Here is a 115,343-nt window from a genome sequence, read left to right on the forward strand (position 1 = left end):
CTTAGAACTTAGAACTTAGAACTTAGAACTTAGAACTTAGAACTTAGAACTTAGAACTTAGAACTTAGAACTTAGAACTTAGAACCTAGTCATGATACTGCTCGGCGGCATATAAGGTGTTTTCTAATAGGCTTGCAATCGTCATCGGGCCAACACCGCCGGGGACTGGAGTGATAAAGCTGGCATTTTGCGCAGCAATGTCATATTGCACATCGCCGACTAAGGTGCCGTTATCTAAACGGTTAATACCCACATCTATTACAATCGCGCCAGACTTGATCCACTCGCCAGGAATAAAGCCAGGTTTACCCACTGCAACGATCACGAGATCTGCCTGACGAATTTTTTGCTCGAGATTCTTAGTGAAGCGGTGGCAAGTAGTGGTGGTGCAGCCAGCAAGCAGCAACTCTAAGGTCATTGGGCGGCCGACAATATTGGATGCGCCAACCACAACAGCATCTAAACCATAGGTATCAACGCCGGTGGATTTGATGAGTGTCATTATGCCCATTGGGGTGCAAGAGCGCAGCACCGGAATACGCTGGGCTAAACGGCCGACGTTGTACGGGTGAAATCCATCGACGTCTTTATCTGGGCGGATACGCTCGATGACTTTTGAGTCTTCGATATGTGCGGGTAATGGCAGTTGCACTAAGATGCCATCAATTGTCGGATCATCATTAAGACTATCAATCAGGTTGAGTAATTCATCTTCAGTGCAGTTTGTTTCTAAATCGTATGAACGAGAAATAAATCCAACTTCTTCACAAGCCTTACGTTTACTGCCAACATAAACTTGTGATGCCGGATCGGCTCCCACTAATATTACGGCTAAACCCGGTACGCGTTGTCCAGCCTCTTTGCGGGCGGTGACTTTTTCGCTGAGCTTAGTGCGGATGGATTGAGCAATCGCCTTGCCGTCGATTATTTGGGCTGTCATGGGTGTAGGATATCCTTTATATGGGCGATGGTGAAAACAGTAGTTAACACAGAGATTGGCAATCGTGGCTATTTTAACAGGGCACAGCTACTGTGTCATGGTTAAAGCCGTTGCCAAGTGGATAAAAAAAACCAGATTAGCCTGATAATTCAGCACCTAGAGTCGAACGATAAAAAAATCGTTGACGGGTGTAAAGTGAGGGGATAAGATGCGCTCCGTTCTCAGGCAGATGTGTTCATCTTGCGCTGAAAATGTCATGTAAGACCTTAGGTGATTAGCGCAGTACGATAGAGTGCATCCAGATTTTGGATGAGAGCGGACCAGAGGGAACCCTCTGAGTTGATACCAAAAAATGTAAGATCTTCGGTGATTAGCGCAGTCCGGTAGCGCATCTGGTTTGGGACCAGAGGGTCAGAGGTTCGAATCCTCTATCACCGACCACTTTATTGTCGTTTGCTTCAATGAATTCAAAAATAATTTGAACTCAAATAGGCGAATGATAGGGTTAGCATAAATGCTTTCCAAATCGGTTAGGATACAGAAAATTCTGTAAACCATGCGCCCGTAGCTCAGTTGGATAGAGCACCCGCCTTCTAAGCGGGTGGTCGCAGGTTCGAATCCTGCCGGGCGTACCAGTTTCAGTGGTGATTGTAGCTCAGTTGGTAGAGTCCCGGATTGTGATTCCGGTTGTCGTGGGTTCGAGCCCCATCAGTCACCCCATTTTTAGTACTTTGAGTACAAATTAAAAAAAGCGACCTTGTGTCGCTTTTTTTATACCCCAGATTCGGCTGTTGAGGCTCGACTCTGCAGAAAACGGTGGCTATAATGTCGCGTCTTGATAGATATCAACTATGAGCGACCTGTGCCTAAAGCCAGTTGTGGTGGGCATTGTAGTCAAATTTAATGATCAAGAAACGAATACCTGAATAGTTGATGAATCGGCTATTACAAAGGACGTTAGACAAATTTCGAGGTAAAACAATGCAAGTTTCTGTTGAAGCAACCCAAGGCCTAGAGCGTCGCCTGACCATTTCTGTTCCTGCTGAACAAATTGAAAAGCTGGTTAAAGACAGTTTACAACGTGAAGCTAAGCGTGCTCGTATCCCAGGTTTCCGTCCTGGTAAAGTGCCTGTTACTGTTATAAACAAACGTTACGGCGCAGCGATTCGTCAAGACATCATGGGTGAAGTGATGCAACGTAACTTCATCGAAGCAATTATTGCTGAGAAGTTAAACCCAGCGGGTGCACCGACTTTTGTTCCTGGTTCTACTGATGGCGAAAAATTCGAATTTATCGCTACCTTTGAAATCTATCCAGAAGTTGAGCTGAAAGGCTTAGATGCAATCGAAGTAGAACAGCCAAAAGCTGAAGTGACTGACGCTGACGTTGACACTATGATTGAAACCTTACGTAAACAACACGCGACTTTCGCTGCTGTTGAGCGTGAAGCTGCTGATGGCGACAAAGTGAAAATGAACTTTGTTGGCTCAGTTGACGGTGAAGAGTTTGAAGGCGGCAAAGCTGATGATTTCGAACTGCAACTAGGTAGCGGCCGTATGATCCCTGGTTTTGAAGCGGGTATCTTAGGTCACAAAGCGGGTGAAGAATTTGTTATCGACGTGAACTTCCCTGAAGAATATCACGCTGAAAACCTGAAAGGTAAAGCGGCTAAGTTCGCGATTACGCTGACTGAAGTGCAAGCGGCTAACCTGCCAGAAGTAAACGATGAGTTTGCAGCTCTGTTTGGTATCAGCGAAGGTGGCTTAGAAGCCCTTAAAACTGAAATCCGTAAAAACATGAACCGTGAACTTGAGCAAGCGTTAAAAGCTAACGTGAAAGAGCAAGTGATCAATGGTCTGTTAGCTAACAACGATATCACTTTGCCAAAAGCATTGATCGATGGCGAAGTTAACGTTCTGCGTCAACAAGCCATGCAACGTTTTGGCGGCCAATCGGCTAACATGCCAGAACTGCCAGCTGAATTGTTCACTGAACAAGCTGCACGTCGTGTTAAAATCGGTCTGCTATTAGGCGAAGTCATCAAGACGAACGAACTGAAAGCGGAAGATGAACGCGTACAAGGCTTGATCGCTTCTATGGCTTCTGCCTACGAAGATCCAAGTGAAGTTGTTGCTTATTACAACAGCAACAAAGAGCTGATGCAAAACATGCGCAACGTTGCTTTAGAAGAGCAAGCGGTTGAAGCACTGTTGAAATCTGCCAAAGTGACCGAAAAACAAGTCGCTTTTGAGGAATTTATGAACAAGGCTACCGGTCGCGCATAAGCTAAGCTTGACTTGATTAGCTGTTCGCCATTTATAATGGCTCGTATGAGGCTCCTCATGCGAGCCATTTTTATTTAGGGAAGTGAATAATGCATAATGCGTCAGACATACAAAGTGCTTTAGTGCCTATGGTGATCGAACAGACTGCTAAGGGTGAACGCTCATACGATATTTATTCTCGTTTGTTGAAAGAGCGGATTATCTTTTTGGTAGGTCAAGTTGAAGAACACATGGCAAACCTTATCGTGGCGCAATTATTATTCTTAGAATCAGAAAGCCCAGATAAAGATATCTTTTTATACATTAACTCCCCTGGTGGTTCTGTCACCGCAGGCATGGCGATTTATGATACCATGCAGTTTATCAAACCGAATGTTAGCACTGTCTGTATCGGCCAAGCCGCCAGTATGGGCGCTTTCTTGTTAGCCGGCGGTGAGAAGGGTAAGCGTCACTGTTTACCAAACTCTCGCGTGATGATCCATCAACCGCTGGGTGGTTTCCAAGGTCAAGCATCAGATATTGCTATTCATGCCAAAGAAATCTTAGGCATTAAAAATAAGCTTAACCTAATGCTCGCTGAACACACAGGTCAACCGCTCGAAGTGATTGAACGCGATACCGATCGTGACAACTTCATGAGTGCAACTCAAGCCGTCGAATATGGCTTAGTTGACTCTGTGATGACGAAACGCGGCTGATTTTTGCTTTTGACTGAGCTATGCTTTGTAAAAGTTAAGCAAATTTAAGACAGGCAGTAGAGCAGACTGCAAATGAGGTAATTAATGGGCGACAACAAAAATAATGGTGACAGCGGTAAATTGCTGTACTGCTCTTTTTGCGGAAAGAGCCAGCATGAAGTCAGAAAACTCATTGCTGGCCCATCAGTGTATGTATGCGACGAATGTGTTGAGTTATGTAACGACATCATTCGTGAAGAGATTAAAGAAATCTCTCCAAAGCGTGATAGCGATAAATTACCGACACCACATGAGTTGCGTGCACATTTAGACGATTATGTTATTGGCCAAGACAGAGCGAAAAAAGTGCTTTCTGTGGCAGTGTATAACCACTATAAGCGTTTAAAAAATGCATCGCCTAAAGATGGTATCGAGCTGGGCAAGAGTAATATTTTGCTTATCGGTCCAACGGGTAGCGGTAAAACCCTACTGGCTGAAACCCTTGCGCGCTCACTCAATGTGCCTTTCACTATGGCAGATGCTACTACGCTGACTGAAGCGGGTTATGTGGGTGAAGACGTTGAAAACATCATTCAAAAGTTGCTGCAAAAGTGCGACTACGATGTTGAGAAGGCGCAGCGTGGTATCGTTTATATCGATGAAATCGATAAAATTAGTCGTAAGTCAGACAATCCATCAATCACCCGTGACGTATCGGGTGAGGGTGTACAGCAAGCGCTGCTTAAGCTGATTGAAGGTACTGTTGCCGCGGTTCCACCACAAGGTGGCCGTAAGCATCCACAGCAAGAATTCTTACAAGTCGATACTTCTAAGATCCTGTTTATCTGTGGTGGTGCATTTGCAGGGCTTGAGAAAGTGATTGAGCAACGTGCGCACGTTGGCTCGGGTATCGGTTTTGGTGCACAGGTGAAAGGCGAGAAAGAGAAGGCGACGATCTCTGAAACGTTATCACAAGTAGAACCTGGCGATTTAGTCAAATACGGTTTAATCCCTGAGTTTATTGGTCGTCTACCAGTGGTTGCGACTCTGACTGAGCTGGATGAAGAAGCTTTAGTACAAATTCTATCTCAACCTAAAAATGCCCTAACTAAGCAATACAGTGCGTTATTTGAGATGGAAGGGGTAGAGCTTGAGTTCCGCGAAGATGCGCTTAAAGCGATTGCTCACAAAGCCATGTCTCGCAAGACAGGTGCCCGTGGTCTACGCTCCATCGTTGAAAGTATTCTGCTGGATACTATGTACGATATCCCATCCGTTGACGGTGTGGTGAAGGCCGTTGTGGATGAATCAGTCGTGAAAGGGGAATCTGCCCCAATCTTGATTTACGAGCACAATGAGGCCCAAGTGGCATCAGGCGAACAATAATTGTACTGATCGCTAATAAACTGAAAAACAAGGAGTCCAATGGACTCCTTTTTTCGTATTAGCCATTGAAACTCCATAAAGCGTCCCAATATACTCCAGTATTAATCCATTTCACCAAAACGGAATCGAACTATGACCCAAGAGCGTGAAGCGCATATCGAACTCCCCGTGCTGCCACTGCGAGATGTGGTGGTCTATCCCCATATGGTAATTCCGTTATTTGTCGGACGAGAAAAATCTATTCGATGTCTCGAAACGGCAATGGCGCAGGATAAGCAAATTATTTTAGTGGCGCAGCGTGATGCCGAGCTCGATGAACCATCAAAAGATGACATCTTCGAAGTGGGTACGGTTGCCTCTATTTTACAGTTACTTAAGCTGCCAGACGGTACAGTCAAAGTGCTGGTTGAAGGTGGTCGTCGCGCCCGTATTACCCGTTATACCCAAGAAACAGAATTTTTTGTGGCTAAGGCTGAGTATCTGGAATCAGAACCGCTGGAAGATAAAGAAGAAGAAGTGTTAGTGCGCAGTGCTATTGGTCAGTTTGAAGGTTATATCAAGCTGAACAAAAAGATCCCGCCAGAAGTCTTGACCTCTTTATCGGGTATCGATGAAGCGGCGCGTCTGGCCGATACTATGGCCGCACACATGCCACTTAAGCTTGAAGATAAGCAATCTGTGCTTGAGATGGTCAACGTCGGCGAACGTCTGGAATATCTAATGGCGATGATGGAATCGGAGATCGACCTATTACAGGTTGAGAAACGTATCCGGACTCGCGTTAAAAAACAGATGGAAAAGAGTCAGCGTGAGTACTATCTGAACGAACAGATGAAAGCCATCCAGAAAGAACTGGGTGACCTAGATGAAGGCCATGACGAATTTGAAGCCTTAAATCGTAAGATTGAAGAGGCTAACATGCCCGCTGAGGCGAAAGAGAAAGCCCTCGCCGAACTTAACAAGTTACGCATGATGTCACCAATGTCGGCTGAAGCGACGGTTGTTCGCAGTTATGTCGATTGGATGACGGCTGTGCCTTGGAGCCAACGCTCTAAAATCAAACGTGATTTAGCTAAAGCCCAAGAAGTACTCGACACCGATCATTTTGGTCTTGAAAAAGTCAAAGAACGTATCTTGGAATATTTGGCAGTCCAAAGCCGAGTGCGTCAGCTTAAAGGGCCAATCCTGTGTTTAGTGGGGCCACCAGGTGTGGGTAAAACCTCGCTAGGTCAATCGATCGCTAAGGCGACCGGTCGTAAGTATGTGCGTGTTGCCCTCGGTGGCGTGCGTGATGAAGCGGAAATCCGTGGTCACCGCCGTACTTACATTGGGTCTATGCCGGGTAAAGTCATTCAAAAGATGGCTAAAGTCGGCGTGAAAAACCCGTTATTCTTGCTCGATGAAATCGACAAGATGAGTTCTGATATGCGCGGAGATCCGGCTTCTGCTTTATTAGAAGTGTTAGATCCTGAGCAAAATGCGACCTTTAACGATCATTACCTCGAAGTCGATTACGACCTATCCGATGTGATGTTTGTTGCAACGTCAAACTCCATGGATATTCCTGGGCCACTACTTGACCGTATGGAAGTCATTCGTTTATCGGGTTACACCGAAGACGAGAAGCTGAATATTGCTAAGCAACATTTGCTGAATAAGCAAATCGAGCGCAATGGTTTAAAAGCCACTGAAATTAAAGTCGATGATAGTGCTATCGTTGGCATTATCCGTTATTACACCCGTGAAGCGGGTGTGCGTTCACTCGAGCGTGAATTGTCTAAGATTTGCCGTAAAGTCGTGAAAATGATTTTGCTCGATAAGTCGGTCAAGTCTGTGACTGTTAACCAAGAGAATCTCAAGTCTTTCCTTGGCGTGCAGCGCTTTGATTACGGCAAAGCCGAGTCTAAGAACCAAATCGGTCAAGTGACTGGCTTAGCTTGGACTCAAGTGGGCGGTGACTTACTGACGATTGAAGCAACCTCAGTGCCAGGTAAAGGGAAGTTAACCTATACCGGTTCCCTTGGCGACGTGATGCAAGAGTCGATTCAAGCAGCGATGACAGTTGTTCGCGCCCGTGCGGAACAATTAGGTATCAATGCGGATTTCTACGAGAAGCGTGATATCCACGTGCATGTGCCAGAAGGTGCGACACCCAAAGATGGTCCATCTGCTGGTGCGGCTATGTGTACCGCGTTAGTATCCAGCTTAACGGGTAACCCAGTGCGTGCCGATGTGGCCATGACTGGTGAAATAACCTTACGTGGTGAAGTGTTACCTATCGGTGGTTTGAAAGAAAAACTGCTAGCAGCTCACCGCGGCGGCATAAAATTGGTGCTTATTCCAAAAGAAAATGAGCGCGATTTGGAAGAAATTCCTGCCAATGTGATTGCCGATTTAGAAATTCGTCCCGTGCGTTGGGTCGATGAAGTGTTAAAACTGGCCCTAGAAAGACCAGTTGAAGGCTTCGAAGTGGTTAAAAACTTGGCATAACGCAAGAAATTGCGCTATCACGTTAAAAAAAATGAAAAAAGGGGCTTAACAAAGCGCAGACCTGTGGTAGCCTAGGTCTGTGGAGAGCCAGCTGCTCCAAGCCCTTGGCGCAACTGGCTTTGAGCTGTATCCAGTTTTAATTCTTTGGTTTTCGAACTCAGCTTGAACTTTGAATTCAAGCTTGTTATAAAAGCCTCCGCAGACCGCTCTAGAGACGGATTTGGTTGCGGCGCAAAAAAATTACATTCAAGGGGATGACATGAACAAATCTGAACTAATCGAGAAAATCGCATCTGGTGCTGACATTTCTAAAGCCGCTGCTGGCCGAGCACTGGATTCTTTTATCGCTGCTGTGACCGAAGGTCTGAAAGAAGGTGATAAAATTTCTCTTGTTGGTTTTGGTACTTTTGAAGTGCGTGAACGCGCTGAGCGTACTGGTCGCAACCCACAAACGGGTGAAGAAATCAAAATCGCAGCAGCTAAAATTCCTGCATTCAAAGCTGGTAAAGCACTGAAAGACGCTGTTAATTAATCATTAATATCGTAGCCTTTGTAAGGCGTTCGTAATGACAAGCACTGTTTATCAGTGCTTTTTACGAATTGAAAGTAATGGAATATGAAGCTTAATTTCTACCATTACTCGGGGTTTTAGAATTTACCAGTGGTAGCGTCTGAATATTCCCCATAAATTACAGAAAGGCGCATCTCAACCTGATGCGCCTTTTTATTTTGTTAATCGCAACAAGCGAGAAATCTGATGTTAGAAAAGATCCGCGATGGTTCGCAAGGCGTGATTGCTAAAGGCATTCTCGTACTTGTGATTTTATCTTTTGCATTTGCAGGAGTCAGTAGTTACTTAGGTTCAACAACTGATGTGCCTGCGGCAGAAGTGAACGGTGACAAGATCACTAAAGCCGAGCTAGAACAGGCGTACCAGAGCGAGCGCTCTCGCATGGAGCAACAGCTAGGTGAAATGTTTGCTGCGTTATCTGCTGACGAAAAATACTTACAAAGCATTAAGCAGAGCGTATTAGAACGCTTAGTGGCTGACAAGTTGATAGATCAAGCTGCTAAGGCTATGGGTCTACGTGTATCTGACGAGCAAATTGTTGCTGCAATGAGAGCTGAACCGGCATTTCAAACTGATGGCAAATTTGATAACGATCGTTATCAGGCGATTCTGCGTCAGTTAGGTTATCAGCCACAGACTTTCAGAGACATGATGCGTGTCGATATGACCCGTCGTCAGTTAACTGCAGCCCTTGTGGGTACTGAATTTGTGTTACCTGGCGAAGCTAAGCAATTGGCTGAGTTACAAGGCCAAACCCGTGATGTGCGCTATGTTATTGTCGATTCTGCACCATTCTTAGCGACAGCGGTTGTGACTGACGAGCAAGTGAAAAACTATTACGACGCAAACCAAGGGCAGTTTATGAGCCCAGAGATGGTGAGCTTAGAATATGTTGAACTGAATGCTGCTGATTTTGCTAAAAATAATCCAGTTTCTGATGAAGAAGCACAAACGTATTACGAAGAACATAAAGCACAATATGTTTCTAACGAGAAGCGTCTTGCCGCGCATATTTTGGTTATGCCAGGTAACGATGAAGCTGCAGCAAAAGCAAAGGCTGAAGATCTCGCTAAGCAATTAGATAGCGGTGCCGATTTTGCTGATCTGGCTAAAGCTAACTCTGATGATACTTTGAGTGCAGAGCAGGGCGGTAAACTGGATTGGTTTGAACCTGGTGTAATGGACCCCGCATTTGATGCCGCTTTATTTGCATTAAATAAAGGCCAACATTCTGCGGTGGTTAAAACAGACTTTGGTTTCCACATTATCAAGCTATTAGATGTGCAATCTGGCGCGACTGTACCGTTTGCTGATGTGAAAGCTAAGATAGTGGCTCAATTGCAAGATAAGAAAGCGGTTGACCAGTTCTATAGCTTACAAAGTAAATTAGCGGATACCAGCTATGAAGTGCCAGATACACTATCTGAAACCGCAAAAGCTGTTGGCGTTGATGTTAAGACTACAGCACTGTTTTCTCGCGATAACGCACCTGCTGAGCTAAACAAGCCTGACTTAGTTAAAGCAGCCTTCTCTGAAACTGTAATGCTGAAAGGTTTAAACAGTGAAGTGATTGAGCTTGAACCTAACCATGTGGTTGTTATCCGAGTGAAAGAACATCACGATGCGGGTACTTTGGCCTTAGCTGAAGTGAAAGCCAACATCACTGAGCGCTTGAAGCAAGATCAAGCAAACGAAGCCGCCCGTGCAAAAGCACAGGAACTGATGGCACAAGTTAAAGCGGGTGCAACTGATCTTGGTTTAGTGTCTAAAGCGAAACTAGGCCGTGGCGCGCAAGACGTTGATGCTGCGATTGTAGGCAAAGCGTTCCAAATGCCAACACCAAGTACAACTCCTGTTGTTGATACCGTTGGTTTAGCAAACGGTTATGCTGTGGTTGCACTGGATAAAGTCAACGCTGCAGAAGGTGTGAGTGATGAGCTAGTTAATGCACTTAAACAACGTCTGAACGCACAATACAGTGAAGCAGACTACCGTGGCTTGATCGATTCGCTTAAAGCCAATGCCAAGGTGCTTTATCCTGTAGAAGAATAATTTCAGTGAGGATAGTGAGTTATTAAATTTACTATCCGACTGATTAAATAGAAAAGGCCAAGTGAGTTCACTTGGCCTTTTTGTTTTTAATTCGATAAAGTTTACCAATGAAGTTCGAAGGATATCCGCTATAGCAACACTGTCAGACTCCATATTCCATTACTTCAATCGCCACGTTACTGAATTGAATGGTTAATCATCAACGCCAATCATTACGCTGCTGGCTTTGATGAGGGCATAAGCCGAATCACCCACTTTGAGCCCTAGGCGCTCACAGGAAGCTTTAGTCACCACAGAGGTCAGTACGACACCGGGTGCAAGTTCTATTGTCACTTCATTGTTTACAGCGCCCATTTCTATGGATTTGATTGTACCGCTGAGGGTGTTTCTTGCGCTAATTTTCATTGATTTTCCTTATTGAGGGATTATTAGGGGTCAACTGCAGCTAGTGTAGCGCATCTTAATCTGGGAGTTATAAATAAAAACGCCACTAAAAAGTGGCGTTTAACGTTTGTGATAAGCAGTGATTCGTATTGAGTCGATTAGAGTTCGATAACGTCAAATTCAACGTATGGGTTAACGTCGGCATCGTAATCAATGCCTTCGATACCAAAACCAAATAACTTAATAAATTCAGCTTTGTATTCACGGTAATCAGTCAATTCTGATAAGTTTTCTGTGGTCACTTGTGGCCACAAATTACGGCAGTGTTGCTGAATATCTTCACGCAGTTCCCAGTCATCTAAACGTAAGCGATTATCACTGTCGGTCTCAGGTTTTGCACTATCGGCACGGAATAGACGCTCACTGAATAAGCGATAGATTTGCTCCATACAACCTTCATGGAGACCCTCCTGACGCATTTTCTTGAATACCATAGCGATATATAAAGGCATGACAGGAATGGCCGAACTCGCTTGAGTCACAACGCTCTTTAGCACTGCAACATTTGCGCTGCCGCCAGTGGCTGACAGTTGTTCATTTAACGCTTTTGCTGCGCGGTCCAGATCCATCTTGGCCTTGCCAAGGGCGCCGTGCCAGTAAATTGGCCACGTCAGTTCAGTACCTATATAGCTATAGGCTACGGTTTTGCAGTTATTGGCTAATACACCGGCTTCAGATAAGGCTTTAATCCACAGTTCCCAATCTTCGCCGCCCATAACAGTGACAGTATCGGCAATTTCTTGCTCAGTTGCTGGCTCAACGGTGGCTTCAATGATGCAGTCTTTATTGGTATCAACGGCAGTTGCTGTGTAAGTTTCGCCAATGGGTTTTAAAGCTGAGCGGATAAGCTCACCTGAATCAGGGAGTTTGCGCACTGGTGATGCCAGTGAGTAAACAACCATGTCAATTTCACCAAGATCTTGCTTGATAAGCTCGATGACTTTTTGTTTAGCTTCATGGCTAAAGGCATCGCCGTTAATGCTTTTAGAATATAAACCTTCCGCTTTAGCAAATTTGTCGAAAGCGGCAGAGTTGTACCAACCTGCAGTACCTGGTTTCGCTTCAGTACCTGGCTTTTCGAAGAACACGCCAATCGTTGCGGCATCGCTACCAAAAGCGGCTGCGATACGTGAAGACAGACCATAACCACTTGATGAACCGACCACTAATACCTTTTTCGGGCCGTTAGCAATCTTGCCTTTTGCTTTAGTTAAGGTGATTTGTTCTTGAACGTTTACTTCACAACCGACAGGGTGTGTAGTGGTACAAATGAATCCACGAATTTTTGGTTTGATAATCATATTTAAGCTTCTTCTATCAAAATGACCAATAGGATAAATATTTCGGCGGGTAAATGGCACCTATTTTTAGCCAATTCACCTGATTATTTAAGTGGTTGGAGCAGTTTAGCGTTTATGAACAAACAGACTCTGCTCTTGGACCAACCTCTGGGTGTATTCATGTTTTGGTGAGTTAAATATTTGTTCTGTATCAGCTTTTTCAACCATTACACCTTTGTGCAGTACCATAATTTTATCGCTGACATGGCGAATAATATTGAGATTATGGGACACGAAGATATAAGACAAGCCGAGATCTTTTTGCAGTTTTAACAGCAAATTAAGAATTTGCGAACGCACCGAAAGGTCCAGAGCGGTTAAGGCTTCATCGGCAATGATAATTTTAGGATTGAGCATTAAGGCTCGTGCTACTGCGACTCGTTGTTTTTGCCCTTCGGAAATCATGTGCGGATAAAACTCCGCATGCTCAGGTAGTAAACCTACTTTTCGTAAGGTATCGACCACTTGGGTGTGCCGCGATTGCGCTGACATTTGGGTGTTGAAACGCAGCGGCTCATCGAGTAATTGACCAATCGTTAGGCGCGGGTTCAGTGAAGTATTCGGATCTTGGAAAATCATCCGAATTAAGCGGCATCTTTGCTTCACATTGCGGCTGTCTAAGGCTTCACCTTCGAAAAATATCTCACCACCGCTGCGGGGCTCTGCACCGACTAAAATGCGGGCAAGGGTACTTTTACCTGAACCCGCCTCACCCACTATCGCTAAGGTTTCACCGCGTTCGAGTTCAAAGGATACGGGCGCTAATGCATCGTTATATTGGCGGGAAAAGCCCTTATAACCAGTATCATATCTTTTATAAAGGTCATTAACTTTAAGCAGTGGGGTCGTCATTATGGGTTTCGCCGTGATAAGGGAAATGACAGGCAAAATAGCGGTCTTTGATATGACTCAAATTTGGCTGATTAACGCATTTTTTTTGTGCTTCAGGGCAGCGTGGCCCTAAACGACAACCAATTGGCAAATGCTGTAAGGCGGGCGCAGAACCCGGTAGGGTAGGCATAATCGCCTTGTGACCACCTGAGCCTGAATAGTCGGGCATATTTTCGAGTAACGCCTTAGTGTAAGGATGATAAGGCTGCTTAATCACTTCGTCCGTTGGCCCAGATTCCATGACTTGACCGCAATAGAGCACGGATAAGTGATCGCACCATTGGGCTAAGGTTTCCAGCTCGTGGCTGATCAATAGAATCGATACGTTTTGTAATTGATTTAATTGGGATAATAATCTGAAAATTTGCGCCTGAGTGCTGAGCTCCATCGAGCTTGTGGGTTCGTCTGCAATCAAGAGGCGAGGCTGGTTAGCAACCGCCATCGCAATCATCACCTTTTGGCATTCACCTTCGGATAATTCCCATGCGTAGCTAGACATCACCTGCCGCGGATTCTTGATCCCGACTTTATGCAGCCATTTTTGTGCCGTAAGTCGCGCATGCCTGCGCCGTTGCCAAAAATAGGCGTTGGGATTTTTAGGCATAGCTTGCATTAACTGACTGCCGACGGTTTGTGCTGGATCTAAGCTGCCAGACGGATCTTGGAAGATCATCGCCATGTCTGAACCCATCAGGTTACGGCGCTCTTTTGAGCTCATGGCCATCAAGTTATTGCCATCCCACATCATGCGGTCTGCTGTGATAGTCCAGTTAGGGCCGGGGATGCCTAAAATCGCTCTGGCTAACAAACTTCGTCCTGAGCCTGATTCACCAACTAGCCCATGAATTTCGCCGGCATTGAGCGTTAAGCTGACTTTTTCTAGCGCCCGCACTCTACCGTGGGGCGTATCGAGTTCAATCGTTAGATTTCGTACGTCGAGTAAGGGCATAAGTTAGTTTCTGATGGGCGCAAGCGCCGACCGTAGGCCATCGCCAACCAAGTTAATGGAAAGCACACTGAAAAGAATCGCTAAGCCTGGAATAGTTACGGCCCAAGGCGCAGTTAGTAAATTATCCATCCCTTGGGCGACCATAGCGCCCCATTCTGGACTCGGGGCCTGTGCGCCCAAGCTTAAAAAACCCAGGGCAGCGATATCTAAAATAGCAGCTGAAATGGCAAGTGTGGTTTGAATAATCACCACTTCCCACACGTTTGGCATAATGACATACCAAAAAATTTGCATCGAGTTAGCGCCGTCTAAACGCGCGGCTGTGACATATTCTTTTTGTAATTCTTCATGCACTGACTGGTGTATGGAGCGCACAAATTGTGGGGTTAAGGCTATCCCGACGGCCCAGAACACATTTTCAAGCCCTGGTCCCATTACAGCAACCACTAAAATCGCCATTAATAGCGAGGGAATAGATAACAGCGCATCGAGCAAATGACCAAGAATACTGGATTTTAAGCCCCGCATCATGCCCGACAACGACCCTATGATAAAGCCTGTGAATAATGCGGTGACGACGATCAGCAGCGCCATGCCAAAGGTCAAGTGCGCGCCGTGTAATAATCGGCTGAAAATATCGCGGCCGAGATCGTCAGTCCCTAAAAAGTGCGCCACTGTGCCTGAAGGGTCCCAAGAGGGTGGCAACAGCAAGGCTCTTGGATCTTGTGCCTCTGGTGGGAAGGGCGCAATCATAGGGCCAAACAGGGTTAGCAAGAGCAGAAATGCAATCGTCCATAGACCCGCTAAGGCGAAAGGATTAGCCGAAAAGTTAAGCCAAACCCGCATAGTCGGGGAGGCAATTTGATCTTCTTGATAAATTTTAACTGGTGGCATAAAGGTCTTTTCTGCTCAGTGGATTAAAGGCTGTGTGCAGCACTTCAATCAAGATACTTAGGAAGATAATCAATAGGGCCACGGCCAAAATCCCACCTTGGATAACAGTATAGTCCCGTTGGTAAATCCCTGAAACCAGCCAAGATCCTACACCAGGCCAAGAGAAAATCATTTCAACCACTATGGCATAACTGGCAAATGAGCCAAGCATTAGCCCTAAATGTTTAAGTACGGGGATCAGCGCATTGGGCAGGGCGTGGCGCAGTATAATCGTGCCAGTATGCATGCCTCTGGCTTCGGCGGCGCGGATAAAGGTTTGATTCATCACATTCACCATTGCCGAACGGGTGCTACGAACCACTACAGTAAAAGGTAACACGGCCAGTGTTGTGGCAGGCAAAATGATATGCAGCAGGGCATCTTTAAATGCCGACATGCCGTATTCTGACTCTGACAACAAGGTATCCACTAGCATAAAGCCAGTGACGGGCTTGATTTCATAGAGCAAATTGATTTGTCCCGAAATTGGTAACCAACCAAGATCGACGCCAAACCAAAGCGAAAGATAAAGGCCTAACCAGAATACGGGTACAGAGTAGCCCGTTAGGGTAATCGCCATAATGGTATTTTGGGTGAGCTTATGTTGACTCTGGGAGGCGAGCACGCCTAAGGGCACGCCCAAGCAAATTGCGATAATACCCGCCATCACAGCAAGTTCGAAGGAGGCGGGCAGGACGGCACTGAGTTCTTCGGCGACTTCTTGATGTGACGTGACTGAAATCCCTAAATTACCGCTAAGCCTTTGTTGTAGGTAAGCGATAAATTGCCACGCTTGGTTTTTATCTAATTTGTAGTCTTGTTCTATTTGAACCAGTTGGGTCGCCGTCGGTGTATGTATGCCAGTGAGTGCATAGGTGCGCTCAACTGGAAACAAGCCTGTAGCGTAAAATAAGACACCCACCATGACTAACGAAGTAGCAAGAAATAAATTGAGGCGACGCAGTAGGTATGTAAACATTAATTCGCCTCCTGTGGTGCTTGGCTAGTATGGGTGAAGGAAATCCCACCAAAAGGCGTAAGCTGCATATCCTTGATATCACTGCGAGTTAACGCTACACGTTTGGCATGGGCCAGACTCAGCATAGGTACTTGTTCAGCTAAAAAGGCTTCTGCTTGTTGATAAATCACTTTACGTTCCGCTTGATCTGATACTTCCCTTGCGCTGTTTAAGATGGCATCAAACTCAGGGTTACACCAGCGAGAACGATTATTGTTTGATTGCATTGCTGCGCAGCTCAGCAGCGGATTAAAAAAGTTATCGGGATCGCTGTTATCAGCATTCCAGCCAATCAGCACAGAATCATAGTCGTCGCGGCTCAGTCTCTGATTAAATACGCTCCAATCGTAACTGACGATATTCACTTTTACGCCGATGTTTGCTAAATCGGATTGAATTAATTCGGCCGTTTTCAACGAATTGGGGTTATAAGCGCGGGCAACCGGTATGGCCCAAATATTGATGCTGAGATTTTTTATACCAGCTTCTTTTAATAGGTCGCGTGCTTTTTGCGGATTGTAATCGACAAGTCCTTTGTTATTTTCGTAGGCCCATGATGCTGGCGGCAGAACGCCGGTGGCTTCAATGGCAGTATTTTGATAAACCGCTCGCAGGATATTTTGTTTATCAACAGCATAGGCAAGTGCACGACGTACGCGAACATCATCTAAGGGTGGCTTTTGTGTATTAAAGGCCCAAAATGCCACGTTAAGACCTGGTTGTGATTCGATGTTTAATTCTTGATGCTGTTTGATAACAGGCAGTTCACCTGCTTTGGGCAGCGCAGAAACGCTGCAATCCCCCGCGATAAGCTTAGCGAGCCTAACTGTACTTTTGGGCGTGATATCAAATACCAGCATATCGATTTTTGCTGGCTCTCCCCAAAAATCGGGATTACGGCGATAGCGGATATATTCGTTTTTAGCGTATTGCACTAAGGTGAACGGTCCTGTACCAATGGCAAAGTGGTCGACGTTTTCAGGATGACCTAAAGCTAACTGCTGCTGCGCGTATTCGTTTGATAAGATCACCGCAAAGTCGGTGGCTAAATTTGACAAAAAAGAAGCGTCTTTGCGAGTTAAGTAAAAGACCACTTCATGATCGTTTATCTTCTCTATCCCTTTAACTTGCTGAGAAAAGCCAATACTTTGGAAGAAGGGATAACCCGTGCGGGAGACAAAATGATAAGGATGCTGGGTATCGATAATACGATTAAAGGAGAACAACACATCGTCGGCATTAAAGGGGCGAGTTGGGTAAAAACGCTTTGAATGCTGGAACTGCACGTTTTCCCTGAGAGTGAAGCGATAGCTTAAACCATCATCAGACATGGCCCAACTGGTCGCCAAGGCAGGGACAAGCTTGCCTGACTGGGTGTCATAATCCACTAGGCGACTATAAATTTGATGTGAGGTGGCATCGATTGTCGTGCCAGATGTCACCAATTGTGGATTAAAAGACTCAGGGTTCCCTTCGGAGCAATACACCAAACCAGAAGGGAGTCGTTGGGGCCCACACGCGACCAACAACCAACTCATGCAAGAAACTGCAGTTGTTAGGCACAGGCGTCTAATTAGCACACTCATTTATAAATCATTATTTTATCGACTATGAACGGCTATTTTAGCAGTGCATCTCCCCCGTGGGCAATCTGCTTATGCTTTATCAAGTAAATTGTACTTTTTAAGGATGCCACGCAGTTGGTGGTAACTTAATCCGAGCATGTCGGCGGTTTTCTTTTGGTTATATTGGCTGTTTGAGAGTGCCTGCTGGATCAGATCCATTTCGTACTTCTCAGTTTGCTCTTTAAAATCCAGCGGAAAATTAAAGCAATTCGTTGAATACTCAGTATTGACTTGTACTTCAGCCTCAAGTATCGGCGCAGATTGTGACGTACTGGCAACAGTTGTTGGCGCGACTGAGGTGATTTGGCGTTCGCGAGTCTTGATCCGCGTTTGGGGCCGATACGGTGAAGCAAAGGGATCGAGGGTAATATGATCGATGGGTCTATTTTCACCACCATTACGGTAAACGCTGCGCTCGACTACGTTTTTAAGTTCACGGATATTACCCGGCCAGTTGTGGGTCATTAATTGCTCGACCGCATGGGCGCTGAAACCGCTGAACAGCTGCAGTTTTAATTGGCGCGCCATGCCAACGGCGAAATATTCCGCCAGCGTCATTATGTCTTCTGGGCGGCAACGCAGTGGTGGCAGAGTAATTACATCGAAGGCGAGTCTATCGAGCAAGTCGGCACGAAATTCGCCTGCGTCAGCAAGTGATGGTAAATCTTCGTTGGCGGCGCAGATTAAACGAACATCAGCCTGCACGGTTTTACTGCCGCCGACCCGCTCAAATTCGCCATATTCAATGACGCGCAGGAGCTTTTCTTGGATAAGTCCTGAGGTGTTGGCTAATTCGTCGAGGAATAAGGTGCCGCCGTCGGCGCGCTCAAAGCGGCCTTCGTGTTTGCCTTTGGCGCCAGTAAAGGCTCCTGACTCATGGCCAAATAATTCACTCTCGAGTAAATTTTCACTCAAAGATGAACAGTTTAGCTTAATAAAACTTTGATCCCAGCGCTTAGACAGATAATGTAAGCGTTCGGCAATAAGCTCTTTACCTGTACCACGTTCACCAATAATCAGTACGGGTTTAGACAGAGGCGCTATTTGCGACACATGTTCTAACACTTCGAGTAGGGCGTTGGATTGACCGATGAGGTTGTCTTGCTGAAATTTATTATCCACGATATTTTTTAGTCTTTCGCGCTAAAATTTGGTGAAAATGATAATAAGTGGCTTGAAGCGTAAAAGGAAGTAAAAGTTAATATTTTGTTTAACTTGCTGTATTTAAATAATAAGTTAAAGTTGGCACGGTTAGTGTATTACCTTATACGAGACCAACATCAATTTGAGGATAGGATTATGGGAATTTTCTCTCGTTTCGCCGATATCATTAACTCTAATATCAGCGCATTGCTGGATAAAGCAGAAGACCCAGAAAAAATGGTTCGACTGATTATCCAAGAAATGGAAGACACACTCGTTGAAGTGCGTTCTACCTCAGCTAAAGTGTTAGCTGAAAAGAAAGAGCTGCAACGTCGTATCAACCGCGTGTTAGAGCAAGTGCAAGATTGGCAAGATAAGGCTGAACTGGCACTGTCCAAAGACCGTGAAGACTTAGCGAAAGCCGCTTTAGTTGAAAAACAAAAAGCGACCGGTTTAGCAGATACGCTGAATCAAGAGTTAGCCGTCATCGATGAACATATCGCACGCTTGAAAGATGAAGTGGGCATGTTGCAAGAAAAGCTGCTCGATGCAAAAGCGCGTCAAAAGACCATTATTTTGCGCACTCAAACAGCGTCATCACGCTTAGAAGTGAAAAAGCAGCTAGATTCAAGCAAGATCGACAATGCTATGCTCAAGTTTGAGCAATATGAGCGCCGTGTCGAAGGCTTAGAAGCCCAAGTTGAATCTTACGATCTTGGCAGCAAGAAGACCTTAGCCGATGAGTTTGCGGCGCTAGAAGCGGAAGATTCTGTGAATGCAGAACTGGCAGCGCTCAAAGCCAAGGTAAAAGGTAAAGCGCCAACTAAGTCAAAAGAATAACAATTCAGAGGTGAGTTATGGATATGGACGTGCTAATGGCGCCGATTATTATTTTCATGGTGATAGTCGCGCCAATATGGTTAGTTCTTCATTATCGCAGTAAGCGACAAGTGAGCCAGGGACTCACTGAGGAAGAGTTTTCACAACTCAATGATTTGATATCCAAGGCCGATAAAATGGCGGCGCGTATCGAGACCTTAGAGGCCATTCTGGATACAGAATCGCCCGAATGGAGGGGGAAACATGAGAGGATCTAATGGCCGTACTTTGTACCGCATTCCCCAGTCAGGCAAAATAGCGGGTGTATGTGCAGGGATTGCCGAGTACTTTGCGATTGAAACTTGGTTAGTGCGAGTGCTGACGGTGTCTATCTTCTTACTCGGCGGCTCAGGTGTGGTATTTATCATCTATGTCGCTTTGTGGGTGATTTTAGACATCAAGCCGCAAAAGCATTACGATAGAGACGATATCGAGGTGAAGAAGAAGCCGTGGCAGTCGGGAGAACCCGCAAAGCAAGCGCTAAGCGACGTGAGTCGTCAATTTCGAAGTCTAGAAGTTAGGCTACAAAATTTAGAACGCCATGTCACCTCTGACAACTTTGATTTAAAAAGACAAATCAATAGTTTGTAACCCTTCTAAAGGGCGGCCATGTCCGCCCTTGTTGCTTAATCTCTGCTCCATTCCAGTGTATAGTCAACATCACTTGACATAAGTTAACATCATTCGACATAAGGGAAGTCTCTATGGGAATGCTTGATGCCTCGCTCCATAAATTAACCCAAAAGGGCCAATCCCTGTTACATCGCACCGCGGACCGGCATTTACGTTTGGCCGTGACTGGGCTTTCTGGTGCAGGAAAAACGGCGTTTATCACGGGGTTAGTCAATCAGTTACTCAATTCTGGACCTGTCTCAACCTTACCCCACGCCCGCAACAACAGTGCTTTGCCACTGTGGCAGGTGAGCCGCGATCAGCGTTTGCTCGGTGTTAAGCGTGCCATGCAGCCGGATCTTGAAATCGCCAGTTTTGATTATCAAGGCGCCATGTTAGCGCTCACTTCCGAACCTGCGACCTGGCCAGCCTCTACCCGTACTATTTCTGAGTTACGATTGGCGATTAAATACCAACCTAAGAAGGGCTTACTGGCCAAGTTTTCTGATACCGCCACCTTGTATTTGGACATAGTCGATTATCCTGGCGAATGGTTACTCGATTTACCTATGTTGCGCCAAGACTTTGTTACTTGGTGCCGTGCTCAACAAGTTCGCATCGAGAATCTTAAAAGCTCTCCATTGTATGCCGAGTTTGAGCAATCTTTGACATCATTGGATTTAGCCGCCAGCGCCGATGAGCAGCAATTAAAGCAGATTGCCGATCAATATCAGCTATTACTCAATGATTTAGTGCACGTGCAAGGTTATTACCAAGCGCAACCTGGGCGCATGTTATTGCCGGGTGAATGGCAGGGGGCTCCCTTATTGGCTTTTTTCCCCCTGTTATTGGTTAATGATGAAAAGTTTGCTGAACTTTCGCAAAGCGATAAACACAGTGGATTCCATGTACTTGAAAAACGTTATCAAGAATATGTGGCTAAAGTGGTTAAGCCTTTCTATAAAAACCACTTTGCCGGTTTTGATCGGCAGTTAGTACTCGTTGACTGTTTTAGTGCGTTGAATCGCGGTAAAAAGCAATTTGAGGATATGGGCGCGGCGCTCAATGCCATTATGGAAAGCTTTCAGTTTGGCCAATCGAGTTATTTACGGCGTTTATTTGCCCCCCGCATCGACCGTTTATTGTTTGCCGCGAGCAAGGTTGACCATGTGACTCGCGATCAGCAGAGCCATGTTTTGTCCCTGCTGACCGATATGTTGAAACACAGTCAGCATTTTGCCAGTTTCGATGGTTGTAAAGTGGAGACGATGGCGATTAGCGCCATCAAGTCGACTCGCCATGGCATGGTGACAACTCAAGAGGGCGAGGTCGAAGTCGTGCAGGGGATGGGACTCAACGGTAAAGCCCTGACCTTGTTTCCAGGCGAAGTGCCCACTCGCTTACCTGAAGCGCATTTTTGGCGTGACCAAGGATTTAACTTTGTCGGCTTTGCACCGCCGAGCAATGCCAATGTTGACCCCTCTCAAGTGCATTTTGACCATATTCGTCTCGATCATTTGCTGCAGTACTTACTGGGAGATAAGTTGGAATGACGTTAAAGCTATCTGATAATCCAAATGAGCAGGCCTCTAATTCCTCTGTACACTCATTTGAGCATAAGGCGCTGAAAAAGCAGCAACTGTTTGACCCACAAATAGTGGAGCTCAAACCCAGCAAAGAGGAGCTCAAAGGGGCGAAAGCCTTTGATCCGCATACGCCAGTGCAAGAAGTGGCTGCTGATATTGAGGAATTGATGGATGAAACGCTGTCATCCCATTCAAAAATGATCGATGCTAAATCGGTATCGCCTCAACTTGTAAAATCACGCCGTTGGTCTTGGCTCGCTCGTCTGGCAGTAGCGAGTTTATTGCTGCTCGTGGTAGTTCAAACGGGATTAGGATTGATGGATGCTTGGCTTGAGAGCCCTTGGTTGTTCAGTTTTTATGGTGTGGTGCTTGGGGTGGTCAGTGCGTGGGCATTGGCGGGGGCAGTCAGTGAGTACCGCAAACTGAAGCGACTCAAACAGGTTGCCGATACCCAAGAAACTGGCGCTAGGCTGGCGCAGAGCATGCAAATGGGTGAGGCAGACAGCTTTATCGATAACATAGTGTGCCACTATGGCGACAGCCAAGGTTTGCAGCAACTTCGCCGCTCATTAAAAGATGAACATAATGATGCCGAGAAAGTCTTGTTATTCGAGGACTTAGTGCTGACGGAGCGAGATGAACTGGCCAAAAAAGTCGTGCGACGCTATGCGGCTGAGTCGGCAGTGTTACTGGCGGCGAGTCCGTTAGCTGTGCTCGATATGGCGATTATCCTCTGGCGTAATCAACGTATGCTGCGCGATGTCGCCCGCTGTTATGGCATTGAACTTGGTTACTGGAGCCGAATTAAACTTATCCGCAGCATTATTATTAATATCATCTACGCGGGCACCACTGAGTTAGTTACCGATTTAGGAACACAGCTGTTATCGGTTGAAATGACAGGTAAATTGTCTGCTCGCTTGGCCCAAGGCTTAGGGGGCGGCATGTTAACAGCGCGCCTTGGATATCAAGCCATGGCGCTGTGTCGGCCGATTGTGTTTAGGGAAGAGCAAAGGCCTAAATTGTCTAAAGTGCATCAGGAATTGTTGATCGAACTGAAGCAGTTTTCAGGCAAGCTGTTTACCAAGGAAGGCCGCGACGCATTAAAAGGCCAGTTCGCCGATGTTGATGAGAGGGTATTGCGGTCATCTAAAGATAAGTCTAAAGAGTAGATGCTATTGAATATCATATGATTAAACGATTCAAATAGCCGAAAGTAGATGCGCTAATGGACTTGTTCCTTAGCGCATTTTTTATGATTTTTGCAGATAAAGAGAATGACAAAGTGCGACTGAAAAGTGCTATGTAACAAGTTAATTACACTTTTGATCGCTGCTATTTTTGTCATGCTACTGGCTTCAGTGCTTGGCCGCGTTATGGTAGGGCTTATTCGATAGGGCTAATGTTTCATTAACTTATCTATTAGATTATCCATAATGCGGGCATTGAGCGCTCCACACCAACAATCAATCAAGAACGGGAACTGCTCAATGCCAATGACAAGGAGCTAGGTATGCAAGATGAGTCAGGCAAGATGTGGAAGGCGGCAACACAGGTTATTCATGGCGGCCATCAGCGAGAGGCCTTTGGTGCCTTAGTGACGCCGCTTTACCAAAGTGCGACTTTTGTGTTTGAGTCTGCACAGCAAGGTGGTGAGCGATTTGCGGGTAATGAGCCGGGGTATATTTACACGCGCTTAGGGAATCCGACAACCGCTGAGCTTGAACGTAAAATGGCGATTTTAGAAGGGGCTGAGGCCGCAGCAGCAACTGCTTCTGGTATGGGCGCAGTATCCGCCGCATTGCTGGCTAATTTGCAGATGGGCGATCACTTAGTGGCGTCGAATGCCGTATACGGTTGTACTTATGCGCTAATGACGACTCAGTTTGCCCGCTTTGGTATTGAAGTGTCCCTAGTGGACTTTTCATCGGAAGCAGAAATAGAAGCGGCGATTAAATCCAATACTAAGGTCATTTTCTGTGAAACCCCTGTCAATCCGCATTTGCAGGTATTTGATTTAGCGTCAATTGCGAATATTGCCAAACGTCATCAGTTGGTCAGTATTGTCGATAATACCTTTATGACCCCATTACTGCAGAGGCCGCTGGATTTTGGTATTGATTTGGTGATCCACAGTGCGACTAAATATCTCAATGGTCATGGTGATGTGATTGCGGGGATAGTGTGTGGCAGTGAAGAACAGCTCCATAAAGTGAAGTATGAAATTTTAAAGGATATTGGCGCTGTGATATCGCCACATGATGCTTGGCTGATCTTACGCGGCCTTAAAACCTTAGATGTGCGTTTGCAGCGCCATTGCGATAGTGCCCAGCGCGTGGCAGAGTTTTTGGCGGAACATCCAAGCATTACACGTGTGTATTACCCCGGGCTTAAATCTCATCAAGGGCATAAATTCATTGGCCAGCAGATGAAACGTGCTGGTGGTGTTATCGCGTTTGAACTGGCGGCAAATTTAGAAGAAGCCATGGCCTTTGTCGGATATCTAAAGTTGTTCTCAATTGCGGTGAGTCTAGGTGATGCTGAATCCCTGATTCAACATCCTGCATCGATGACGCATTCACCTTATACGTCAGAGGCGAGGGCTGCCGCTGGGATTGGTGATAATTTGCTGCGGATCTCTATTGGTTTAGAGGATTGTGACGACATCATCGGCGACTTGAACCAAGCGCTAGCTCGATTAGCTTAATGAATGTTGTTATTTTAAAGACCGCTAGTTATTTGAATGATAAAAGGATGCTTTTTGCATCTTTTTATCATAGTCAAGCACTGGCTCATTGAGCCGAAGACAGAAGTTTAGCGATAGTGAATATTTATGACGCCGATTTGGTATTTCGGGACAGCTTAGACTATTTTTGATTTGAGGCCACGGAAGTAGGACGAAAGGCCGCAAATCATGGAATAGAGGAATTGTTATGAAAACCACAAATCGTATACCTGCTTTTATGAGTGCCATAGCATTAACGGCTTTTTTGGCAAGCCCAGCAATCGCAACAGAAACCCCAACCAAGGCCGCCGTGAAAGTACAGGCTAAAACTGAAGCGGGTGAAATGGCATCTGATGCGAAAAAATCTATGCCAGATGCCGCTCAAGTCAACATCAATACCGCTTCAGCCGAGCAGTTACTCGTACTCAAAGGGATTGGTGCCGCAAAGGCTCAAGCGATTGTCGACTATCGCACTAAAAATGGTAAGTTCAATGCCATAGATGACTTAGCCAATGTCTCTGGTGTTGGGGCTAAGATAATTGAGCAAAATCGCCATTTGATCAAGTTGTAACCACCTTTGGCGATGATTGCGGTGTAGCCTGCTGATTTTTATGATAAGAGATTCAGTAAAACATATATAAAAGTCTGCATTTGCAGGCTTTTATCATTTCAATCACTCCATTTGCTTATAGATTGTGCAGTTAGGTGGGATATTAAGAGATCTTATCGATTAGCGCTTGATCCCATAGGGTCCATGGGGGATAATCCTTCGCGTTCAAGCAATGCTTTGGTTTATGTCATTCAAAGTAATGTTCGAAGTTATGGTGACCCTAGGGTCCCCCCGCAATGATAACTTGTGAACTCGGCCAGGCCCGGAAGGGAGCAACCGCAGCAAGCGACTCGTGTGCCGGGGTGTCGGCTCTAGGGGAACCTCCAATTCTGCAATATCTATGTTTTATTCTCGTTTCACTTCTCTCTATCTACTCAATTTATTTTATTCAATATACTAGCTTACAGACTATTTCCGTTTTCTGCCGTTAATCATTTATAGCATTAATATTTCTGCACAATGAGATAATCCATTACCTGCCTCTGTTCTTGCCACTACAACGGCTAAAAATACTCTCAACAGTAACCTTTAACGAAATTAACGATTGGCTTCGGCTTCTTCCTGTAATCTTTTTTGCAGATTTTGTTTAAGAAAAGCGCGGGACTTTTCGAGTGCGGTTTGGATCTCACGCTTTAATTCCTGGAGCTCGTTATAGTCTTCAAAGAAGTAAGTATCGACGAGGTGGCGTATATAGCGCACAGGCAGTTGATTTAAGGTCACGCAACATAAGTCGGCGAGATAGTCCTCAGGAAGTTCGTCCATAAGTCCTTCATCTGACAATATTTCCATTAAAAGAACTTCGTAGTAATTACGGATTTCGAGTTGCATTGTTATGCTCCATGACGGTTTTCATTGAGTTTGCTACCACAAATGATTTGCCGCAATAAAAAGTTGGCTGTGTCTTTGGCTTAATTGTAGTGGGTCTCTGCTGTAGCCGCCGCCTATCACGGCTGCAATTGGAATATTTTCCGATTTTGCCATTGATAACACAGTTAAATCCCGTCTGAACAGTCCTTCTTGGCTGATATTGAGCAAGCCAAGATCGTCATTTTGATGAATATCGGCCCCAGCATCATAAAGAATCAGATCTGGTTGATGGATTCGGATAAGGAGGGCGAGTGTCTGCTCCACAGTTTCAAGATACGCACTATCGTCCGCTCCTTTAGTTAGTTCAATATCATGGTGGGAATGCTGCTTACGACTCGGGAAATTCTCTTTGCAGTGAATCGAGCAACTGATGATCCCTTGATGTTGGTGGCTGAGGGTTGCACTGCCGTCACCTTGATGCACATCGCAATCAAAAATCAGTACCTTGTGTACTTGCTGGCTCGCGATGGCATTTCTGGCCGCGAGGATAAGGTCGTTGAAAATACAATAGCCGCTGCCAAAATTGTAATGGGCGTGATGGTAGCCACCCGTGAGATGCAGGGCAATACCCTGATTTATGGCTAATGAAGCTGTGAGTGTGGTGCCAGCCACAGAATGCAAGGTACGCTCAACTAAGGCTTCACTCCACGGGAAACCAATCCGTCTAAGCGCCGCTGTTGGCAAGGTACCCGCGATAAATTGCTCTACATATTCGCGTTGATGCACTTGCATTACATCTTCTGCAGTCATGGCCGTTGGCGTGTGGAACTGTGCAGTCGTGGCAATGTGGTTATCGAGTAAGTACTGCCGTAAATGTGCGTATTTAGTGGTGGGAAATCTGTGATGGGGAGGAAGCGCCAGCTTGGAATAGCTGGCGTGATAAACCAGTGGGATCAGAGTCAATATTGACTAAACCTCGTTATCGCAAGTTGTTATAGCTGTGAAATTGCCCAGCTCATAAATTCTTTACGGGTTTTTTCATCCGCTTGTAGCCACCAGTATTGCAACATTTGTTGTGGGTTGGCTCCTGCTGCTTTAGAGGTGTCTACGGGGGCTGTGAGTGATGTTGCGTTAACGGTCGCCGATGTTGTCACGGGTGCTGGTGCAACGGCTACTACTGCTCCAACTGCACCGGTTGCTGCTGCGGCAGTACCGGATACGTCAACGGCTTGATTACCACTGAAAAGGCGAGAGACGAAGCTTTCTTCTTCTAAATTGGTATTCACCACTTGGTAATTGACGTTGCCTTTGTCACTACGGGTTAATTTGATTTGTGGTTTTTGCGCGTAAACTTTAGGCTTTTTAACGACTTCACCTTCAGCCGCTTGCAGGTAATATTGATGGTCGCCATCAACATCTAAAGTAACGATGAAAGGAGCTGACTTAACAAAGGTTTGGCTGTCACTAAAATCATCCTCTACCATTTCATGGTAACGAATGGCGATTTTGTGAGTGCCGGGGGCCAATTCTAAGCTGCTTTTATGGTTGAATACGCTCGACTCAACTTTTTTACCATCAAGAGCAAGGTACTCAAATGACATAGGAATGTTCAGATCTGCAGCGAAGGCTGAGGCAGATCCGAGTAATACTAGCAGGCTGCTAATTGGCAAAAGTGATTTCATTGTTACTCCTTAACGGTTATTACTCTGATACGGGCGTTCGAATATTTGAATGCGATCTTCTATATAACTAATAGCTTGCCTGCATTTTCCTAGACGACGATGCATCAAAAGGATGTCATTTTGCAATTTTATTTTGTCAGCACTATGACAGTTTTCAAGTTTTGATTCCATTTCTTCAATTTTTTGTTCAAATTTTTTCGCCCAATTAAGATGTTTGTTCAATTCTTCGTAGATCTCATGACTATTTTGCATCACGTTATTGGCGATCCAATCGAAACCACTGGCTTGGTGAGACTGATTCTGGCGCTGTGCAAAACGGGCACGGCTACTGGCACGCTGCTGAGTTTTAGACTTAATGTCGATAGAAGTGGTCAGCAAGGCTCGTTTGACTGCGGTAAATCTATCTTGGATCCGCTCACAGCTCAGGGCAATGGTCTGGGGGGCGAGTTTAAGCTTAATTTGTTTTTCGAGCTGCATAATACTGCTACGAATTTGTTCAATACAGGGGCCGAGTTGGGCGCCGTGTTGGACAAACAGCGAGTGATTAAAACGCTCCGTTTCTTGCAGGAGTTTGCGCTGTGGCGGCGCGAGTCGATTATCGTGCTGCAGTACCTCTTGTTCTAGCGCTTTGAGCTGATTTTTTAGCATCACCAGTAATTGTTGGGTGTTCACAACCATGCGCTCCATGCCAAATTCGCTGCAATCATTAGCACGATCAAAATAAACAGTGGGCGGATAAAGGGCATGCCAAATTTAATCGCGCAGCGGGCGCCGATAAATGAGCCTAACATCATGCACAATCCCATCCACAAACCTATTTGCCACTCTACCTGTCCAAGCCAGCCAAAGATAGTCAATGCGGTTAAGTTGCTGGTGAAGGTCATCGCACGGGCAAGGCCACAACTGTGCAGTAAAGGCAGTTTATACAGAGAGCCAGATGTGACGGTCCAAAATGCGCCAATGCCTGGGCCAGCAAAACCGTCATAAGTGCCTAAAGCCAGTCCCTGTAGCCATTGTTGCTTGGCTGGCGGCTTGCTGGTTGGTGCTTGGCAGTTAACGTCTGACATCGCATTGGGGCTGACTAAACTGTAAATGGCGATGCCAATAATCAGCAAGGGTAGGACTTTTTCGAGCCATTGAGTATCGACTAAATAGACTAAGAAACTGCCCAATACTGCGCCGATAAAGGTGGCGATAAAAGCCATGTACCAAAACGAGGGTTTAAAGAGGTGCTTGCGATAATAGGTCCAAGCCGCCATAAAAGAGCCAAAGCTTGCGGCTAACTTATTGGTGCCTAATACGGTATGCGGCGCAATGCCTAAGGTTAACAGTGCGGGGATCGACAATAGGCCACCGCCACCCACGACGGCATCAATGAATCCAGCGATAAGACCTATGACTGCCAACAGGGCCCAATGACTGGGCTCGAGTAACAACTCCAAATTTTAATCCTACTCTATAACACGTCTAAAGGGCGGTAAGGCATCCAGTAAGGACTTGCCATAGCGTTTAGTGACTAACCGCCTATCTAAAATGGTCACTCGGCCATAATCTTGCTCTTTACGCAGTAATCTACCACAACTTTGAATAAGCTTACGTGAAGCATCTGGGATCGTCAGTTGTAAGAAGGGATTACCGCCTTTGACTTTGACATATTCTGCATGCGCTTGCTCAACGGGCGAGGTTGGCACGGCAAAGGGTAGTTTAGTGACGATCAAGTTCGTCAGATAATCGCCCGGTAAGTCGAGACCTTCGGAGAAACTGCCGGTGCCAAACAAGATGCTTGGTTCGCCCTTATCGCATTTAGCTTTATGATTTTCTAACAACTGTTGCCGTGGCGCATTGCCTTGAATAAGTAGCTCAGTGGTGAGTTTACCTTCAAGTAATTCAACCACTTTTTCCATCTGCCAGTAGGAGGCGAATAACACTAAGGTTGCCATTTCGCCTTCAATAAGGGTAATGATTTGTTCGGCAAGTTCAGCCGTATAGGCATCATCCGTCGGCTCAGTGCGCATTTTGGGTAAATAAAGTGTCGCATTATTGGGGTAATCGAAGGGCGATTGTAAGGCTAAATAACGACTGCCATCGTTGAGTGACAAACCTACTTGATGCACGAAATGGTCAAAGTTATTGAGTGCGCGCAGCGTGGCGCTACATAAGACCACGCCCGCGGCCTTTTGCCACAGCATGGATTCCAGCATAAAGCCGACTTCGATAGGTGAAGCGCTAAATAGATAATCCACTTGTTTACCTGTGATGAGTTCGACCCAGCGCGCCATAGGTGCACCTTTGTGCTTATCTTCCTTGGCCATCATCCTCCACAATTTCTGCAGGTTTTCGAGCCTTTGCAGCATAAATCCGGTTTCGGCCAATAGCGCTTCGGATTGATGTTTAGGAATATCGCCATCTTTAATCGCCTCGGCCAGCAGTGACAGCATTTTATTAAACTGTTTGAGGGCTAGATTAGAGGTAACAGCGAGGTTTTCGGCGAGAATGAGTAATGACTCTGGTAGTTTGCCGTGCTCAAAACGCAGACGGTTTTCAGGATTGGCAAAGTGTTTGGTCTGGGTATCGCAGTAGTGGGCCACTTGATTGAGCTGGCTGATAAGATCGCCTAAGTGATCCTGCATCGCCTGCGCGGGGGCAATGATATTGTTGCTCTTTATTTGGTTTTGTAACTTAGCGCAGGTTTTACCAATTTTTTCGAGCCAGTCGCAGGCGCCCCTCAGCGTGGCCTGTGCACTGGAGAAATCCCGCGCCACAATCGGTAAGTGATGTGCCTCATCGATAACATAAAACACGTCTTCGGGATCGGGCAAAATCACGCCGCCGCCTAATTCTAAATCGGCGAATAACAAGCTGTGGTTGGCGATGAGCACGTCCCAAGTATCGACATCTTCGCGGGCTTTATGGAACGGGCAATTTCTGTGGCTGGCGACTTGGCGATGACAGCTGTGTTTGTCGCAGGCGATTTGTTGCCAGAGGTGATCGGGCAGCGGCACGGCTAAGGTGTCGATTTCGCCGTTCCAGCGACCTTCGTTATAGTCTTTTAACAGGCCGTGCATCATAGCCACTTGGCTATTGTCTGGTTTAGTTTGCCACATGGCCATTTGTGTACTGTTGTCGTCACCGATGAGCATCGCCAGTTTCGATAGACACACATAACGTTGTCGACCTTTAACTAAGCCAAAGCGGAAATTTAAGCCGGATTGCTCAAGGAAGAAGGGCAAGTCTTTATGCAGTAATTGCTCCTGCAAAGCGACGGTTGCGGTAGCGATGCAGACCTTTTTCTTGCTCGCTAATGCCAGTGGAATGGTACCGAGGATATAAGACAATGATTTACCGATCCCAGTGCCTGCTTCGACCACAATGATGCGCCTATCTTTATCATAGTCGCCGGCGAGGGTCTTAGAGATTTCCGCCACCATATAGTTTTGTTCGCGGCGCGGCCTAAAATTAGGCAAGGCGGTAGCAATATCCTTATAGATGGCGCGGATCTGGGTTTTTACATTGTCAGGTAACATGCGTCACTACTTTATCGAATTAATGCTGTACATAATAACAGTGATTGCATAGCCTAAGAAACTTTTCTGCCATTTGGCGGCATTTAAATTGAGGAACCATCTAAATTGACTAGCTACGCGATTTGGGAACCCATGCGATGAAGTCAGAGGCTACCGCGGCCGTTAGTGTACAAGGTCGAGTCTTAACACGCCATGCGATTCATCGTCATGGGAGTTTAGTGTTGCAGTATTATCTGGCTACCGCCCAAGGCCCTGTGCTGGTGGAAGTGCAAGGCACTGAACACATTTGTTTTTGTCATCAAACTGATGTCACGGCTTTGCAGTTGCAAACGCCGGGTCAAGCATTGCGGTTTGTACCGTTAGCGCTCAAAAGCTTTAAAGGCGGCGCGGTCAGTGGTGTTTATGCCAAATCGAGCAATAGCTTACGTACCTTACAACGCATCGCTAAAGATGCCGACATCCCTTTATTTGAAGCCGACATTCGCCCTGAACAGCGTTATTTAATCGAGCGGTTTGTGGCGCTGGATGTGGCATTTTTAGGGCATTTCTCTGCGCCGACTAGCGACAGTTTTGAGGCTAATTCGCTGCCTGTGTTTATCGCCGAGCGTGCTAAGAGTATTGCCCCTTTAACGGCTGTACATTTGCGCTGTATCTCACTGGATTTTGAATGTAGCTTTGAGGGTTTACTCTATTCGGTTGCACTATATGGTCAAGACAGTGGCCGAGACGGTGAGCAAGATAGCCTCAAGCAGACTTATGAAAAAGTGATTATGGTGGGTGAGGCTGAATCAAACTCTCCCGAATATATTGAATGGGTGGCCGATGAAGCTGCACTCATTCATCGATTAATCGCGTGGTTCCATGAGTTTGATCCTGACTTTGTCATAGGTTGGTCAGTGGTGAGTTTTGACCTCGCACTCTTGTCACGCCGTGCATTATTACACCGTATTCCGCTCACCATTGGCCGCGGAGGGGCAAAGCTTGAGTGGAAAGTTGACAATAAATTTCGGCCAGAAACCTTAGTTTTACCGGGCCGAGTGGTTCTTGATGGTATTGATTGGCTCAAGGCGGCTTTCTATCATTTTGAGCGGTTCTCGTTGGAATTTGTTTCGCGGAAATTATTGGGTGAAGGCAAGGCTATTCATAACGTGGATAATCGCGTTGAAGAAATTGATCAGCTGTTTAAGGCCAATAAACAAGCATTAGCGCATTACAATCTTACTGACAGCCGTCTGGTGTGGGATATTTTTAGTTATACTCAATTATGGGAGTTCGCCCTCGCGCGAGCTGAACTAACAGGTTTAGAGCTGGGGCGGGTTGGGGCTTCGGTGGCGGCATTTAATCATTTGTATTTACCGCATTTGCATCGAGCCGGTTACGTCGCACCCGATGCTCCTGCGAGTGATGGGATCGAAAGCCCCGGTGGCTATGTGATGGATTCTGTGCCGGGACTTTATAAGCATATTTTAGTGTTCGATTTTAAAAGTCTATATCCCTCCATTATTCGTACCTTTTTGATTGACCCTAAGGGATTAATTGAAGGTTTGCGATTGCCCGAGTTTGAATGTGTTGCGGGGTTTCTCGGTGGGCGTTTCAGTCGGCAACAGCCCATTTTGCCTAAGCTTATCCAAACATTATCTGAGCAGCGCGAAAAGGCCAAACGTGAGCACAATGCGCCTTTATCCCAAGCGATAAAAATTATCATGAACTCGTTGTATGGGGTTTTAGGTTCTCAAGGTTGTGTTTTCCACGATGCAAAGTTAGCAAGTTCGATCACTATGCGTGGTCATCAAATTATGAAACAAACCCGCGCATGGATAGAAGAGATGGGCTATCAAGTGATTTACGGCGATACGGATTCGACCTTTGTCTGGCTTGGCAGCGAGCCTGATCTCTCAGACATTAACGCCTTAGGTAACACTCTGGCGCGGGAAATTAATGCTAAGTGGCAGGCTAAGATCGGTGAAGATCATCAAGTTGAGAGTTTTCTCGAGTTACAGTTTGAACGCCACTATGAGCAGTTTTTTATGCCGACCTTAAGAGGGTCGTTAGAAGGCAGTAAAAAACGTTATGTTGGCGCGTGGCGTAATGCGAGCGATGAACTTGAGCTTACTTTTAAAGGTATGGAGCAAGTGCGCAGTGATTGGAGCCCTTTAGCGCGCAAAGTTCAAGAGTCACTCTATGAACGGATGTTTAACCAAAGGGATATCCGTGTTTATTTGGCCAGTGTGTTTGAAAAGCTGCTTGATGGCGAGTTGGATGATGATTTGGTATTTCGCAAACGTATGCGACGCAATATTGAAGATTACACGGCTAAATCTTCTCCTCATGTTAAAGTCGCTCAACAATTATGCGACTTAACAGGAGATGCCTCTTTTGGCAAGCGTGGGGCGCAGATTGATTATCTGATTACTGTAAATGGACCGGAATCCTTACTGTACAGAACGTCACCAATTGATTACCAATACTACATTGATAAGCAAATTGGCCCTATTGCCGAGCCTGTTTTTTCGATAATGAAACTAAACTACATGGATATTGCGTCAAAGCAGTTGCTGTTAATATAGTGTTTTTAATGTTCTTTATGTGTTGCGCAGGGTGGCGAATGTAGCGTTTTAACCTGTTTTGTAGAGGTTAACTGGTTTGTTTTTGTGATGTTAATCGACATATTCTTTAGGTTTAGCTTTGAGGGAATATTGAAAGTTTGCTACCCTTTAAGAGGAAATTGTAAGGAAATATAACAACGGAATGACGTTGACAGAACATAAACAAAAAAGGTTAAGCACCAAATGAACAAGACGTTAGTAGCAACTGCGCTTGCAGCAATTTTTTTAGTTCCATCAGTCTCAGCTATCGAGATCTATAAAGATAATAAAAATGCCGTAGAAATCGGTGGTTTTATTGATGCACGCGTGATCAACACTCAAGGCGAAACAGAGGTTGTTAACGGCGCATCTCGCATTAATTTTGGTTTTAATCGTGAGTTGACTGACGGTTGGAAAGCATTTGCTAAATTGGAATGGGGTGTGAATCCTGTTGGTAGTAGCGACATCGTCTATAACAATCGCTTCGAATCTGTTCAAGAAGAGTTCTTTTATAACCGATTAGGTTACGCTGGTCTGTCCCATGACACTTATGGAACACTGACTATTGGTAAGCAGTGGGGCGCTTGGTACGATGTCGTTTACAACACTAACTATGGTTTTGTGTGGGACGGTAACACTGCAGGTGTTTACACTTATAATAAAGATGATGGCGCGGTAAACGGTGTTGGTCGTGGTGATAAAACAGTTCAATATCGCAATGCATTTGGCGATGTAAGCTTTGCAGTTCAAGCACAGTTGAAAAACAGCAGCTTCTATACCTGTGATACAACGGATGATATTTCACAAGCTCAGTGTCAAGCGAACTGGGAAAGTGGTGATAAAGCGGCTCAACAAGTAGAATACAATTATACTTATGGTGGCGCGCTGACTTATAAAGCCACTGATATGCTGACCTTAACTGCGGGTGTTAACCGCGGTGAGTTTGATGTGAGTTTTGGTAACGGCGAACAAACCACTGCGGTTGATCTTATCTACGGTGCGGGTATCACTTGGGGTAACTTCGATAGCAATGGCTTATACGCTGCTGCAAACGTCAACAGACAAGAAAATCATGACACAGACAATATTGGTCGTTTGATTAAAGACGCCTATGGTATTGAAAGTTTAGTTTCATACAAGTTTGACAATGGGTTACGTCCATTCATTTCTTACAACGTGCTTGATGCTGGTAAAGACTATGTCATTCAACCTAACTTTAATGCCGATCCTAACGATGAGTTCAAACGTCAGTTTGTCGTGGTTGGTTTGCATTTTGTATGGGACCCAAACACAGTGCTTTACGTAGAAGCACGTAAAGATTACAGCGATTTTACCAGTGCAGATAAAGAACAAGAAGCTAGAATGGCGCTTTCAGAATCTGACGGTGTTGCAATTGGTATCCGTTACACACTTTAAGTTCTGCCTTGTCTATTACAATAGTTTAATTGTTTAGAATTGTGCTAGTTGTAAGTGTTGCTTCAAAGCCCAAAGTGTAAAACTTTGGGCTTTTTCATTCAAAAAGGTTATTAAACTCAATAAGGTCGTGTTAAATAGCATTTTCTCTCCTTACAACCAAGCTCACGTCAATTATGACGTAAGTTGTGCTATCTCCATCCCCTAAAATCACTTTCTGTATAAATAATCATCAATCACGCATCCTTATGTATCTTTGTTGGGGTGATAATATGTTATTTGTTTGTTATTTGTTGATTTAGTGTTTTATATGTGATTTTATTGCTCTTGAAATTGACGTGTTAGCAACTAAGGTTGCGATAGAGCAATTTACGCTATCTATGCATAAATGTAGATGCAGAATATAAGAAAAACATGAATTATCAAGGGAGATAGACAATGTATAAGAACAATTTATTATCTAATTCAGTACGTTACGCTCTGCTTGGCGGCTTGGCTGCTGCGACATTAAATGCTCCAGCGGTCTTGGCTGCTGAAGATGGTGCAAAAGTTGAGCGTATTGAGGTTACCGGTTCACGCATCAAACGTAGCGATTTAGAAGGTGCTTCACCTGTAACAACCATTTCATCAGAAGATATGAAAATGGAAGGAAACCTTACTGTTGCAGATGCTTTGCGTAATAGTAATTTGAATACTTTCGGTTCTTTCTCTGAAAGATCAGGTAGTTCAGCTCAATCTCAAGCAACAATAGATTTACGTGGTGCAGGATCGGATAGAACTCTTGTTCTTATTGACGGTAAACGTTTTCCTGGTTCTCCTACTTTAGGTGGTGGTTCCGCAAATTTAAACGCAATTCCAATGGCTGCTGTTGAGCGTATTGAAATTTTAACTGATGGTGCTTCTTCTACTTATGGTTCTGATGCTATTGCTGGTGTAGTTAACATCATCATGAAGAAGAACTACCAAGGTATTGAATTCAATGTTGGAAGCGGTTCGCGTGAGGCTGATGGTGGCCAAACTAGCAAAGAATTTTCTGTGGTTGCTGGTTATCAGATGGATAAAGGTAACATAACGTTCGCTTTTGACCATCAAGACCGTAAAGGTATTTCTGATGCTGATCGTCCGTACACAGCTGCAAGTATGACAGATAATAATGGCGACGGAATCATTCAAGCATACACTGATACTATTGGTTGGAGTATATATGGTGCGACTGTTGCGTCACCAGATTTTTCAGAAGCTCAAGCATCGCCATTATGTGATGATTTAGCCGCTCAATATGGCTCAGATGTGTTTAAGAAAGTTGCAGCAGATGATGATTGGGGCCCTGGTTCGACTTACTGTATGTATGCAAACGCTAACGTTTCGTATAATAAAGCATCAATAGATCGAAATACTGTATACGTTGATGCAAATTATGAGATTGCTGAAGACGTCGAGTGGTTTGGCAGAACAATGTTCACCCAAAACAACTCATTTGGTCGCTATGCACCACCTGCAGCAGCATGGAATAAAATGGCTGCGGATAATCCAAATAATCCATATGGTGTTGAAACAACAGGTTACTGGCGTTGGGTAGGAATTGGAACTCGTGATGGTAATGTTGATGATTACAATCAAGATTATTTAACTGGTTTGCGTGGTACTCTGCCATCATTAAACGATGCTTCTTGGGAATTTTACTATCACTATAATAAAGCTGATAATAAGAGTATTGGTGAGTACTATCTAAGTTATGCTGGCTTAGCTCACAATATAGCCAATGGTATTGATTTAGGCTCAGAGGAAGGAATTGCAAACATGAAAGCTACGACTTTAACTCAAAGTCGTGCTGAATTTCATCAGTATAATGGTGGCATAGGTTTTGATGCATTTGAACTTCCTGGCGGAGCTGTTGCACATTATTTTGGAATGGAATACTTTACTCAGGATTTCTCTGAGGTATATGACGCTCAGTCTGAAGCTGGTTTAATCGGTGGTAGTGCTGGTAACTCATCAAGTGGTGATCGTCAAGTTTTTGCTACATTCTATGAGGCTGCATTACCAATAGTTGATAGTGTTGAAGTCAACTTAGCTGCACGATACGATAAGTATAGTGATTTTGGTAGTAATTTATCTCCAAAAGCATCAGTAAGATGGCAAGCATTAGATAACGTAGTAGTTAGAGCTTCTTATTCTGAAGCATTCAGAGCTCCTAGGTTAGATCAATTAAATGCGGCAGACACTTTCAGTGCTGAAAGCGGAAAAGACTACCCATTCTGTGTTTCAAATGCATCAGCTTCTTGTCCTACAAAACAGTTTGATACCTATATATCATCGAATGATAAATTGGATGCTGAAACCTCTCAATATATTAATTTTGGTATAGCTTGGGATGTAATAGAGCAATTCTCCGTTAAGTTAGATTATTTTAATTTAGATATTGACAATGCAATTGCGCAACGAAGTGTTACAAACGTTATGCGTGGCATCGCAAACGGCCAGTTGACCCCAGATAGTACGTTTTATGTTGAACGAGCACCTACTACTGATGGAACTTTAGGTAAAACACTCAAAGTTGGTACTGGTTATGCTAATGGTGATAAATTAACAATTGAAGGTATAGATCTAGGTTTAACTGGAAATATAGAAACTCAAATTGGTGAATTTTCAGTGAATTGGAATAACTCATTTGTTCTTGATTACACTTCGGAACAAATTGGTGGTGCTACTGCACAAAATACAGCTGGTTGGGAAGGTCAGCCAGATTATAAGAGTGTGGTCACTACAACTTATAAAGTTTCTGATCATACATTTGCTTGGAATATGAATTACACTGCAGGTACATATGCTAAGGATAAAGCTATTGATGCTGCAGGGCTAGTGTTGGTACCAGAGGGAGACCTTGACTCATGGTTAATTCATAATCTTAGTTATACATATAATGCTGGAGATTTTGGTTCGGTCACTTTAATGGTTAATAATCTAACAGATGAAGATCCGATTCTTAATGAAGGAGCTTATGATAACGCAGACCTATATAACAACTATGGTCGTGAATATCGTGCTAGCTACACAATTAAGTTCTAAATTTATTGGGATTTAATATAAAAGCCAGTTCTAATAACTGGCTTTTTAATTATATAAAGCAGTTGTCTTCGAACGCGCTGAAAATAAGTTTGATTTTAAATTTATTTAATTTCAGGAGTTGCAATTTTATAATGGTGTAATTCTGGGTGCTAAAGATTAAACGTTTGGTAGTGTGAAAGAATGTAAACTCTATGTTTCATGACAATTGTTTTTAATTTTTGTCAGGGAGTGATAAATTTTTTTGTGCAGTTTTACCATAAGTTTCTGATAATTTTTATAGGGGGGAGAATGACGAGTCATTGGAGTGAATATTGGAAATTAGGACATGTTACATCCTTTGGTACCGACTTTAAGGAGAACTATACTGGTCAGTTGAAAGATATATGGTCAAATGTTTTTAGTCAATTTTCAATGGGGTTTAAAGTACTTGATGTAGCAACAGGTAATGGGGCTTTACCACTCTTAATTCAAGATTATTTTAGTAAATTAAGTGTTGTTGGAGAAGTTAAAGGGGTGGACTATGCTGATATAAATCTAGTCCCTCTTGCAAACACACATACAAATAAAAATGTGGTTATTGAGTTGTTGGGTAATACGCCTGTAGAGTTATTACCATTTTCAGATAGTGAGTTTGACACTGTCATCTCCCAGTTTGGAATTGAGTACTCAGATATATGTACCTCAATGCCTGAGGTTCTTAGGGTTTTGAAAGATAATGGGAAATTTCATGCTGTAATACACCATGAAAACTCAGTTATTGTTCTTTATAACAGTAAACTACTTTCTTTTTTGGAACGCCCTGAAATTGAAAGTATAATGTTTTCTTTGAATAAAATATCTCTTGATATGGGAAGGATGACTGATAGGCAAGATTTGATTAGAATAAAATCTTGCGAGAAATGTGAAAAAAGTCGTTCGGAAATAAACCGCCTACTTTCTACATTAGCATCTTATGATGAAAAATCACTCTGTGAAAGTGAATTTTTAAATTATATTAATGAATTTTTTAAGAGTGGTTTATTTTGGTCTATCGGAAAAAAAATGGATTATCTTGCATTTGTGAATAGACAGCTTGCGGTCTACAGACTGCGATTAACTGAGTTAGTAGCTGCTTCAAGAAGTATTGAGGATATGAATAGTTTTAGAGAATATTTGGAACCGCGTGGTATCAAAGAGCTAATGGTGGAAAATGTGGTTAGTAGTACGGGGGATATATTTGCATGGTACGTTTCCTTTTCAAAATGATGTTTAGAAATGCATTCTTTTACATAGAGTTAAGTTGTTCCGTCAGGCTTTTTAGTTAAAATTCCAATTTATATGTGTGACTCGTAACCTTTATCATTAGCGATGTATTGGACGCCTTAGTACTAGAATTTTCTGTATTCTGTCAAATTTCAAGCTGGCATATGAATCAGGAGGTTTTCATCATGGATATTAGGATAGATATTATGATATTGATCTTAGTTGTACAAGTATTACTCAGTAATATATTAGCAATACATCAGTAATACATCTGTAACTACATGAATGTAAACGTTAGTAGAACCATGCTGGCGTAATTCTTCAAATGGCTTTCTCCACCAAATGCCCAAATAGATATAAACACCTTTCTACCTTTACTTGAGGTGTATTGTTATAGTATCGCTTTGGATATAACTGTTTTCTCGCCTTTATTTGCGGATAATTCCGGAAAAGTATCACTTCCATAACCTTCATCTGCAAGCTCGGTATCAAACCGTTAGCAGCTTCAAGTGCCAATGAGGCTGGGTGCGATAAGTAATACTGTGCCTCTGGCCTTCTGATAATTCGACTTAAATCGGCAATTCTCCGCTATCGACTGCTATAAGTTTAATTACAGCTTCGACTTTTACTTCGGCTCTCATTGTTCTGTGTTGTTGCATCAGTTCAGTACTAATGTGCGTGGAATATCGAGCCATCGATAAAGACTAATTCCGTGTTAGCAAGGCTAGTTAAGGCTTTTATAGATATGCCTGTATGCTTTTTTCTTACCATAAATGAAGTTGTCTAAAGATTGTACTCCAATGATTGAACTCTTTGGGGAAATTTTGCAAAGGAATAACTGTCGATGGCGATAAAGAATTCCTTTGAATGTTCAAGTTTATCATAGACATGGCCTGTGCTTTCCATAACATCAATGAAATAGTTTTCCCCAGTGGGTATCAGTTAACATAAATCTTGGCATGGTTTGAGATTAATAGCTTTTTTTGCAAAACAAATTATACGTCTTGCTATGCTGTCTAAAAATCACTCTCGGATGAGCAACAGATCCTAGTCATTACTCCAAACTCCAAGAAAAGGGGGGTAATTGAGTAAATTTGGGGAAGTTAACTTGTAAAAATGAGTTATTTGCCTGTGTAGACGTTTTGAAAGCACTATGGTGGGCATCTGGAAGAAGATAATGGTGGTCATGATCTCATTTATTGCGATGTGATTAGTGCGTATCTTCAGCTAATGAAGTTTTCTCTAATTCTATGATGACAACATCGGAACATCATAGATATCACAAAACACTTTCACTAAATTGTTGTGTCAAGGCTTTCTGTGTGATGGGGTTATTTGAGGTCGAAAGATTTTATCACACGGTGCCGCTAGTTCTGATGTTCTAACACCGAGTTCAAGTTAAGTAAATCTTATCGGGGGATTTGAGTAAAGAACATCTACTTGAGTCGCCATTATGTTAAAAAATGTTAATTTTAATAAAGAGGGCACGCAAAGTTGGTTGTTGGCTATCTTTATGATTTTATAGGATTTAAATTAATTTATTATTTTTTTGAACAAAAAGTAATAACCCTAAAGATTCATTTTCGCCTAAAAAAACACCTTTCGTAAAAAATTTCATTATTAACGCTTCTTTACACTAGTTTTTAGTCGTCTGAAATGTTGACACAGGTCAACATTTTGTGAAATGATGCCAGCGGGTCTACGCCTGTAAGGGCGTAGGAAAGGGAAGGAAAAACTAAGAATCACAAGAGAAAGACGAACTTACAGAAATTTTTTCGGCAAGTATTTACTCCTTGTCGTTATGTTGCTGGTAAGTTAAACCTTTTTATTCACTTCAAATTGGTTGGGAACTATGTCCAAGGTAAGCAATAGAACAAAAATCGCTACTGCACTTGTTGGCGTGCTGGCATTAGCGAGCAGCAGCTTAGTAGTTGCAGATCCTCTTACCGACGTGCAGAAAGCGGATAGTATGATCCATGCTGATGCTGCTGCGTCGCAAAAGAACGTTGATAAGTATTTCGATCAAGCACAAGACATGCTTTTTGAGTATGGTTCTGTTGCAGATGAGCGCGAATCACTGAAATCATATAACGATTACGTTGCCAGCTTAGTCGCTGATCAACAAAAGACAATGGATTCAGTGCAAGGTGACATCAATGGTGTTGATAAACTTCGCCAAGGTGTTGTGCCATTAATGTTTAAAATGGTTGAATCATTAGAACAGTTTGTTCAATTAGATTTACCTTTTAATTCTGAAATACGTACTAATCGTGTTAATGAGCTGAAAAGACTCCTTAATACTGCCGAAGTCACATTAGCAGAAAAATACCGTCTAATTCTTGATGCTTATAGTATTGAGCGCGAATATGGTAGTGCTGTTGCCGTTAACCAAGGTAAGTTAAACCTAGATGGTAAAGAAGTGTTGGTTGACTTCTTTAACTTAGGTCGTGTTGCTCTTTATGCACAGAGTTTAGATCAAAAGACTGGCTGGATGTACAACCCAGAATCTAAGGGTTGGGATAAGTTAGATGACAGCTATTTGCGTGAACTGACCAAAGGTATCCGCATTGCCCGTAAACAAGGCGCTCTAGATCTATTCGCGTTACCAATTCCTGCTGCGGAGACTGCACAATAATGAAGAAGTTAATTACTACAGCTGTGTTGGCTGCAAGTTTCTCTTTAACTGCTGGTATGGCGAGCGCTGCTGATGCGCCTAAGTCAATTGACCAATTATTGCAACAAGTTAAAGTTGAACGCGCTGCAGAAGGTAAAGTCAACAGCAAGCGTGAGCAAGAGTTCCAAGCAGAGCGTGGCGATAAGGCCGCTTTACTGCAAAAAGAAAAAAATGCGTTGGCTGCTGAAAAGCAACGTGGTAAAGATTTGAACCAAGCGTTTTTAGATAACGAGCGTAAAATTGCTCAGTTAGAAGAAGATCTAAAAACGGCTCAAGGTGACTTGGGTGAGATGTTTGGTGTAGTTAAAGGTGAAGCTGGCGATTTCGCAGGTAAACTGGCAAGTTCAAACATCAGTGCTCAATTTCCAAATCGCGATAAATTTATTGCTGATTTAGGTGCCCGTAAGCAATTACCAAAAATTGAAGAGTTAGAACAATTCTGGCAAGAGCAGCTATTTGAAATGGCGCAATCTGGCAAAGTGGTTAAGTTTGAAGGTTCTGTTACCGAAATTGATGGTAGCGTGAAAACAACGACTATTCATCGTATTGGTGCTTATAACTTAACGGCTGATGGTAAATATATTGTATATAACCCTGAATTAGGTTTAGTACAACAGCTGTCTCAACAACCTGAAGGCTACCAAGTTAGCGCAGTTGCTAAATGGGAAGAAACGGCTTCTGGTACAGCACCTTTCTATATTGACCCTGCTCGTGGCGTACTGTTAAACATATTTACTAACAAAGCTAGCATGGAAGATCGTATCGAGTCAGGCGGTACCATTGGCTATATTATTCTGATATTACTTGCAATTGGTTTATTAATTGCGGTTGAGCGTTTCATTGTGCTGGCAGCTATCGGTGCAAAAGTTAAACGCCAAGCTAAAAATGTTGATAATCCAGGTAACAATGCCCTTGGTCGTATCTTGAAGGTTTACCATGAAAACAAAGATGTTGATGTTGAAACATTAGAGTTGAAGTTGGATGAAGCTATTCTGAAAGAAACGCCTGCATTAGAAGCTCGAATTTCAATTTTGAAAGTCATTGCAGCTATCGGCCCAATGTTAGGTCTGCTAGGTACAGTAACAGGTATGATTGCGACCTTCCAAAGTATCCAACTGTTCGGTACTGGTGATCCAAAACTGATGGCGGGTGGTATCTCTATGGCTCTGGTTACTACAGTGCAAGGTCTAGTTGCGGCTCTGCCTCTGATGTTACTACATGCAATACTCGTTGCGCGTAGCAAATCAATCACCCAAATTTTGGAAGAGCAAAGTGCCGGCATTATCGCCGCACATGCTGAGAAGAGGGCTAACTAATGATGCTATACCTGATGGACATATGGGATTCCGTCAGGGGCTTCATGGCCGCTGGAGGAAACGTCCTTTGGTTGGTTGCGTTTGTATTGTTCTTAATGTGGGTATTGATGCTTGAGCGTTATTGGTATCTTAATTGGATATCACCAAAGCAACATAAAGCTATCATATCTGCGTGGGATTCTAGAGAGGAAACCACCTCTTGGTACGCACACCGTATCCGTGAAGCTTGGCTGTCCCAAGCGAAGCAAGATTTGAATGCACGTATGCTGATGATAAAAACCTTAGTAGCTATTTGTCCTATGATAGGTTTGTTAGGTACCGTAACCGGTATGATTTCAGTGTTTGATGTGATGGCAGTTCAGGGGACGAGTAATGCTCGTTTAATGGCGGCTGGTATTTCAATGGCAACTATGCCCACGATGGCGGGGATGGTTGCAGCATTATCGGGAGTATTCTTTAGTACTCGTCTGGATGTAAAAATGAAAATCAGTTTAGAAAAGCTAAAAGACAGCATGCCGCACCACTAGAGAGAGATTGAACATGGCACGTAAAAAGCATTCCAGTGTAGACGAGGAAGCGCAAATTGATATGACACCGATGCTCGACATCGTGTTTATCATGTTGATCTTCTTCATTGTAACAACGTCATTTGTGAAACCTTCTGGTTTGGATTATAACAAACCCAAAGCTTCGCAAGCGACTTCAAAGCCTTCGGCTAACATCTTTATCGGCGTCAGTAAAACAGGCGTGATCATGATGGAAAACCGTCAGGTTGATATCGAACGTGTAACAGCAAACGTTGAACGTATGTTAGCTGAAGCTCCTGAAGCTGCGGTATTGATTCAGGCAGATAAAGACGCAACGCATGGCTTAGTTGTTAAAGTTCTAGACCAAGTCAAAGCGGCTGGTATAGATAAAATTTCGGTATCTGCGGGGAACGATTAATATGCTAAGAGCACTAGTATCGATCATTATTGGTGCTGCTGTGACTTTTGGTCTGTTCGCTTTTATGGCGTTCTTGGTCGGTGGCGGCGCACAGCGCGGCGAAACATCGGCCGAGACCCCTGTAATTGAAATCACTATGGATAGACAGGATTCAAAAGCACAGAATAAGCCAAGGGTAGTGCCTAAGCCACCACCACCGCCAGAACAGCCACAGAAGCCTGAGGCAACGCCGCCAGAATCTTCGAGCAATATTGACACAGCAATGTCGTTCAATATGGGGGGTGTAGAAGCAGGAGGTCACTCAGCAGGTGGTTTTAAATTAGGCAATATGATGACTCGCGATGGTGATGCTACACCTATCGTTCGTATCGAACCTCAGTATCCAATTGCTGCGGCGCGTGATGGTAAAGAAGGTTGGGTACAACTTCGTTTTACCATTAACGAACTCGGTGGTATCGACGATGTTGAAGTTATTCAAGCAGAACCAAAACGCTTATTTGATAAAGAAGCGATTCGTGCACTGAAGAAGTGGAAGTACAAGCCAAAGATTGTTGATGGCAAGCCATTGAAACAACCTGGTATGACAGTACAACTAGACTTCACCTTAGATAAAGGAGGCAACCAATAATGCGTAATGTTAATAAAATCGCAGTTCTATTATTGCTTTCTGTTTGTGGCGGTTCATTAACTCTTTCATCTGCAGTCGCAGAAGAAAAGTGTGCTATCGACAAACGTCAATCTAAAGCTGTGGGTGAAAGCGCGGCGAAGAAAGTTCAGAAGTCATTTGAAGCTTATACCAATGGTCAGGTCGATGAAGCTATTGCTATTTTGCTAGAGGCAAATGCCAAGAACGACTTCGACAAAGCCTATGTTGCACGTATGTTGGGTAACTTTTATGCCGAGAAAGGCAAAATGGATACCGCGATCAAGTACCTAAAACAAGCTGTTGAAGCTGATATTTTAGGTGGTACAGATCATGCTGCAACTATGCGTCTTTATGCTGATTTGCTATTACAAGAGAAAAAGTTTAAGGAAGCGATTCCTTATTATTACAAGTGGATGGAATTTACTTGTAAAGCCGATTCTCAAATGTATCGCCGTATTGGTATTGCGCATTCAGAACTGAAGCAGTGGGATAAAGTGATTGAAGTGGCCGACAAAGGTCTTTCATTAGCTGAAGCTCCTGACAAAGGTCTGTATCAAATGAAGCTGACTGCTTACTTCAATCAGAAGAAGTACAAGAAAGCTGTTGGTGTGTTAGAAGTCATGGTGCCTTTATTCCCGGATGATGGCAGATTGTGGGTTCAATTAGCACAGTTTTATTTGATGGTTGAAGACTATGACAAGTCTCTTGCAACTTACGATTTGGCTTATAGAAATGGTTTCTTGGATAGCGCGGGCAACATTACGCGTTTAGCGCAGTTAATGGCACAAAAAGGTGCTCCTTATCAAGCCGCTAAAATTTATCAGAAACATATGAAATCAGGCATGATCGCTGAGGACGCTAAGTCTTTAGAGATTTTGGCGGGTTTCTATCAAAATGCGAAAGAGTTTAAGCAAGCTGCTGAGTATTACGGTAAAGCTGCAGCCATCAGCAATGATGGCAAGACTTACTTGAAACAAGGTCGCTTATTAAACTTGAATGAACAATATACAGCTGCGATCCCTGTGCTTGAAAAAGCCATATCAATGGGTATTGAGCATCCTGGTGAAGCAAACTTTGAATTAGCTTTGGCTCATTTAAGTTTGAAACAGTATAAGTCGGCTTATAACCGTGCAGTGTTAGCTGCTAATGATAAGAAGACACAGAAGAGTGCAAATAGCTATATCTCTTATATTAAAGAGAAAGCTCGTATGCATAATATCACGCTGTAATCAGTTCGCCATTTAGCGTTTGAATCGAAAGCCCCGCAAGGGGCTTTTTCTTTGGTATCAATAAACCTATTTACTGTAATCGGATTAAAGCTTGGGATTGATCATGATTTTTTTCAAGCTGTTGTGAAAGTTGGCTGACATTACTGAAGAGTGACTCTATTTTACTTTCCTGTGTAGGTAGGCAAATACAGGCAGCCAGTTTATAGTCGATTGTCAGTTTATGATGTTTACCAAAATCTTGGTTAAAGTCAGATATTTGCTGTTCTATTCGCTTTAACACTACTTCCGTTCCCACCTCATCTATATTGAACAAACCCAACGCAAAGTGATTGTGATCTAGCCTAGCAATCATATCTGTTGCTCTTAATAGCGCTTCTTGCACTTGTTTAGTAAAGAATTCGAGTAAATGGGGTTGTTTGACGGTTTCATGAATGTGAGGGCACAGATACAATAGTGCCAAGCTTTGGTGGTCTCTCATGTGACGATGCCATTCTCGGTTGAATACTTCCATGAAATAGGTTTGGTTATAGACTCCAGTTTCAGGATCCCTGAAACCTGAGTTGCGGAACGAGTAGATCATAGATTAACTCCGATAGCAGACCTTGAACTAAGTATAGAAACAGTTCTGCAATAGCGGGCCAAAAAGGAGAAATATTAAAATGAAATTGGGTTTATTGGCAGGTTCGATAGCGTTAATCTTCACCCTTCAAGGTTGTTCTAAACCTGAAGTCACTGCAGTTCAACAAAATAGCTCGGCTAATACGACAGCAGTGCAGGGCGAAACACAAACGGCAGAGCAGCGTTACTTAGCGCTTGTGGATGCTTATTTTAAAGATTACCTAAAGCTTGAGCCCATCTACGCCACTTTTGTCGGTGTTAATGACTATAACGCCGATTTCGGCGGGGATTTAACTGAGGATTACCTTAAGGCTCGTCATGATCTTAACACTCACTATTTAGCTCAGGTGCGTGCGATAGATCCAAAGCAACTGCCTGCGGATCTACAGTTGAGTTATGACCTGTTCGTCTATGACCGTGATATGGCGTTAGTGGACGAAACTTTCCCTTCACGCTTTATGCCGATAAGCCAGTTCTATAGCACTGTCATTACTATGGTGCAGCTGGGAAGTGGCGAAAGTGCACAACCTTTTAAGACTGTCCAAGATTATCGTAATTGGGAACAGAGAGTCGATGGTTTCATCAAGTGGGTCGCACTTGCTGAAAATCGTATGAATCAAGGTATTGAAAGTAAAGTGGTACTACCTCGAGTGTTGGTAGAGCGCATTATTCCTCAGTTAGATGCTATGTTAACGACGGATGCGACTCAGAGCATTTTTTACTCGCCAATCCAGCATTTTCCCGAAAGTTTTTCAGAGCAAGATAAAGCGGAATTGACCACCCGTTATCAAGCCATGATAGCCGAGCGTATCGTGCCAGCGTTAACGAACTTACGCGATTACTTTAAGCAAACCTATTTACCTAAATCGCGGGCGACTGATGGTTGGTCAGGTTTGCCTAACGGTAAAGCTTGGTATCAGCATCTGGCGAACTCACATACGACCACCACTATGTCTGTAGATGAAATTCATCAAATTGGTTTAGGTGAAGTGGCGCGCATTTTATCTGAGATGGATAAGGTGCGTGAACAGGTCGGTTTTAAGGGCGATTTGAAGGCTTTTTTTGCGTCTTTATCTTCAGAGCCGCAGTATTTCTATAGCGATCGCCAAGGCTTGATTGATGGCTATATGGTATTAAAAGATAAAATCAATCATGTATTGCCTAACTACTTTAATGTGATGCCAAAGGCTGATTATGTGGTTAAGCCGGTTGAAAGTTTTAGAGAACAATCGGCAGCGGGTGCCTCTTATGAAGCGCCTGCGGTGGATGGTAGCCGTCCAGGGGTGTTTTATATCAACACTTATAACCTCAAAGCACAGCCTAAGTGGGGGATGACGACCTTATCTTTGCACGAAGCCGCTCCTGGGCATCACTTCCAAATCGCGATCAAACAAGAGCTGACTGGTGTGCCTGAGTTCCAGCGTTTTAGCGGTTATACCGCTTTCGAGGAAGGTTGGGCACTTTATGCTGAATACTTAGGTATTGAGATGGGGCTATTTACCGATCCTTACCAGTATTTTGGTAAGCTTTCCGATGAAATGCTGCGTGCAATGCGCTTAGTGGTTGATACTGGCCTTCATTCTAAAGGTTGGAGTCGTGAACAGGCGATTCAGTACATGAAAGACAACTCGCCTATGGCTGAGAGTGACATAGTCGCTGAAGTGGAGCGCTATATGGCGATCCCTGGTCAAGCTTTGTCTTACAAGGTCGGTCAGTTGAAGATTTTGGCACTGCGTGCCCGCGCAGAAAAAGCCTTGGGTGATAAATTTGATCTTAAAGCGTTCCACGATCAAATCCTCACCTCAGGTTCATTACCCATGGCGGTCATGGAAAACAAGATCGATCGTTGGATTGCGTCGAAACAAGCTTAGCCGTGTAAGATGCCGTTAATTGACTTTGTTGTCAGTGACGGCATTTTAAGACTTTTTTATTCAACAGAAAGTTTTTATACTGTTGATTCAAAACCTGTTAAAACGAATGTTTTAGTGGGAACTCAATGATATTTGGGGCAAATGTCTCATGATCCTTACAGGAGTTTTACTATGGTCCAGGCAACAGCAAGACATTTGTTAGTCAGCAGTGAAGAGCAGTGTCAAGCGCTGAAACAGCAAATAATGGAAGGCGCAGATTTTGCTCAAATTGCTCGCGCGCACTCTTCTTGCCCATCAGGTGCCCAAGGCGGCGAATTGGGGTCATTTGGTCCTGGCATGATGGTCAGAGAGTTTGATGAAGTGGTTTTTAGTGCACCATTAAATGAAGTACAAGGACCCGTGAAAACGCAATTTGGCTTTCATTTACTTGAAGTGACCAGCCGCGCGTAAGTTTTGCCGCTTATCTAATACAGCTTGTTTGATACGGCAGCGTTTGCTGCCGTTTTGTTTTATATGCTCATCACGGAGTCACTATGCTGGAACTCTACACTGATAGATTGAAACTCAGGAGCTTACAAGATAGTGATTGGGAACATTTTTATGCACTGCATAACGATCCTGAGATTAATCGTTTTGTGCGCGTTCCAGAGTCGCAAGAGGTGATCCGCAGTAAGTTTCAGCAACGTTCTGATACTTGGTTCTACGGTTCTGGCGATTGGCTGACCTTAGTGATTGAGACAGTTGATACTGGGCAGTTTATCGGTTTAACGGGCCTCTATTGTCAAAGTTTCGAGGAACAGCGTGCCGAAGTGGGTTATTTACTGGCGGCCGAGGGGCACGGAAAAGGTTATGCGACTGAGAGCTTAATGGCGGTCATTGATTGGGCCTGTTTAAGTTTTAATGTACATAAATTTGTTGGGCATTGTGCTAAAGATAATCACGCATCGGCACGAGTACTCGAAAAGTGTGGTTTTCGGCTTGAAGGTTTACTCAGGCAGCAATTCAAAATAGGTGAAAACTGGCTCGATGAATCAGCCTTTGGCCTACTCGCCGATGAAAGACGTCTCTAGCCAAATTATCTTCAGCGAATTTTGTACTGTGCTGGTATAATGCCGCAGGTTTATTTTTAGAAGGCGTGTATTAAGTGGCGCAAATTAATCAATTGGCTTTGCATTCTGGCGAAGATTTCATTGAATTGTACAAAGTATTAAAAGTGCAAGGCATGAGCAATGCGGGTGGTGAAGCCAAACATTTTATCGACGAAGGTCAAGTCACTGTGAATGGTGAAGTTGAAACTCGTAAACGTAAAAAAATTATCGCGGGCGACATCGTCAGCTTTAATGGTGAATCAGTTCAAATCATTGCGGCAGAATAAGCCTGAAACAGTGGAGCAAGAAATGCAATTTCCAGATGATGACAATGGTAAAATGCTGGCCGCAATGGCTGAAGCGGGAATCGATTTAACTAAAGAGTTAGATGTTGATTTCTTTTTGGTTTTTGATGACCAACGCGATGCTGAAACTGCGTTAGAAGAATTAACAAATTCTGACTTGGAAGGCGAGCTTGAGCTGAATCTGAATGATGAGCTTGGTAAGTGGGAAATCATTGTTTGTCTCAATATGGTGCCTGAGTACGATACATTGGTTGAACAAGAAGTCATGCTAAATGATTTTGCTGCCGAATTTGGCGGCATGACTGACGGTTGGGGCGTAATGCAACATCAAGACGGTGACGATGAGTTTATGGACGATGATGACCATGACCATGTTCACGGTGAGCATTGCAATCACTAATTCTGATGCGCTTTAAGCCTTGAATCTAATAAACCACCTTTTGGGTGGTTTTTTATTGGTGTTTTTATGCGCTCAGTTAGTGATCTCAATATCCTCGTTTGGCACTTATAGCGTTATTGTGCCTCGCTTGAACTGAGATACGTTTAATGCAGATTAATGACGATAGGGCGCAAAAATCTCTAATAACCAGTCGATAAAAGCTTGAGCTTTTAACGGCAGGCTTGGGGATTTTGGGGTGAGTAAATAATATCGATAGGGACTGGTGAAGGGGGCGTCGAAGGGGATGACTAAGCTGCCGTTTGCCAGTTGTTCTTCGATGAAGAATCGCGGAATAAGTGCTGCGCCCATGCCACTCGCAGCCGCTTGACTCAACATATAAAAATGCTCGACACCAAAGGTTTGTGCTTGGGTGAGTGTTAAACCCACCTTTTCCGCCCAATACTCCCAAAGTTCGGGTCTTGTGGTGTGTTTCAGTAACGTGACGTGATTAATGTCCTCGATATTTTGCAGTTTAGGCGCTAGTGAAGGCGCGCAAACTAAGCATAAATCCTCATCCATCAGCTTGATATAATTCGCGCCCTTCGGGATAACAGTGCTACTACGGATCGCAATATCATAACGACCTTGGCTAAAATCCACGGCAAAGTCGCCAATGGATAAGTCGACATACAAGTGTGGATGGCGGGATTTAAACTGCTCCATTCTTGGAATGAGCCAATTGATGGTTAAGCTTGGCAGCACATTGATGGCTAAAGTTTGCGGCTTAGTGGGCTGACGGCGCAAGTCACTTGTAGCACTAGATAATGTTTGCAGAGCGGCTTGAACATGGGGTAAATAGCGTTTGGCTTCATCGGTTAAACCAACTTTTTTGTGTAAACGTACAAAGAGCGCAAAACCTAAATAATCCTCCAATACTCTGATTTGTTTGCTGACTGCGCCATGGGTGACATGCAACTCCTTGCTGGCTAATGTCATGCTCTGTAAACGTGCTGCAGCTTCGAAGGCACGGAGAGAATTGAGGGGCGGTAGTTCGGCAAACATTTTATTTCCTACTGCTGGAAAATCAGAACAGGACTCGGGATTTTGTGTGAGTTTATCTCACGCTGTGCCGACAATAACTCCTTTGCGTTTATTTGGCAAACACAGTCTAATGTTCGGCAATCACTCTCTTTTTTATCAGAAGAATAATAAATCATCATGGAATTTGAACTGACTCTACAAATCGCAGCGATACTTTTTGCCGTCGCTATGGTGGCTGGTTTTATTGACTCAATCGCCGGTGGTGGAGGCTTGCTGACCATTCCTGCACTTATGTGGGCAGGCTTGCCGCCTGCGGTTGCCTTAGGGACAAATAAGCTGCAGGCCTGTGGCGGCAGTTTTTTTGCGAGTTTGTACTTTGTCCGTAAAGGGCTGGTTGATCTTAAATCCGTTAAGTTAGCCTTGATTTGTGCATTTATCGGCGCGGCATTGGGCACGATTCTAGTTCAACTCGTCGATACTGAAGTGCTGGAGTTGATGTTACCTTTTTTGATTTTGGCTATTGGTTGTTACTTTTTATTTTCGAAAAAGATTTCTGAAGATGATAAACATCAAGTGCTGACACCTACCGCATTTGCCTTTACTGCGGCATTGGGCGTGGGATTGTACGATGGCTTTTTTGGCCCTGGTACTGGGAGCTTTTTTGCGCTGGCCTTTGTATCGTTAGCGGGGTTTGGTTTGGCGAAGGCAACTGCCCACGCAAAACTACTTAATTTCTCCACTAACATTGCTTCGCTGATCTTCTTTGCCTTGGGCGGAAAAGTGATTTGGTTATTAGGATTAGTCATGCTGGCAGGTCAAGCGATTGGCGCAACCTTGGGTTCTCGTCTCGTGGTCACTAAAGGTACAAAGATTATCAAGCCATTGGTGGTGACTATGTCCCTTGCTATGAGTTTTAAACTTTTGGCGAGCCAATATAATTTATTTTCGTAAACTATTTGATATTAAGCATTCTATAAAACTCACTCATCAATAGACGCTCTTTAAGCTGCGCATGAGTGTATCTTAGTGGCGTCCATCTTGGCTCAAAAGTTAAGCTGAGGTGGATATCACCCAAAAGATCCGCTAAATGACGACTTAAAACGTCTCATTCTACTTTGAGTTAGGTGTACTCCTTCAAGTTTTTTGAATAGTATTACCTGTCATTTTTAATACACTTTTTAGGCTTCTTATTGTTTTGGTGTGTATTTTAAATATTGTGTACATATTTAATCCGATTGATATAAGTGCAGTGTCTATCTTGCCAGTCTTATTTTGCATCGACGGGCGGCATGTGCGCTCGGGTTTAGCACCACCACTTCTTTAAAAGAGCGATTATGAAATTTATCCACACCTCGGACTGGCACATAGGTCGTCAATTACACAATCAATCACTACTAGATGATCAAGCCTTTGTGCTCGAGCAAATTATTGCTCTAGCGGATGAACACAAGGTGGATGCCGTGATTGTGGCGGGGGATATTTATGACAGATCGATTCCGCCTGCGAATGCGGTCGCGCTGTTAGATGATGTGCTTAACCGCTTAGTGCATGGTTTAGGCCTACAAGTCATTATGATTGCGGGTAATCACGATGGTCACGAGCGCTTAGGTTTTGCAGCAAAACAAATGGCGGCAAGTGGGTTACATATTATTGGGCCTTTGAGTGCTGACATTCATCCCATTACTTTATCGAGTTCAAGCGGTGATGTGGTGTTTTATCCCTTGCCCTATGCCGAACCTGCCACAGTGCGCCAAGTTTTTGAGTGTGAGGCTGCAAGCCATGAGGCCGCAATGATGCTATTGCTTGAACAAGTACGCCAGCACGATAGCCAAGGTTTGCCGAAAGTGGTAATAAGCCATTGTTTTTTGGATGGTGGTAGCGAGTCAGAATCTGAGCGGCCACTGAGCATTGGTGGCGCCGATAAAATATCGCCAACGCTATTTACTGAGTTTGATTATGTCGCCCTTGGGCATTTGCACGGACCGCAATACAAAGGTGCAGAGCATGTGCGCTACTCAGGATCGATTTTGAAGTATTCCTTTAGCGAACAACATCAACATAAGTCGGTGACCTTAGTCGAACTTAGCGCAAAAACGCCAGCAAATATCCGCTTATTGCCATTAACGTCGATACGCGATGTCCGTATCTTAGAAGGGGAGTTAGCCACATTACTCGCCCAAGGTAAAACGGATATCAAGCGTGAGGACTACCTTATGGTCAGACTCCTTGATAAACATGCCATTTTAGATGCTATGGGGAAATTGAGAGCCGTTTACCCTAATGTGCTGCATTTAGAGCGGACTGGTCTGATGGCGGGGCAGCAACAAGTCACCTTGAGCCGAGATCATATCAAAAAAGGCGAGATGGACATGTTCCGTGACTTTTTCTCTCAAGTGTCCGGCGAGTCATTAACACAAGCACAGCAAGCCGTGATGGATGAACTCCTGACTAAGCTACACAATGAGGAGCGCCAAGCATGAGACCACTTAGCCTTTCCATGTCAGCCTTTGGCCCCTTTGCATCGACTCAAGAACTTGATTTTACGGCCTTAGGGACTAATCCGTTATTTTTGATTAATGGACCCACTGGTGCGGGTAAGACGACCTTGCTCGATGGTATTTGCTTTGCCCTCTATGGCAAAACCACAGGTAATGAGCGTGAAGGCAGCCAGATGCGCTGCGATATGGCCGATGATAGTCTGCTAACAGAAGTCACTTTTAGTTTTCAGTTGGGTAATAGCAGTTATCGTATTCGCCGTGTGCCAGAGCAAGACAGGGTTAAAAAAAGCGGTGACGGCTCAACGGTGCAGAAGCCCGAAGCTCAGTTATATAAGATAGACGCCGCGGGTAATGAAAGTTTGCTTGTAGCGAGCAAAGTCTCAGAGGCAACTGCTGAGATTGAAGCCTTAACTGGCCTTGATGTGGAGCAGTTTCGCCAAGTGATGGTGTTGCCACAGGGAAAATTTCGCGAATTGTTAATGGCAGACTCTAAAGCCAGAGAACTGATATTTAGTCAGCTATTTCAAACGCATATATACCGACGTATTGAAGATTCCTTAAAAAGTAAGGCTGCAGATATCCGCGCCTTAGTGAAAGATCAACGCAGTCGCCGTGATGGCATTTTACAAAGTGCGGGTTTGGCATCCGATGACGAGCTTAGCTGTGAATTAGCCAAGCTCACGCCAGAACTTGAAACTGCCCAAAGTGCGAAAGAACAAGCATTACAGCAGCAACAATGGGTGATAAAAACCAGCGATGCCGCCCAGCATTTATTGGCCGAATTTGCGCAGTTTGATGCCTTAACTCAAACGGTTGCTGCGCTTGATGCACAGCAAGAAAACATGGCTGCGCAAACCTATAAACTGAATTTGGCTAAACAGGCGCAGCACTTGGCACCCATGCTTGAGGTGTTTGTGGCCCGTGAGCAGGAAGCCAAGGCAGCAAGTCTTGCTCTTGAACATGCGAAAACAGTATTAATCAATGCTAAACAAGCCTTCGATAACGCAGAGCTTAAGGCCGCTGATTTGCCCGTGTTGGAAGCGTCGTTACTCGAACAGGAACAGGTTAAACAGCAACTGAATGCCTTCGGGCCGCAGCTCAGGGAATTGGATAGGCTCAATAAAACCCTTGAACAAGAGCAAGCGCAGCTCATTAGCGCGAAAACACAACTTCAGAACAGCAAACATGAGTTAACCACCGTAGTCCAAAAACGCCGTGAATTGGAATCCGCTCTGCCGCAACTACAGGCCAACAGCGAAACTCGCCTCTCATTGCAACAAGCGCATCAGCAGCAACAGCAGTTATTGTCTACCTATCAGCAATGGCAACAAGTGGCGGCAAGGGTATCGTCGACACAGGCAAAACTTGTTGAGGCTAAAGTCAAAGGGCAACAACTCAGTGCTCAGCATCAGCAAGCACAGGTTACATATAAAGCCTTATTGTTGACTTGGCATCAAGGACAGGCCGCTATTTTAGCGCGGCAATTACAGCAAGATGAACCTTGCCCTGTTTGTGGCAGCCAAACACATCCACAGCCAGCACAAAGCCAAGAGCCACTCCCAAGTGATGAAGCGCTGCAATTAGCACTTGAGGCTGAAACGAATGCTCAAGAAATCCTGAGCAAAGCCAGAGCGGAATATCGTGGGCTACAAACGCAGTTAGAAACTTTGCAACAGCAAGCACAAGATCTCGCGGTCCAATTGGGCACTGCGGTTGATATTTCTTTAGACGAACATACACATACCTTGTCGCAATACGCTTTCTCACTCACTCAAGCGGAGCAAGCCCATCAGCAGTTACAGGTGTTACAGCAAGAGATTGCATTGTTGCACGCACAGGAAACGCATCTACAACAAAAGCTAGAGCAAGGACAAACACACGACAGTGCTCTGCAATCTAAAGTGGATATATTGCAGGGGCAGTTAGCGCAAATGCAGCAAAGTGTTCCATCTGCGCTTGCAACGCTTGAGGCCTTAACTGCAGCAATCGCGCAAAATCAGCAAAGTATCAGCCAAATTAAGCAACAGATTGCAAGTGCTAGGGATCTCCAACAACAGACTGGCCAATCTTTTGTTGCGGCTAAAGCGGCACTTAATGGTGCTGAAAATGCTGCTGAGGCGGCATTAGCCCAGCAAACGCGTGCACAGCAGCAACTCAATCAGCAATTAGTCGCAGCAGGTTTTGCCGATCAACAGGCCTTATTTGAGGCCATGCTAGATGAAGAACAACAGCGTGCATTAGCCAGCGAGATTGAGGCTTACCAGCAGCGCAGTGCTTTGACCAAAGCACAGTGCGAGCAGTTAGCGCTTAAGCTTAAGGATAAAGTACTACCCGATAGCATTAAGCTGGCTGCTGAGCTTGAGTTCGCGCAGCAAGCATTACACGCTGCTGAGCAGGCATGGCAGTTGCTTCACACGCGCATAGTATTACTGATGCAAACCCAAACCCAGCTGAGTATTGCCGATGCAAAAGCTAAGGTTTTGGAAGATGAATATGCGGTTATCGGCACCCTTGCAGATGTCGCTAATGGAAATACAGGTAATAAGATCAGTCTGCAACGTTTTGTGTTAAGCGTACTGCTTGACGATGTGTTGTTAGAGGCAAGCCACAGGCTACACCTCATGAGCAAAGGGCGTTATCGTTTACTACGTAAGGAAGATAGGGCCAAGGGTAACAAAGCTTCTGGGCTCGAATTGGAAGTAGAAGATGCTTATACCTCCAAAGTGCGTCCTGTGGCCACCTTAAGCGGTGGTGAAAGTTTTATGGCAGCATTATCTATGGCGTTAGGCCTATCAGATGTAGTGCAAGCCTATGCAGGTGGTATTAAACTCGATACTTTATTTATCGATGAAGGCTTTGGCAGTTTAGATCAAGATTCTTTAGAACTGGCCATTCGGACCCTGATGGATTTGCAATCCTCTGGCCGCATGATAGGGGTGATCTCGCACGTGTCGGAAATGAAAGAGCAGATAAATACCCGCATCGACATCAATAAAACCTCACATGGGAGCGAAATGACGATAGTTTTGCCTTAGTTGCTCATTCTCACAGAGTGCGATAAATAACAAATTGTTTTATAAGTGTTATTTATTGTATCTCCTGTGTGTTTAACATTCGGATAATACACACAAAGTGAGTTGAAAATGCCAACTAGCGCATGTTTTTCATTAATGGTGCAACAAAAGAGTGAAATAGCGTTTGTCATAATCGGTTTTTTGATATAAGTTGGAAAAAATTCGGGCTTCCCTCAAAGGGACTGGTCAAAAATAGAACGCAAAGTTAACGAAAGGTGAAAAGCGTTGCAAACAGGCAAACCCAACTTTATCAACTTATCGCAAACCCGTTTGCAGAACTTATCATCGACCCAAAAGAACATTCTATTAATGGGTAGTTTGTTGATGGGTGCTGCGATGTTGATGCCGAATAATAACCATGTTACGCCAACTGCTCAGCGTATCCCTGTTGTTCTCGATATTGAAAATATTCTCCCTCAAGTTTCTGAACCTGAAGTCCTAGATCAAGCTGCACTCATTAATAATGCTCCCCAGTTTGAGCGAATTATCGTTTCCGGTGATACCTTAAGTGGGTTATTTTCCAAGGCGGGTGTTGATCAGCAGACTATGTATAAGGTTTTAGAAGCTGATTTAAACATTTTGGCACTTGATACCTTGTTACCAGGTAACAGAATGCAATTTTGGCTTGATAGTGAAGGTCAGTTACAAAAATTAGAACTTTATTTTAACGCTGCCCGCCAAGTGGTTTTTACGCGTTATGAAGACGGTAGTTTTAATGTTGAAGAAGTGAACGTTGAAGGTGTTTGGCAAAATCGAATTTTGACTGGCGATATTAAAGGTTCTTTCTACGTTTCAGCCCAAAAAATGGGCTTAGCCGCTGCAGATATTCAGCGAATTGAAGATTTACTCAAAGAAAAATTGAATTTTGCCCGTGATTTACGAGCTGGCGACAAATTCTCAGTTTTGGTAAATGATCAATATGTTGAAGGTGAACCGACGGGAAGTAGCCAAATTTTAGGCGTCAGTATTAAAAGTGGTCGTTCTGAAATTAGTGCATATCAATATTCTGATGGTAGTTATTATGATGCTAAAGGCCAGAGTTTAGTTCGGGCATTCCAACGTTATCCGTTAGCTAAACAACCGCGTATGAGTTCACGTTTTAACAGCCATCGCAAACACCCAATCACAGGGCGTATTTCTCCCCATAATGGAACAGACTTTTCTGTGCCGATCGGAACTAAAGTTATTGCACCTGGTGATGGAATTGTCAGTTTAGTGACGGATCATCAGTTTGCTGGTAAGTATATTGTGATTGAACATGGTGGTAAGTACCGTACCCGTTACCTACATTTGTCTAAGGCGTTAGTGCGTAAAGGTCAACGTGTAACTCGCGGTCAAGTGATTGCTTTATCTGGTAATACAGGTCGTTCGACTGGTCCACATTTGCATTATGAATTCCATATCAATGGTAAACCTGTTGATCCGTTGAAAGCCGATATTCCTATGTCGAGCAAGTTAGCGAATCAAGATTTACGCACATTCACTAATATGGTGAAGAGTCGTGAAGCTATAATGAACTTAGGTTAGCCAAACCTAAGCTAATAGAATTTATAGTATCAAAGTTTGAATAAACAATAGCACTGACTTTCTAGAAGAGTTTATCAATCCGATGAAATGAAAATTTCATCGGCATTTTTGTTTCCAAAATGCTTATTGTGGCAGACATTTTCCTGCTATCACGAGTACTGTTCAAGTTGTATAAAAGCTTAAAATTTGTTCGATTCGAAGTCGTGGCGATAAAACATAAGGGATAAAATAGGTAGGATCTTCAGTTAGAAGTGTTATAGCGAGTCATTCAAAAGGTTGTGAAGAGGAAAATTGTGCGGCTGAAGAGCTTATAACGTTTTTTATTAAGGACTGAACAGAGAACCAAATATGCAGTGCTAAATAGTGCCTATCAGCTTGCGTGGCGCCTTTGCATCACTTTTAATGCGCACTTGCACAATTTACCTTTTAATGCGGGACAGCCACCGCAGGGGGATTTTTTAAAGGGGCGTAATGCAAAGCTGTGTTCTGTGGGTAAAGGAGAAAGTCGAGTAATAATAGTCGATGAAAATGTCGCATCATTTGCGGCAATAAACTTAGCTTTTGCGAGTTTTAATTGTTTTTTGAGTGTTGATTTATTGCTAAGGGCAAATTCTTGCTGAGCAATATGCTTAGAGAGTAATTGGGTGAGGTGCTTTCGTTGAGCCTTTTTATTCTTCAAAGATTTATCAGTCTGCGCGCGTAGATGTGATGAGGATGTAATAGTGTTCCCTGTGTTTGAAACAGATTTAACCTGTGTTTTGAGTAGCTTTTTAGCTTGCTTTTTACACCACTTGCTTAAGAGTTTGTCGATATTCTGTTTCGTCATTGTCATTACAGTATTCTGCAGCGCTAGATACTATGACACTCTAAATGAAAACTATTATCAGTCAAGTTTTGGGCGAAAAATATACGAAGGTCAGGTGTCGACTTTATCTGCAGAATAAGGGGATATGTTAGCGTCGATGCAAGTCAATAATAAGCGCAAATCAAATTCAAACTGGTGATAATCCGGCTCCATGTGGGTACACAAATTATAGAAAGCTTTGTTGTGATCTTTTTCTTTTAAATGGGCTAATTCATGTACGACGACCATACGCAACAAAGGTTCTGGCACACGCTTTAAACGCGAAGAAATGCGAATTTCGTTCTTCGCTTTGATTTTATTGCCTTGAACTCGTGCTACATAGGAATGCAAGCCAAGTGCATGATGACTAATATTAATTTTGTCATCAAATATCACTTTTGAGAGCGGTGAGGACTGGCGTAAAAATTGATTTTTAATCGTCTGAGTATAGTCGTACAGCGCTTTATCGCTACGAACGCTATGTATGACAGGATGACGTTTCAGCAATAGCTTGGGTAATGTGCCAGCATCGAGATGTTGCTGTACCTGCTGCTGAATATCAGGACTGTAACCGTTTAAGTACTTTAATGGATTCATAGAGGATTTAGCTCCGAATGACTTCGGAGCCTGAGTTCATCACATTACTTATACTTTGCCAAAAATTCGGCGATTTTGATGGGCATAAGCGGCTTCGAAAGCTAACTGCTGTACTTTTTTAAGATCTAAACTATCGAAATCAACTTGGGGTGGATTGCGCTTGTTTTGCTCTTTGATAGTGACAGGAGACAATAGACTGACGGGTAATTCCCCTAATTGAATGGCTGCTTCAAGTTTAAAGCTTGTCGCTGAACCCGCGAGTTTACCTTTTTGCTCACGTTCTATGATGACAACTTCATCAACGCGATAATCTTGCATAAGTTTATGAAAAGCGAAGTGAAACTCACGAATAGCTTCTGTGGTAGCAGATTGGGAAACGGTGAAAGACACCTTACGGCATTCTGGCACATTGAAGGTTTCACCTTCATAACTCAATAAACTGATAATGGCTTCGCCACCTTTTAATTCAACACCACAAACTCTCATGTTACACCTTCAAAATATCGATAATAGCGCTATTGTAGCTGGAAATGACATGAGGATCAGTGTTTACCATGCGCTTTTGATTCGCTTGGCGACAGACTGATAATTTTAGTATGTCAATTTCCAGTATTAGATCATGCCTATGTGGTTTGTATCAGAGATAATATCTGATGTTAAATCCACCGGCCTTTATGCATAAATTAGTTTTAAACTTCTTCAGTATCATTATCTTGCAGTAATTGTGCCGCAGCAGGTTTTCTACGCATAGGAGCATCGCCGACATCCACGCCCGTGATGAAACGCTTATCCCGCGACGGTGCTGGTGTGGTTGCTTTGGTTCTTTTGCTCTTACCTTTAGCAAGCTCCGCTTTAGCAACACGTTTTACTGGCGTCTGTTTAGCTTTGCTTTTTAGACCACTAAATTTAGCTTCTAGGCCTGGAATTGTGCTGATCTCAAAGGTTTTTCTGAGGAAGACTTGGACTTTCTTAAAGTTGTCCCAATCTTTTGGCCCGACGAGCGATATCGCATCACCTTTTGCGCCTGCACGACCAGTACGGCCGATACGATGCACGTATTCTTCGGCAAATTTAGGCATGTCGAAGTTAACGACCAAGGACACATTGAGCAAATCGAGGCCGCGAGAGGCGACATCGGTTGTCACTAGTACTTGTTGTTGGCCACGGGCAAATTGGTCCATGATTTGGTTTCGTGCGGATTGCTTTAAATCACCGCTGAGGGCGGCGGTTGCAAAACCTTGCGCGGTTAATTTAGCTGCTAAGCGCTCAGTATCTGGACGCGTCGCGGTAAAGATGATCACTTGTTTATGGGTTTCATCTTTGAGCAAACGAGCTAATAACGCTTCTTTATGGTCTAAGTGGTCACATAAAAAGATACGTTGATGAATATCGTTATGCTCAGAGTGAGCTGCGCCAATCGCCACGTGCGCTGGATTTTTTAGTAATGTTGTTGCGATATCATTGATTTCATCGTGATCTAACGTGGCCGAAAACATCAGAGTTTGACGACGTTTATGATCGGCTGCATCGTTGATCGCTTTTAGCTGCGGTGCAAAGCCTAAATCCAACATGCGGTCGGCTTCATCGAGGACTAATAACTCTAAGCCATTGAGAAAAAGATGCTTCTGTTCTAAATGATCGGCGATACGGCCTGGAGTCGCGACAATGAAATGCGGTTCTTTCGCTAGAGCTTTGGCTTGGTCATTAAAGTTTTCCCCGCCCAGTACGCTGATGGCCTTGTATTGGGTGTTGGCGACAAGGAGGCGAAGCTGACTATAAACCTGATGCGCTAGTTCGCGGGTCGGTAATAAAATCAAGACTCTAGGATCACGTTTCGACAGTGAGCGGGTAGAAATGACTCTTTGCAATGCGGGTAACAAAAACGCTAAGGTTTTACCTGAGCCCGTTTTTGATGACGCCATTAAATCTTTACCTGCCAATGCGATAGGCAGTGCTTGTTCCTGGATGGCGGTGGGTTCTGTGATCCCCATATGTTTTATGCTTTGAAGCAGACGCTGGTCCAGAGAAAAATCGGTAAATTGCAAAGGTATATCCCCTAAATCTTAGTAAGGGCAGATTATAGCCTTAATCATCCTTGCTCAGCTATCCACATCGGTGATTATCTCTGCTTCATGCACGGATTGATGTAGAAAGAGTGCCATTTATGCTCTGTTGATTGTATTTATTTACATTGGTATTACAACCTCTTAATTGTGTCGTTTTTACCGATTGACAGTGGATATGGCAGGATTTTACGTTATCGTGTACTGCATTGAGTTACAGGAGAAATGATTTATGGCTAACGGAACAACCCCTTCGGTAGGTATTGCCTTGGGTAGTGGGGCGGCGAAAGGTTGGGCACATATAGGTGTATTGAATGGTTTAGCTGCCATGGGTATTAAGCCCGATAAAGTGGCTGGATGTTCGGTAGGGGCTTTAGTGGGGGCCGCTTACGCCCATGATCATTTACCCGAGTTAGAAAAATGGGTGCGCGGTTTTTCTAGTTGGGACGTGCTTGGCTTGATGGATATTCGATGGCGTAAGGGCGGGCTTATCGGCGGAGACAAAGTGTTCGATGTGCTGCATGCACGTATAGGAGATGTGAATATTGAAAATCTCAATCGTCCCTTTGCAGCCGTCGCGACTGACTTATACTCTGGTCAGGAAATTTGGTTTACTGAAGGGGATTTACGGCAAGCGGTACGGGCCTCTTGCTCCATGCCGGGGATTTTAGCCCCTGTCAGACAAGGAGATCGCTGGTTAGTCGATGGTGCTGTGGTGAATCCTGTTCCTGTTTCGGTCAGCCGTGCCATGGGCGTTGATGTAGTGATTGCAGTGGATTTATATGGCTATCATTCTGGGCGTATCCAAGTGTTACCCGTGAATATGACCAGCCAAAGGACTGTCCAAGCTGAAATGGATATGCCAGCGCGACAAGAAACGGGCTTTATGGATTTATTCGCCCGTGGCCGAGATTATGTCAGCAACCTTACCGATAAGTTTTCACTCGGCACTAAATCGAATCCGGGGATGATTGCTGTGATGTCGCAATCTATGGGTATTTTAGAGCAAAGGCATAAACGGGCGCGGTTGATGGGCGATCCACCAGATATTTGTATTGTGCCAGAGGTGGGAAATATCGGCACTATGGAGTTTCACCGTGCTGATGAGGCGATTGCCGCCGGCGAAGCTGCGGTGGAGAAAGTCGCCCACTTGATTGAAGCTGCGCTCTGGAAAGGCTGATGATGCAAAATGTAGAGTCAAAAGCTTTCATATAGATAGCGTTTGATTGCAAGATAAACAAAAGTCGGTATCACTTTTGCGATACCGACTATTTGTTATCTCATATTGAGATGTTTATACCGCTTTGTTGGTGACTTAGGCTAGTTTTACCAACATTTTACCGCGATTCTTACCTTCAAATAGACCGATAAAAGCATCAGGTGCTTGTTCAAGCCCTTGATAAATTGTTTGTTCTGCTTTGACTTTTCCTTCCGCTAACCATTGAGCCATTTTTGCGGTGAACTCAGGATAATGCGCCCAATGTTCGGATACGATAAAACCTTCTAACTTGAGTTTTCGCATTACAATTAGGGCTAAGTTGTCAGGGCCAGGTGTTGGAGTTGTGTTGTTATATTGCGAAATCATACCGCAAACAGCGATACGTCCATGATCTTTCATATTGCTCAGCGCTGCGGCTAAATGCTCGCCACCGACGTTCTCAAAATACACGTCAATTCCTTCTGGGGCTGCTTTTGTCAACGCTTGGGTAAGATTGCCACAAGTCTTGTAATTGATGACCGCATCAACACCATAACTTTTTAATAATTCAGCTTTTTCATCTGAACCGACAGAGGCTATTACACGAGCACCTATTAGTTTACCAATTTGGCAGGCTACGCTACCTACTGCGCCAGAGGCTGCGGAAACGAACAGTGTCTCACCCGCTTTTAAATCTGTAATGTGAGTCAGTCCTGTCCAAGCTGTCATGCCTGGCATTCCGAGTACGCCGAGGAAATGTGAATTATCAAGCGTAGTTAGTGGTAAAGCTGTCAGTCCTGCGGTATCTGTGACTGCGTGTTCACGCCAACCTAGCATGCTGCTGACTTTAGTACCAACCGGGAACTCGGTGTTTTTTGACGCGATAACTTCACCAATCGCACCGCCTTCTAAGACTTGATTTAAGGCGAAGGGCGGAACATAACTCTTGCGATCAACCATGCGCCCGCGCATGTAAGGGTCAACCGACATCCATAGATTTTTAATCAGCACTTGTCCATCAGCGAGAGGTGCTAACGCTTTATTTACTAAAGTAAAGTTCTGTGCTGTAGGCATGCCTTCTGGGCGACTAGCTAGATGGATTTCACGGGTTTCAGTCATACTCTTCATAAAAAATCACTTTTTGTTTGTGCGCAAACTAATGATGTTAACTCTACGTGGCTTTAAGATTGAATGCAAATAGTTTGCGCGCAAACTAGATGGGGTGGGACAGATCGGATAAGATAGTGTTATCTTTAAATGACAGGCGCTTAAACGTGCAGAATTGCTTACCTCAACCTGAGCTAGACGCTACAAAACAGACTCATAGCCAAGCTTCTAGCGATCCACTCTGTTTATCCGATAATGTTTGTTTCGCGTTATATTCTGCGAGCAATGCATTAGTGCGTGCTTATCGGCCTCTACTCGAGGCATACGAGTTAACTTTTCCTCAATATCTGGTGATGCAAACCCTGTGGCGTCAAAACGGCTGTAGCCAAACCCAGCTATCAGCGGCGACTAAGCTCGATATGGGGACGCTAACGCCTATCGTTAAGCGATTAGAGGTAAAAGGCTTGATCACGCGTTTGGCCTGCATTGAAGATGAGCGGAAAAAGCTGATCACTCTGACAAGTCAAGGAGAGGGTATCAGGCACGAAGCTCTTGCCTTGAAGCAAACCTTGCTTGATAAAGTGCAGATGGACGCTGAGGCACTCGATTTACTAAGGCGGCAATGTCTTGCCTTGATCGAAGATATACAGTCCTAGATATAAGTTGGTTTATGCATAGTGATGCTATTAACTCAGGGGTTGCACTGATTAATATTTGATTGGCTTAGTTTTTGCTTTAAAACCGTCATTGAGTCTTAGACGCCGAATTTTTGACGATGAATTCTATTTTAAATGCCTTTAATCTTAATCGCAGCAGTGCCAGTATCGCCGATGCCTATGGTGCCAATAGCCAAAAGACGAGCACGGCTAAAACCGATACTACGATAGAAACAAATAAAACGCAGACGGATGCTACCAAACCCGATAACGGTAAAACCGATGAGATAGCGCTGTCGCCAAGGGCGCAACGCGCACAGAAAATTCAATCGATGGCGAAGGATTTTTTTGCCGATGGTCAATTTGGCGTCGCCGATATTCCCGCATTGGTGTCGCGCTTACAAAAAGATGGCATTTTATCGGATGTGCAACTCGAGCGTTTATCGAAAAACGGTATTACAGTGCCGAGCACAACAACGCCGACTAAACAATCGTTGCAAGATTTTTTAGATGATGAAATCAAGTCATTAGCTAAAAAATCACCTAATAATCCTCTTATCAATACCTTAGTTGATGCTAAAAACGTCTTAACCAATATGGATGATGCTCAGTCGCCGGTGCTAGCCCAGAAGGCCACGAAAGTCCTTAGCCAATTGACGGATTATTTGAATTCTGAACCTCCGCTTACGGATGCTCAAAAGCAGCAGTGGCAGGGGCTAAAATCTATGATGCAACTTGCTTCATCTATGGGGGCACATCAATCTGCATCGGGCCAACTCAGTAGTTATCTTGCGCTTGCTAAACGTTAATTCACATCCATAGTGCGTGATAAACACAAATTGTCACGCATTCAACTAGCTGGGTTTAATCAGCAGGTCAAGGCGCAATTTTCAGATAATTGGGCCTAGCTGCAGTTCTTGTTTGTTCTTTTATTTCATCCTAAAAACTATGATCTGGATCATGGACTCCTTACCGTCATTGTAGCCTAATGCTCTACATATTGTGTTTTATGCTTTTAAAATCACTAGATGTAGTGTTAATTTTTAGGCGAGATGGAGAGGAACTGAACAATGCCAGTCGTAATTAAGCGTGATGGTTGCCGCACACCTTTTGATGAAACAAGGATAAGGGATGCAGTGAATGCCGCTGCAAACTCAGTTGGAATAGAGGATGGCGACTATGCAGCGACAGTGGCAGCGTGTATCAGTCAGAGCGTCGCGCCATTAGCTGAAGTCGATATCCACCATCTACAAGATGCGGTTGAGAATTTACTGATGGAAGGGCCGTACAAGTCCCTGGCGCGGGTGTATATCGAATACCGCCACGACAGAGATGTGTGCCGTGAAGCGACCAGTAAACTCAACCTCGAAATCCGTGGTTTAGTTGAGCAAAGCAATGCGGCTTTGCTCAATGAAAATGCTAATAAAGATTCAAAAGTCATTCCTACTCAGCGGGATTTACTCGCGGGCATAGTCGCCAAACATTACGCCAAGAGTCATATTTTGCCAAAGGATGTGGTCGCTGCCCATGAAGCGGGCGAGATCCATTACCACGACCTAGATTACTCTCCGTTTTTCCCGATGTTTAACTGCATGTTGATTGATTTAGCTGGCATGTTGACCCACGGCTTTAAAATGGGTAATGCCGAAATTGAAACCCCTAAGTCTATTTCAACAGCGACAGCGGTGACCGCGCAGATTATTGCCCAAGTGGCGAGTCATATCTATGGCGGAACTACTATCAACCGTATCGATGAAGTGTTAGCGCCATTTGTCGCTAAGAGCTACGACAAGCATTACCAAATTGCCCTGAATTGGAAGATTACCGACGCCAAAGCCTTTGCCACGGCGCAAACTGAAAAAGAATGTCACGATGCATTCCAGTCTTTGGAATATGAGGTCAATACCTTACACACTGCCAATGGCCAAACACCGTTCGTGACCTTTGGGTTTGGTTTAGGTACGTCGTGGGAATCACGCTTAATTCAGCAATCTATGCTCAAAGTGCGGATGGCGGGATTGGGTAAAAATCGCAAGACTGCAGTATTCCCTAAGCTAGTGTTTGCGATTCGCGATGGTATTAATCATAAAGCGGGCGATTGCAATTACGATGTAAAACAGATGGCGCTCAAATGCGCAACAATGCGCATGTATCCCGACATCCTCAACTACGAGCAAGTCGAGAAAATTACCGGTTCATTTAAAACCCCAATGGGCTGCCGTAGCTTTTTAGGCACCTATGAAGAAAATGGCGAGCTTGTGCATGAAGGGCGCAATAATTTGGGAGTGGTCAGTTTAAACCTGCCGCGGATTGCCTTAGAAGCCAATGGCGATGAGACTGAGTTTTATCGTATTTTAGATGACAGATTAGTATTAGCCCGTAAAGCGCTGGATACCCGTATTGAGCGACTGAATGGTGTTAAAGCCCGTGTGGCACCTATCCTTTATATGGAAGGCGCCTGTGGTGTACGCTTGCGCGCTGATGATGATGTGGCGCAAATCTTTAAAAATGGCCGCGCTTCGATTTCACTCGGTTACATTGGCCTGCATGAAACCATGAATGCACTCTATGGCACCCAAACCCATGTATTTGATGATGCACAATTAAGGGAAAAAGCCGTTGCTATTGTAGCTTATCTTAAAGCGGCTACCGATGCGTGGAAGGCCGAAACAGGTTATGGCTTTAGTCTGTATAGCACGCCAAGTGAGAGTCTCTGCAGCCGTTTTTGTAAACTGGATGCGAAGCAATTTGGCCTAGTCACAGGGGTGACAGATAAGGGCTATTACACCAATAGTTTTCACCTCGATGTGGAAAAAAGTGTTAACCCTTACGATAAAATTGATTTTGAACAGCCATATCCCGCTATCGCGAACGGTGGCTTTATTTGTTATGGCGAATATCCCAATATGCAGCATAACCTCGAAGCGCTTGAAAACGTCTGGGATTATAGCTACAGCCGCGTGCCTTACTATGGCACTAACACACCAATTGATGAATGCTATGACTGTGGCTTTACCGGCGAATTTAGTTGTACCAGTAAAGGGTTCACTTGCCCTAAGTGTGGCAATCATGAGCCTAGTCGGGTTTCTGTGACGCGCCGTGTGTGCGGTTACTTAGGCAGTCCTGATGCGCGGCCCTTTAATTATGGCAAGCAAGAAGAAGTAAAACGTAGGATCAAACACTTGTAACACTATTACCTTATTCAGCCTGTTAGACTTATTCCGTGGCATCACGTGGCATCAAATAGTGCCACGGGATGAGTGTCAGTGTTAAAAGATGAAATGCACTATGAGTGACCATCAATGAATTACCATCAATATTTCCCTATCGATGTGGTCAATGGCCCAGGTACCCGTGCGACCTTGTTTGTCTCTGGCTGTGAGCACCAGTGCCGCGGTTGTTACAACCAAAGCACGTGGGATCCCCGTTCTGGGCATATATTTGATAGGATGATGGAAGATAGGATTATTGCCGATCTTAATGATAAGCGGATTGTGCGCCGAGGTTTATCGCTTTCGGGCGGAGATCCTTTATTGCCTGTCAATCTCAGTGCCATTTTGACGCTCGTCAAACGAGTCAAGGCTGAGTGTAAGGGGAAGGATATTTGGCTGTGGACAGGTTATGTGCTCGATGAGTTGAGTGATGAACAGCGCGCCGTGTTGGCCTATATTGATGTGCTGGTGGACGGAAAATTTGAACAAAGTCTTGCCGATCCGAGTCTTGTCTTTCGCGGTAGCAGCAATCAGATCATTCGTTTGTTATAAAAGCGGTAACGAGGATCTGTAACTTGCTGCTATAATCTCAGGCCTTGACACAGATGCTAGCATAATCAGGCTAAGATTTTACTGTGGCTAACTTAGGTAATTTAAGGTAACAGAATGAATTTAAAGCAAGAACTGCAGCAGCTTAACGATAAATTAGATAAATTTCGTCGTAAACTTGCTGCGGCTGAACAAAGAGGCGATGACGTCATTATTGCCCAGTTCAAACGCGAAATCGCTGCGGTTACTAAGCAAATCGGCAGTGTGAAAGGACAACAAACCCGCTTATTGAATAAGCAAGGGTCAGATATCAAAGGTTTGCCTTTCCATCGTGCTTTGACAAAAGCGGAACAAGCGGACATGGGCAAACTGAAAAAGTCTGTCAAAGGGCTTGTGGTAATCCACCCTATGACGGCTATCGGCCGTGAAATGGGGCTAACGGAAGTGACTGGATACGCTCCCGCAAAATTTTAATGTGGGATAGGATGTCACTGGCACGGGATCGAGTGTCGATCGCGTGTTTGTGCTCCTTGTATTTAATGCACTGCTTCGTTTTAATCCATTCCTTCGTGCTGCCCATCGAAAAGACATTCATGTTTGGTTTAGTTGATTAAAACACTAAAGTATTTCTGGATTGTTCGAAAACACTTTAGAATAGTGCGCTTAGTTGGCTAAGTGCCTAATCCTCGTTTTGTTTCTAGGGATCTTATTCGTCTCATGGAATGAGAGTTGTCGTTAAGGTTAAGTATGTCGATAAAATATGTCGCGACGTCAAAGTTACCCACTCCTTGGGGCGTGTTTGCCATGCATGGTTTTGAAGATACCGAATCAGGTAAAGAGCATGTTGCGCTCACATTCGGTACACTCAGTGCGGATGAACCTGTGTTGGGCCGTATTCATTCCGAGTGTTTAACCGGCGATGCTTTATTTAGCTTGCGTTGTGACTGTGGTTTTCAGTTACAAGCTGCCATGCAAAATATTGCGGAAACGGGCAGTGGTTTTATCCTCTATTTACGCCAAGAAGGCCGTGGCATTGGTTTGCTGAATAAAATTCGCGCCTATGAGCTGCAAGATAAAGGCGCCAACACGGTTGAAGCCAACGAGCAACTCGGTTTCGAAGCGGATATGCGTAAATACGACATGATCAAGCCTATGCTGGAACAGATAGGGGTGAAGCATGTGCGTTTGATGACCAATAATCCGCGTAAAGTGAAAGCGATGAAGGAGTTTGGCATCGAAGTGGTTGAGCGCGTACCACTGCAAGTTGGTAAAAATCGTTATAACGAAGCGTACTTAAAAACTAAATCCACTGAGCTTGGACACATGATGTCTGAATATCATTTTATGGATGAAAATAAGTAGTTTTGTCATCATGATGAGTCGACCGATTGAGTTAAAAATGAGGAAGGTTTAAGTCAATTGAGCCATTGTTTCAGTCGGTTGCTATTAAGCTTGTCGCTAATGTGCTTGGCATTACTGAGCGTTATTTCTACCACCTTTGCCGATAGTATTTCCGCTACAAATACATTCATATCTGCATCTCAAGCGGATGCTCCCAGCTTTTCTATCAATCATGCACCTAATAGTAATGCTAATGGTAGTAATCCGATAGAAACTAGCACTAATCCAAATTCCGTTTACGCCTTTGGTAGTTATCTTGGCACTGGCGTTTACCGCGCTGCAAACCAAAATGCCACTGTCGTTAGCATTCCGTTAACTTTTGACTTAAAGAAAGATAGCGGTAGCCAAACTTGGTTACGTTTACCTATCTCCTTTGGCTTTTTTGATTATCTAGCCAAAGATATCACTGAAGGTGAGTTGCCGTCGTCGATAGGTACTATGACAGTTACCCCAGGTTTTGAGCATCATTGGCAGGCGAGCGAAAATACTAGAATGGAAGGGTATTTAGATATCGGTTTTGGCACTAACTTCGATAAAAACGATAACGTTGCTATTATTGCCTCAGGGATTAGTAGCTTGTATGACTTTACCTTAGCAGGGCAGGATGCTGTGTGGGTATCGAGATTACGCTTTGCTGGGTACAGCGAGCACTATGGTAAGTTTTCTGATCAATTTGCAGTACTACAAACAGGTGTTGATTTAGGGTTAGCACCACGCTGGCAATGGTGGGATCTGCAGGTGCAACCAAGGATCTTTGCCGTAGGCTATTGGTATTTCAATGAACTTAGATTTATTAGCGAGATAGAGCAAGATACTATTGTTTCTGGCAGCTATGAGGCAGGCTTCTCCCTCGCGTTTTCTAAGCCCCTTGGGGACGAACTGTTGAGTGTTGATCGCATCGGATTCAGTTATCGTCGTGGCGATGGGCTCAATGTTTGGCGTTTAATGTTTAGCTTTCCTATCTAGGTATCATCCATTACGGGATGTATTACAAAGACTATTGGTCAGTTATTTTGTCTAAGCTGACTTTTGCGCGTCGCGCATCTTCTTATCAGTCAAGGTCGCTATTTGACTACTTAGCTGCATTATTTGTTCTTGGATTAACTTACGCTGTTGCTCCGCAACCTCAGAGTCATCTCCTTTAAGTTTGGCCAGCATTTTTTGTAGTGCTTTGATCTGCTCTTTTATTTTCTGGATCTGTTGGTCGATTAACGTCATGGGCTCTTCTGACGCATCATTTTCTGTTCCATCTTTTTTTGCTGCAGCATTGTCTCTTAAAGGGGCACCTACATCTGCGGACAATGCGGCGCGGCCGGCTGAAGAAATGGAGACTGTGTCTTGAGTATCCTGCGCATCTGCTGTCGATTCATTAGTCGCCGTTTTTGTTGTGGCAGGAGTTGCTGCGATATATGCGCTCGATACCGGAGTGAAAGTTGAGCCGATTGTGGCACTGTTTATTCCATTAATGCTCATTCCATACTCCATTAGATGCAAACTGTGTTGATACTCAAATCGCTATCGGCCATTAATTGGAAAACTGAAGCTAATTTTTGGCTTATTTGGCAAAAAGCGCGATATTGCTGATGACAATACAGCCCTCAAGTGAGGGCTGTTCACGTTTTATGGCTGCAGAGGGCGAAGATTAACTATTACCCCAAATATGGCTATTTACTTTGTCATCTGTGCTAGGTTTATCGCTTTTAGCTGACTTGTCAGGGGGAGTTTGATTGGTTTTCTTCGTCGCAATTTTTGCCGCAGGCTTCTTAGCGGTTTGACTCGCTTCCGCTTTAGGTGGCGGCAAGGGTAATTTGTTGGCTCTTAAATAAAGATATTCGACTTTATCCCGCGCCCACTCTGTTTTTCTCAAAAAACGTAAACTGGATTTGATGCTGGGATCGTGGGTAAAACAGCGGATATTAATTCTTTCCCCTAATTCTTCCCAGCCGTATTTCTCGACTAAATAAGTGATGATCGTTTCCAGTTTAATGCCGTGGAGCGGGTTATTCGATTGATTCATATTATGCATGTTGCAATGTGCTATGGCGGGAGTATAGCAGTTTTGTATGCCTGATACAGTGTGGAATGGTATCGAGTAAAGCTTGAATACCTTGCTAGCTTAAACCTGTGATAGCTGCTATTGGTGGAGCAGTATGATCAAAACAGGCGCAATAAAGCGCCTGTTTTAGGTTGGTCATTTGAATTGTTTGACTAGTCTTTGACTGTCTCTTTAAGCTTAGTTTCAACCAGTAAATCAATTTCGCCTTTACCTTTGGTTTTCACAATCAAGAGTGCTGTAATCACTAAGGTTGTGACTATGCCCGCTATGGTTGATACCGTCATAGGTAAACCGGCACCTAAGGTTGACGAGTTCAGTAGGAAGGTGATAACCACAGTGGTCATAAACATCGCTGGAATTGTCGCAATCCAATGTAGTTTGTTATGTCGTAGCAGGTAAGCCGAAGCCGTCCACAGCATTAATACTGCAGTGGCTTGGTTTGCTACACCGAAGTAGCGCCAAATCACACCAAAGTCCACTTGGGTCAATATGCCGCCGATAACAAACAGTGGGAGAGCTAACACTAAGCGCTTTGGTAGTGAGATTTGTGGCATCTTGAAAAATTCAGCCAGAATCAAACGCGCAGAACGAAAAGCCGTATCGCCTGAGGTAATCGGTAGAATAATCACTCCTAGGATAGCCATAAAGCCACCAATAGCGCCTAACAGACCGGTAGAGGCCTCATAGACGACGTTGGCAGGGTTACCTGACATGCCCGCACTTAACCCTTCAACTCCGCCAAAGTAAGACAACGCGATGGCACACCAAAGCAATGCGATAATGCCTTCGCCAATCATGGCGCCAAAGAAGACGAAGCGACCATTAGTCTCGTTTTCAACGCAGCGGGCCATTAACGGTGATTGAGTAGCATGGAAACCCGATACCGCGCCACAGGCAATAGTGATGAATAGGGCAGGCCAAAGTGGCATGTCGTTCGGATTTAAGTTTTGGAAGAAATCGCCCGCTTGTACGTTAGGCAGTAAGGTGTGCTCGCTTGATAGCATAATTGCGAAAGCTAAACCAAACGACATGAAGAACAATAAAGCGCCAAAGAAGGGGTACAAACGACCGATAATTTTATCGATAGGTACCACAGTTGCAATCAGATAATAGACGAAGATTATACCAACGAAGATACTGACATCCCAACCGATAAGCTTGCCAAGTAAGCCTGCAGGCGCAGAGATAAAGACCACACCGACGAGCAGTAACAGCACAATAGCAAACACGTTCATGAAGTGCTTGGCGGTCTTACCTAAATACTTACCCGCAAGGTTTGGCACGGATTGACCGCCATTGCGCACTGACAACATACCGGAGAAGTAGTCATGCACTGCACCTGCAAAGATACAGCCAACCACAATCCACAACATAGCTGCAGGACCATAGAGTGCACCTAAGATAGGACCAAAGATTGGGCCTACACCTGCAATGTTTAATAATTGAATTAAATAGACTTTGCCTTTAGACATAGGCACAAAGTCGACGCCATCAGTTTGACTGAAAGCGGGTGTTTGACGATTAGCGTTAATGCCGAAGACTTTCTCGACAAAGGCGCCGTAGATAAAGTAGCCGCCGATCAGTAGACCGACACAGAGTAGGAACCACATCATTTTTGTTATCTCCCCATTTGAGTTCTGGCGAGTGTAAATAAGTTGTTGATATAAAACTTTGTAATCTCAATGAGTGGTCGAAAATGCAGTGTGAGCGGCAATAGGCGAGCTTAAGTGGTTACCATTCTATGTTAACGGTGAGTGTTGTTGGCCATCTTATGGCTAAAAATACGTCGCTAAGATGACTTTTGGATTGTGTTTATTGAAAGCCAAATAGCTGTTTAAGGCTTTTAAGATAGCGGCGTGATACGGGTACTTTATCGCCTAAATGAGTGGTGACTTCAGCCCCTGTATCTAACAGCTCAATTTCAGCAATCGCCTTAGGTGAAATCAAATACTGCCGATGGCAGCGCACCAGTGGGGTTTTTTCTTCGAACACTTTCAAGGTCAACTGGGTATGGACTTTGCCTTTCGTGCTGGCCACATGGATGCCGCTTAAGTCACTGAACACATATTCCACATCTTGGATTGCAATGACTTTGAGTTTATTGCCGCTGTAGCAGGGAATATGTTCAAGACTCTTTGGGGTAATGGAGTCCATAGCCTGAGGCGTTAGATTTTTACGCACACGAGTGAGGGTTTTACTGAGTCTGTCGGCATCTATGGGTTTGAGTAAATAATCGAAGGCATGATTGTCGAAGGCTTTGACGGCAAATTCGTCGTAGGCGGTGACAAACACGATTTTCGGCATGTCATCGGGGTCGAGCATTGCAATAAGTTCCATGCCCGAAATGCGTGGCATTTGGATATCAAGAAAGATTAACTGAGGTTTTTCTTTGGTTATGCTCTGCAATGCCTCAATAGCATTGGCGCATTGACCGACGATTTGAATGTCGTGTTCTTGCCCCAAAAGGTCAGCTAATTCTTCACGAGCAAACAGCTCATCATCGACAATTAAACAAGTGATCACGTACGGTTATCCATATTTGATGTTTCAGGGCTTTCTATGGGCAATCTTATGGTGACACGAGTCAATTGATCGGGCTCGCACTCCACTGTCACGCCGTATTGTTCGCCAAAAATATTTTGAATTCGCTTATGCACTAAGTTCATCCCTAGGCCTTCTGATCCCTCAATGGGCTGATACAACCCGGCATTGTCTGTGACTTCTAGCTCCAACACATCATTTTCGAGCTTGCCTGTCACTTTAATCTGCCCTTGTTCAATCATGTGCGAAGTGCCGTGCTTTACGGCATTCTCAATAATTGGCTGCAGGGTAAAGGCGGGGACTTTACAGTGGTAGAGTGATTCAGGTATCGCGATACTGACTTGTAATTTATCAATAAAACGCGCTTTTTCAATGGTGAGATAGGACGCTATGTGATCTAGCTCATCCCCAAGCGTCACTAAGCCTGTCGTTCGCTTTAAATTGATCCGTAAAAATTGCGATAACTGCTGCAGTAGCTGCTTAGACATATCAGGATCACGTTTGATAATCGCGCTAATGGTATTCAGTGCATTAAATAAAAAGTGCGGATTGACCTGAGCCTGCAGCAATTTAAGTTCGGCTTGAGTCAGTAGATTTTGCTGTTGCTCAAACCGCCCATAAAGAATTTGGTTTGATAATAGGCGGGCAATACCTTCACCTAAAGTACGGTTGATATTCAAAAAAAGTTTATTCTTAGGCTCATAGAGTTTAATCGTGCCAATGACTTCAGTATCACTGCGCAGCGGGATCACTAGACTTGACCCTAGACGGCAATGAGAAGAAATAGAGCATGCATAGGGCGTTTCAACGCCATCGGCAAACATGACCTTATTTTGATTGATGGCTTCTAAGGTTATTTTGGACGAAATCGGTGTACCAGGGAGATGGTGATCGGCGCCTATGCCAATAAAGGCTAACAGTTTTTCCCTGTCCGTGATGGCCACTGCACCCACATTGGTTTCTTCGATGACGATTTGGGCGACATGACTACTACTTTCTTCGTTAAATCCTTTGGATAGTAATCCGACACTGCGTTCGGCAATTTTTAATGCCTTAGTCGAAAAGCTCGATGAGAGTTTATCAAACATGGTTTTTTGGTCACGGATCATGCTCATAAAGAGTGCCGCTCCCACGGAGTTCACTAACAACATGGGCGGCGCGATTTGACGTACCAATTCCCATGCATCATCGAAGGGGCGTGCGACCAAAAGTATGATGCTCATTTGCATCATTTCAGCATAAAAAGTCACTAGGCAAACGAGTAATGGATTGTAGATGAGCTCACTTTTATCTGCGCGTCTTAAGTAGAAGCTTATCATCCCTGCGGATAAGCCTTCTAAGGTGGTGGAGATGGCGCAGGCTATATCAGTAAAGCCGCCCATACTGTAGCGGTGTAGCCCACCAGTCAGCCCCACTAGAAAACCAGTAACCGGTCCTCCTAATAATCCGCCTAAAACGGCGCCCATAGCACGAGTGTTGGCAATCGCTCCCGAGGTTTGCTCACCAAAATAAGTGGCCATGATGCAGAAACTCGAAAAAATCAGATACATAAAAATCTTATGTGGCAGACGAGGAGACGTTTCGGCAAACAGTTTAAACAGTGGCGTTTTACTGACTAAGTAAACGATCACTAAGTACAGCGACATCTGTTGGGTCAGTAATAGGATCAAAGACATAATGGCTCACATTATCGTCACAGATGTCGGCGCAGTCGTCCCCATTTGAAAGTTTGTGCGCGAGATCAGGGTTCGAATTTAACCGTTAGGATATAAAGAACAATAATATTGCATCTTTAGGAGGACATATGTCCAATTCTGTTCACGGTCATGATGTTATGGCGCTGATGGTAGCTCAAGGGGCCGCTATTATAAAGCCTGAATTAATTTCCATGATGGAGCAAAAGTTTGGCTCGGCGGCTCGATACCATACTTGTAGTGCAACTGATTTGAGTGCCGAAGCATTAATTGAGTTACTCATAGGTAAAGGTAAGTTTTACGAAACGTCCCAAGGTATACAACTTGTAGCAGGGCGAAAGTGTGAGCATTAATACCCATCGTATTAACTATCTGTTTATTCAGCGGGAATTTAACTCGCTTTAGACAAGGCGAAGGCTTGAAGGCATAGAGGTGCTCTGTCTAAAGCATTAAACGCTGTATAAGCGGGTTGCCATGCAGTGAATATCAGCCGCCCTTCTGGAGCCACACAGGCATCCCACTCCGGTGTTGCATTACTTAAAAGGGAATGACCATTTCTGCGTCAATGCGCCTTGGATTAAGATGCCAGTGAGGCTCTGAACTGACTAACTATTTAATATGACTGGTATAATACACAGTGCCATAGCGTACTCATTTTATGTTGTTGTATTTTATTGATTGGTTTTTAGCCACATAGACGTGTAATCGTTTTGTTGAAGCTCAGGTTTCATCGTGGCGCTTATTTGCAATTTGCTCCTGCTGTGCGGGAGTGAGTTGGGTAAATTCATTGATCAAAATACGCAGTAATCGAGATTTTGCAATATTGGTGGATTTCGATAGGGCGTCAAGCTGGGAAATGCTGTTTTCAGTGAGGGTAAAGGTCGCGTGGCGATAAATCTTAGTCGATTTTTTATCTAAGCCCTTAACTATGGTGTGTGTGGTGGGCGCAGCTAATAAACTCGCCTTACCTAAAGCGTAGTTATTGGCATCTTCAATGAAATCATCGACAGAAACCGGCTTGATGATTTGCTTAGGTTTCTTACGTTTAAGATCAGTTAAGCTCATAGCTATTTTCTGGTGGCATTGCGAATAACTCATCCGCTATGGCGCGGATCTCATCGGCAGCTTTCCCATCGGGTTCTATTTCGACGACTGAAGAGCCTCTTTCTTCACTGTCATCATAAATATTTCGGCAAAATGTAACTGAATTTAGCACCCTTAGTCCAAAGGATTGCACCACATCTTTGGCTTCTAAAATGCGTTTAAACTGTGTAGGAAGTGCTGGACATTGGGTTAGCACTATAGTCGCGATCATTTTAGGATTCACCATCTTACAAGTACTTAGCATGTCTTCCATGTGGGGTAATGTTTTGAGATCGCGTCTTTTGGGTCTGAGGGGGATCACAACATAAGTCGCTACCGACATAGCTGCGCGCATGGCTAAGTTATCTTGGCCACCACAATCTACAATTACGTAGTCAAAACGCTCATTGAGGCTGAGTAAATCATTACGAATCTTGCCGTAAAGTTGGATGCAATTAATACTTGGGAGGCTTGGATCATTATTTCTTGCTTGGATCCAATCTGAAGTCGTGCGCTGGGGATCACAATCGACCATGAGGACGTTTGCCTGAAATTTTTGCTTAATATAAACGGCAAGATTTTGAGCGAGACAACTTTTTCCGCTACCACCTTTTTCACCACCTACCAGCAAGATCATACTGACGCCCCTTAATGAATTGTTCAATTCATTGAGTGTAGAACAGAGCCATTAAAGCTGCGAAATTTAAGTTAAATTAAAGCAGTTGCATAGCAATGTGGTAGCTTTGGTCATGGCATCTCGCGCAACGGCAGACTTGTCCTTTAACGGTATTTTGTTGGGATGAATTGGGATTAAAGGTCACTTCGATGAGTTCCCCGAGTGCAAACGGATTTTTATAATCGAATAAAATGCCGCGTCTTGCTAAGTCGATACACACACCTTCATCTGTTTGCTTCATGCCTTGAGTGTCGATCCAATTCAAAACCACGCGCTCTGCTTCCATGTCGACTCGCAGTGATGTGCGTTTTTCTTCAAAACCAGTAGTATGGTCACCCATAACTCAATTGCCCCGTAAATTATTGATCTCAGTAAAACTAGCATAATTGCTTTTTGGCAGAATACCAATGTGAAAGCTAGGTCTTTGATAATAGTTTTAAAACGAGAACAGCAGGTGCCATTGATTTAGGTTTCAATAGCACCAACTCAGGTATTTGATTAATTGTCGTATTCTTGATTTTTTGGATAAGGCATTTTTAATTGGCCCCAACGAATCACAATCACGGTTGCCGCTAAAATTAGCGTCGATAATGATATTGCTGCGATACGCCAGTCTTCCATGCTCTTCATATCTAAGATTAGGTAACGGGCCAAGGCGACAATCGCAATATAAAGCGGCATACGTACTGGTAACTTACCGGATTCATAGTAGTTAGCCACCATGGCTAACACTTCTAAGAAAATAAATAACAAGAGTAAATCGGCCAGTGCGACCATACGTACAGAGATGATATGCACAATTTCTTGGCCTATTGCGACAACGGTGGCAATGGCAATAATAAATAGGACTAAGTGTTCAACGGCTTTGAGGCTTTTAGAACCATATTGATGATAAAAAGGCATGGATATTCCCTACTTGATGTTTTTATAAATAGTAACAGCAAAAATCTGTTTTTAGGGAAAAGCTAGGTGCCGCTGTGTGATTTAATTCACAGATATGTACGATCTTAAATTCGGCGCAAAGTGGAGTTAACGTGCTTGTATGTAGAAGGTGATTTATATGATGAACAAAAGGGAAGCGAGAGCGAATGTGTTAATCCGCTTATGCTGTTACCTCGACTCAATCGTTGTACCAACATAAGCAGTTTGAATATAAAAGATTATTTATTCTTGCGTTTCTGCCACTTAAACATAATTGAATATTTCCACAGATTATTAATCAGCAAATAACCGACAGCGGAAAAAACCACTCCTAGCACGAGACACCCGAGTAAGAATGCCGGACCTATGGTCGCAAGCGATGCTTCAATCCATTGCCAACTTGCTTCGAAGGCAAAATCTTGCGGAGCATGGCCGAGTATTTTAGCACCGAGCAAATACGCCCCATAAAACATCACTGGCATAGTTAAGGGATTGGTTATCCATACTAATGCAACTGAAACGGGAATATTAACGTTAAATAGAATGGCAAAAGCCGCTGCAACAACCATCTGAAATGGCATGGGGATCCAAGCGACAAATAACCCTACGGCAAATGCGCCTGGGGCGGATTTTCGATTAAGTGCCCATAGATTGGGATTATGTAACAAGCGTCCGAACATGCGTAAGTGTTTATGCTCACGCAAGGTTTCAGGCTTAGGCATAAATCTTTTAATTAATTTTTTTGGCATATGCTGAAATTGCTGTCTTAACTTAATTCACTATGAATCGATTCATGTTTGGCTTTAGTGCCATCTTATTATCAGCGATGTTATGGCCTTCGCTGCCGCCAGTCAGTTACATACCCTACCTTGTTGTTGGGGCGTTAATCTTACACCGAAAAATCCCTGTCTGTGCAGGTGGGCTCTTTGCGGTAGCATGGCTAACTGGTTTTTGCTTAGGATTATCTAGGCAGGATTTGCCAGTGTTACAACAACCTATACAGGTAAGGGGCGAAATCATATCACTAGTTAGTCGAAACAGCGACTGGCTAAGTTTGGATATATCGCTCATTAAACCAAATTTAATCTTAGGGCCAAACGCAAAATTGCGACTCACGTGGAAAGATCCGCCAGAAGTCGATGTGGGTCAGGTTTGGCTGTTTACGTTGACACCTAAGAGCATTGCTAGCGTGCTAAATCAAGGCGGCTACAACGAACAAAAACAATTAATCAGTCAACATGTGGTCGGTAAAGGACGAGTGATTGAGGCGCAGTTACTTGCGGTTTCGCCTTCATTGCGTAATGACCTCATAAGCGCATTGACACCTGAATTAGCCTCTTTACCTCAAGGTGACATTTTACTCGCTTTGCTTTTGGGGGATAAGCATTTGATCTCAAAAGCTCGTTGGCAAGCACTAAGGCAGACTGGCACTGGCCATTTAGTGGCGATTTCCGGTTTGCACCTCTCCGTCGTCGCGGCATGGGTATACGCTTGCCTTTTGTTTGGATTGAGTCGTTTTGTGTCACATCAGAGTCGACGGAATATGACTTTTGCGTTAGTCGCGGCAGGTATAGGCGCCGCATTTTATGCTTATCTTGCAGGCTTTGGTGTGTCGACTCAGCGTGCACTCGTGATGATTTTACTGTTAATGCTACTGAGTTTATTAAAGCGATTTTCTACTGCGTGGGAGCGCTTGCTGTTTGCATTGTTTGTCGTATTGTTACTCGACCCGCTTGCTTGTTTAAGTGCGGGATTTTGGCTGTCGTTTTGTGCTTTAGGGGTGATTTTATATACCTTAGTCATCCAGCCCAAAGAGTTTACGGCTGTGTCGACTCGAAGGACGCGTGTAGGCGCGGGGCTTTTACAATTTTGGGCCATCCAGTGGCGCTTGAGCCTTGGGCTTGGATTACTGCAAGGAGCACTCTTTGGTGGTGTGAGTTTACACAGCTTGTGGATGAATATCCTAGCTGTGCCATGGTTTAGTTTTGTTGTTATCCCATTAGCTATGGCGGGATTTATATGCTGGTGGGTTGGTACTGCGTTTGGGTTCTCTTGGTTGGGACTGCTTCGCCTAAGTGATTGGAGTTTATCACCCTATGCGCAGTTGCTAGACATAAGCCAGCAATTGCCAGCCCACTGGTTAGCGCTTTCAGATACGATATTAGCCTTGGGGTTATCCGCGCTCATCGGTGGTGTGTTATGGCGCTATGTGCCTAAAAATAAAAATTATACTTCTTGGTTAAGCCTGCTGAGTTTACTGTTTATTCCCGTTTTGCTTTTCTGTATTACGCTGTGGTCACCTGTCCAAAATAATCGATGGGCTATGCATTTACTGGATGTGGGCCAAGGTTTAGCTGTGGTTATTGAAAAGGATGGTAGAGGGCTGGTTTACGACACTGGTGCCGCCTTTGGTGATGACTTCAGTTATGCGGAACGGGTGATATTGCCTTTCCTAAAAGCCAAAGGCATTCAAGAGATTGATTATATTGTTATCAGCCATAGCGATAACGATCATGCAGGTGGTGCCCCTGTTTTGATTGAGGCTTACCCTAAGGCTTTAGTGATCACAGATGTGGCTGGTTTTAGCGGCCAAGATTGCCGCCCAAGGCAGATTCAATGGCAAGGGCTGAGCTTGAATTTGCTTTCTCCGCCTCAAGCGTTAGCGGGTAATAATGGTTCCTGTGTTATACGCATTGATGATGACAGGCAGAGTCTACTGCTTACGGGTGATATCGAAAAGCAAATCGAAACTTCGCTATTAAGTCGTGCCCTAAGTGGTGAGTATGAGTTACAAAGTGAAGTGCTCGTTGCGCCTCACCACGGCAGTAAAACCTCGTCAACTGAAGCCTTTATTGATGCTGTTGCCCCCAAGTTAGTCTTGTTTCCTGCTGGTTTTGCTAATCGCTGGGGGTTTCCAAAATCCACAGTGGTTGAACGGTATCAGCAACGGGAGATTATGGGCCTAACTACAGGTATAGAAGGGCAGATTAGTGTGATTTTTCAGCAGTCTGAGCGAGAGGTTAAGACCTATCGTGGTGATTTAGCGCCATTTTGGTACAACTCTCTGTTTAGATTTGGTGACTTGATTAATCCAGAGTAGAATGCCTACTTTGCCATAATTTAGTGTTATCAATGACAACATCTCCTAAAGACGAAATGTGGACAGTTTTCAAACGATTACTGGGCTATATAAAACAGATGAAAGGCATGTTTATGCTTTCAGTTGCGGGATTAATTATTTATGGTCTCGTCGATGCCGCCTTTATCGCTTTCATCGGCCCCTTTATTGATAAGGGTTTCTCCGGCGGCGCCCCTGCTGCGGTGACCAACGGCATAGCATTGCCAACCAGTGAAGGTTTCCACGCAAACAACGACGTGCTTATGATGGCGCCGCTTGTGGTTATCGTTATGTTTTCCCTACGTGGCTTTGCTAACTTTGTTTCGACTTACGGCATTTCATATATGAGTGCACGTTTGATCATGGACATGCGTCAGCAAGTGTTTGAGCATTATCTGAGCCTGCCTGTCAGTTATATGGATAAGGAAAATACCGGTAACTTGATCTCAAAAGTGACTTTTGATACTGAGCAAATCGCTCGAGCATCGGGAAGTGCTTTGATTTCCATCGTCCGCGATAGTGTGACTGTGTTTGGTATGCTGGTGCTGATGTTCTATAACTCTTGGAAACTATCCCTCTGTATTCTTGTGATTGGTCCTATCATGGGCATGGTCATTGCGGTGGTTAGTCGTCGTTTCCGCAAGGTCTCTAAGCAAATTCAAACAGCCATGGGCGGGGTGAGTGCGACTACGGAGCAAATGATTAAAGGCCATAAAAACGTATTGGCCTTTGGTGGACAGGAAACCGAAGCCACCCGTTTTGCTAAAGTGAACGATCAAAACCGCCATCAAAATATGAAGTTAGCTGTGGCACAAGCCATTAGTCAGCCTCTGATCATGATTATTGGCTCATTCGCCTTAGCCTTTGTACTTTATGCGGCAAGCTTAGACAGCATGAAAGCCGATCTTACCGCGGGTACCTTCGCGACGATTCTTGGTGCCATGATGGCCATGTTACAGCCAATCAAAAACTTAACCCGAGTGAATGCCGAATTTCAACGGGGTATTGCGGCTTGTACCACAGTGTTTGAATTACTGGATACACTGCCAGAGTCCGATACGGGAACTTATACTGTCGAGCGTGCTAAGGGTCATCTACGTTTTGATAATGTGTGTTTTACCTATGACAGCCAAGATCGTCGTGCACTTGAGAATGTCGATTTTGAAGTCAAACCTGGGCAAACCTTAGCCTTAGTTGGACGTTCTGGCTCAGGTAAGTCGACTATTGCGAGTTTAGTGACCCGTTTTTATACCGGCCTTGAATCCGGCGATATTCTGCTTGATGACGTCAGCATCTACGATTACTCGCTAAAATCGCTGCGCAATCAAGTGGCACTGGTATCGCAACAGGTGACCTTATTCAACGATACGATTGCCAACAACATCGCCTACGCCTATCCCGGTGAGGCGACTCGTGAGCAGATCATTGAAGCTGCGACCTTGGCCTATGCGATGGAGTTTATTGATCAGCTGCCCCAAGGCCTTGATACCCAAGTGGGTGAGAATGGTGTGTTATTGTCCGGGGGGCAAAGACAGCGGATTGCGATTGCGCGCGCTATGTTGCGTGATGCGCCTGTGTTGATCCTCGATGAAGCGACCTCCGCACTGGATACTGAGTCAGAAAAAGCCATTCAAAAAGGGTTAGATAACCTCAGACAAAACCGCACATCTGTAGTGATTGCCCACAGGTTGTCGACCATCGAGAGTGCCGATCAGATTTTAGTAGTCGATCAGGGGCGGATTGTCGAGCGCGGGACGCACCAATCACTATTGGAATTAGATGGCATGTACGCCAAATTATACCAAATGCAATTTGGTAGTTAGATGCAGGCCTTAGTGAATAAAATCTGGTATCAGGGCCATCCACTGCGATGGCTCTTGTTACCGTTATCTGGCTTATTCGCGGTTATCACTTATGTGCGCCGCGCTTTGTTTCACCTAGGGATGAAATCACAAACTGTAATGCCTGTACCTGTCATCGTCGTCGGTAATATTACCGTCGGTGGCAGCGGTAAGACGCCAACTGTGATTTATCTGATTGAATTACTGCGCCAACATGGATTTCACCCCGGTGTGATCAGTCGTGGTTACGGTGTTGATATTCAAGGCGTTAAATCGGTTTGCTTAGGTGCAAGTGCGGCAGAGGTGGGTGATGAACCTGCCATGATAGTGGCGCGTACTCAAGTGCCCATGGTGGTTGGCGCTAAACGGGTCGATGCGGCTAATGCGCTTATTGCTGAGTTTGGTGTCGATGTCATCATCTGTGACGATGGCCTACAGCATTATGCTCTGGCACGCGATATTGAGCTGGTGGTGATTGATGGTCAGCGCGGTTTAGGTAATGGCTTGCTATTGCCAGCAGGTCCATTGCGTGAAGGCGCGTGGCGTCTCGATACCGTGGATTTTATCGTCAGTAATGGCGGCCCAGCGGCAAAAGGGCAGTTCGAAATGCAACTGACACCTACGGCAGTGAAACCTGTTAAATGTGATGCGATGTCTGGTGAATATACTTTCGATAAGTCTCAGCCGCTCGTTGCGATGGCGGGCATAGGTAATCCAGCGCGTTTCTTTGAATCGTTACGCGCACAAGGCTATCAACTGGCCTTCTGCCATGGTTTTGATGACCATCAGGCCTACGATAAAACCCAGTTAGGTGATTTAGCCCAAGGTTTGCCACTGTTGATGACAGAAAAAGATGCGGTTAAATGTCGCGATTTTGCACAAGAAAACTGGTGGTATTTGGCGGTCGATGCCAAGCTATCCCCACAATTTGATGAACAGCTGCTCGCACGTCTTCGCGAGGTGGCTGCAGCTAAACAAGGAAACTTCCATGGCATTCGATAAAAAATTGTTAGATATAGTGGCTTGCCCTGTGTGTAAGGGAAAACTTGAGTACGATAAAACGACGCAGCAGTTGATTTGTAAAGCAGATAAGCTTGCTTATCCGATCACTGAAGGTATCCCTGTGTTATTGGAAAATCGTGCTGTGCCACTGACCGAATCAGTTTAGTGTGACGTGAATGCGCGTATTGTCTCATACGCGCATGCTTGTTTTTTATTCTGCTTATTATCGTTTTAGCTATTTTTAGCCGATTTAAGTTTTTTGTATTGGTAACTGTGCACGTTTCTTCATTACTTTGAGTTTAGTTAATAGCTCATAAATTTTTGTTTATCAGCATTGGTTGCCCCCTCTTGGCACTCACCGCGGATTTCTCCTCGACCAGGCTCGATAATTCGGCTTAATTCAATATAACCTTCGCGGCAATAACCCGTCATTTCAAGGGTTTTGATTAAACCCAAATCAACCTGTCTCCCCCAAATTTCTAATGAGTCCTGTAGATCTTGCATCGCGCGACGTTGCTCACGGGGATCTTGCATATTACGTATGCGTGCCTCGTGTGGAAAAGGGTGCTCTGTATCATTCATTGTCGACTTTTCATCGACCAGACGCGCTTTGTAGCTGAAGAGTTTAAGGCCATCGCTTTTAATATCCGTCGTTAACTTATCCCGTAATTTTCCGGCGAGTTCACTCGGGTCAATTGGCGCACTGCTGCAGGCGATGAGCGAGAAACAACTTAAGATGGCAAGGCTGAGATATCGAAACGGCATAATCAAATTTAACTCTTAGTTATTAACTGACAGAAGAATACCTTAATATGGCCCTAAAGTTCATGGATTTATGGCATTCTCATAGGCCGAGCACGCGCCGATAGGTGTAATGGATTAAGGATGGGCGAGTAATGTGGGCGTTTTGGTCGAATAAATGGGCGCAAATCGAATGGGATATGAGCCTGACTCAAGGTATATGCCTTATGTTCTTGGCGTTATGGATCTACGCCATATGGCCAAAAGAAGAGTTAGTGCAGCTCCGGCGGGATAAACATCTCCAATTACGTTTGTTGCTGACGTTGGTGGGGATCAATGCACTGTGGTCGTTAAATGCCAGTATTCAAACTGGGTTGCATCTGCATTTTCTGGGAATTGTCACTTGCATGCTGATGTTCGGCTGGCGTCTTGCGACCCTAATGTTGCTGTTGCCTAGCGCTTTTTTTAGTCTTTTTGTATTAAAGCAGCCCGCTGATTTTGGTGCTTTTAGTTTGTTCGCTATGGCTGCACCGCTGTTTCTGTGTTTTATCCTATATAGTCGCAGTTACCACTTATTTCCTAAACATATTTTTGTATTCATCTTCGTCGGTGGTTTTATCAATGCGGGCCTCTCAACTGTGTTTCATCAATTGAGTTGGGCGATGTGGTTGTGGTCTGCAGCGGATTACGATTGGAATGTGTTAGTAGACGACTACCTGATACTCATCCCTTTGCTGGCATTCCCAGAGGCATTGCTTAATGGCATGGCGGTGACGCTATTGGTGGTGTATCAGCCCCAGTGGTTATTTGATTATTCTGACCGTGAATATTTGTGGCGTAAGTAAATGCGATAAAACAACGCAATAAAAGAACTGCGCCCGAAACCTCGTCATTCCAACGTAAAGCCCTTTGTAAGGAGCCCATTGAACAGACGATTGAAAAGGTTATTGGACGCACTTATTTGTATATTTGCGCTGACCGTTGCGCCGTGATTTAGGCGAAGCGTTGGTCTAAGTAGTTAATGATTTCTTTTGATTCATATAACCACTGTACTTGACCGTTTTCTTCAATCCGCAGACAAGGCACTTGCTGTTTGCCGCCTTGAGCGATGAGTTCATCTTTATGCGGCGCTTTTTTAGCGTCGTGGGTCACTATGTTGAGTCCTTGGCGACGCATTGCACGGCGGACTTTTACACAAAATGGGCATGCAGGATATTGATACAGGGCTAATGCTTGAGTTTGAGCATCAATTTTTTGTTGCTCAGCCAGTGGACGTTGGCGCTTCTTAGGGCTAAATACGAAATTTAAAAACAGAATAATCCTGCCTAAAATCCAGCGAATGATAAACATGTTATTGACCTTAATGATAATTTTTGTGGAAGAACATTTGTGCGTTATGGCGCCACAGAAAGTGTGCGGCGAGTCTGGGATCCAGTCGTTTAAAAAATGTGATCTCAGTTGTATAAAGGCCGCAGAGTGTAACCTATGGCACCAAGCACGGCCAACATTTTAGAGTGAATTAACAGATAGATGATTTGATTGTAGAAGAATGGTTTTTTGATTGGTTATGACGGTTAGCCATAAGGTAAAAGCCCGCTAAAGTCGAAATTTAGCGGGCTTAGTTTTATATAAAAAGCAAGTTAATTGGCTAAGTTATTGAGCATCAATGGTGAGGCTCACTTGGGCTGCATTCTGGGTTAAACTCACTCGGCTTTCGAGCAAGAAGATCCGCTCTGGAGCAATTTCTTTCACGTCCACAAGGTAAGCTTTAACGGCTTTGGCTCTTTCTTGGGCCAAATTACCCAACATGCCATCGTTAACATTCTGCGCTTTTACCGACAGATTATATAAAGCGATATGCCAGCGGGTGGTGATTTCGTCATCGGAAAGCTGCGCGTCTTTGGCCTCTGCGATAACAGTGTCTTTGATTTGGGCAGGATCGGCTTTAACTTCTTGTTCATAAAGCTTTACTAGCGCATCGGCAAGCGGCCCTTGGGTCGGGAATTGACTCGGACTTAAATCATCAGGTAACGCACTAAATTCAGTATTGGCTAATTTAGCCAATTTACGCTTCATGATGCGCTCAGCAATGGCTTGGCTGTCATTGATGGCATCGACTTCCCCTTCAACGCTGAGCTTGAGCATAGGTCTGTCGAGTAAGGCGCTAGCGAGTTTGTCTAAACTTTTTTGCTCATCTTCACTTAGGCTGAATTTACCTGCGGCAAAGCTGATCTTATCTAAGGTTTCGTCAGAACCTATGAGTCCTGCTAAGAAAGTGAAGGGCGCTGTGACGGCTTTAGTGATCACATTGGTAATCGCCGTCATTATGATGCTGCCGACACTAAAGCTAGGTGAGTCTAAATCGCCAGAGACTTCCATGCCTAAATCAATCACGCCGTTACGGTCCTGCAGCAGGGCAATCGCGAGCGTGATGGGTAAGCTAGTGGCAAGGTCACTGTCACTGGGTTTACCAAGTTTCAGTTGGTCTATGACCAGATGGTTACTGCCCTTGAGCTTGTTCTTATCGAGTTGATAGTTCAGCGATAACGATAGCTGCCCTTTATCTATGTAGTAACCCGCATAGGTGCCTGAGTAAGGATTGACTGAGGTTAACTCAACACTCTTAAAGACTAAATCGAGATCTAAATATGGCATATCTAGCAAAGGGTTAATATCGCCTTTTAGGGTTACAGGCGCATACTTGTCTATTTTACCTTTGATATCGACCGAGGCCTTCGTCCCTGGCGTTGACGACAAGTGAGTGATATTACCTTCAAGTAACTCAATCCCTGAGGCAAAGTTTGGTGTCAGTGAGTTATCGGCAAAGTAAGCTGAGCCTTGGCTAAAGCTAATTTTTTGAATATCGAGGCTTAACTCAGGCGTTGTCTTGCTTGCCGTTTGCAGCTCGGTTTGCTTAGCACTGGCTGTGGTTGTGTTTTTAGTTGTCTTGCTATTTGCAGCCGGAGCCTCAACGATAAGATCGCTGATATTAGTGGTTCTATCTTTGGCTATCACCACTTTGGCGTAGGGTTGATTAAAGGCTAAGTGATCAATTTTGATTTGATTTTTCTGTTGGTCAAAATCCAGTTGATTGATATTCATCTTTTGCCATTTGACCAGTGGAGCATTACGCAATTTGTCATGAATAGCTAAATCATCGAGCTCAACACTGCCACCGTAAATGGCTTTGCCTTTAGCATCGGCGGTCAGCTTGCCTGCTGAGCTTAATAGACCGCTCTTGAGCTGGATATTCACGTAGGGCGCTAAATAGGGCTGAAATTGGGTTAACGCCAGCTTATCGAGTTGGATATTGGCATCTATGGTTTCGCCCGTCACATCGACTTGGCCTTGAGAGCTCAAAGTACCTTGACCATTGAGGCTGAGTTGTAGCTCATATTCAATCGGAGCGGTTAAGGTACTCGTTATGACCTTAGTTGAAAAATTAAGCGGATACACTCGCCATTGCTGCGGCGTTGCCGTTAGCTTTTGTTCCGATAGATTAAGGTCATAGTTTTTAATATTGAGCGCATCGAGTTGCACTAACCAAGTGTCTTTTGAAGGCGTCTTAGGCGCTTGCTTGACTGGCTGTTGAGGATTTGCCTCTGAAGCGATGTTTGCAGCGGTTTCTTTAGCAGCATCAGTGGTGACATTTACGGTCGCTTCTGTCTTTTGTTCTGTTTTATCACTCTCGTTAGTTGCGGCTAATTCACTTTCCGTTGCTTTGTCTGCGCTATCGCTTGTATCTGTGACAGTCTCTGCTATTTGACGTTTTTCTTCCACTTGCGCAACTTGTACGCGCTCTAGCGATTTAGCATCTGCCGGCTTAGTTTCTATCGAATTAGCATCGATGGAATTAGCAACTGGCGGTGCTGCACTTGTAGACGCACTGGCGGATTTAGGCATGAATAAGCCAACAAGATCGAGCCCGTCTTGGTTCAAAATGGCACTCATTGTTAGGCCATCGCTGTGGAGTTTGTTGATATGCACTTTCTGCTGCTTCAAGTTGGCTGTAATGCCGTCGAGGGCAAATATGGAGAGCTTGACCACTGAGCGATCTTTGTCGTTAAGGTTAAGTTTTTCAACAATAAACTGGCCATTGTTGCTGATGACTTGTAACTCGCCATTCTCGGCAAGATCCACTTGATACTGAGTTTTAATACTGAGCTCGCCATCCGTGAGGACGGGATTAAATTGATCGTCGATAAATCGCCATAGTGGTGTCAGTTTCAGTTTGGCGACTTGGATGTCACCCGCAACTTTTAGCGGGAACAATTGGAATTGCCCCTGCAAACTGATTTCACCAGCATGATCATCACTGAGTTGTATCGCATAGTGATTGTGCTTGATAGGCACAATGGGTGAGTTAGACGTTGATTGGGCGTTTGGTGTCGTATTATCAACTTTGTTTACTTTTATGGCTGGTGTTATCGATGCCGATGATGCCGCCATCAAATATTCAGTATCAAGGGAACTGAGTTTTAGATTGATATTGGGGTAGTTCACTTGAGCATGGGTAATTTTGTCATCGAAGTTAAATTGTCCCGCATCCAACACAAATTGGCTGAGCAGGACACGAACGGGTGAGCTGGCTTCTGTGGGGGCTGTTTTTGTGCTCGTGGATGAATGCTCGTTCAGGGTCTGCAGAATATCGTCGAAGTTGAATCCAGCTTTCCCTTTTTTCTCCACGCGAATGATATGTGCGAAAGGCGCTTGTATGTGTATGTTTTCGATAACGGCGGCGCGATTAAAAACAGATCGCCAAAAGTGTATTTCGAATTGGACTTGTGCAATGCCAGCAAAAGGTTTGTCGTCTTTTTCTTTAATGGCCAGTTGGTCGATTTCGACTTTGAAATTAAAAGGGTTAATGCGTATATCACCGAGGGTGACGGGACGACCGAGCAGAGTTGAGAGTTTTTCTGGTGCCAGCGTGGTTATCGCATAGGGGAGGATTAAACCTAATGTGCAGACATAGCTAAGGTAGACTGCTGTGAGGTAAATAATCACTCGCAGGTATCTTGGGAGGGCAAAAAAAGAGTGTCTGAATTGCGATAACTGGGTCAGCATTAATATCAAGGCTCCAATGCATAAGACAGGGAAAAACTTCCATAAGTAGGGACATTCTAGCGAATAATGCTAATGTTTCCAGAAATTATTTATATTTTTACCAATGAAATCTTGGTATTACACAGACAATAACGTCTTCTGATCTAAGACGTTCCTGAGTGGTAACCTATCATCTACATTGATAACTACATGTGTTTCAGCCTATGGCTAATGATTTGAGTCGTCAATACTCACCATGTTGGAAGCTATTTTTGATCAGCGATTTAAATAACTAATCGCTGCAATAATGGCGCCTTGTGGATCTTTTATCCAACAAAAACGGCCTACTTCGGGTATATCTTCAGGACCAAACAGAATATCCCCGCCAAGTTTTTTTGCGCTGATAGCGACTTGATCGACATCGTTAACGGTAATGTAGCCAGTCCAATGTGAGGGAAGCATTGGGAGCAAACTATCGGTGATCCCCCCAATGCTGACGCCCTGATTTTCAATAATATGATAATTGCCGTGGGGCATTTTGACGGTTTTAAAGTGCCAGCCAAAAATCTCAGCATAGAAGTGCATAGCTTCTTCGGTATTATTGGTTGTCAATTCATGCCAACTTAACGCCCCTGCAGTGTTAAAAGCCGATTCCATAAGCGCATCCTTTATTCTATTTTGGGTAAATTTTGTGTATTGAGCCGAGGTTAACGGTCAGTGTTCAGTACCGTCTGTATTTTGAGCCATATTTTTTGTGCGTTATCTTGATTGAGTGTAGTTGAGGCAAGTTGATAATTCACAAGCGGCAAATTAAAATTTTTGCGTTTTTTAGGTCGGCAAACATTAAATTAACTTAATGTTCTACAAGGAGATTCACTTTATTCAGTGCTGGCTAATCAGCTTCTTGTGGCTCAGTGACGCTGCGGCTTAGTTGATGGGCTTCATCTTGCCCATCGCGCCAAGACTTAGCACTGAAAACAGATTTTAAAACGGGTTTGTTTACTGTGGTTTGAGTGTTAGACCTGACTCCCGTTAACTTGTTAATATAGGCGAGTTTTGCATCTTATCGATGCCACCTTAGGGGATACGAGATTGAATAAGAGTTTAGTGACGAATTTATTGGCGGCTGCTTTGGTCGTTGTGGGTTACCTGATGAATTCGGCAATTGTCCTGAATGTCGGATTATTTGCTTTATCGGGTGCAATTACCAACTGGGTTGCAGTTTATATGTTGTTTGAGAAAGTCCCCGGACTCTACGGTTCGGGAGTTGTGCCTTCTCGTTTTGAAGAGTTTAAGGCGGGTATTGCTCATTTGATGATGAAACAGTTTTTTACCACTGAAAATATCGACCGATTCCTATCTGAAAAAGAAGGGCTGAGTAAAATAGACTTGGCGCCAGTGATTGAAAAGGTTGATTTAGCGCCTTCTTTTGATGCGTTAATTAGCACTGTCGCCCAATCTTCCTTTGGCGGCATGTTGTCTATGTTTGGTGGCACAGATGCCTTATTGCCGTTAAAAGAGCCGTTTATTGTAAAGATGAAAGCTTCTTTAGTTGAAATGGCACAAAGCGATGCATTTCACGAGTTGCTGAAACAAGAAATTGAACAGCCAAATGTGATGGCCGATCTGCAAACTAAAATTGCTAACATAGTGGAACAAAGATTAAACGAGTTAACACCACAAATGGTGAAACAAATCGTTCAGGACATGATCCAAACGCACTTAGGTTGGTTAGTGATTTGGGGCGGCGTGTTTGGCGGTCTGATTGGACTTGCCGCAGCCTTAATCCAAGGTTAACCTGAGTTAAAGCCGCGAATAGAATGGGAGCTTTGGCTCCCATTTTTACTTACGCATTTTATGTTCATCATTTTGTGTCCTGATTAAATAGCAAGGAAGTCTATGAACCGTCACCACAGTATCAATTATTTGGAAATCCCAAGTCGCGACATTGCGAGCTCTAAGGCCTTTTTTAGCCAAGTTTTTGGATGGACCTATGTCGATTATGGCCCTGAATACAGTTGCTTTATGGATGTCGGCATTACTGGGGGATTCTATCAAGCCGACGTGAATTTCACCCTCGCAAAAGGTTGCCCGCTGATTGTGATCTACAGCCAGAACTTAGAATTGACTCTGACGGCTGTCGTAACTGCTGGTGGCATTATCACAGCTGACATCTTTAGTTTTCCGGGAGGCCGTCGATTCCATTTTGTTGAACCTTGTGGCAATGAATATGCCGTCTGGTCAGAATGATCCTAATGTCACTCCTTGTATTCGAAATTGTTGTTTAGATCAGCAAGATATTTGTTTAGGTTGTTTCAGGCATCTTGATGAAATTTTAGTATGGCGCGTTATGTCGGAAGTGGAGCGGCAAGCTTGTTTTATCAGGATGGAGGAGCGTAAGGAGGAGTATCTGGCTAAGTTCAATGACGCGGTTAGTAGAAGACAGGATGGAGCATGATTAGCCGTCAGAATTACCTACGATAATTGATTTTTAAGCTTTAAGTGGATAATCGAACGGCGAAATACGCATTAACGTATTTCGCCGTTGGCATTTTGAAACACCTTGGCATTTGAAGCAGGAGTTACACTGGATCTACCACTATGTGCTCAAGTTCGATGGCGGCAACGGTATGGAGCGCATCCATAGTCGCGCCAACTAAGCTGATTTTTCCTTGAGATGACTCAATTAAAACCGCACGGCTGATATCGCTAAATTCACGATTGTGGCGCGCCAGATTTGATAAGGCCATCTGCATAGGCAGCATAGAAGGATTGAATGCCGCATTTTCGGCGTAGCGACCACAATAGGTTGCGCCATCATGGGTTTCTAATACCACAGCGGCAAAACTTTGGGTGTAAGGTGCATAGCTTAAACCTGCATGATCTAAGCCTTCTATGATCATAGGATCGGCACTGTCTAGTGCAAATTCAGTTTGTTGCTTGGCCATTAAGGGCGAAGTGACATTTAAGTCTTTTGGCCCAAAAGCATAGGGTAAATAATAGGCCAGAGGATGGCTTTCCTGTGCGGGTAGATGAATGCAGATCTTGCTCCCTTCAACCAGTTCATTCATAAACTGACGACAATGACCGCAAGGACTGGCATTAACTATGATATCAACAATTTGGCTTTCACCACTGAGCCATGCGTGGCTGATAGCGCTTTGTTCTGCATGGACAGAATGAAATAACGCTTCACCGGGTAATTCTAAGTTGGCCCCCATGTAGATATCGCCACTTTTACCTTTGGCTATCGCGCCGACATAAAACTCACTGATAGGCGGTTTGGCCAATGCCGCTGCTATCGGCAGTAATGCTAATAACACTTCTGCTTCGGTCATTTTGCTTGCACTTGTTAGCGTAGCAAGTTGCTGCGCATCAATGTGTCCAGCAAAATTCTGGTGCAACATTGGGATAAGTGCATCGGCTAACGGCGTTGGCAGTTGGGTTATGCTACGAATGAATCTATCTTGCATTTCCCTATTCCTTATTTGTTAAGTTCATGGAAGAACATTCTAGTAATTTTGTTACAGCATAAATGCGAGTTAGCTCGCGTTTATACGCTGTCAATGTCAGTGCTATCGAGAGTGATAAACTTATGTTACTCACGTATAGAGTGAGTCTATTGGTGCACAAAAATAAGCTTAAGACTATAAAACAAAAGACTTAAGCTTGAATTTACACAACTTAAAGTTCACGCAAATAATGACAAAGGGCAGCAAGTAGCTTTTGCTTAGTCTCATCCGCTTGTGTTTCTTGTAGCAAATTTTCTAATTTAAGTACGTAGTCTTGATCGGCTAAGCGACTTTGACAGAATTCACGCCAGCGCTGCGACTCTGTATCATCGAGTAGTTCAGGGTAATTACGGGCGCGGTAACGAAACAGCATCTCAGGAATACGTGGATCATCAAACTGCAAATCTAACGCCGCTAGATTTTGCGGTAGGGTATGACGGATGATTTCCATTTTTGCTTTATCAGCTTGGCTAAAGAACCCACCAGAATACAGCATCAAATCGGGATCTGTGGTCGCTCTGCTGTCATCGTGCTCAAATAATAGCGCCAGTTTTTCGCGTAATTCTGGGTGACGTTTTAGGCGTTTATACTGCTCTCTGGCAAATTCTTTATCTATGCCTAAACGAGCGGCATGCTCATCACTGAGGATTTTTGCCGAGGTGATAAAAGGGCACTTATTAAGATGAATTTGTTTTACTGCGATAGGTAATTCATCTTCGGCAAGATCAGCCCTTGACGTATACATGCGCGTTTTAATTTGCTCGACATCTAGCTCGAATAGCGGCGTTAAATCCATGGCTAAATTAACGCAAATAACGGCATTTTTGTTAGTAGGATGGTGCGCTACGGGTGAGATCAACGTTGCACAACCATTGCGCGCACTAATTTTAGAGCTCACATGGACCAAAGGCTGCATATTGAGCACATCGATTTGATCGCTAACCGCTTGCTTACGGCGCAGGTCAAAATAGTACTGATATAACTTAGGCTGTTTCTCGCGAATGAGTTTTGCCATAGCGATGGTCGCATACACATCAGACATAGCATCATGGGCTTTCTCATGGCTTAAACCATTCGCTTGGGTCAGATGTTCTAGCTTAAAACTCGGAGAGCCATCTTCCTTTGTCGGCCAGTTAATACCTTCGGGCCTAAATGCATAACAAGCGCGCACTAAATCAATGATATCCCAACGAGAGTTGCCATTTTGCCATTCACGGGCATAGGGATCGATAAAGTTCCGATAAAAGCCATAACGGGTCACTTCATCGTCAAAACGCAGTGAGTTATAACCTGCAACACAAGTGTTTGGTTGGCTAAATAGCGCATGAATTCGTCCCATAAACTCAGTTTCAGGGATGCCTTTTAAATTAGCTAACTGTGGAGTGATCCCTGTGATTAATATTGCTTCCGGAGACGGCAAATAATCAGTGGCTTGCTCACAATAGAATGTCTCAGGCTCGCCGATGATATTGAGATCTAAATCCGTGCGAATACCAGCAAATTGCGAGGGTCTGTCTTTCGCTGGGTTCGCTCCAAATGTTTCGTAGTCGTGCCAAAAAATCGACCCTGCTTTATCGTCTTTCATCTTCATTTATTTTCGTTCTCTAAAGCATGTAACTTCATGTTATCAGTAGTTAAATTGCTTTAATTGGATTCGTTGTCATTCACATCAATTTAGTATGCAGCTCTTCGATGTGAGTACATAATCTGTATATATTGGGTTCTGCGTCAGATTAGCTAAAATCACATGTACACAGGGTAATTAAAATGTCTTTATCTGACAATTGGTTACGTGCAATAAACGGCAAACCATATTTAGAGAAACCAGAGCTTGCAGACCGCGACGGCTTAAGCGTTCGTATTACCCCTGCAGGGACTATAACATGGCAGTATCGATTTAGGATTGATAATCAACCTGGGCGCTTAACCCTTGGTCGTTATCCTGATTTGAAACTAGCTGACGCAAGGAAACTGATCCCTGAGTTACGGAACTCAGTGGCAAATAATATAGATCCACGTGTGTTTTGGAAACAGCGCAACACATTTGCGGGCCAGACAACACTGAGGGATTGCTGTGAACAGTTTTTATCGGCGCGAAGTGCAGCACTTAAGCCGGGCACTGTTGCTACGTACCAATCCTGCTTTAGAGCACATCTCTATGATGCCTTTGCTGATCGTAAAGTCGAAAGTATCACACTCGGCGAGTGGATAGATTTTTTCGATAAAAAGGCAATTCATAGTCGAGTTACCGCAGGCGCGATACTCAAACAGTTAAAGACGGTACTTAGCTGGTCCGTTCGCCGGCAAATGATATCGCTTGTTGATGTCCTTCAATTACGAGTCAGTGATGTGGGTTCTGCGCCCAAAGTCGGTTCGCGAGTACTCACCATTCTAGAGTGTGGCAAAATCATCCGTGAGCTTGATAAATGCCGCGCGACCAAAGCCGTAACCAATGCCATCAAGGCATGTTTACTAACAGGGGCGCGGATATCAGAAATATTAAAATCCAAACGGGCTGATTTTGATCTTGAGTCGATGGTCTGGACCTTCCCGATAAATAATAGCAAAACTAATTTGCCAATCCGGAGGCCAATCAGTCCCGCCTTATTCGACATATTGCAAGAACAGTGGAACCTCTATAACTCACTATGGAGTTTTCCCGCAGCAAACGATCTTAAGCGCCCAGGCAACATCGCTTCAGAAAATAAGCTGGTCCGCAAGATCAAACCAAGACTCGAAATCCCTGACTGGCGTATTCAGGATTTTAGACGCACATTATCGACCAGAATGTCAGAAGCGGGGGTGTTGCCCCATGTGACAGAGAAGATGTTAGGCCATCTATTAGGCGGGGTGATGGCGGTGTACAACAAACATGATTGGTTAGATGATCAAGCTGTGGCCTATGAACAATGGACAAATAAGCTGAAATTGGCCGCTCTAGGTGATAGCAAAATAGTCGTGTTAGAAAAATTGTCGTGTTAGAAAGAAGGGGTAGGCATGTTTGTCGCTGACAGCAGAAAATGGTGAGCTTATTCAGTATGTAAATCAGTTGCGTTGCAGTGCAGCAGAAACACCTCTTTGTAATTAGGTGCATTGGAGCTCAATTCGGCACAAGGTAAACTGTTATCTGTTCAATATCAGCTTTATTTATGGTTTAGTCATTTCAACTCAATTAATCATACACTTGGCACAGTGTTCGGATTAACGTTAAGCAAGGACGTCATGGAACTAAAATTTTTAATCACGCGGGAACAGTTAATCACAATCGCGGAAAGAATAAATTCAGCAAGCATTGCAAAGAATACTCGTTTAGCTAAGTGGTTGTATGCCCTTATCGTTCGTGCATTACTCCTATGGATCCCGTTATTATCCCCGTTACTACTGTTTTATTTTTTCGTAGAAATTCACTCTCCAGAGACATATATCGCAATCGCAATTTGCGCTATCACTTACCTTCTTGTGTGGAGATTTGTATTCAAAAACATCGCCGAAAATCAAGCTAACAAATTTGCAGGCAAGATAACTACTCTGGATCGAACGATTGAAAATACAACCTTACAGAGCCTTGCGAGCCTAGAAGGGGGCCACACAGTGACAGCCACAGCCTCGAAGCTAACGTTTGCGCTCCCTAGCGGTAAATCCATCACGATACCGTGGAAAAAGGTTTGTGCTTTCAAGCAAGACGATGATTTTTATTATCTAACCGTCTGTAAGCTGATGATGTTTAAAGCCACTTATTTAGTCGCCAAAAACGGTGACACAACAGAAACCGCAGGCTATCAAGCAGGTTTAGAGTACATAACGTCTCGGCTGCCGCCCGATAAAATGGGGCGGTAAAATATCAAAATATCGCCTGAGTGATCCAAACCATTCACATTGACACAAACACGATTGATCTTGCTCGTCCAGCCAAGTCAGCCATTGTTAAAAGTCACATTTGAACTAACCTTAAAAATGATGAACTGATCGCTACAGCCTTCTATTAGCGGGTTGCTAGATGCAGTTTTTCAGCTCATTAAAACGCTATGTCATCAATGACGATGTATAGCTTTGTTAGTAAACTAAAAAGGACTTTTATTATGAGCACGCTTAACACTTCTGCCTCAAATAGTGACCCAATATTCCCCTCAACATTTCCTGTCATGATCAGATCCAATCAATTTCCACAATGCTTATTGAGAATGTCTGGACAGGATTCACCACAGTTCAATGGTAATGGTTTTGGTACCGTTAATTGTCAGGCAGACCAAAATGATCCTGATAAAAACCCATGGGAGATTTTTAACGCTATTCGTAACGGCGATGGCACAGTCTCCTTTGAGTCTATGGCATTTCCGAGCAACTATTTACGGATGGCGGGTGAAGCTTCACCCGTTTTTAATGGGAATGGATTTGGAACCGTCAACTGCCAAGCATCGATTGGTCCTTGGGAAAAGTTCAATGTCGCAGTTCTAAGCGACAGCGCCAGTGGGGTCTTAACCTCCATAGCGTCAAATGCATTTCCAAGTAACTATCTTCGTATGGCCGGAGAGCAATCGCCCTCGTTTACTGCTGCAGGGTTTGGCACCGTAAATTGCCAAGCCTCTGTCGGACCTTATGAGCAATTTCATCTTGGTGCAGTCCTTAAAGAGTCAGTTGAGACTCTTGGACTGTGGTTTCCAGACTCACAGCCTACACCTGCACAGATAGAGAAGCTTGTGGCAGCCATTATCACAGGCCAACAGCCCAGTAATGTCGAAATGCAAGCGGCCACTGAAATGCAAAGTTTTTTAACGTTAACGGAGAACGAAAGTGTAGCAATAGAAGCAATTGATCTAGAGGCAATTTCCCCTTGCACTAAATCAATCGCAACATTCTGTATTGATGTGTTATTGCTTGCTCTGCAACTTGCAAGCATACGCATTATGCGAACTGACAGCATGGTAAAAGCGGCAGTACAGGCGTTGGGGGCTGAAGCTGTTGGCTTGGAGAGACTGATCACGGGTATAAGCAGTGCTTCTACCACGCTGAAAAAGGCGACATTGATATTTCAGTTTATCTCGCAACTATTCAATATAGGGTTTATTAAAGGCGTCATTAAAACAATCGTCAATGGCCTAAGCTGGTTTGGAGCCATAGTCGCTGCGGTATCATTCATCGCGACAGTGGTCGCATGGATATCAACCGATGGTGTCTTGTTAATTGCCCAAATAGTACTGGTCGGCACAGGACTCGCCGCTATCATCGCTGATGCTGTAGCAGTAGGCACTAACTGCGGTAGTAAAGGCTGTAATGTCGAAGGCGATGAGTTTATGGCCTAACAGTCCATCGATAAAGGTCTAAAAATAAAGCCCCAAAAATGGGGCTTTATCTTAAGGCTTAATAAATCAATTCAAGCCGCGACTTGCTGTTTTTCATCCCACTTATCGAGCGACGCTTTTAAGTAATGGCGGCCATTATGGATAGGAGCAGGGAAACCGTCGTTTCTCCGCCACTTCCAAAGCGTGGCTGATGAGCTAATCCGGTAGCGCGTCATGACTTCCTTAGTGGTAAGAAAGAGCGGCTCTTGTATTTGTTGATCCACGGTCGATTGGGTCGAAATCATCATTTACCTTCCTTTGCCAATTCCTCGGCGAGTCATTTTAAAAATTGTTGGCAGCTGCCGGCTTGTTTGCGGGGCAGGGTGTACCACTGGCGTAAAGCGTCTTTGATGACTGCAGATTGCTTCATGCCGATTCTCCTTGGTGCTGGGCAGAGTTTGGTATGTTTGCCATGCAGGCAAATCAGTGTTTGATTCGCTAATCAAGCTCGCCAGCCTTGTTATAGGACACTGAGCCGCCAATTTGATTGCCCTCAAAAGTGAATATCGCAGTGCAATATACCTGTGGATGATATGCACCGTTAAACGCCGTGAAGGTGAGAGCAGGGCGCAGTGATAACAGTCGCTGTTTAAAGGCTTCGGCCTTAGCATTGTGCTGCGCAATGTCAGCTTGCTTTTGTGAATGGCCCGCCGCGTTGCAATAAAACGCCTCGCCGATGCAGATCACCGCTTCAATGTCCGTCGTATGAGCGTTTTGTTCCCTTACGATGTAGGGCCGGTGAGCATTCGCACTGCGCAATATTGGAGTGAAACGATTCGGTTTAAGGCATTTACCTCCCACACACACTTAATCACACTGGGGCTTGATGATGTGGCGCCCGAGATTATGCGCCAATCGACCACTGAGACGGACGAGCCAATGTTAGTGGGGGGGCTATGACAATGACAATAACAAATAGCACAACTGGGTTATGGACTTCACGCAGGAGGATTTATGGCTAGTCGCGCCGCGGATTTACTGAAAGTAGGGCGCCGTTTACGGGGCATGACCCAAGACGAAGTGGCTGAGATTTACGGCATCAGTCGCAGCACTTATCAACGTTGGGAAAATGGCCGCACTAATGCGCCCTATGACGATGTGACATCGATATGCATTGATGTGTTTAAGCTTTCCGTTAAGAAGATAAATGAGGTGGCTAATGGCCTTTAGCGATGACCCCGAGTAGAGGATGAACATTAAGGCGTTACGGTTAGGGTTATATCGCAGGGGCTGTTATTGGGTGTACCAAGAATTGGGCAAGGGTTTTTCAAACCGCTACGCCTGCGACCGTTTAGGCGAAGCCTTGGGCGGTGGCAACTTAAAGCATGAACTCAACGTGCCTGCCCATGTCGCACACTATGACCACCTCGTTGAGCAGTTATCCATTAACTGCAAACGTGCCATCCGAGCTCATTACCTCTGCAAAGAGCAGTGGGCTTTAATGGGATTTGACCGCAAAAAGTCTTATATCTTCTGGCTAAGATAAAGCCGAAATGGCACTGCTGGATAGGATGAATTAGAAGGAACGCCCTCTTGCGAGGGCTGGCGGGTTAGACGGTTGTCCACCAAGACTGCTAACCCGTTGACTGGATTTTATCAAAAGTTCGGACAGATACCTATGCAAACTCATTCGCGATTAAATGATGCACTGAGCTTAGGTGTGATCTCTATATTGATCACAATGAAACTATGCTTTTACAAATTATTGTTTTGGTATCAGTTTTCATTGGCTGAGTTCGGTACGATACCCACTGTCGCAATCCTCGAACCCACCATCTCACGAACATGCAATATTACTTCACCAAAATCTTTACTTGCACCTAAGGTCGGCTCGTCAGTCAAGCTCTGACGTAGCACTTCATCTAATGACAAATTATCATTAGCAGAGAGTTCAATACCGTAGGAGTGCTTTAAATCTGCTACTTTGGTGTAGCCTTTCAACTTCAATTCACCCGTAGGTAATTCATAATGATTGGCTTCTGCAACACCAGAGCAAACCAGATCAACAAACTCACGCACATCGGGTTTCATCACAATAAATAAATGATCGCCAGCATACAGGAAGGTTGATCCCCTAGGTGGAATTACATTGTTTCCTCTGGTTATCATCGCTACTACTGTACCGTCAGGTAAAGCCATTTGGGATAAACGGCGACCAGAAGCGCGTGAGGTATCGCCCAATTGATACTCGACAATGTCAGCATCCACATCGCCTAAAGCAGTAATTTCCAGTGTCGCTGCAGGTGTCGCAGGAGGCGGTTCCGTAAGTCCTAAAGCGCGTGCAACCCAGGGTAATGTTGACCCCTGTATTGTCGCTGAAATTAACACGACGAAAAACACTACGCTAAAAATAAGACTGGCACCAGGCAGGCCATAAATCAGCGGATATATAGCCAGAATAATAGGCACCGAACCACGTAACCCAACCCAGGATACTAGGGTAATTTCACGCGCATTAAAGCCAAAAATCTTCAGTACAGGGATTACCGACAAGGGTCGCGCGATTAAGGTCAGGACGATTGCAATCATCAGTCCTTCCTGCCAGACATCCAGCAAAGACGAAGGATTAATCAGCAAGCCTAAAAAAACAAACATAACAATCTGGCCTAACCATGCCAAACCATCGTGAAATAAAAAGGTACTGCGCTGAAAAACAAAACGACTATTCCCTATCACCACACCAGCGATAAAAATAGCTAAAAAGCCGCTGCCGCCAAGATTAGCTGCTACGCCAAAGGACAGTAAACCAAATGCCGCGACCATCACAGGATATAATCCAGAGGTCGTCAGATGGATACGATTAATAATACGTACTGATAACCAGCCTGCCGCTAAACCCACTGCGGAGCCGATACCCATTTGCTGGATAAACAGCATCAATAATCCAGTCCCTGGTTCAAGCCCTTTGACCATGACCTCCAATAAGCCAACTGTTAAAAAAATTGCCATAGGATCGTTAGTCGCACTTTCAATTTCTAATGTGGCTTTAAGGCGTGGGTTGATATGAATACCTGCATTACGCAGTAATGAGAAAACAGCGGCGGCATCGGTTGAACCAACAATGGCACCAATCAGTAAACCGTAAAGTAAGGAAACATCTAGAATATAAGCAGCTGCAGCACCAGTGATCATGGCTGTCACCAATACGCCTAAAGTCGCCAACACAGAAGCAGGCTTCCACACTTGCTTAATCGACGCGATGGGTGTTTGCAAACCACCGTCAAACAAAATAATGGCTAAAGCTAAAGACCCAAGCGCGTGAGCAATTTGTGCATTATCAAAAACAATACCTCCAGGGCCATCCTCACCAGCTAACATGCCCACCATGAGAAAGAGCACCAGTACGGGTAAACCCAATCTCGCAGACAATTTACTGGATAAAATACCAAGAATAATCAAAATCGCGGCGAGGAGAATAATTTGATCGATCACAAACATAAATAGTTTCTCTTTAATTAATGTAGGGAAATTAAACCATTACAGAGCTTTCAATGACTGCGCCAGCTCTAAAATGATACTTCACTAAGCCTAATTGTCAGTTAGAAATCGTCAAATGCATGATGCATTTTGGTCTTGTAGTCAATGATTCCATTTATCCAAATGCTACGTGACCCACTTCACATTTGAACTTTGATAATTTCAAAAAAATCAAAATTTACGATTGGCACTCAATAATGCTGTTTACCGTAGCAAGCTGGCCCTGCTGACTTGATTACGTCCATGCTTTTTAGCTAAGTATGATTGCTTATCTGCGGATTCGATAAGCGTTTGCCATTTCAAATGCCGATGAGGTTGAATACTCGTAACGCCAGTTAATGGTGACCGCTTGGAAACTAGAGTAAATGCAAAGCGAGCACTGCGTTGACGATGAGTTATGTTCATCGCGCCTAAATGTTGAGTATCCGGTAATAGACAAATAAATTTCTCACCACCATAGTGCGCAACCAAATCGTTCGGGCGGTGTATCGCTGTGCGTAGTGCTTTTGTGACGAGATATATACATTGATCATCACCAGTGATGGTCACAAGGATCGCTGAAAAGTTTAATTCATTTAAATCAATTTTTTGCAACATTTACAAAATTTAACATTACACTCTTGGCGTGTTGGGCAAATTTAGCCAAATAGGAACGCCGTACCACACGGCGTTCTCTGACACTTTGCTCCTTAGAGAGGGAAGTAGAACGCAATCAGCAAGGCAAATACGCCGTACAATGAGCTTACTGCGACCAATGCACGCGCATCGACAACGCCTCGTCGAAATAGCTGCCACAGAAAAATAATAGCCAAAGCAGTAATGACTCCTGCCGCCATCAGTGGGCCATCAAAAAGCCATGGCGTAAAGAAGATACCCAACGCACTGGGAATCGTTGCCTGAATCATCATAGCACCAGAAATATTGGCCAATGCCAAGCGTTCCTTTCCTTGCCGTATCCATATGAGTGTGTTCATCATCTCGGGCAGCTCCGTCGCCACCGGACTCAGCAGCAATGCTACCAAGTGTGGTGACCATTGTAGCGCTGTACCAATGGCCTCAAGTTGACCTACGAATATATGAGATGCAATGCCTATGACTATCAGGGACAACACGGCTTGCAGCGCCGCCCATTTTAACGATGGCTCCGTCACGGAAGGCTGAATTTTGAGAGGTTCAATCTCTTCTTCTTCAGGCGCTGTGTCGCTCTCCTGAATTTCACGCCAGACATAGATTGCGTAGGCTACGAGAAACAAGACACCCAGCCACGGCTTGATGGCAAAGGCGATTAGGCCAAGTGCCACTTTCACTACAAACACTGCGAGAAAGGCGAGCTGGTCGTGACTCATACGGGCGTGATCGGCACGTACATGATACGTTTCCCGTTGAAGGCGGCGATGGTGGTAAATCAGTGCCAAGCCGACTACTGCATAGGCTAAGGTAGCGAGAACGAGCGGACCGCCCATGGCTGCGCCGACGCCAATGTCCTTTTGCTCTGGTGTTTTGCCGAAGACAACGGCAATGAAGGTCACCGCCGTTTCAGGTAGTGCTGTACCGAAGGCTGCAAGTACTGAACCCACTGCAGTCGCGCCAAGATTCAAACGGCGGCCGAACCATTCGATGCCGTTGACGAAGTATTCGCAGGCCAAATAAATGGTACCTGCTGAGAGGAAAAACAGAGTCAGAGTAAGGATCATGTGAGTAATCCGGCCGGGCGAGCAATAATCCAATGGCACGACAACACTGCTCGCCCGGCTGGGAAAGCGTATTGCGGCCAAAGGTCTTGCCTGGCTCTCCGCATTCGCAGAGGCTGACCACGCCATGAGGTGTTAGACCTCAATTTTGTTGACGTGGACTCCTTAGTGGGAGGCTAAGGATGACTACTCCCCAATGACAATGGGGCATTTTACCGTTCTTGCAGGTAAATGTCGCCATTAGGTTTTAGTGTGCTCATAATTTCAAACTCTGTGCATGGTATTGATTTTGCGTTGTTATTTTTTCTTCTCAGAAGTTGAAAATAGTAGGTATGCGGGAAACAACAACTTTGACAGATCTATTTTGTGATCTTTTGATCTTTGCTTTATGCGCCCTTTCTCTTAGCTTTGTTAGACTTATGGTAGTTGAGCTGCGAAATTATAGGCAGCATATGAAGAAATTTTCGATAATCGTATTCATACAAATTTTGGAATATTTCGTTTATCAGGAATGTTACAGGCATCAGTGGAAGAACCTAGGTGTGGCGGCTCGCAATCGAAATCCCTCGGGCTAGCTATCCATTGCTTCTGGCTCACAATAACTGCAAATGAAAAACGCCATACCTGTAACCCTGCCGCCCGTATTTAATCGCGTTGACTGGGTCTCCACTATCATTAGGTTGAAGCTGTGATTTGTTTAACAGTACTATCGCAACAACCTTTGTTAACTCAACAAACTGGACTGTAGAACATTATGAAAAATAACCAACCGGCTCAACCCTCACGCCGGACAATCCTGAAACAAACACTTGCTGTCTCGGCCCTTTCGGTAACTGGGCTGGCGGCCTTATCTGTGCCCTCTATCTCTTTTGCGGCATCCCTCAGTAAAGAAGAACGTGATGGCATGACACCTGAGGCTGTGATTGAACATTTTAAGCAGGGCAATCTGCGCTTCCGGGAGAATCGCACGGCGAAACATGATTATTTGGCGCAGAAACGCAACAGTATCACGGGTCAGTATCCTGCTGCAGTGATCCTTAGCTGCATTGACTCACGTGCGCCAGCGGAAATTGTGCTGGATGCGGGGATCGGCGAAACGTTCAATTCCCGTGTTGCGGGTAATATCAGTAATCGCGATATATTGGGCAGTATGGAATTCGCCTGTGCTCTTGCTGGTGCGAAATTGGTGCTGGTTATGGGGCATACCCGCTGTGGTGCGATACGTGGCGCTATTGATAATGCAGAACTAGGCAACCTGACGGGCCTGCTGAATGAAATTAAACCTGCTATTGAAAAAACAGAGTACACCGGAGAGCGTAAAGGGAGTAATTACGATTTTGTCGATGCTGTGGCAAGGAAAAATGTTGAACTGACTATCGAGAATATCCGCAAAAACAGCCCGGTACTGAAACAGCTGGAAGACCAGAATAAAATTAAAATCGTTGGTAGTATGTATCACCTTACTGGCGGTAAGATTGAGTTTTTCGAGGTATAACTGCAACAGAAGTCCGTAGCCCAAAAAGTCAGCCTCGCACTCTACTAAGAGATTATTAAATTTTATCTCTGATGCTAATGTATGTTTTGAGTATACCTAAAGCATACATCCAAATGAGACGGTTTTTCTGTCTCATTTGGATGTTATGTTTTCCTCATCTAAAGCCTAACGAGACATTTTTAATAACAATGGCCTTTTACGGTTATGCTCGGGTTTGAAGCAAAGATTAGGAGCTCGCCTTGCTGACGCAAACTCTGCGCGACAGAACACTATTGTAAACTGAACACTGCATTGAAATTAAGCACTACCAATAAAGCTGACCGTCATCTGTCTATCACTTAATGTGAGCTCAGTAAGATTTTATTGTCACTTAATCTGAGCCGAAGATTGCGCTAATTGCGAGCACAAGGAATTTCGATTGTGAGCCGTTATACCTAGGATTTGTTATCTACTGGCAGAGTTTATGAGCACTGATGGTTGGTCTGAGCTTAATTTAGAATTAGAACACTCTGCTAAAGTAATCAGAAGTATGGAGCCGGAAGTTCTTAAGCACTTGTCATGCACACCACTTTTTAATAGATAAATATAATTAGACAACATTTTTTTGCAATTAAAAATAGTATCGAATTTAGAAGTGATTTTGTTGTTTAGCAGCTGTGATATTGGAAGGTTCTTAAACGAAGTTTGTACATATATTTATTATAAATAAATGGTTAATATTACATGTTTCCGTAGTCGTGCTAAAATATTGACCCAGCTTTATCATTTTTCATCTTCATTTATTTTCGTTCTCTAAAGCATTTAACATGATGTTATTGAAAGTTAAATAGCTTTATTGGGATTCGTTGTCATTCACATCAATTTAGTTTGCTACAACTTAGATGTGAGTACATATCTGTATATATTGGGTTCTGCGTCAGATTAGCTAAAATCACATGTACACAGAGTAATAAAAGTGTCTTTATCTGACAATTAGTTACGTGCAATAAACGGCAAGCCATATTTAGGGAAACCAGAGCTTGCAGACCGTGACGGCTTAAGCGTTCGTATTATCCCTGCAGGGACTATAACATGGCGGTATCGATTTAGGATTGATAATCCATCAGGGTGCTTAACCTTTGGTCTCTACCCGGATTTAGGACTTGCTGACGCATGTAAGCTGGTCCCTGCGTGACTAAATTCATGGGTAAATATTATAGATCCCCATGCGTTTTGGAAACCGCTTAACACATTCGAAGGCCGATCAGTTCCGCTTTACTCGAGATATTATAAGAACAGTGGAACTTATATCACTCGCCATGGCGCTTTCCCACAGCAAGCGACCGGGTAATGTTGCTTTCATTAATGAGCTAGTCCGCGATATTAAACCAAGACTGGCATATCCATGATTTTAGACGGACATTATCGACCAGAATATCGGAAGCTGGGGAATTTATAGCGTTACTGTGAGTATGGGATAAGTTCAGTAACCATGATAAATAGCGTTCCAAATTAGTTAATGTACATAACTTAACTATTATGTTGCTGCTGACATTCATGACACCAACCCGCTAATTCAAGCTGTGGGCTCGATAAGGTAAATTCTGCTTGGCTAACATTCAACTGTAACTGTTCAACAAGAGCAGTGGGCAATGCTATCTCCGTGACTTTTTGACAAGTATTACAAATTAAAAATTGATTGTGAATGTGATGATCGCATACATGATGGCAGGCAATATACTTATTCACCGTTAATAACTTATGCACTAATTGTTCCTGTACTAAGAAATCCAACATGCGATAGATAGACATTATGGGTAAACTCTCGCCCAAACTTTGTTTTAACACATCGGCAATTTCATAGGCAGACAAAGGAACATCATGCTCCTGTAATACGATAAGTACTTTTTTGCGCTTACTGGTAAGATTGATGCCTTTTTCTTCACACTTTTTCACTGCTTCACGCAGTAAATCAAGATTTTTTTCCGTCATAGAACTGCCAATTTTTTTGAAATGATCATACTTACACAGTTTACCTGATCCACCCCTTCTAATGACAATCATTGTTAGCAATCATCAATCACCATACCGAGTGTTATTCTGATTGCCATTTACAATCAGTAACTTAATTTACTTTCATTTATATTGAACCCGATTGATACATGATGATATGTTGTAACATATCATTTGTTTCGGCAGTAATCATATGGAAACGACCCACAAAATGAACTTCCACAAATACCTTCTGTTATTAGGTGTTGGCACTTTAACTGTTTCAGCAGAACCTATTGAACGTATCAATGTCACTGGGCATGCTTTAGAAAAACCACTAAGTCAAAGAATACAAGCCAGTAAAATCGAACTCAGCGGCGATGAACTTAATAATCGTAAAGCCGATACCTTAGGAGAAACTTTAAGCCAATTACCGGGAGTAGACAGTGGTTTTTTTGGTAGCTCATCGGGTAGGCCACAAATCCGTGGATTTGGTGGAAACAGGGTTAAAATGTTGCTCAATGGAACTCAAGTTGAGGATATGTCGTCGGTGAGTGAGGATCAATACATCCCCATCGAGCCCTTTCTTGCTGACAGTATCTTGGTCATTAAAGGTCCTACAGCTGTGATTGCCTATGGTGGGCAAGCGATGGCAGGCATTGTTGATCTCCAAGATGGTCGTATTCCATTAAGCCCAATCAATGGGTTTAACAGTCGCGCTGAAGTGAAAGCTGGCTTCAATAGTACAAGTACCGCACTGGCAAAACTTACTGCAGGAAATGAATCTTTTAACTTTGCGCTGAATATGATCAACAAAGACCGTGGTGACTACGATATCCCTGGATATTCTAAAGACAACGATTGTAAAACGTGGTCAAAAGTCGTAGGTGCCGCACAGTTTGCCGATCTATGCCAAATCAAATATGCGCAACCTGTGTGGCAGATGAACAATCAATTAAAACGCTATGAAGATGCTACACCTTTAGAACAACAAATTATCACCGACTACTCAATAGACAGTAATGGCACTGTACTTAACAGCAGCCACCACACATCATCATTCTCGGCAGGCGGAAGCTACACTGGCCAACAACGTCTTTTGGGTTTGGCTTATGGTTATACGGACACTCATCGCGGTATTCCGGGATTTATGCGTCGTGGCAGCAGCGCACCAGTGGATTTTGATCAACGGGGTAATATTCGAATTTTCTCCCGTGGTGATCGCGTAGATATGAAGTATGTCGAAAACTGGGATGACAATTGGATAAACTCATTTAGCCTCGATGGCGCCTATTCGAATCAAGTCGATGATGAGCATATGGCTGAGGTATCCGTCAACCAATTCGAACTTACCTCTTGGGTCATTAGCCCTAAGCTCTATCATAGTTGGACATCAAACTTCGATGGTGTCTTAGGATTACAGTACGACACTAAAGCCTATAAAGGGGAGGGCTATGACAATTACATGCCTGATGTCGATAGTCAAAACTATGCAGCCTATACGCTACAAACCCTGCACTTTGGTCCGGTTACTTTTGAGTTTGGAGGTCGTTATGATGCGATTAAGCACCAAGTAAACGCAGAGGGTTACAAGGTAGGTCGAGGCTCAGGAGCGAATGTTAAAGATAGAAATTTTTATCTCCAAAGCTACTCAGGATCACTGCAATGGGACATATTGCAAAATTGGTCAACACGAGTCAATTACGTTCATGCCGAGCGTGCTCCTGAAATGAGTGAGCTTTACGCCAGTAACCCACACTATGCTCTGTTAATTGAAGAACAGGGCAGCTCAAATCTTAAAAAGGAAATTAATCACTCCTTTGAAATAAATACCACCGCGAAAATCGCCGATTTACAGCTAATGGCAAGTTGGTATCAAAATCAATTCAATGATTTTATTTATCTTGGTAGTACAGGCCTTGAGCGTAATGGTACTTATGTTCGTGAATGGCGCCAAGCAGATACAAACAATCAAGGGTTAGAGGTACAAGCTATCTATACCTTCCCGTGGCAAAGGTGGGGAGTTTTTGAGCTCAGCGCATTTACTGACAGAGTGAGAAATACTCCTCGATATCAATACGATGGTAGTTACGATATCTTTAGTACTCGCCCACCTCTCGCTGGTGAGCGGGACGAATTCTTTCGCCGTAGCTTAGAAGGCACTTCAATGCCTCGAACACCACAATCCAAAACAGGCACTGCACTAAATTGGCAGTATGATGCGCTTACTGTGTCCATCGATTATGTTCGCTATCATTCACAAGGTGACGTTAGCAGATTTGAGAGGCCCTCTGAATCTTATGCTTTGCTCGGAGCAAATATCACTTTAGATCAAGTCATTTCGAAAGTGACGACTCAATTCTACCTAAGCTTAGATAATCTTACCGATGTAGATGCGCGCCCACATAACAGTTTCCTAAGGCATTTATCCCCTATGCCAGGTCGCTCAGCGGCTATTGGTGTCAGAGTGCAATTCTAAAAAAGTTTCCTTCAAGGCTAATGGCCTTGAAGGTTTTCGTTTGATTTCTAGATACCCAAGGCCAAAAATCTAACCTCCTTCAATTCAAGCCGCGATTTGCTGTTTTTTATCCCATTTTCCGAGAGATGTTTTTAAGTCATGACGGACCCTAAGTGTTTATCTGATGAAGCCTATTCAATGATATTTCTTACATAATATGGAAAAGTCATCCATTGGATTGAGTAAGAAATCTTTACCGACAATGGAAGTCATTTCTGATTCAGATATAAAAGGATTGTCAATTTTAAAAACTAATCGTTGATTCAATTTACTTTTTATCAAAAAATCGCAATGGCGTTGATAAAATAACTGGTCAAATTGACCATTATCGATAATTCTCTGGAGGCCAATTTGTATTCGCTGAGCTAAGCGAGGTTTGTTAGGCGAAACATAATAATATGTCGCTAGTGGAATATGTAGCATGATGCTTTCATCAACAACGAGATCTGGATATTGTTGATTAAACTGCTCAACCTCTTGAAATACTTCATTCACTCCGCGGCCAAATGTTATAAACCGTCCTTTTGATAGCATATTAAATAAACTGTCATATTGATTGCTTTCTATAATCTTAAATCCTGCTTGTTGCATGGCAACTTTAGTCGACCATTGGCTACCTGAACCAGTATCAAGAGCAGTTAACTGCGCTAGCGAGGTGATTTGGGCTAACCTAGGTACATTTTCCTTTTTAATAATAAAAATTCTAAATCCCTGAATGCCTTTTCTAATAGGAATTTTTATTGGAATAAGCTGTTTATTCCACTGTAGGTTAGAGGCTTCTGCAATAACATTGATGGTTTCACCCTCTTGTAATGCTCTGAAGATACGATTTCGACTCATTATTAGATCTGAGACTTGCAGTGATGCTTCACCAAAATCGGCTTTGGTTGCATCAATAACTAATTGTAAAAGGTCATAAGTATACTGATATCTGTGATCAAGCTTGGATTCTGACTGATTGATAATGAATTGATCATTAGCATAAGTGACGGGTATGTTTGCCAAGACCCACAGGGAAAGAATACAAAAAATAATGCCCAGTCGCTGTAAATTATCCATCAATAAACTCATTGCTAGAGGTTGAAATTGATTCGGTGTGCTTATTTTAGCAGTAGCCTAGATGGCTTGCGGGATAAAGAAACAGATGATAAGCGTAAATGATACATTTTTTTAGTTTGGGTTTATGTGAGTTGTAAATCAATTTAGACAGCCCAACGGTGTTGGCACTGGGTGCGAGTGGCTCGCTGAATATTTTAAAGTCCTTATGTAGTTTGGCCATAGTGTTTTTAATATGGCTTTACGTTATATATGCATAAACGTGTTTGTAGTCTGGCAACGATTTTGGGGAAGTTTGAAGGTCGTGTTTATTGCGTTAATCATTTATGAGTACGTGCTTTGAGCGTTTAACCCGCGCTGGCGCATGCTCCACGTTTTTACAGTGCTATCACTTTGGCTCTACTGCTGATGTTAAACATATAAATTGACCACTCAAGACCCAGAGAGGACATTAATGAACTCGGATAAAATTTTAGAATCTGCACAAGCAACCTTGTCTGGATTAATACCATTTCCTCAAATTGTCGGCAATCTTATTGCTGAAGGTGTCGAGTATTACTATGTAGACTATGCCTTGAAGTCATTTACTTTCTATAGCGCAGTAGGTTCTACAGTGCAATCACCTTTATCATTTGAGGGACTTCCATTAATTGCTGAAAATTTTAATGTGATTGAACTCAGAGCTGCCATCTTGGATAGTCAGCAGCATGGGCAAAATTTTCGGCTTTTCTGCCAGCGCGCTATGAATGCAGGAGTTCAAGGTTATTTCGTGTTTTTGCGAGGTAAACGTGTAACCTATTTTGGCCGTCAGGGTGACCAGCATACCGAATGGTTTTCTGGCGCTAAGCCGAGCGATGTCTAACAACGCTGACTAGGCTCGCCACTTTCTAGGCTGGGTACATCGTGAGTTTTACATTGGGTGAATGGTTATGTGAAGTTCATTGTATACGTCATTTACATCTTCCTGTACTTAACGTTATAGAACACTGGAGGCATAAATATGCTACCACGCAATGTCACTACTATTTCTCGAATGCCGATTTACGGCATCATGAAAATTAAGTCATATCTTGCGATGGTAATGGTTTACGGAGTGATTTTAATTGGTATTGGACGGTACAATTGCGGTTAAATAGGAGAATAATGTCTTATGTACCATCAATTTCTAAATGAACCTATGGTGCTTGATGTTGAAAAGGCATCAATACTCACATTACGGCTACCCGACGATGTGAGTGATTTTATTGTGTCGCAGGCGATCAATGCCCCTTTACTAGAGATTATCGTCATCGCTGAAGCCGGAATTCAGCAAAATATAGTCATTCGCTTCCAGCCGTTTATGGGTCTTAAGGTCGAATCGTTACCGCAAAGCCCTCAGGCTTTCAATACACCAATAACCCGCAGCCTTGGGCAAGGTTTTAGGCTTTATACACGGATGGGAACTGCTGCGAAATTTTGTGCGGCTGAATTGAGGCGAGGTGTATCTTTTACCTTAGATACGACTCGTCATTTAGGTGCAGATAATGACTTAATAGGTGCAGATAGTTACTTAACTTTTGCCTTACAAGCCAATTCAAAGTTTGAGTTAGTACCCTTAGAAGCGGATTTGCGGGTTTTGCATGAGCCCAAAGCGTTAATGGTTGCTAAAGCACTGTTAGCAAGGCACTACGACTATGCCGCATCATCTGAATCTCTTGCAATTTACATGACTGAAATCGAGCAGGTTAGATTAGAATTGCAGGCGTTTATGCGTGGGGAGCTTGGTCAATGTCATGCCAGCCTTGCTGATGAAGTATTAAGGATCGATCCCTTGCTACTGCAAAAACAACAATGGTTATTTAGAACCTATACTCATATGTTTGAGCGACCAAACTACAGCCGCGCTGCTAATGATGTCGATAACACTGATAAGCTATTAAGAAAATTAGAGTGTTATGAATTACTCGCTTCACCGGAATTGATCCTGATGGTAGACCGATTGATGGAAGACGAAACGTAAACTTTTTTACCCAAATTTAGCTAAATGATAAGAGTCCATTATGCATTATTTATGTCCCCTGTGTGCCGCCCCACTGACGTTAACGGAGCGAACTTGGGGTTGTTCACAGCAACATAAGTTTGATATGGCAAAAGAAGGCTATGTCAACTTATTACCTGTTCAGAAGAAAAACTCAAAAGATCCTGGTGATAATAAACAGATGATGTTTGCTCGGCGTGAATTTTTAAACGCGGGTTACTATCAAGGTTTGAGTGATAGAGTGAATGAGCTCGCGCTTGAGTTTGGTGCCGAAGCAAAACAAATCCTCGATATAGGCTGTGGGGAAGGGTACTACAGTCAACGTTTATTCCATGTGTTGAGCCAGCACCATGATTGCAATTTACAAGGTATAGATATTTCTAAGTCTGCAATTAAATATGCAGCTAAACGTTACCCTAATTTGCAATTTTGTGTCGCAAGTGCCTATGAAATGCCAATCGCATCCCAAAGTGTCGATCTTGCCATTCGTATTTATGCCCCTTCAAAAGTAGAAGAGTTACAACGGATTATGGCTGATGGAGGCTTACTGATAACGGTTTCTCCGGGACCTTTACACCATTTTGCGTTGAAACAACAAATTTATGCTGAGCCAAGATTACATCCCGTTTCCACAGCGCATATTGCTGGATTTGAGTGTCTTCATCAGGAACGCTTAATCTCCCAGTTAGAGCTGGCAAATAGTGAACATATCGCTCATTTTTTAGAAATGACGCCCTATGCTTGGAAGTTTACTCATGCCCAAAAGCAAGCATTTGCGTTGCAAGGACTGAACTGTGAATTGGATTTTCAAATTGAAGTGCATCGGATTTCAAAGTAAGTGATAAGATTAAGCTATTGAAATAAGTTATTTAAAATGCTTAACTGTACTTGCTAAACAGCATGAACCTAGTGTTCTGCTAGCCGGTTGCAAAACCGTAAAGTAGATTTAGGCAAAATAAATAATCCAAAGTGTCGCAGTGTGTTGACTTATCTTTAGAATGGTTTATAGTCTTATCAGCTTGAAGGTTGGGCTTATATTTATGTGTTCAATACGACCAGTTCGTCCTGTAAACATAAGTAATACCGGCATTTTCCAGCTCCACCCGCCGTTAAGGCTTTAATTTTTTATTTACAGGATTTATATTATGTCTCAAGTTACTGGTGTTGTTAAGTGGTTCAACTCTGACAAAGGTTTCGGATTCATTGAGCAAGAATCTGGCCCAGATGTATTCGT

General features: G+C 44.0%; 106 protein-coding genes, 3 tRNA genes, 1 other RNA gene, 1 pseudogene and 1 riboswitch (1 of these 112 cut by a window edge). Of the genes and pseudogenes, 66 read left to right on the plus strand and 45 right to left on the minus strand.

The features are described from left to right. Positions 1-85: 85 nt before the first annotated feature. Positions 86-940, minus strand: a complete 855-nt coding sequence (gene folD / locus HGO26_RS04765) for a bifunctional methylenetetrahydrofolate dehydrogenase/methenyltetrahydrofolate cyclohydrolase FolD (protein ID WP_168823651.1) — start codon at positions 938-940, stop codon at positions 86-88. Between the two features lie 364 nt (positions 941-1,304). Here folD and HGO26_RS04770 point away from each other — a divergent pair. The 9 genes from HGO26_RS04770 (at position 1,305) to HGO26_RS04810 (ending at position 10,402) form a co-directional block, all read left to right on the plus strand. Further along, a tRNA-Pro gene (locus HGO26_RS04770) sits at positions 1,305-1,381 on the plus strand. 117 nt (positions 1,382-1,498) lie between these two features. Continuing rightward, a tRNA-Arg gene (locus HGO26_RS04775) sits at positions 1,499-1,575 on the plus strand. Positions 1,576-1,584: 9 nt separating this feature from the next. Continuing rightward, positions 1,585-1,660: transfer RNA gene (locus HGO26_RS04780), tRNA-His, on the plus strand. Positions 1,661-1,921: 261 nt separating this feature from the next. Next, positions 1,922-3,226, plus strand: coding sequence for a trigger factor (tig, locus tag HGO26_RS04785; protein ID WP_028760469.1), 1,305 nt, complete (start codon positions 1,922-1,924; stop codon positions 3,224-3,226). A gap of 89 nt (positions 3,227-3,315) precedes the next feature. Further along, positions 3,316-3,924 (plus strand): ATP-dependent Clp endopeptidase proteolytic subunit ClpP, encoded by a 609-nt coding sequence (clpP, locus tag HGO26_RS04790; protein WP_063883148.1) that lies wholly within the window; start codon positions 3,316-3,318, stop codon positions 3,922-3,924. Positions 3,925-4,008: 84 nt separating this feature from the next. Next, positions 4,009-5,289: an ATP-dependent protease ATP-binding subunit ClpX gene (gene clpX, locus HGO26_RS04795; protein ID WP_028760467.1), complete on the plus strand. Its 1,281-nt coding sequence runs from the start codon at positions 4,009-4,011 to the stop codon at positions 5,287-5,289. Positions 5,290-5,421: 132 nt separating this feature from the next. Next, positions 5,422-7,779 carry an endopeptidase La gene (gene lon, locus HGO26_RS04800; protein WP_105252934.1) on the plus strand — a complete coding sequence of 786 codons (2,358 nt, stop codon included), beginning with the start codon at positions 5,422-5,424 and terminating at the stop codon, positions 7,777-7,779. A gap of 244 nt (positions 7,780-8,023) precedes the next feature. Next, entirely contained in the window at positions 8,024-8,311 is a 288-nt protein-coding gene (gene hupB, locus HGO26_RS04805) for a nucleoid-associated protein HU-beta (RefSeq protein ID WP_255211589.1), read from the plus strand. Positions 8,312-8,536: 225 nt separating this feature from the next. Then, positions 8,537-10,402 (plus strand): SurA N-terminal domain-containing protein, encoded by a 1,866-nt coding sequence (locus HGO26_RS04810; RefSeq protein WP_028760465.1) that lies wholly within the window; start codon positions 8,537-8,539, stop codon positions 10,400-10,402. A gap of 192 nt (positions 10,403-10,594) precedes the next feature. On the opposite strand, the gene HGO26_RS04815 is transcribed toward HGO26_RS04810, so the two are convergent. The 8 genes from HGO26_RS04815 to pspF form a co-directional block, all read right to left on the minus strand. Further along, entirely contained in the window at positions 10,595-10,807 is a 213-nt protein-coding gene (locus HGO26_RS04815) for a TOBE domain-containing protein (protein ID WP_006085368.1), read from the minus strand. Positions 10,808-10,944: 137 nt separating this feature from the next. After that, positions 10,945-12,147, minus strand: a complete 1,203-nt coding sequence (fabV, locus tag HGO26_RS04820; protein ID WP_168823653.1) for an enoyl-ACP reductase FabV — start codon at positions 12,145-12,147, stop codon at positions 10,945-10,947. Positions 12,148-12,252: 105 nt separating this feature from the next. Continuing rightward, positions 12,253-13,038, minus strand: a complete 786-nt coding sequence (locus HGO26_RS04825; protein ID WP_105252932.1) for a peptide ABC transporter ATP-binding protein — start codon at positions 13,036-13,038, stop codon at positions 12,253-12,255. Next, positions 13,019-14,026 (minus strand): peptide ABC transporter ATP-binding protein, encoded by a 1,008-nt coding sequence (locus HGO26_RS04830; RefSeq protein WP_113938851.1) that lies wholly within the window; start codon positions 14,024-14,026, stop codon positions 13,019-13,021. The genes HGO26_RS04825 and HGO26_RS04830 overlap by 20 nt, the downstream gene beginning before the upstream one ends. A 3-nt stretch (positions 14,027-14,029) precedes the next feature. Then, positions 14,030-14,920, minus strand: a complete 891-nt coding sequence (locus tag HGO26_RS04835; RefSeq protein ID WP_006081133.1) for an ABC transporter permease subunit — start codon at positions 14,918-14,920, stop codon at positions 14,030-14,032. Then, the gene (locus HGO26_RS04840) at positions 14,907-15,938 is read right to left on the minus strand and encodes an ABC transporter permease (protein ID WP_028760461.1); all 1,032 of its coding nucleotides are present in this window, start codon (positions 15,936-15,938) and stop codon (positions 14,907-14,909) included. Before HGO26_RS04840 ends, HGO26_RS04835 begins: the two co-directional genes overlap by 14 nt. Further along, positions 15,938-17,563 carry an ABC transporter substrate-binding protein gene (locus tag HGO26_RS04845; protein WP_028760460.1) on the minus strand — a complete coding sequence of 542 codons (1,626 nt, stop codon included), beginning with the start codon at positions 17,561-17,563 and terminating at the stop codon, positions 15,938-15,940. Before HGO26_RS04845 ends, HGO26_RS04840 begins: the two co-directional genes overlap by 1 nt. Before the next feature lie 69 nt (positions 17,564-17,632). Further along, entirely contained in the window at positions 17,633-18,724 is a 1,092-nt protein-coding gene (pspF, locus tag HGO26_RS04850; RefSeq protein WP_168823656.1) for a phage shock protein operon transcriptional activator, read from the minus strand. Between the two features lie 177 nt (positions 18,725-18,901). On the opposite strand from pspF, the gene pspA reads away from it, so the two are divergent. From pspA to ffs, 8 genes are all read left to right on the plus strand, one after another. After that, positions 18,902-19,585: a phage shock protein PspA gene (gene pspA / locus HGO26_RS04855; protein WP_006081137.1), complete on the plus strand. Its 684-nt coding sequence runs from the start codon at positions 18,902-18,904 to the stop codon at positions 19,583-19,585. A gap of 17 nt (positions 19,586-19,602) precedes the next feature. Further along, complete coding sequence (gene pspB / locus HGO26_RS04860) at positions 19,603-19,842, plus strand: envelope stress response membrane protein PspB (protein ID WP_006081138.1); 240 nt, start codon at positions 19,603-19,605, stop codon at positions 19,840-19,842. Next, positions 19,829-20,215: an envelope stress response membrane protein PspC gene (pspC, locus tag HGO26_RS04865; RefSeq protein WP_028760457.1), complete on the plus strand. Its 387-nt coding sequence runs from the start codon at positions 19,829-19,831 to the stop codon at positions 20,213-20,215. The genes pspB and pspC overlap by 14 nt, the downstream gene beginning before the upstream one ends. 113 nt (positions 20,216-20,328) lie before the next feature. Next, the gene (locus HGO26_RS04870) at positions 20,329-21,789 is read left to right on the plus strand and encodes a YcjX family GTP-binding protein (protein WP_168823658.1); all 1,461 of its coding nucleotides are present in this window, start codon (positions 20,329-20,331) and stop codon (positions 21,787-21,789) included. Continuing rightward, positions 21,786-22,994: a TIGR01620 family protein gene (locus tag HGO26_RS04875; protein WP_168823660.1), complete on the plus strand. Its 1,209-nt coding sequence runs from the start codon at positions 21,786-21,788 to the stop codon at positions 22,992-22,994. The genes HGO26_RS04870 and HGO26_RS04875 overlap by 4 nt, the downstream gene beginning before the upstream one ends. A 341-nt stretch (positions 22,995-23,335) precedes the next feature. Beyond that, the gene (gene megL / locus HGO26_RS04880) at positions 23,336-24,529 is read left to right on the plus strand and encodes a methionine gamma-lyase (RefSeq protein WP_168823662.1); all 1,194 of its coding nucleotides are present in this window, start codon (positions 23,336-23,338) and stop codon (positions 24,527-24,529) included. A 226-nt stretch (positions 24,530-24,755) separates the two neighbouring features. Beyond that, complete coding sequence (locus tag HGO26_RS04885) at positions 24,756-25,118, plus strand: ComEA family DNA-binding protein (protein WP_105252925.1); 363 nt, start codon at positions 24,756-24,758, stop codon at positions 25,116-25,118. Between the two features lie 259 nt (positions 25,119-25,377). After that, an RNA gene (gene ffs, locus HGO26_RS04890) (signal recognition particle sRNA small type) lies at positions 25,378-25,475 on the plus strand. Positions 25,476-25,694: 219 nt separating this feature from the next. Here ffs and HGO26_RS04895 read toward each other — a convergent pair. Genes HGO26_RS04895 through dinG form a run of 6 tightly spaced genes read right to left on the minus strand, consistent with a single transcriptional unit; the run spans position 25,695 to position 31,170 of the window. Beyond that, on the minus strand, positions 25,695-25,985 hold the full coding sequence (locus tag HGO26_RS04895) for a late competence development ComFB family protein (RefSeq protein ID WP_028760452.1): 291 nt from the start codon (positions 25,983-25,985) through the stop codon (positions 25,695-25,697). A gap of 33 nt (positions 25,986-26,018) precedes the next feature. Beyond that, entirely contained in the window at positions 26,019-26,927 is a 909-nt protein-coding gene (locus tag HGO26_RS04900; RefSeq protein WP_168823664.1) for a histone deacetylase family protein, read from the minus strand. A gap of 29 nt (positions 26,928-26,956) precedes the next feature. Further along, a complete protein-coding gene (locus tag HGO26_RS04905) occupies positions 26,957-27,646 on the minus strand; it encodes a DUF2057 domain-containing protein (protein ID WP_168823666.1) in 690 nt (229 codons plus the stop codon). Positions 27,647-27,655: 9 nt separating this feature from the next. Continuing rightward, positions 27,656-28,324, minus strand: coding sequence for a primosomal replication protein (locus HGO26_RS04910; RefSeq protein WP_211085833.1), 669 nt, complete (start codon positions 28,322-28,324; stop codon positions 27,656-27,658). Next, complete coding sequence (locus tag HGO26_RS04915) at positions 28,315-29,088, minus strand: sulfite exporter TauE/SafE family protein (protein WP_028760448.1); 774 nt, start codon at positions 29,086-29,088, stop codon at positions 28,315-28,317. The genes HGO26_RS04910 and HGO26_RS04915 overlap by 10 nt, the downstream gene beginning before the upstream one ends. 9 nt (positions 29,089-29,097) lie before the next feature. After that, the gene (gene dinG, locus HGO26_RS04920) at positions 29,098-31,170 is read right to left on the minus strand and encodes an ATP-dependent DNA helicase DinG (RefSeq protein WP_131524311.1); all 2,073 of its coding nucleotides are present in this window, start codon (positions 31,168-31,170) and stop codon (positions 29,098-29,100) included. Between the two features lie 137 nt (positions 31,171-31,307). Between dinG and HGO26_RS04925 the strand changes: the two genes are divergently transcribed. The 10 genes from HGO26_RS04925 (at position 31,308) to HGO26_RS04975 (ending at position 46,289) form a co-directional block, all read left to right on the plus strand. Continuing rightward, positions 31,308-33,737 carry a DNA polymerase II gene (locus tag HGO26_RS04925; protein ID WP_168823668.1) on the plus strand — a complete coding sequence of 810 codons (2,430 nt, stop codon included), beginning with the start codon at positions 31,308-31,310 and terminating at the stop codon, positions 33,735-33,737. A 222-nt stretch (positions 33,738-33,959) separates the two neighbouring features. Continuing rightward, a complete protein-coding gene (locus HGO26_RS04930; protein ID WP_028760445.1) occupies positions 33,960-35,171 on the plus strand; it encodes a porin in 1,212 nt (403 codons plus the stop codon). A 435-nt stretch (positions 35,172-35,606) separates the two neighbouring features. Then, on the plus strand, positions 35,607-38,237 hold the full coding sequence (locus HGO26_RS04935) for a TonB-dependent receptor plug domain-containing protein (protein ID WP_168823670.1): 2,631 nt from the start codon (positions 35,607-35,609) through the stop codon (positions 38,235-38,237). A gap of 288 nt (positions 38,238-38,525) precedes the next feature. After that, complete coding sequence (locus HGO26_RS04940; RefSeq protein ID WP_168823672.1) at positions 38,526-39,482, plus strand: class I SAM-dependent methyltransferase; 957 nt, start codon at positions 38,526-38,528, stop codon at positions 39,480-39,482. A 1,849-nt stretch (positions 39,483-41,331) separates the two neighbouring features. Further along, the gene (locus HGO26_RS04950; RefSeq protein WP_105252918.1) at positions 41,332-42,114 is read left to right on the plus strand and encodes a DUF3450 domain-containing protein; all 783 of its coding nucleotides are present in this window, start codon (positions 41,332-41,334) and stop codon (positions 42,112-42,114) included. Then, entirely contained in the window at positions 42,114-43,469 is a 1,356-nt protein-coding gene (locus HGO26_RS04955; protein ID WP_168823674.1) for a MotA/TolQ/ExbB proton channel family protein, read from the plus strand. The genes HGO26_RS04950 and HGO26_RS04955 overlap by 1 nt, the downstream gene beginning before the upstream one ends. Further along, a complete protein-coding gene (locus tag HGO26_RS04960) occupies positions 43,469-43,996 on the plus strand; it encodes a MotA/TolQ/ExbB proton channel family protein (RefSeq protein WP_081729046.1) in 528 nt (175 codons plus the stop codon). The genes HGO26_RS04955 and HGO26_RS04960 overlap by 1 nt, the downstream gene beginning before the upstream one ends. Positions 43,997-44,009: 13 nt before the next feature. Next, positions 44,010-44,414 (plus strand): ExbD/TolR family protein, encoded by a 405-nt coding sequence (locus HGO26_RS04965; RefSeq protein WP_028760438.1) that lies wholly within the window; start codon positions 44,010-44,012, stop codon positions 44,412-44,414. A gap of 1 nt (position 44,415) precedes the next feature. After that, positions 44,416-45,042: an energy transducer TonB gene (locus HGO26_RS04970; RefSeq protein WP_113938835.1), complete on the plus strand. Its 627-nt coding sequence runs from the start codon at positions 44,416-44,418 to the stop codon at positions 45,040-45,042. Then, a complete protein-coding gene (locus HGO26_RS04975) occupies positions 45,042-46,289 on the plus strand; it encodes a tetratricopeptide repeat protein (protein WP_105252916.1) in 1,248 nt (415 codons plus the stop codon). Before HGO26_RS04970 ends, HGO26_RS04975 begins: the two co-directional genes overlap by 1 nt. Positions 46,290-46,359: 70 nt before the next feature. Here the strand turns inward: HGO26_RS04975 and HGO26_RS04980 are convergent, their stop codons facing one another. Beyond that, positions 46,360-46,869, minus strand: a complete 510-nt coding sequence (locus tag HGO26_RS04980) for a diguanylate cyclase domain-containing protein (RefSeq protein ID WP_028760435.1) — start codon at positions 46,867-46,869, stop codon at positions 46,360-46,362. A gap of 79 nt (positions 46,870-46,948) precedes the next feature. Here HGO26_RS04980 and HGO26_RS04985 point away from each other — a divergent pair, with 79 nt between their 5' ends. From HGO26_RS04985 to HGO26_RS05005, 5 genes are all read left to right on the plus strand, one after another. Then, the gene (locus HGO26_RS04985) at positions 46,949-48,778 is read left to right on the plus strand and encodes a DUF885 domain-containing protein (RefSeq protein WP_105252915.1); all 1,830 of its coding nucleotides are present in this window, start codon (positions 46,949-46,951) and stop codon (positions 48,776-48,778) included. A gap of 171 nt (positions 48,779-48,949) precedes the next feature. Further along, positions 48,950-49,228 (plus strand): peptidylprolyl isomerase, encoded by a 279-nt coding sequence (locus tag HGO26_RS04990; RefSeq protein WP_028760433.1) that lies wholly within the window; start codon positions 48,950-48,952, stop codon positions 49,226-49,228. Between the two features lie 83 nt (positions 49,229-49,311). Continuing rightward, positions 49,312-49,848, plus strand: a complete 537-nt coding sequence (locus HGO26_RS04995; RefSeq protein ID WP_028760432.1) for a GNAT family N-acetyltransferase — start codon at positions 49,312-49,314, stop codon at positions 49,846-49,848. Between the two features lie 74 nt (positions 49,849-49,922). Further along, positions 49,923-50,153 carry an RNA-binding S4 domain-containing protein gene (locus tag HGO26_RS05000; RefSeq protein ID WP_028760431.1) on the plus strand — a complete coding sequence of 77 codons (231 nt, stop codon included), beginning with the start codon at positions 49,923-49,925 and terminating at the stop codon, positions 50,151-50,153. Positions 50,154-50,175: 22 nt separating this feature from the next. Next, positions 50,176-50,571 (plus strand): ribonuclease E inhibitor RraB, encoded by a 396-nt coding sequence (locus tag HGO26_RS05005; RefSeq protein WP_105252914.1) that lies wholly within the window; start codon positions 50,176-50,178, stop codon positions 50,569-50,571. A 153-nt stretch (positions 50,572-50,724) separates the two neighbouring features. Here the strand turns inward: HGO26_RS05005 and HGO26_RS05010 are convergent, their stop codons facing one another. After that, positions 50,725-51,612, minus strand: a complete 888-nt coding sequence (locus HGO26_RS05010; RefSeq protein ID WP_168823676.1) for a LysR family transcriptional regulator — start codon at positions 51,610-51,612, stop codon at positions 50,725-50,727. Positions 51,613-51,768: 156 nt separating this feature from the next. Here HGO26_RS05010 and HGO26_RS05015 point away from each other — a divergent pair, with 156 nt between their 5' ends. The 4 genes from HGO26_RS05015 to HGO26_RS05030 all read left to right on the plus strand — a co-directional run bounded on the left by HGO26_RS05015 (position 51,769) and on the right by HGO26_RS05030 (position 58,690). Next, positions 51,769-52,542, plus strand: coding sequence for a TSUP family transporter (locus tag HGO26_RS05015; protein WP_028760428.1), 774 nt, complete (start codon positions 51,769-51,771; stop codon positions 52,540-52,542). 383 nt (positions 52,543-52,925) lie between these two features. Further along, on the plus strand, positions 52,926-54,071 hold the full coding sequence (locus tag HGO26_RS05020) for an exonuclease SbcCD subunit D (protein WP_168823678.1): 1,146 nt from the start codon (positions 52,926-52,928) through the stop codon (positions 54,069-54,071). Next, entirely contained in the window at positions 54,068-57,124 is a 3,057-nt protein-coding gene (locus tag HGO26_RS05025; RefSeq protein ID WP_168823680.1) for an AAA family ATPase, read from the plus strand. The genes HGO26_RS05020 and HGO26_RS05025 overlap by 4 nt, the downstream gene beginning before the upstream one ends. Before the next feature lie 264 nt (positions 57,125-57,388). Then, a complete protein-coding gene (locus HGO26_RS05030; RefSeq protein ID WP_113938827.1) occupies positions 57,389-58,690 on the plus strand; it encodes a peptidoglycan DD-metalloendopeptidase family protein in 1,302 nt (433 codons plus the stop codon). Between the two features lie 370 nt (positions 58,691-59,060). On the opposite strand, the gene HGO26_RS05035 is transcribed toward HGO26_RS05030, so the two are convergent. The 4 genes from HGO26_RS05035 to HGO26_RS05050 all read right to left on the minus strand — a co-directional run bounded on the left by HGO26_RS05035 (position 59,061) and on the right by HGO26_RS05050 (position 62,176). Further along, positions 59,061-59,516: a hypothetical protein gene (locus tag HGO26_RS05035; protein ID WP_168824106.1), complete on the minus strand. Its 456-nt coding sequence runs from the start codon at positions 59,514-59,516 to the stop codon at positions 59,061-59,063. A gap of 90 nt (positions 59,517-59,606) precedes the next feature. Continuing rightward, positions 59,607-60,131 carry a M48 family metallopeptidase gene (locus tag HGO26_RS05040; protein WP_168823683.1) on the minus strand — a complete coding sequence of 175 codons (525 nt, stop codon included), beginning with the start codon at positions 60,129-60,131 and terminating at the stop codon, positions 59,607-59,609. A 48-nt stretch (positions 60,132-60,179) separates the two neighbouring features. Beyond that, on the minus strand, positions 60,180-60,617 hold the full coding sequence (locus HGO26_RS05045) for a DUF3010 family protein (protein WP_028760422.1): 438 nt from the start codon (positions 60,615-60,617) through the stop codon (positions 60,180-60,182). Positions 60,618-60,820: 203 nt separating this feature from the next. Continuing rightward, complete coding sequence (locus tag HGO26_RS05050; RefSeq protein WP_168823685.1) at positions 60,821-62,176, minus strand: DEAD/DEAH box helicase; 1,356 nt, start codon at positions 62,174-62,176, stop codon at positions 60,821-60,823. A 250-nt stretch (positions 62,177-62,426) separates the two neighbouring features. Between HGO26_RS05050 and rssA the strand changes: the two genes are divergently transcribed. After that, positions 62,427-63,374 carry a patatin-like phospholipase RssA gene (gene rssA / locus HGO26_RS05055; protein ID WP_028760420.1) on the plus strand — a complete coding sequence of 316 codons (948 nt, stop codon included), beginning with the start codon at positions 62,427-62,429 and terminating at the stop codon, positions 63,372-63,374. Positions 63,375-63,509: 135 nt separating this feature from the next. On the opposite strand, the gene HGO26_RS05060 is transcribed toward rssA, so the two are convergent. Beyond that, positions 63,510-64,520 carry an NADP-dependent oxidoreductase gene (locus HGO26_RS05060; RefSeq protein ID WP_168823687.1) on the minus strand — a complete coding sequence of 337 codons (1,011 nt, stop codon included), beginning with the start codon at positions 64,518-64,520 and terminating at the stop codon, positions 63,510-63,512. A 146-nt stretch (positions 64,521-64,666) separates the two neighbouring features. On the opposite strand from HGO26_RS05060, the gene HGO26_RS05065 reads away from it, so the two are divergent. The 7 genes from HGO26_RS05065 to HGO26_RS05095 all read left to right on the plus strand — a co-directional run bounded on the left by HGO26_RS05065 (position 64,667) and on the right by HGO26_RS05095 (position 71,283). Further along, complete coding sequence (locus tag HGO26_RS05065; RefSeq protein WP_168824108.1) at positions 64,667-65,155, plus strand: MarR family winged helix-turn-helix transcriptional regulator; 489 nt, start codon at positions 64,667-64,669, stop codon at positions 65,153-65,155. A 119-nt stretch (positions 65,156-65,274) separates the two neighbouring features. Beyond that, positions 65,275-65,964, plus strand: a complete 690-nt coding sequence (locus HGO26_RS05070; RefSeq protein WP_113938822.1) for a hypothetical protein — start codon at positions 65,275-65,277, stop codon at positions 65,962-65,964. A gap of 261 nt (positions 65,965-66,225) precedes the next feature. Beyond that, positions 66,226-68,343 (plus strand): anaerobic ribonucleoside-triphosphate reductase, encoded by a 2,118-nt coding sequence (nrdD, locus tag HGO26_RS05075; protein WP_168823689.1) that lies wholly within the window; start codon positions 66,226-66,228, stop codon positions 68,341-68,343. Between the two features lie 114 nt (positions 68,344-68,457). Further along, entirely contained in the window at positions 68,458-68,919 is a 462-nt protein-coding gene (nrdG, locus tag HGO26_RS05080) for an anaerobic ribonucleoside-triphosphate reductase-activating protein (RefSeq protein ID WP_113938820.1), read from the plus strand. Between the two features lie 114 nt (positions 68,920-69,033). Then, positions 69,034-69,390: a YibL family ribosome-associated protein gene (locus HGO26_RS05085; protein ID WP_028760414.1), complete on the plus strand. Its 357-nt coding sequence runs from the start codon at positions 69,034-69,036 to the stop codon at positions 69,388-69,390. Between the two features lie 273 nt (positions 69,391-69,663). Continuing rightward, complete coding sequence (gene ribA / locus HGO26_RS05090; RefSeq protein WP_006087423.1) at positions 69,664-70,278, plus strand: GTP cyclohydrolase II; 615 nt, start codon at positions 69,664-69,666, stop codon at positions 70,276-70,278. A 57-nt stretch (positions 70,279-70,335) separates the two neighbouring features. Continuing rightward, a complete protein-coding gene (locus tag HGO26_RS05095; protein WP_168823691.1) occupies positions 70,336-71,283 on the plus strand; it encodes a hypothetical protein in 948 nt (315 codons plus the stop codon). Positions 71,284-71,334: 51 nt separating this feature from the next. On the opposite strand, the gene HGO26_RS05100 is transcribed toward HGO26_RS05095, so the two are convergent. The 5 genes from HGO26_RS05100 to HGO26_RS05120 form a co-directional block, all read right to left on the minus strand. Continuing rightward, on the minus strand, positions 71,335-71,790 hold the full coding sequence (locus HGO26_RS05100) for a FlxA-like family protein (RefSeq protein ID WP_028760412.1): 456 nt from the start codon (positions 71,788-71,790) through the stop codon (positions 71,335-71,337). Positions 71,791-71,959: 169 nt separating this feature from the next. Next, a complete protein-coding gene (locus HGO26_RS05105) occupies positions 71,960-72,343 on the minus strand; it encodes a VF530 family protein (protein WP_168823693.1) in 384 nt (127 codons plus the stop codon). A 182-nt stretch (positions 72,344-72,525) separates the two neighbouring features. Continuing rightward, a complete protein-coding gene (locus tag HGO26_RS05110) occupies positions 72,526-73,986 on the minus strand; it encodes a carbon starvation CstA family protein (RefSeq protein ID WP_168823695.1) in 1,461 nt (486 codons plus the stop codon). A 199-nt stretch (positions 73,987-74,185) separates the two neighbouring features. Further along, entirely contained in the window at positions 74,186-74,896 is a 711-nt protein-coding gene (gene btsR / locus HGO26_RS05115; protein WP_028760409.1) for a two-component system response regulator BtsR, read from the minus strand. After that, positions 74,893-76,590, minus strand: coding sequence for a sensor histidine kinase (locus tag HGO26_RS05120; RefSeq protein WP_028760408.1), 1,698 nt, complete (start codon positions 76,588-76,590; stop codon positions 74,893-74,895). Before HGO26_RS05120 ends, btsR begins: the two co-directional genes overlap by 4 nt. A gap of 128 nt (positions 76,591-76,718) precedes the next feature. Between HGO26_RS05120 and HGO26_RS05125 the strand changes: the two genes are divergently transcribed. After that, the gene (locus tag HGO26_RS05125) at positions 76,719-76,961 is read left to right on the plus strand and encodes a YecH family metal-binding protein (protein ID WP_028760407.1); all 243 of its coding nucleotides are present in this window, start codon (positions 76,719-76,721) and stop codon (positions 76,959-76,961) included. Positions 76,962-77,328: 367 nt separating this feature from the next. Here HGO26_RS05125 and HGO26_RS05130 read toward each other — a convergent pair whose 3' ends face one another. The 5 genes from HGO26_RS05130 to HGO26_RS05150 form a co-directional block, all read right to left on the minus strand. Beyond that, positions 77,329-77,673 carry a replication protein RepA gene (locus HGO26_RS05130; RefSeq protein ID WP_105252895.1) on the minus strand — a complete coding sequence of 115 codons (345 nt, stop codon included), beginning with the start codon at positions 77,671-77,673 and terminating at the stop codon, positions 77,329-77,331. After that, positions 77,660-78,328: an AAA family ATPase gene (locus HGO26_RS05135; protein ID WP_028760405.1), complete on the minus strand. Its 669-nt coding sequence runs from the start codon at positions 78,326-78,328 to the stop codon at positions 77,660-77,662. The genes HGO26_RS05130 and HGO26_RS05135 overlap by 14 nt, the downstream gene beginning before the upstream one ends. A gap of 76 nt (positions 78,329-78,404) precedes the next feature. Further along, positions 78,405-78,707, minus strand: a complete 303-nt coding sequence (locus HGO26_RS05140) for a PilZ domain-containing protein (protein WP_028760404.1) — start codon at positions 78,705-78,707, stop codon at positions 78,405-78,407. A gap of 158 nt (positions 78,708-78,865) precedes the next feature. Beyond that, a complete protein-coding gene (locus HGO26_RS05145; RefSeq protein WP_028760403.1) occupies positions 78,866-79,270 on the minus strand; it encodes a phosphate-starvation-inducible protein PsiE in 405 nt (134 codons plus the stop codon). A 257-nt stretch (positions 79,271-79,527) separates the two neighbouring features. Continuing rightward, a complete protein-coding gene (locus HGO26_RS05150) occupies positions 79,528-80,037 on the minus strand; it encodes a DUF2062 domain-containing protein (protein WP_028760402.1) in 510 nt (169 codons plus the stop codon). Positions 80,038-80,069: 32 nt separating this feature from the next. On the opposite strand from HGO26_RS05150, the gene HGO26_RS05155 reads away from it, so the two are divergent. Genes HGO26_RS05155 through HGO26_RS05170 form a run of 4 tightly spaced genes read left to right on the plus strand, consistent with a single transcriptional unit; the run spans position 80,070 to position 85,415 of the window. Beyond that, a complete protein-coding gene (locus HGO26_RS05155; RefSeq protein WP_168823697.1) occupies positions 80,070-82,388 on the plus strand; it encodes a DNA internalization-related competence protein ComEC/Rec2 in 2,319 nt (772 codons plus the stop codon). Between the two features lie 32 nt (positions 82,389-82,420). After that, entirely contained in the window at positions 82,421-84,229 is a 1,809-nt protein-coding gene (msbA, locus tag HGO26_RS05160; protein WP_105252892.1) for a lipid A export permease/ATP-binding protein MsbA, read from the plus strand. Next, positions 84,230-85,249 carry a tetraacyldisaccharide 4'-kinase gene (gene lpxK / locus HGO26_RS05165; RefSeq protein ID WP_168823699.1) on the plus strand — a complete coding sequence of 340 codons (1,020 nt, stop codon included), beginning with the start codon at positions 84,230-84,232 and terminating at the stop codon, positions 85,247-85,249. Then, positions 85,236-85,415, plus strand: a complete 180-nt coding sequence (locus tag HGO26_RS05170) for a Trm112 family protein (RefSeq protein ID WP_006081200.1) — start codon at positions 85,236-85,238, stop codon at positions 85,413-85,415. The genes lpxK and HGO26_RS05170 overlap by 14 nt, the downstream gene beginning before the upstream one ends. A 137-nt stretch (positions 85,416-85,552) precedes the next feature. Here the strand turns inward: HGO26_RS05170 and HGO26_RS05175 are convergent, their stop codons facing one another. Next, positions 85,553-86,014, minus strand: coding sequence for a hypothetical protein (locus HGO26_RS05175; RefSeq protein ID WP_168823701.1), 462 nt, complete (start codon positions 86,012-86,014; stop codon positions 85,553-85,555). 131 nt (positions 86,015-86,145) lie between these two features. Between HGO26_RS05175 and HGO26_RS05180 the strand changes: the two genes are divergently transcribed. Next, a complete protein-coding gene (locus HGO26_RS05180; protein WP_168823703.1) occupies positions 86,146-86,835 on the plus strand; it encodes an energy-coupling factor ABC transporter permease in 690 nt (229 codons plus the stop codon). Between the two features lie 148 nt (positions 86,836-86,983). Here the strand turns inward: HGO26_RS05180 and HGO26_RS05185 are convergent, their stop codons facing one another. The 3 genes from HGO26_RS05185 to HGO26_RS05195 all read right to left on the minus strand — a co-directional run bounded on the left by HGO26_RS05185 (position 86,984) and on the right by HGO26_RS05195 (position 91,690). Beyond that, positions 86,984-87,340, minus strand: coding sequence for a glutathione S-transferase N-terminal domain-containing protein (locus tag HGO26_RS05185; protein WP_028760396.1), 357 nt, complete (start codon positions 87,338-87,340; stop codon positions 86,984-86,986). A gap of 303 nt (positions 87,341-87,643) precedes the next feature. Continuing rightward, a complete protein-coding gene (locus tag HGO26_RS05190) occupies positions 87,644-91,054 on the minus strand; it encodes a DUF748 domain-containing protein (protein ID WP_168823706.1) in 3,411 nt (1,136 codons plus the stop codon). 255 nt (positions 91,055-91,309) lie between these two features. Further along, entirely contained in the window at positions 91,310-91,690 is a 381-nt protein-coding gene (locus HGO26_RS05195) for a VOC family protein (protein WP_028760394.1), read from the minus strand. Positions 91,691-92,125: 435 nt separating this feature from the next. On the opposite strand from HGO26_RS05195, the gene HGO26_RS05200 reads away from it, so the two are divergent. The 3 genes from HGO26_RS05200 to HGO26_RS05210 all read left to right on the plus strand — a co-directional run bounded on the left by HGO26_RS05200 (position 92,126) and on the right by HGO26_RS05210 (position 93,491). Next, positions 92,126-92,830: a DUF445 domain-containing protein gene (locus tag HGO26_RS05200; protein WP_105253144.1), complete on the plus strand. Its 705-nt coding sequence runs from the start codon at positions 92,126-92,128 to the stop codon at positions 92,828-92,830. Positions 92,831-92,932: 102 nt separating this feature from the next. After that, positions 92,933-93,283, plus strand: a complete 351-nt coding sequence (locus HGO26_RS05205; protein ID WP_105252887.1) for a VOC family protein — start codon at positions 92,933-92,935, stop codon at positions 93,281-93,283. After that, positions 93,258-93,491, plus strand: coding sequence for a DUF1289 domain-containing protein (locus HGO26_RS05210; RefSeq protein WP_105252886.1), 234 nt, complete (start codon positions 93,258-93,260; stop codon positions 93,489-93,491). The genes HGO26_RS05205 and HGO26_RS05210 overlap by 26 nt, the downstream gene beginning before the upstream one ends. A 124-nt stretch (positions 93,492-93,615) precedes the next feature. Here HGO26_RS05210 and cdd read toward each other — a convergent pair whose 3' ends face one another. Together cdd and sbcB are read right to left on the minus strand one after the other, a co-directional pair. After that, on the minus strand, positions 93,616-94,506 hold the full coding sequence (cdd, locus tag HGO26_RS05215; protein ID WP_105252885.1) for a cytidine deaminase: 891 nt from the start codon (positions 94,504-94,506) through the stop codon (positions 93,616-93,618). 211 nt (positions 94,507-94,717) lie between these two features. After that, a complete protein-coding gene (gene sbcB / locus HGO26_RS05220; protein WP_168823707.1) occupies positions 94,718-96,136 on the minus strand; it encodes an exodeoxyribonuclease I in 1,419 nt (472 codons plus the stop codon). A 176-nt stretch (positions 96,137-96,312) separates the two neighbouring features. Here sbcB and HGO26_RS05225 point away from each other — a divergent pair, with 176 nt between their 5' ends. The 3 genes from HGO26_RS05225 (at position 96,313) to HGO26_RS05235 (ending at position 99,845) form a co-directional block, all read left to right on the plus strand. After that, positions 96,313-97,527: a tyrosine-type recombinase/integrase gene (locus HGO26_RS05225; RefSeq protein ID WP_168823710.1), complete on the plus strand. Its 1,215-nt coding sequence runs from the start codon at positions 96,313-96,315 to the stop codon at positions 97,525-97,527. 240 nt (positions 97,528-97,767) lie between these two features. Continuing rightward, complete coding sequence (locus tag HGO26_RS05230; RefSeq protein WP_168823712.1) at positions 97,768-98,382, plus strand: hypothetical protein; 615 nt, start codon at positions 97,768-97,770, stop codon at positions 98,380-98,382. 344 nt (positions 98,383-98,726) lie between these two features. Beyond that, positions 98,727-99,845 (plus strand): fascin domain-containing protein, encoded by a 1,119-nt coding sequence (locus tag HGO26_RS05235; RefSeq protein WP_168823714.1) that lies wholly within the window; start codon positions 98,727-98,729, stop codon positions 99,843-99,845. 71 nt (positions 99,846-99,916) lie between these two features. Here HGO26_RS05235 and HGO26_RS05240 read toward each other — a convergent pair whose 3' ends face one another. Both HGO26_RS05240 and HGO26_RS05245 read right to left on the minus strand, forming a co-directional pair. Next, complete coding sequence (locus tag HGO26_RS05240) at positions 99,917-100,132, minus strand: helix-turn-helix transcriptional regulator (RefSeq protein WP_168823716.1); 216 nt, start codon at positions 100,130-100,132, stop codon at positions 99,917-99,919. A gap of 190 nt (positions 100,133-100,322) precedes the next feature. Beyond that, a complete protein-coding gene (locus HGO26_RS05245) occupies positions 100,323-100,571 on the minus strand; it encodes a hypothetical protein (protein WP_247651472.1) in 249 nt (82 codons plus the stop codon). A 6-nt stretch (positions 100,572-100,577) separates the two neighbouring features. Between HGO26_RS05245 and HGO26_RS05250 the strand changes: the two are divergent. From HGO26_RS05250 to HGO26_RS05260, 3 genes and pseudogenes are all read left to right on the plus strand, one after another. Then, positions 100,578-100,784: pseudogene (locus tag HGO26_RS05250) on the plus strand (tyrosine-type recombinase/integrase); the annotation flags it as partial. Positions 100,785-100,838: 54 nt separating this feature from the next. After that, positions 100,839-101,054 (plus strand): helix-turn-helix transcriptional regulator, encoded by a 216-nt coding sequence (locus HGO26_RS05255; protein WP_168823718.1) that lies wholly within the window; start codon positions 100,839-100,841, stop codon positions 101,052-101,054. A 19-nt stretch (positions 101,055-101,073) separates the two neighbouring features. Continuing rightward, the gene (locus tag HGO26_RS05260; protein ID WP_168823720.1) at positions 101,074-101,370 is read left to right on the plus strand and encodes a hypothetical protein; all 297 of its coding nucleotides are present in this window, start codon (positions 101,074-101,076) and stop codon (positions 101,368-101,370) included. Positions 101,371-101,600: 230 nt separating this feature from the next. Here the strand turns inward: HGO26_RS05260 and HGO26_RS05265 are convergent, their stop codons facing one another. From HGO26_RS05265 to HGO26_RS05275, 3 genes are all read right to left on the minus strand, one after another. Beyond that, positions 101,601-103,322 carry a potassium/proton antiporter gene (locus HGO26_RS05265; protein ID WP_131524348.1) on the minus strand — a complete coding sequence of 574 codons (1,722 nt, stop codon included), beginning with the start codon at positions 103,320-103,322 and terminating at the stop codon, positions 101,601-101,603. A gap of 243 nt (positions 103,323-103,565) precedes the next feature. Continuing rightward, the gene (locus HGO26_RS05270; RefSeq protein ID WP_168823730.1) at positions 103,566-103,958 is read right to left on the minus strand and encodes a GGDEF domain-containing protein; all 393 of its coding nucleotides are present in this window, start codon (positions 103,956-103,958) and stop codon (positions 103,566-103,568) included. 92 nt (positions 103,959-104,050) lie between these two features. After that, entirely contained in the window at positions 104,051-105,055 is a 1,005-nt protein-coding gene (locus tag HGO26_RS05275; protein WP_168823731.1) for a sodium:calcium antiporter, read from the minus strand. A 27-nt stretch (positions 105,056-105,082) separates the two neighbouring features. Next, positions 105,083-105,259, minus strand: a riboswitch (yybP-ykoY riboswitch). A gap of 547 nt (positions 105,260-105,806) precedes the next feature. Between HGO26_RS05275 and HGO26_RS05280 the strand changes: the two genes are divergently transcribed. Further along, the gene (locus tag HGO26_RS05280) at positions 105,807-106,547 is read left to right on the plus strand and encodes a carbonic anhydrase (RefSeq protein ID WP_168823733.1); all 741 of its coding nucleotides are present in this window, start codon (positions 105,807-105,809) and stop codon (positions 106,545-106,547) included. Between the two features lie 985 nt (positions 106,548-107,532). Further along, positions 107,533-107,721 (plus strand): Arm DNA-binding domain-containing protein, encoded by a 189-nt coding sequence (locus HGO26_RS22510; RefSeq protein WP_425596650.1) that lies wholly within the window; start codon positions 107,533-107,535, stop codon positions 107,719-107,721. 335 nt (positions 107,722-108,056) lie between these two features. On the opposite strand, the gene HGO26_RS05290 is transcribed toward HGO26_RS22510, so the two are convergent. Then, on the minus strand, positions 108,057-108,518 hold the full coding sequence (locus HGO26_RS05290) for a Fur family transcriptional regulator (RefSeq protein ID WP_168823735.1): 462 nt from the start codon (positions 108,516-108,518) through the stop codon (positions 108,057-108,059). 214 nt (positions 108,519-108,732) lie between these two features. Between HGO26_RS05290 and HGO26_RS05295 the strand changes: the two genes are divergently transcribed. Beyond that, positions 108,733-110,997 (plus strand): TonB-dependent receptor, encoded by a 2,265-nt coding sequence (locus HGO26_RS05295; RefSeq protein ID WP_168823737.1) that lies wholly within the window; start codon positions 108,733-108,735, stop codon positions 110,995-110,997. Positions 110,998-111,171: 174 nt separating this feature from the next. Here the strand turns inward: HGO26_RS05295 and HGO26_RS05300 are convergent, their stop codons facing one another. After that, complete coding sequence (locus HGO26_RS05300; RefSeq protein ID WP_028760379.1) at positions 111,172-112,095, minus strand: hypothetical protein; 924 nt, start codon at positions 112,093-112,095, stop codon at positions 111,172-111,174. A gap of 451 nt (positions 112,096-112,546) precedes the next feature. Between HGO26_RS05300 and HGO26_RS05305 the strand changes: the two genes are divergently transcribed. The 4 genes from HGO26_RS05305 to HGO26_RS05320 form a co-directional block, all read left to right on the plus strand. Next, positions 112,547-112,954, plus strand: coding sequence for a DUF1398 family protein (locus HGO26_RS05305; protein WP_168823739.1), 408 nt, complete (start codon positions 112,547-112,549; stop codon positions 112,952-112,954). Positions 112,955-113,242: 288 nt separating this feature from the next. Continuing rightward, positions 113,243-114,091 carry a hypothetical protein gene (locus HGO26_RS05310; RefSeq protein ID WP_168823741.1) on the plus strand — a complete coding sequence of 283 codons (849 nt, stop codon included), beginning with the start codon at positions 113,243-113,245 and terminating at the stop codon, positions 114,089-114,091. A gap of 40 nt (positions 114,092-114,131) precedes the next feature. Further along, positions 114,132-114,947 carry a 23S rRNA (guanine(745)-N(1))-methyltransferase gene (rlmA, locus tag HGO26_RS05315; RefSeq protein WP_168823743.1) on the plus strand — a complete coding sequence of 272 codons (816 nt, stop codon included), beginning with the start codon at positions 114,132-114,134 and terminating at the stop codon, positions 114,945-114,947. Between the two features lie 307 nt (positions 114,948-115,254). Further along, a protein-coding gene (locus HGO26_RS05320; protein ID WP_011789734.1) for a cold-shock protein crosses the window boundary here: on the plus strand, positions 115,255-115,343 show its start. 121 nt of this gene lie beyond the right edge of the window; 89 of the gene's 210 nt are visible here — the first part of the coding sequence; the start codon lies at positions 115,255-115,257; the stop codon falls past the right edge of the window.

This window comes from Shewanella oncorhynchi, assembly GCF_012584455.1.
Classification (GTDB): Bacteria; Pseudomonadota; Gammaproteobacteria; order Enterobacterales; family Shewanellaceae; genus Shewanella; species Shewanella oncorhynchi.

What these genes read in the sequence shown, in the direction of transcription:
- HGO26_RS05265 (WP_131524348.1), bottom strand. Translation starts at nt 103,322, where the DNA reads ATGTTTGTGATCGATCAAATTATTCTCCTCGCCGCGATTTTGATTATT.
- HGO26_RS04960 (WP_081729046.1), top strand. Translation starts at nt 43,469, where the DNA reads ATGATGCTATACCTGATGGACATATGGGATTCCGTCAGGGGCTTCATG.
- HGO26_RS05260 (WP_168823720.1), top strand. Translation starts at nt 101,074, where the DNA reads ATGAACATTAAGGCGTTACGGTTAGGGTTATATCGCAGGGGCTGTTAT.
- HGO26_RS05040 (WP_168823683.1), bottom strand. Translation starts at nt 60,131, where the DNA reads ATGAATCCATTAAAGTACTTAAACGGTTACAGTCCTGATATTCAGCAG.
- HGO26_RS05120 (WP_028760408.1), bottom strand. Translation starts at nt 76,590, where the DNA reads ATGTCTTTGATCCTATTACTGACCCAACAGATGTCGCTGTACTTAGTG.
- clpP (WP_063883148.1), top strand. Translation starts at nt 3,316, where the DNA reads ATGCATAATGCGTCAGACATACAAAGTGCTTTAGTGCCTATGGTGATC.
- HGO26_RS04885 (WP_105252925.1), top strand. Translation starts at nt 24,756, where the DNA reads ATGAAAACCACAAATCGTATACCTGCTTTTATGAGTGCCATAGCATTA.
- HGO26_RS05105 (WP_168823693.1), bottom strand. Translation starts at nt 72,343, where the DNA reads ATGCATAATATGAATCAATCGAATAACCCGCTCCACGGCATTAAACTG.
- HGO26_RS04870 (WP_168823658.1), top strand. Translation starts at nt 20,329, where the DNA reads ATGGGAATGCTTGATGCCTCGCTCCATAAATTAACCCAAAAGGGCCAA.
- lon (WP_105252934.1), top strand. Translation starts at nt 5,422, where the DNA reads ATGACCCAAGAGCGTGAAGCGCATATCGAACTCCCCGTGCTGCCACTG.
- HGO26_RS05130 (WP_105252895.1), bottom strand. Translation starts at nt 77,673, where the DNA reads ATGAGCTTAACTGATCTTAAACGTAAGAAACCTAAGCAAATCATCAAG.
- HGO26_RS05085 (WP_028760414.1), top strand. Translation starts at nt 69,034, where the DNA reads ATGAATTTAAAGCAAGAACTGCAGCAGCTTAACGATAAATTAGATAAA.
- HGO26_RS04810 (WP_028760465.1), top strand. Translation starts at nt 8,537, where the DNA reads ATGTTAGAAAAGATCCGCGATGGTTCGCAAGGCGTGATTGCTAAAGGC.
- pspC (WP_028760457.1), top strand. Translation starts at nt 19,829, where the DNA reads ATGAGAGGATCTAATGGCCGTACTTTGTACCGCATTCCCCAGTCAGGC.
- ribA (WP_006087423.1), top strand. Translation starts at nt 69,664, where the DNA reads ATGTCGATAAAATATGTCGCGACGTCAAAGTTACCCACTCCTTGGGGC.
- clpX (WP_028760467.1), top strand. Translation starts at nt 4,009, where the DNA reads ATGGGCGACAACAAAAATAATGGTGACAGCGGTAAATTGCTGTACTGC.
- HGO26_RS05135 (WP_028760405.1), bottom strand. Translation starts at nt 78,328, where the DNA reads ATGATCTTGCTGGTAGGTGGTGAAAAAGGTGGTAGCGGAAAAAGTTGT.
- HGO26_RS05185 (WP_028760396.1), bottom strand. Translation starts at nt 87,340, where the DNA reads ATGTTTATCATTCGCTGGATTTTAGGCAGGATTATTCTGTTTTTAAAT.
- HGO26_RS04925 (WP_168823668.1), top strand. Translation starts at nt 31,308, where the DNA reads ATGAAGTCAGAGGCTACCGCGGCCGTTAGTGTACAAGGTCGAGTCTTA.
- HGO26_RS04940 (WP_168823672.1), top strand. Translation starts at nt 38,526, where the DNA reads ATGACGAGTCATTGGAGTGAATATTGGAAATTAGGACATGTTACATCC.
- HGO26_RS04975 (WP_105252916.1), top strand. Translation starts at nt 45,042, where the DNA reads ATGCGTAATGTTAATAAAATCGCAGTTCTATTATTGCTTTCTGTTTGT.
- HGO26_RS04990 (WP_028760433.1), top strand. Translation starts at nt 48,950, where the DNA reads ATGGTCCAGGCAACAGCAAGACATTTGTTAGTCAGCAGTGAAGAGCAG.
- cdd (WP_105252885.1), bottom strand. Translation starts at nt 94,506, where the DNA reads ATGCAAGATAGATTCATTCGTAGCATAACCCAACTGCCAACGCCGTTA.
- HGO26_RS05240 (WP_168823716.1), bottom strand. Translation starts at nt 100,132, where the DNA reads ATGATGATTTCGACCCAATCGACCGTGGATCAACAAATACAAGAGCCG.
- HGO26_RS05300 (WP_028760379.1), bottom strand. Translation starts at nt 112,095, where the DNA reads ATGGATAATTTACAGCGACTGGGCATTATTTTTTGTATTCTTTCCCTG.
- HGO26_RS05230 (WP_168823712.1), top strand. Translation starts at nt 97,768, where the DNA reads ATGGAACTAAAATTTTTAATCACGCGGGAACAGTTAATCACAATCGCG.
- HGO26_RS05180 (WP_168823703.1), top strand. Translation starts at nt 86,146, where the DNA reads ATGTGGGCGTTTTGGTCGAATAAATGGGCGCAAATCGAATGGGATATG.
- HGO26_RS05295 (WP_168823737.1), top strand. Translation starts at nt 108,733, where the DNA reads ATGGAAACGACCCACAAAATGAACTTCCACAAATACCTTCTGTTATTA.
- HGO26_RS04965 (WP_028760438.1), top strand. Translation starts at nt 44,010, where the DNA reads ATGGCACGTAAAAAGCATTCCAGTGTAGACGAGGAAGCGCAAATTGAT.
- HGO26_RS04995 (WP_028760432.1), top strand. Translation starts at nt 49,312, where the DNA reads ATGCTGGAACTCTACACTGATAGATTGAAACTCAGGAGCTTACAAGAT.
- HGO26_RS05150 (WP_028760402.1), bottom strand. Translation starts at nt 80,037, where the DNA reads ATGCCAAAAAAATTAATTAAAAGATTTATGCCTAAGCCTGAAACCTTG.
- HGO26_RS04825 (WP_105252932.1), bottom strand. Translation starts at nt 13,038, where the DNA reads ATGACGACCCCACTGCTTAAAGTTAATGACCTTTATAAAAGATATGAT.
- HGO26_RS05035 (WP_168824106.1), bottom strand. Translation starts at nt 59,516, where the DNA reads ATGACGAAACAGAATATCGACAAACTCTTAAGCAAGTGGTGTAAAAAG.
- HGO26_RS05235 (WP_168823714.1), top strand. Translation starts at nt 98,727, where the DNA reads ATGTCTGGACAGGATTCACCACAGTTCAATGGTAATGGTTTTGGTACC.
- rlmA (WP_168823743.1), top strand. Translation starts at nt 114,132, where the DNA reads ATGCATTATTTATGTCCCCTGTGTGCCGCCCCACTGACGTTAACGGAG.
- HGO26_RS04840 (WP_028760461.1), bottom strand. Translation starts at nt 15,938, where the DNA reads ATGTTTACATACCTACTGCGTCGCCTCAATTTATTTCTTGCTACTTCG.
- HGO26_RS05305 (WP_168823739.1), top strand. Translation starts at nt 112,547, where the DNA reads ATGAACTCGGATAAAATTTTAGAATCTGCACAAGCAACCTTGTCTGGA.
- HGO26_RS05225 (WP_168823710.1), top strand. Translation starts at nt 96,313, where the DNA reads ATGTCTTTATCTGACAATTGGTTACGTGCAATAAACGGCAAACCATAT.
- HGO26_RS05010 (WP_168823676.1), bottom strand. Translation starts at nt 51,612, where the DNA reads ATGTTTGCCGAACTACCGCCCCTCAATTCTCTCCGTGCCTTCGAAGCT.
- HGO26_RS05170 (WP_006081200.1), top strand. Translation starts at nt 85,236, where the DNA reads ATGGCATTCGATAAAAAATTGTTAGATATAGTGGCTTGCCCTGTGTGT.
- HGO26_RS05005 (WP_105252914.1), top strand. Translation starts at nt 50,176, where the DNA reads ATGCAATTTCCAGATGATGACAATGGTAAAATGCTGGCCGCAATGGCT.
- rssA (WP_028760420.1), top strand. Translation starts at nt 62,427, where the DNA reads ATGGCTAACGGAACAACCCCTTCGGTAGGTATTGCCTTGGGTAGTGGG.
- HGO26_RS05270 (WP_168823730.1), bottom strand. Translation starts at nt 103,958, where the DNA reads ATGTTGCAAAAAATTGATTTAAATGAATTAAACTTTTCAGCGATCCTT.
- HGO26_RS04910 (WP_211085833.1), bottom strand. Translation starts at nt 28,324, where the DNA reads ATGGTTGTGAACACCCAACAATTACTGGTGATGCTAAAAAATCAGCTC.
- HGO26_RS05110 (WP_168823695.1), bottom strand. Translation starts at nt 73,986, where the DNA reads ATGATGTGGTTCCTACTCTGTGTCGGTCTACTGATCGGCGGCTACTTT.
- pspB (WP_006081138.1), top strand. Translation starts at nt 19,603, where the DNA reads ATGGATATGGACGTGCTAATGGCGCCGATTATTATTTTCATGGTGATA.
- HGO26_RS05175 (WP_168823701.1), bottom strand. Translation starts at nt 86,014, where the DNA reads ATGCCGTTTCGATATCTCAGCCTTGCCATCTTAAGTTGTTTCTCGCTC.
- HGO26_RS04845 (WP_028760460.1), bottom strand. Translation starts at nt 17,563, where the DNA reads ATGAGTGTGCTAATTAGACGCCTGTGCCTAACAACTGCAGTTTCTTGC.
- HGO26_RS05255 (WP_168823718.1), top strand. Translation starts at nt 100,839, where the DNA reads ATGGCTAGTCGCGCCGCGGATTTACTGAAAGTAGGGCGCCGTTTACGG.
- HGO26_RS05205 (WP_105252887.1), top strand. Translation starts at nt 92,933, where the DNA reads ATGAACCGTCACCACAGTATCAATTATTTGGAAATCCCAAGTCGCGAC.
- HGO26_RS04895 (WP_028760452.1), bottom strand. Translation starts at nt 25,985, where the DNA reads ATGCAACTCGAAATCCGTAATTACTACGAAGTTCTTTTAATGGAAATA.
- HGO26_RS05190 (WP_168823706.1), bottom strand. Translation starts at nt 91,054, where the DNA reads ATGCTGACCCAGTTATCGCAATTCAGACACTCTTTTTTTGCCCTCCCA.
- HGO26_RS05045 (WP_028760422.1), bottom strand. Translation starts at nt 60,617, where the DNA reads ATGAGAGTTTGTGGTGTTGAATTAAAAGGTGGCGAAGCCATTATCAGT.
- tig (WP_028760469.1), top strand. Translation starts at nt 1,922, where the DNA reads ATGCAAGTTTCTGTTGAAGCAACCCAAGGCCTAGAGCGTCGCCTGACC.
- HGO26_RS05100 (WP_028760412.1), bottom strand. Translation starts at nt 71,790, where the DNA reads ATGAGCATTAATGGAATAAACAGTGCCACAATCGGCTCAACTTTCACT.
- HGO26_RS05310 (WP_168823741.1), top strand. Translation starts at nt 113,243, where the DNA reads ATGTACCATCAATTTCTAAATGAACCTATGGTGCTTGATGTTGAAAAG.
- HGO26_RS05280 (WP_168823733.1), top strand. Translation starts at nt 105,807, where the DNA reads ATGAAAAATAACCAACCGGCTCAACCCTCACGCCGGACAATCCTGAAA.
- HGO26_RS04985 (WP_105252915.1), top strand. Translation starts at nt 46,949, where the DNA reads ATGAAATTGGGTTTATTGGCAGGTTCGATAGCGTTAATCTTCACCCTT.
- HGO26_RS05020 (WP_168823678.1), top strand. Translation starts at nt 52,926, where the DNA reads ATGAAATTTATCCACACCTCGGACTGGCACATAGGTCGTCAATTACAC.
- HGO26_RS05210 (WP_105252886.1), top strand. Translation starts at nt 93,258, where the DNA reads ATGAATATGCCGTCTGGTCAGAATGATCCTAATGTCACTCCTTGTATT.
- HGO26_RS05145 (WP_028760403.1), bottom strand. Translation starts at nt 79,270, where the DNA reads ATGCCTTTTTATCATCAATATGGTTCTAAAAGCCTCAAAGCCGTTGAA.
- nrdD (WP_168823689.1), top strand. Translation starts at nt 66,226, where the DNA reads ATGCCAGTCGTAATTAAGCGTGATGGTTGCCGCACACCTTTTGATGAA.
- HGO26_RS05275 (WP_168823731.1), bottom strand. Translation starts at nt 105,055, where the DNA reads ATGATCCTTACTCTGACTCTGTTTTTCCTCTCAGCAGGTACCATTTAT.
- lpxK (WP_168823699.1), top strand. Translation starts at nt 84,230, where the DNA reads ATGCAGGCCTTAGTGAATAAAATCTGGTATCAGGGCCATCCACTGCGA.
- HGO26_RS05015 (WP_028760428.1), top strand. Translation starts at nt 51,769, where the DNA reads ATGGAATTTGAACTGACTCTACAAATCGCAGCGATACTTTTTGCCGTC.
- HGO26_RS05155 (WP_168823697.1), top strand. Translation starts at nt 80,070, where the DNA reads ATGAATCGATTCATGTTTGGCTTTAGTGCCATCTTATTATCAGCGATG.
- HGO26_RS04980 (WP_028760435.1), bottom strand. Translation starts at nt 46,869, where the DNA reads ATGATCTACTCGTTCCGCAACTCAGGTTTCAGGGATCCTGAAACTGGA.
- HGO26_RS04815 (WP_006085368.1), bottom strand. Translation starts at nt 10,807, where the DNA reads ATGAAAATTAGCGCAAGAAACACCCTCAGCGGTACAATCAAATCCATA.
- HGO26_RS04950 (WP_105252918.1), top strand. Translation starts at nt 41,332, where the DNA reads ATGTCCAAGGTAAGCAATAGAACAAAAATCGCTACTGCACTTGTTGGC.
- megL (WP_168823662.1), top strand. Translation starts at nt 23,336, where the DNA reads ATGCAAGATGAGTCAGGCAAGATGTGGAAGGCGGCAACACAGGTTATT.
- dinG (WP_131524311.1), bottom strand. Translation starts at nt 31,170, where the DNA reads ATGTTACCTGACAATGTAAAAACCCAGATCCGCGCCATCTATAAGGAT.
- HGO26_RS05025 (WP_168823680.1), top strand. Translation starts at nt 54,068, where the DNA reads ATGAGACCACTTAGCCTTTCCATGTCAGCCTTTGGCCCCTTTGCATCG.
- HGO26_RS04935 (WP_168823670.1), top strand. Translation starts at nt 35,607, where the DNA reads ATGTATAAGAACAATTTATTATCTAATTCAGTACGTTACGCTCTGCTT.
- HGO26_RS05195 (WP_028760394.1), bottom strand. Translation starts at nt 91,690, where the DNA reads ATGGAATCGGCTTTTAACACTGCAGGGGCGTTAAGTTGGCATGAATTG.
- msbA (WP_105252892.1), top strand. Translation starts at nt 82,421, where the DNA reads ATGACAACATCTCCTAAAGACGAAATGTGGACAGTTTTCAAACGATTA.
- HGO26_RS04830 (WP_113938851.1), bottom strand. Translation starts at nt 14,026, where the DNA reads ATGCCCTTACTCGACGTACGAAATCTAACGATTGAACTCGATACGCCC.
- HGO26_RS05125 (WP_028760407.1), top strand. Translation starts at nt 76,719, where the DNA reads ATGTCCAATTCTGTTCACGGTCATGATGTTATGGCGCTGATGGTAGCT.
- HGO26_RS04835 (WP_006081133.1), bottom strand. Translation starts at nt 14,920, where the DNA reads ATGCCACCAGTTAAAATTTATCAAGAAGATCAAATTGCCTCCCCGACT.
- HGO26_RS05290 (WP_168823735.1), bottom strand. Translation starts at nt 108,518, where the DNA reads ATGACGGAAAAAAATCTTGATTTACTGCGTGAAGCAGTGAAAAAGTGT.
- HGO26_RS04930 (WP_028760445.1), top strand. Translation starts at nt 33,960, where the DNA reads ATGAACAAGACGTTAGTAGCAACTGCGCTTGCAGCAATTTTTTTAGTT.
- HGO26_RS05140 (WP_028760404.1), bottom strand. Translation starts at nt 78,707, where the DNA reads ATGGGTGACCATACTACTGGTTTTGAAGAAAAACGCACATCACTGCGA.
- sbcB (WP_168823707.1), bottom strand. Translation starts at nt 96,136, where the DNA reads ATGAAGATGAAAGACGATAAAGCAGGGTCGATTTTTTGGCACGACTAC.
- folD (WP_168823651.1), bottom strand. Translation starts at nt 940, where the DNA reads ATGACAGCCCAAATAATCGACGGCAAGGCGATTGCTCAATCCATCCGC.
- HGO26_RS04905 (WP_168823666.1), bottom strand. Translation starts at nt 27,646, where the DNA reads ATGAAATCACTTTTGCCAATTAGCAGCCTGCTAGTATTACTCGGATCT.
- HGO26_RS05070 (WP_113938822.1), top strand. Translation starts at nt 65,275, where the DNA reads ATGAATTCTATTTTAAATGCCTTTAATCTTAATCGCAGCAGTGCCAGT.
- nrdG (WP_113938820.1), top strand. Translation starts at nt 68,458, where the DNA reads ATGAATTACCATCAATATTTCCCTATCGATGTGGTCAATGGCCCAGGT.
- HGO26_RS04875 (WP_168823660.1), top strand. Translation starts at nt 21,786, where the DNA reads ATGACGTTAAAGCTATCTGATAATCCAAATGAGCAGGCCTCTAATTCC.
- HGO26_RS04955 (WP_168823674.1), top strand. Translation starts at nt 42,114, where the DNA reads ATGAAGAAGTTAATTACTACAGCTGTGTTGGCTGCAAGTTTCTCTTTA.
- fabV (WP_168823653.1), bottom strand. Translation starts at nt 12,147, where the DNA reads ATGATTATCAAACCAAAAATTCGTGGATTCATTTGTACCACTACACAC.
- HGO26_RS04970 (WP_113938835.1), top strand. Translation starts at nt 44,416, where the DNA reads ATGCTAAGAGCACTAGTATCGATCATTATTGGTGCTGCTGTGACTTTT.
- pspA (WP_006081137.1), top strand. Translation starts at nt 18,902, where the DNA reads ATGGGAATTTTCTCTCGTTTCGCCGATATCATTAACTCTAATATCAGC.
- HGO26_RS05060 (WP_168823687.1), bottom strand. Translation starts at nt 64,520, where the DNA reads ATGAAGAGTATGACTGAAACCCGTGAAATCCATCTAGCTAGTCGCCCA.